The sequence below is a fragment of the Ruegeria sp. HKCCD3925 genome, assembly GCF_057221175.1.
Window position 1 is genome coordinate 344,793 of sequence record NZ_JBWVBI010000002.1, and the last position, 115,343, is coordinate 460,135.

82 protein-coding genes and 1 pseudogene (2 of these 83 cut by a window edge) are annotated in these 115,343 nt (G+C 55.6%); 41 read left to right on the forward strand and 42 right to left on the reverse strand.

All coding sequences use genetic code 11. The features are described 5' to 3' along the window. On the reverse strand, positions 1–508 hold the beginning of the coding sequence (locus AC2TEM_RS06465; protein ID WP_170422883.1) for a trimethylamine methyltransferase family protein. Its footprint begins 1,010 nt before the window's first position; the window shows 508 of its 1,518 coding nt (coding positions 1–508); it begins with the start codon at positions 506–508; the stop codon falls past the left edge of the window. A gap of 188 nt (positions 509–696) precedes the next feature. On the opposite strand from AC2TEM_RS06465, the gene AC2TEM_RS06470 reads away from it, so the two are divergent. Next, on the forward strand, positions 697–3,132 hold the full coding sequence (locus AC2TEM_RS06470; protein WP_170422885.1) for a GcvT family protein: 2,436 nt from the start codon (positions 697–699) through the stop codon (positions 3,130–3,132). An 8-nt stretch (positions 3,133–3,140) separates the two neighbouring features. Here the strand turns inward: AC2TEM_RS06470 and AC2TEM_RS06475 are convergent, their stop codons facing one another. Continuing rightward, positions 3,141–4,058, reverse strand: coding sequence for a GlxA family transcriptional regulator (locus tag AC2TEM_RS06475; RefSeq protein ID WP_170422887.1), 918 nt, complete (start codon positions 4,056–4,058; stop codon positions 3,141–3,143). 95 nt (positions 4,059–4,153) lie between these two features. Here AC2TEM_RS06475 and AC2TEM_RS06480 point away from each other — a divergent pair, with 95 nt between their 5' ends. From AC2TEM_RS06480 to AC2TEM_RS06495, 4 genes are all read left to right on the forward strand, one after another. Then, a complete protein-coding gene (locus AC2TEM_RS06480; RefSeq protein WP_170422889.1) occupies positions 4,154–5,314 on the forward strand; it encodes an acyl-CoA dehydrogenase family protein in 1,161 nt (386 codons plus the stop codon). Positions 5,315–5,321: 7 nt separating this feature from the next. Beyond that, complete coding sequence (locus AC2TEM_RS06485; protein WP_170422891.1) at positions 5,322–7,337, forward strand: acetate--CoA ligase family protein; 2,016 nt, start codon at positions 5,322–5,324, stop codon at positions 7,335–7,337. A gap of 3 nt (positions 7,338–7,340) precedes the next feature. After that, positions 7,341–8,120: a carnitinyl-CoA dehydratase gene (locus AC2TEM_RS06490; protein ID WP_170394356.1), complete on the forward strand. Its 780-nt coding sequence runs from the start codon at positions 7,341–7,343 to the stop codon at positions 8,118–8,120. Between the two features lie 147 nt (positions 8,121–8,267). Further along, positions 8,268–8,849, forward strand: a complete 582-nt coding sequence (locus AC2TEM_RS06495) for an XRE family transcriptional regulator (protein ID WP_170422893.1) — start codon at positions 8,268–8,270, stop codon at positions 8,847–8,849. 14 nt (positions 8,850–8,863) lie between these two features. Here the strand turns inward: AC2TEM_RS06495 and AC2TEM_RS06500 are convergent, their stop codons facing one another. From AC2TEM_RS06500 to AC2TEM_RS06510, 3 genes are read right to left on the reverse strand one after another with little or no spacing between them, the layout of a single operon-like run. Continuing rightward, positions 8,864–9,661, reverse strand: coding sequence for a metal ABC transporter permease (locus AC2TEM_RS06500; protein ID WP_170422895.1), 798 nt, complete (start codon positions 9,659–9,661; stop codon positions 8,864–8,866). After that, positions 9,661–10,407 carry a metal ABC transporter ATP-binding protein gene (locus AC2TEM_RS06505; protein ID WP_170407697.1) on the reverse strand — a complete coding sequence of 249 codons (747 nt, stop codon included), beginning with the start codon at positions 10,405–10,407 and terminating at the stop codon, positions 9,661–9,663. The genes AC2TEM_RS06500 and AC2TEM_RS06505 overlap by 1 nt, the downstream gene beginning before the upstream one ends. Positions 10,408–10,409: 2 nt before the next feature. Beyond that, on the reverse strand, positions 10,410–10,922 hold the full coding sequence (locus AC2TEM_RS06510; RefSeq protein WP_170818196.1) for a Fur family transcriptional regulator: 513 nt from the start codon (positions 10,920–10,922) through the stop codon (positions 10,410–10,412). Between the two features lie 56 nt (positions 10,923–10,978). Here AC2TEM_RS06510 and AC2TEM_RS06515 point away from each other — a divergent pair, with 56 nt between their 5' ends. Next, the gene (locus AC2TEM_RS06515; protein WP_170422899.1) at positions 10,979–12,103 is read left to right on the forward strand and encodes a metal ABC transporter solute-binding protein, Zn/Mn family; all 1,125 of its coding nucleotides are present in this window, start codon (positions 10,979–10,981) and stop codon (positions 12,101–12,103) included. A gap of 335 nt (positions 12,104–12,438) precedes the next feature. Here AC2TEM_RS06515 and AC2TEM_RS06520 read toward each other — a convergent pair whose 3' ends face one another. The 3 genes from AC2TEM_RS06520 to AC2TEM_RS06530 form a co-directional block, all read right to left on the reverse strand. Next, on the reverse strand, positions 12,439–12,837 hold the full coding sequence (locus AC2TEM_RS06520; RefSeq protein ID WP_170422901.1) for a 6TM ABC transporter family protein: 399 nt from the start codon (positions 12,835–12,837) through the stop codon (positions 12,439–12,441). Positions 12,838–13,284: 447 nt separating this feature from the next. Next, positions 13,285–14,433, reverse strand: coding sequence for a TolC family protein (locus tag AC2TEM_RS06525; RefSeq protein WP_480856040.1), 1,149 nt, complete (start codon positions 14,431–14,433; stop codon positions 13,285–13,287). Between the two features lie 445 nt (positions 14,434–14,878). Beyond that, complete coding sequence (locus AC2TEM_RS06530) at positions 14,879–16,021, reverse strand: alpha-D-ribose 1-methylphosphonate 5-triphosphate diphosphatase (protein WP_170422905.1); 1,143 nt, start codon at positions 16,019–16,021, stop codon at positions 14,879–14,881. A gap of 49 nt (positions 16,022–16,070) precedes the next feature. On the opposite strand from AC2TEM_RS06530, the gene AC2TEM_RS06535 reads away from it, so the two are divergent. Then, on the forward strand, positions 16,071–16,742 hold the full coding sequence (locus tag AC2TEM_RS06535) for a DUF1045 domain-containing protein (RefSeq protein ID WP_170422907.1): 672 nt from the start codon (positions 16,071–16,073) through the stop codon (positions 16,740–16,742). Here AC2TEM_RS06535 and phnN read toward each other — a convergent pair. Genes phnN through phnG form a run of 7 tightly spaced genes read right to left on the reverse strand, consistent with a single transcriptional unit; the run spans position 16,718 to position 21,674 of the window. Next, positions 16,718–17,269 (reverse strand): phosphonate metabolism protein/1,5-bisphosphokinase (PRPP-forming) PhnN, encoded by a 552-nt coding sequence (phnN, locus tag AC2TEM_RS06540; RefSeq protein WP_170407677.1) that lies wholly within the window; start codon positions 17,267–17,269, stop codon positions 16,718–16,720. The genes AC2TEM_RS06535 and phnN overlap by 25 nt on opposite strands. Next, positions 17,266–17,949 (reverse strand): phosphonate C-P lyase system protein PhnL, encoded by a 684-nt coding sequence (phnL, locus tag AC2TEM_RS06545; protein ID WP_170422909.1) that lies wholly within the window; start codon positions 17,947–17,949, stop codon positions 17,266–17,268. Before phnL ends, phnN begins: the two co-directional genes overlap by 4 nt. A 3-nt stretch (positions 17,950–17,952) precedes the next feature. Next, positions 17,953–18,723 (reverse strand): phosphonate C-P lyase system protein PhnK, encoded by a 771-nt coding sequence (gene phnK, locus AC2TEM_RS06550; protein WP_170394315.1) that lies wholly within the window; start codon positions 18,721–18,723, stop codon positions 17,953–17,955. Further along, a complete protein-coding gene (locus AC2TEM_RS06555) occupies positions 18,720–19,571 on the reverse strand; it encodes an alpha-D-ribose 1-methylphosphonate 5-phosphate C-P-lyase PhnJ (RefSeq protein WP_480856041.1) in 852 nt (283 codons plus the stop codon). The genes phnK and AC2TEM_RS06555 overlap by 4 nt, the downstream gene beginning before the upstream one ends. After that, positions 19,568–20,656 (reverse strand): carbon-phosphorus lyase complex subunit PhnI, encoded by a 1,089-nt coding sequence (locus AC2TEM_RS06560; RefSeq protein ID WP_170422913.1) that lies wholly within the window; start codon positions 20,654–20,656, stop codon positions 19,568–19,570. Before AC2TEM_RS06560 ends, AC2TEM_RS06555 begins: the two co-directional genes overlap by 4 nt. Then, positions 20,656–21,219, reverse strand: coding sequence for a phosphonate C-P lyase system protein PhnH (phnH, locus tag AC2TEM_RS06565; protein WP_170422915.1), 564 nt, complete (start codon positions 21,217–21,219; stop codon positions 20,656–20,658). Before phnH ends, AC2TEM_RS06560 begins: the two co-directional genes overlap by 1 nt. Then, positions 21,219–21,674 (reverse strand): phosphonate C-P lyase system protein PhnG, encoded by a 456-nt coding sequence (gene phnG / locus AC2TEM_RS06570; RefSeq protein WP_170422917.1) that lies wholly within the window; start codon positions 21,672–21,674, stop codon positions 21,219–21,221. Before phnG ends, phnH begins: the two co-directional genes overlap by 1 nt. A gap of 81 nt (positions 21,675–21,755) precedes the next feature. Between phnG and phnF the strand changes: the two genes are divergently transcribed. Continuing rightward, positions 21,756–22,475 carry a phosphonate metabolism transcriptional regulator PhnF gene (gene phnF / locus AC2TEM_RS06575; RefSeq protein ID WP_170422919.1) on the forward strand — a complete coding sequence of 240 codons (720 nt, stop codon included), beginning with the start codon at positions 21,756–21,758 and terminating at the stop codon, positions 22,473–22,475. On the opposite strand, the gene AC2TEM_RS06580 is transcribed toward phnF, so the two are convergent. The 5 genes from AC2TEM_RS06580 to phnC form a co-directional block, all read right to left on the reverse strand. Then, a complete protein-coding gene (locus AC2TEM_RS06580) occupies positions 22,472–23,089 on the reverse strand; it encodes a DapH/DapD/GlmU-related protein (RefSeq protein ID WP_170422921.1) in 618 nt (205 codons plus the stop codon). The genes phnF and AC2TEM_RS06580 overlap by 4 nt on opposite strands. Then, a complete protein-coding gene (gene phnE, locus AC2TEM_RS06585; protein ID WP_170422924.1) occupies positions 23,089–24,414 on the reverse strand; it encodes a phosphonate ABC transporter, permease protein PhnE in 1,326 nt (441 codons plus the stop codon). The genes AC2TEM_RS06580 and phnE (AC2TEM_RS06585) overlap by 1 nt, the downstream gene beginning before the upstream one ends. Then, positions 24,411–25,286 carry a phosphonate ABC transporter, permease protein PhnE gene (gene phnE / locus AC2TEM_RS06590; protein ID WP_170422926.1) on the reverse strand — a complete coding sequence of 292 codons (876 nt, stop codon included), beginning with the start codon at positions 25,284–25,286 and terminating at the stop codon, positions 24,411–24,413. The genes phnE (AC2TEM_RS06585) and phnE (AC2TEM_RS06590) overlap by 4 nt, the downstream gene beginning before the upstream one ends. Positions 25,287–25,351: 65 nt before the next feature. After that, positions 25,352–26,263 (reverse strand): phosphonate ABC transporter substrate-binding protein, encoded by a 912-nt coding sequence (gene phnD, locus AC2TEM_RS06595; protein WP_170509511.1) that lies wholly within the window; start codon positions 26,261–26,263, stop codon positions 25,352–25,354. Between the two features lie 57 nt (positions 26,264–26,320). Further along, positions 26,321–27,136, reverse strand: coding sequence for a phosphonate ABC transporter ATP-binding protein (phnC, locus tag AC2TEM_RS06600; RefSeq protein ID WP_170422930.1), 816 nt, complete (start codon positions 27,134–27,136; stop codon positions 26,321–26,323). Positions 27,137–27,354: 218 nt separating this feature from the next. Between phnC and AC2TEM_RS06605 the strand changes: the two genes are divergently transcribed. Then, positions 27,355–27,648: a hypothetical protein gene (locus AC2TEM_RS06605; RefSeq protein WP_170407642.1), complete on the forward strand. Its 294-nt coding sequence runs from the start codon at positions 27,355–27,357 to the stop codon at positions 27,646–27,648. A 97-nt stretch (positions 27,649–27,745) separates the two neighbouring features. Here the strand turns inward: AC2TEM_RS06605 and AC2TEM_RS06610 are convergent, their stop codons facing one another. Beyond that, positions 27,746–28,834 (reverse strand): glycosyltransferase, encoded by a 1,089-nt coding sequence (locus AC2TEM_RS06610; RefSeq protein ID WP_480856042.1) that lies wholly within the window; start codon positions 28,832–28,834, stop codon positions 27,746–27,748. A 239-nt stretch (positions 28,835–29,073) separates the two neighbouring features. Here AC2TEM_RS06610 and glf point away from each other — a divergent pair, with 239 nt between their 5' ends. Next, complete coding sequence (glf, locus tag AC2TEM_RS06615; RefSeq protein ID WP_170423233.1) at positions 29,074–30,183, forward strand: UDP-galactopyranose mutase; 1,110 nt, start codon at positions 29,074–29,076, stop codon at positions 30,181–30,183. A gap of 283 nt (positions 30,184–30,466) precedes the next feature. Here the strand turns inward: glf and AC2TEM_RS06620 are convergent, their stop codons facing one another. Continuing rightward, positions 30,467–30,853, reverse strand: a complete 387-nt coding sequence (locus AC2TEM_RS06620; protein WP_480436495.1) for a carboxymuconolactone decarboxylase family protein — start codon at positions 30,851–30,853, stop codon at positions 30,467–30,469. A 198-nt stretch (positions 30,854–31,051) separates the two neighbouring features. Then, a complete protein-coding gene (locus AC2TEM_RS06625) occupies positions 31,052–32,143 on the reverse strand; it encodes an aromatic ring-hydroxylating oxygenase subunit alpha (protein ID WP_170394282.1) in 1,092 nt (363 codons plus the stop codon). Positions 32,144–32,357: 214 nt separating this feature from the next. On the opposite strand from AC2TEM_RS06625, the gene AC2TEM_RS06630 reads away from it, so the two are divergent. The 4 genes from AC2TEM_RS06630 to AC2TEM_RS06645 are packed head-to-tail and all read left to right on the forward strand — an operon-like array spanning position 32,358 to position 38,503. Beyond that, positions 32,358–34,832, forward strand: coding sequence for an FAD-dependent oxidoreductase (locus AC2TEM_RS06630; RefSeq protein WP_170422936.1), 2,475 nt, complete (start codon positions 32,358–32,360; stop codon positions 34,830–34,832). Between the two features lie 47 nt (positions 34,833–34,879). Then, positions 34,880–35,995: a mandelate racemase/muconate lactonizing enzyme family protein gene (locus AC2TEM_RS06635; protein WP_170422938.1), complete on the forward strand. Its 1,116-nt coding sequence runs from the start codon at positions 34,880–34,882 to the stop codon at positions 35,993–35,995. Between the two features lie 13 nt (positions 35,996–36,008). After that, positions 36,009–37,112, forward strand: coding sequence for a mandelate racemase/muconate lactonizing enzyme family protein (locus tag AC2TEM_RS06640; protein ID WP_170422940.1), 1,104 nt, complete (start codon positions 36,009–36,011; stop codon positions 37,110–37,112). 29 nt (positions 37,113–37,141) lie between these two features. Further along, the gene (locus tag AC2TEM_RS06645) at positions 37,142–38,503 is read left to right on the forward strand and encodes an aminotransferase class III-fold pyridoxal phosphate-dependent enzyme (RefSeq protein ID WP_480856043.1); all 1,362 of its coding nucleotides are present in this window, start codon (positions 37,142–37,144) and stop codon (positions 38,501–38,503) included. Positions 38,504–38,676: 173 nt separating this feature from the next. Here AC2TEM_RS06645 and AC2TEM_RS06650 read toward each other — a convergent pair whose 3' ends face one another. Both AC2TEM_RS06650 and AC2TEM_RS06655 read right to left on the reverse strand, forming a co-directional pair. Then, positions 38,677–39,156: an invasion associated locus B family protein gene (locus AC2TEM_RS06650; protein ID WP_170407630.1), complete on the reverse strand. Its 480-nt coding sequence runs from the start codon at positions 39,154–39,156 to the stop codon at positions 38,677–38,679. Positions 39,157–39,174: 18 nt separating this feature from the next. Then, complete coding sequence (locus AC2TEM_RS06655; protein ID WP_480856044.1) at positions 39,175–52,386, reverse strand: hypothetical protein; 13,212 nt, start codon at positions 52,384–52,386, stop codon at positions 39,175–39,177. A 384-nt stretch (positions 52,387–52,770) separates the two neighbouring features. On the opposite strand from AC2TEM_RS06655, the gene AC2TEM_RS06660 reads away from it, so the two are divergent. Next, positions 52,771–53,808, forward strand: coding sequence for a zinc-dependent alcohol dehydrogenase family protein (locus tag AC2TEM_RS06660; protein ID WP_170423237.1), 1,038 nt, complete (start codon positions 52,771–52,773; stop codon positions 53,806–53,808). A 65-nt stretch (positions 53,809–53,873) separates the two neighbouring features. Here the strand turns inward: AC2TEM_RS06660 and AC2TEM_RS06665 are convergent, their stop codons facing one another. Continuing rightward, positions 53,874–54,677, reverse strand: a complete 804-nt coding sequence (locus AC2TEM_RS06665; RefSeq protein ID WP_170422944.1) for a helix-turn-helix transcriptional regulator — start codon at positions 54,675–54,677, stop codon at positions 53,874–53,876. A 131-nt stretch (positions 54,678–54,808) separates the two neighbouring features. On the opposite strand from AC2TEM_RS06665, the gene AC2TEM_RS06670 reads away from it, so the two are divergent. The 10 genes from AC2TEM_RS06670 to AC2TEM_RS06715 all read left to right on the forward strand — a co-directional run bounded on the left by AC2TEM_RS06670 (position 54,809) and on the right by AC2TEM_RS06715 (position 68,203). Then, complete coding sequence (locus tag AC2TEM_RS06670) at positions 54,809–56,785, forward strand: CocE/NonD family hydrolase (protein ID WP_480856045.1); 1,977 nt, start codon at positions 54,809–54,811, stop codon at positions 56,783–56,785. 25 nt (positions 56,786–56,810) lie between these two features. Further along, complete coding sequence (locus AC2TEM_RS06675; protein ID WP_170422948.1) at positions 56,811–58,376, forward strand: ABC transporter substrate-binding protein; 1,566 nt, start codon at positions 56,811–56,813, stop codon at positions 58,374–58,376. Between the two features lie 86 nt (positions 58,377–58,462). Continuing rightward, entirely contained in the window at positions 58,463–59,401 is a 939-nt protein-coding gene (locus tag AC2TEM_RS06680; protein WP_170422950.1) for an ABC transporter permease, read from the forward strand. A gap of 11 nt (positions 59,402–59,412) precedes the next feature. Beyond that, complete coding sequence (locus AC2TEM_RS06685; protein WP_170422952.1) at positions 59,413–60,270, forward strand: ABC transporter permease; 858 nt, start codon at positions 59,413–59,415, stop codon at positions 60,268–60,270. Continuing rightward, on the forward strand, positions 60,267–61,247 hold the full coding sequence (locus AC2TEM_RS06690) for an ABC transporter ATP-binding protein (RefSeq protein WP_480856046.1): 981 nt from the start codon (positions 60,267–60,269) through the stop codon (positions 61,245–61,247). The genes AC2TEM_RS06685 and AC2TEM_RS06690 overlap by 4 nt, the downstream gene beginning before the upstream one ends. After that, entirely contained in the window at positions 61,244–62,188 is a 945-nt protein-coding gene (locus AC2TEM_RS06695) for an ABC transporter ATP-binding protein (protein ID WP_170422956.1), read from the forward strand. The genes AC2TEM_RS06690 and AC2TEM_RS06695 overlap by 4 nt, the downstream gene beginning before the upstream one ends. A gap of 3 nt (positions 62,189–62,191) precedes the next feature. After that, positions 62,192–63,835, forward strand: coding sequence for an amidohydrolase (locus tag AC2TEM_RS06700; protein WP_480856047.1), 1,644 nt, complete (start codon positions 62,192–62,194; stop codon positions 63,833–63,835). A 1-nt stretch (position 63,836) separates the two neighbouring features. Next, positions 63,837–65,342 carry a M81 family metallopeptidase gene (locus AC2TEM_RS06705; protein ID WP_480856049.1) on the forward strand — a complete coding sequence of 502 codons (1,506 nt, stop codon included), beginning with the start codon at positions 63,837–63,839 and terminating at the stop codon, positions 65,340–65,342. Positions 65,343–65,604: 262 nt separating this feature from the next. Next, positions 65,605–66,345 carry an acetyltransferase gene (locus AC2TEM_RS06710; RefSeq protein ID WP_170422962.1) on the forward strand — a complete coding sequence of 247 codons (741 nt, stop codon included), beginning with the start codon at positions 65,605–65,607 and terminating at the stop codon, positions 66,343–66,345. 217 nt (positions 66,346–66,562) lie between these two features. Then, positions 66,563–68,203 (forward strand): hypothetical protein, encoded by a 1,641-nt coding sequence (locus tag AC2TEM_RS06715; RefSeq protein WP_170422964.1) that lies wholly within the window; start codon positions 66,563–66,565, stop codon positions 68,201–68,203. On the opposite strand, the gene AC2TEM_RS06720 is transcribed toward AC2TEM_RS06715, so the two are convergent. The 6 genes and pseudogenes from AC2TEM_RS06720 to neuC form a co-directional block, all read right to left on the reverse strand. Further along, positions 68,188–69,207 (reverse strand): Gfo/Idh/MocA family protein, encoded by a 1,020-nt coding sequence (locus tag AC2TEM_RS06720; RefSeq protein ID WP_170608959.1) that lies wholly within the window; start codon positions 69,205–69,207, stop codon positions 68,188–68,190. The genes AC2TEM_RS06715 and AC2TEM_RS06720 overlap by 16 nt on opposite strands. Before the next feature lie 2 nt (positions 69,208–69,209). Further along, positions 69,210–70,001 (reverse strand): nucleotidyltransferase family protein, encoded by a 792-nt coding sequence (locus AC2TEM_RS06725; protein ID WP_480790500.1) that lies wholly within the window; start codon positions 69,999–70,001, stop codon positions 69,210–69,212. 114 nt (positions 70,002–70,115) lie between these two features. Next, positions 70,116–70,259 (reverse strand): annotated as a pseudogene (locus AC2TEM_RS06730) (CBS domain-containing protein); the annotation flags it as partial. Beyond that, entirely contained in the window at positions 70,256–71,002 is a 747-nt protein-coding gene (locus AC2TEM_RS06735; protein WP_170422970.1) for an acylneuraminate cytidylyltransferase family protein, read from the reverse strand. The gene AC2TEM_RS06735 and the pseudogene AC2TEM_RS06730, both read right to left, overlap by 4 nt. Next, complete coding sequence (gene neuB / locus AC2TEM_RS06740; RefSeq protein ID WP_170422972.1) at positions 70,995–72,080, reverse strand: N-acetylneuraminate synthase; 1,086 nt, start codon at positions 72,078–72,080, stop codon at positions 70,995–70,997. Before neuB ends, AC2TEM_RS06735 begins: the two co-directional genes overlap by 8 nt. Positions 72,081–72,092: 12 nt before the next feature. Continuing rightward, positions 72,093–73,259 carry a UDP-N-acetylglucosamine 2-epimerase gene (gene neuC / locus AC2TEM_RS06745; RefSeq protein ID WP_170422974.1) on the reverse strand — a complete coding sequence of 389 codons (1,167 nt, stop codon included), beginning with the start codon at positions 73,257–73,259 and terminating at the stop codon, positions 72,093–72,095. 141 nt (positions 73,260–73,400) lie between these two features. Here neuC and AC2TEM_RS06750 point away from each other — a divergent pair, with 141 nt between their 5' ends. Genes AC2TEM_RS06750 through AC2TEM_RS06760 form a run of 3 tightly spaced genes read left to right on the forward strand, consistent with a single transcriptional unit; the run spans position 73,401 to position 77,313 of the window. After that, on the forward strand, positions 73,401–74,633 hold the full coding sequence (locus AC2TEM_RS06750; RefSeq protein ID WP_170422976.1) for a polysaccharide biosynthesis protein: 1,233 nt from the start codon (positions 73,401–73,403) through the stop codon (positions 74,631–74,633). Between the two features lie 2 nt (positions 74,634–74,635). Beyond that, positions 74,636–75,790 (forward strand): aminotransferase class I/II-fold pyridoxal phosphate-dependent enzyme, encoded by a 1,155-nt coding sequence (locus AC2TEM_RS06755; RefSeq protein ID WP_170422977.1) that lies wholly within the window; start codon positions 74,636–74,638, stop codon positions 75,788–75,790. A gap of 5 nt (positions 75,791–75,795) precedes the next feature. Continuing rightward, entirely contained in the window at positions 75,796–77,313 is a 1,518-nt protein-coding gene (locus AC2TEM_RS06760; protein WP_170422979.1) for a hypothetical protein, read from the forward strand. A 29-nt stretch (positions 77,314–77,342) separates the two neighbouring features. Here AC2TEM_RS06760 and AC2TEM_RS06765 read toward each other — a convergent pair whose 3' ends face one another. After that, positions 77,343–78,299 carry a Gfo/Idh/MocA family oxidoreductase gene (locus AC2TEM_RS06765; RefSeq protein WP_170422981.1) on the reverse strand — a complete coding sequence of 319 codons (957 nt, stop codon included), beginning with the start codon at positions 78,297–78,299 and terminating at the stop codon, positions 77,343–77,345. A 690-nt stretch (positions 78,300–78,989) separates the two neighbouring features. On the opposite strand from AC2TEM_RS06765, the gene AC2TEM_RS06770 reads away from it, so the two are divergent. The 10 genes from AC2TEM_RS06770 (at position 78,990) to AC2TEM_RS06815 (ending at position 99,505) form a co-directional block, all read left to right on the forward strand. Then, the gene (locus AC2TEM_RS06770; protein WP_170422983.1) at positions 78,990–85,421 is read left to right on the forward strand and encodes a type I polyketide synthase; all 6,432 of its coding nucleotides are present in this window, start codon (positions 78,990–78,992) and stop codon (positions 85,419–85,421) included. Continuing rightward, positions 85,418–86,434 (forward strand): glycosyltransferase family 2 protein, encoded by a 1,017-nt coding sequence (locus AC2TEM_RS06775; RefSeq protein ID WP_170422985.1) that lies wholly within the window; start codon positions 85,418–85,420, stop codon positions 86,432–86,434. The genes AC2TEM_RS06770 and AC2TEM_RS06775 overlap by 4 nt, the downstream gene beginning before the upstream one ends. 22 nt (positions 86,435–86,456) lie before the next feature. After that, complete coding sequence (locus AC2TEM_RS06780; protein WP_170422987.1) at positions 86,457–91,175, forward strand: MupA/Atu3671 family FMN-dependent luciferase-like monooxygenase; 4,719 nt, start codon at positions 86,457–86,459, stop codon at positions 91,173–91,175. 5 nt (positions 91,176–91,180) lie between these two features. Further along, positions 91,181–91,855, forward strand: coding sequence for a 4'-phosphopantetheinyl transferase superfamily protein (locus AC2TEM_RS06785; protein ID WP_170422989.1), 675 nt, complete (start codon positions 91,181–91,183; stop codon positions 91,853–91,855). 123 nt (positions 91,856–91,978) lie between these two features. Beyond that, the gene (locus tag AC2TEM_RS06790) at positions 91,979–93,364 is read left to right on the forward strand and encodes an MBOAT family protein (protein ID WP_170422991.1); all 1,386 of its coding nucleotides are present in this window, start codon (positions 91,979–91,981) and stop codon (positions 93,362–93,364) included. 177 nt (positions 93,365–93,541) lie between these two features. Continuing rightward, positions 93,542–94,510 (forward strand): SGNH/GDSL hydrolase family protein, encoded by a 969-nt coding sequence (locus tag AC2TEM_RS06795; RefSeq protein WP_170803262.1) that lies wholly within the window; start codon positions 93,542–93,544, stop codon positions 94,508–94,510. 282 nt (positions 94,511–94,792) lie between these two features. Then, complete coding sequence (locus AC2TEM_RS06800) at positions 94,793–95,842, forward strand: glycosyltransferase (RefSeq protein WP_170422995.1); 1,050 nt, start codon at positions 94,793–94,795, stop codon at positions 95,840–95,842. 632 nt (positions 95,843–96,474) lie between these two features. Further along, positions 96,475–97,560, forward strand: a complete 1,086-nt coding sequence (locus AC2TEM_RS06805; RefSeq protein ID WP_170422997.1) for a hypothetical protein — start codon at positions 96,475–96,477, stop codon at positions 97,558–97,560. A gap of 214 nt (positions 97,561–97,774) precedes the next feature. Beyond that, positions 97,775–98,833, forward strand: a complete 1,059-nt coding sequence (locus AC2TEM_RS06810) for a glycosyltransferase family 2 protein (protein ID WP_170422999.1) — start codon at positions 97,775–97,777, stop codon at positions 98,831–98,833. A 12-nt stretch (positions 98,834–98,845) separates the two neighbouring features. Continuing rightward, positions 98,846–99,505, forward strand: a complete 660-nt coding sequence (locus AC2TEM_RS06815; RefSeq protein WP_170423001.1) for a sulfotransferase — start codon at positions 98,846–98,848, stop codon at positions 99,503–99,505. 289 nt (positions 99,506–99,794) lie between these two features. Here the strand turns inward: AC2TEM_RS06815 and nadC are convergent, their stop codons facing one another. From nadC to AC2TEM_RS06840, 5 genes are all read right to left on the reverse strand, one after another. Further along, positions 99,795–100,646, reverse strand: coding sequence for a carboxylating nicotinate-nucleotide diphosphorylase (gene nadC / locus AC2TEM_RS06820; protein ID WP_170423003.1), 852 nt, complete (start codon positions 100,644–100,646; stop codon positions 99,795–99,797). A 12-nt stretch (positions 100,647–100,658) separates the two neighbouring features. Next, the gene (locus AC2TEM_RS06825; protein WP_170423005.1) at positions 100,659–102,197 is read right to left on the reverse strand and encodes an L-aspartate oxidase; all 1,539 of its coding nucleotides are present in this window, start codon (positions 102,195–102,197) and stop codon (positions 100,659–100,661) included. After that, on the reverse strand, positions 102,194–103,165 hold the full coding sequence (nadA, locus tag AC2TEM_RS06830) for a quinolinate synthase NadA (RefSeq protein WP_170423007.1): 972 nt from the start codon (positions 103,163–103,165) through the stop codon (positions 102,194–102,196). The genes AC2TEM_RS06825 and nadA overlap by 4 nt, the downstream gene beginning before the upstream one ends. A 77-nt stretch (positions 103,166–103,242) precedes the next feature. After that, positions 103,243–104,124, reverse strand: coding sequence for an NrtR DNA-binding winged helix domain-containing protein (locus AC2TEM_RS06835; protein WP_170423009.1), 882 nt, complete (start codon positions 104,122–104,124; stop codon positions 103,243–103,245). Positions 104,125–104,989: 865 nt separating this feature from the next. Further along, entirely contained in the window at positions 104,990–107,029 is a 2,040-nt protein-coding gene (locus AC2TEM_RS06840) for an alkyl/aryl-sulfatase (protein WP_480856051.1), read from the reverse strand. 317 nt (positions 107,030–107,346) lie between these two features. Here AC2TEM_RS06840 and AC2TEM_RS06845 point away from each other — a divergent pair, with 317 nt between their 5' ends. Beyond that, positions 107,347–109,044 (forward strand): hypothetical protein, encoded by a 1,698-nt coding sequence (locus AC2TEM_RS06845; RefSeq protein ID WP_170423013.1) that lies wholly within the window; start codon positions 107,347–107,349, stop codon positions 109,042–109,044. Positions 109,045–109,780: 736 nt separating this feature from the next. On the opposite strand, the gene AC2TEM_RS06850 is transcribed toward AC2TEM_RS06845, so the two are convergent. From AC2TEM_RS06850 to AC2TEM_RS06865, 4 genes are read right to left on the reverse strand one after another with little or no spacing between them, the layout of a single operon-like run. Beyond that, positions 109,781–110,563: an arginine deiminase family protein gene (locus tag AC2TEM_RS06850; protein ID WP_170423015.1), complete on the reverse strand. Its 783-nt coding sequence runs from the start codon at positions 110,561–110,563 to the stop codon at positions 109,781–109,783. Positions 110,564–110,566: 3 nt separating this feature from the next. Further along, positions 110,567–112,171: a 5-guanidino-2-oxopentanoate decarboxylase gene (locus AC2TEM_RS06855; protein ID WP_170423017.1), complete on the reverse strand. Its 1,605-nt coding sequence runs from the start codon at positions 112,169–112,171 to the stop codon at positions 110,567–110,569. After that, a complete protein-coding gene (locus AC2TEM_RS06860; RefSeq protein WP_170423019.1) occupies positions 112,168–113,352 on the reverse strand; it encodes a pyridoxal phosphate-dependent aminotransferase in 1,185 nt (394 codons plus the stop codon). The genes AC2TEM_RS06855 and AC2TEM_RS06860 overlap by 4 nt, the downstream gene beginning before the upstream one ends. After that, positions 113,349–114,005 carry a TetR/AcrR family transcriptional regulator gene (locus AC2TEM_RS06865; protein WP_480735361.1) on the reverse strand — a complete coding sequence of 219 codons (657 nt, stop codon included), beginning with the start codon at positions 114,003–114,005 and terminating at the stop codon, positions 113,349–113,351. Before AC2TEM_RS06865 ends, AC2TEM_RS06860 begins: the two co-directional genes overlap by 4 nt. Positions 114,006–114,082: 77 nt before the next feature. Here AC2TEM_RS06865 and AC2TEM_RS06870 point away from each other — a divergent pair, with 77 nt between their 5' ends. Together AC2TEM_RS06870 and AC2TEM_RS06875 are read left to right on the forward strand one after the other, a co-directional pair. After that, the gene (locus tag AC2TEM_RS06870) at positions 114,083–114,880 is read left to right on the forward strand and encodes an ATP-binding cassette domain-containing protein (RefSeq protein ID WP_170423021.1); all 798 of its coding nucleotides are present in this window, start codon (positions 114,083–114,085) and stop codon (positions 114,878–114,880) included. A 41-nt stretch (positions 114,881–114,921) separates the two neighbouring features. Then, positions 114,922–115,343, forward strand: the 5' portion of a protein-coding gene (locus AC2TEM_RS06875; RefSeq protein ID WP_170423022.1) for a transporter substrate-binding domain-containing protein. The gene runs 343 nt beyond the window's last position; only the first 422 of its 765 coding nucleotides appear in the window; the start codon lies at positions 114,922–114,924; its stop codon lies off the right edge, out of view.

Genomic DNA, 115,343 nt, shown 5'->3' on the forward strand with positions numbered 1-115,343 from the left:
TTGCAACGCAACAGCGGGTGAACCAGCTGACATTTGGCAAGACATCTTGAAGACGCGTGAAATCATGCAAGTCCTGCAAGGTTGAAGGCCGATAGCGACCACTGCGCAGATCAAGCGTCTGAACCGCCGCCCCTCCGGTTCCGAAATAGACGCGATTACCGCCAACTTCGATGGATCGGGCTGGATCACGCCCGTGCAGAACGAAGGTCTTGGCGGCCTGATCAATCGCCTGTTCCACAAGTTGAGGCGAAAAAAGTATCCTCCCCTCCCCGCTATCTTGCGCCCCAACCGCCAACAAATCAGAACGCAAGCGATCCGGCACCTCGCCGATCCCCAGCTTCTCAAGAAGATCCAGAGCTGTGTTGTAAATCCGCTCAAGCTCAACCCCAGTCAAGGGTTTGTAAGTGCCTCCCGGTTGACCTGGCGGACAGGGGTCGAGCGCAGGCTTTTCAGCCCGCTGTGCGATACGTCCTTTTCGACCGGACCTTTTCGCCTGCGGCGCAGCCATTTGTGATCCTCCAACCGCATCAGGTTGATCAATTCAACTAAACGTCTAAAGCCAATTTCAACCGCATTCGAATTACTACGAGTTAATGAGCTATTATTTTCGATTTTTTACGTAACAATATCCAGCCGCTTGTGAACCAACTGACAGAACAGGCTAATCCCCAAAAACTACGTACCGGAGGGTCCTTGATGAAATCGCGCACTAAAGTGGTCGTCATTGGCGGCGGTATCGCCGGCTGCTCGACTCTGTATCACTTGACCCGTGAAGGTTGGTCCGATGTGGTGCTGGTCGAGCGCGATGAGTTGACCAGCGGCACAACTTGGCATTCGGCCGCGCAGGTGACCAATTTTGGCATGAACCAGACCATGGTTGGTCTGAAGACCCACTCGATCAACCTGTACAAGGAACTGGCCGAGGATCCGGACTATCCTATCAACTACCATCACGGTGACGGCGGCATCCGGCTTGCAAATACGCCTGAGCAGATGCAGGGGTACCATCATTTTGCGTCTATGGCGCGCGGAATGGATGTGCATTTCGAGGTCATAGATGCAGAGGAATGCGCCCGCCGGCACCCGTTGATTTCCACCGACAACCTTCTCGGTGGGCTATGGGATCCGCTAGATGGCGACATCGATCCGGCTCAACTGTGCCAAGCTCTGGCGCGCCGTGCTCGCAAAGCCGGGGCCGAGGTTTATCGCAATACTCCGGTCACAGGACTGACACAGCACAAGGACGATACCTGGACGGTTCGCACGGAACACGGCGATATTGATTGCGATATCGTAGTTAACGCTTGTGGTTATCGGGTCAACGAAGTGGGCGCGATGATGGGCGTGCACCACCCTGTCGCTTCAATGGAGCATCAGTATTTTCTGACAGAAGAAATCGCATCGATCCGCGACGCAGGCCATCGGATGCCCCTGCTGCGCTGTCCGATCAGCGACTATTATTGTCGGCAGGAGAAGAACGGCTTGCTGGTCGGCTTCTACGAGCAGGATTGCAAAACCTGGGGCATGGACGGGATCGATCCGAATTTTGTGAACGCGCTGTGCCCTGACGATCTGGACCGTGTGACGGATGTGCTGGAAGGTGCCTTCGCACGCATGCCTGCACTGATGGATGTCGGTATTCATACAGTGGTGAATGGTCCGATCACCTACACAATTGACGGCGCACCTTTGGTCGGGCCGATCCCCGGAAAGCGCAATGCTTTCTGCATCATCGGCCTACGCGCAGGTCTAGGTGAAGGAGGAGGCCACGGCTGGCTGCTGGCCCAACAGATCGTTCATGGCGAGGCCTGTTATGACACGTGGTGCCTTGATCCGCGTCGGTTTACCGGCCACACAAATGTGGAGCTGACCGCGCTGAAAGCCATCGAAGATTACCAGAATGAATTCCGCTTTCATTTCCCGCACGAACACCGGCCTGCCGGTCGCCCCGCCAAAACCACACCGCTGACCCCGATCCTTGCAGCAGAAGGGGCTGAATTTACAGCGGTCAACGGTTGGGAGCGGGTCGACTACATCAAGCCTGCACCAGATTTTCACCCAACGCTGAGTTTCAGTTTTGATGAGACCTTCGACGTCGTGGCAGCGGAAATCAGAAACCTTCAAGAAAATGTCGGACTGGCCGAAGTTAACGGCTTCAACCGGCTGGAAATCACCGGAACCGATCGGCATCGGTTTCTGGATCGGATGATGTGCGGCGCGGTGACAAAACGCGACGGGCGGGTCGGCCTTGGTTATCTGCTGAACCACCACGGGATGGTCAAAGCCGAGGCCACCATCGCCAACCTTCCCGCGAGTGATCGCGGCCCGGCACGGGTCTGGTACGGGTCCGCCGCCGCCAGCGAATACCATGATATGGACTGGCTAAAGGCGCATCTGCATGATGGCGAAGATGTGCAAATCCGCTCACTCACCAATGATCAGACAATATTAGTGCTGGCCGGACCCAAATCGCGCGACGTGCTGTCCGCTTGTGCTCGAGGAGACTGGTCGCGAGAAGCTTTTCCCTGGCTGTCAGTTCGCGAGTGCTTTGTCGGGTTCGCGCCAGCAACTGTATTGAATATCAGCTTCTCAGGGGAACTGGCCTACGAGATACATGTCCCGAACGCCTCACTATACGCGGCCTATCTGGCGCTCAGAAAAGCTGGCGAGACGCATGACTTGAAATTATTTGGTGCTCGCGCCGTCGAGTCCATGCGGATGGAGAAAGGGTTCTTGCACTGGAAAGCCGATCTGCTCACAGAGTTCGACCCGTTTGAGACCGGTTTGGATCGGTTCGTGAAACTGACCAAAGGCGATTTCATTGGCCGAAACGCGTTGCAGAGACGCCTTGAGAACGGGCCTCAAAAGAAACTGGTGAGCCTGAAAATCGAAGCAACCAAAGCACCGGCGCATGGTGGAGCCTCCCTGATGTTGGACGACATGGTTATTGGCACAATCACGTCAGGTGACTGGGGCCACAGAACAGGGCTAAACCTTGCTTACGGCTTTGTGAATCCGGAATTTTCCGAACCCGGCAGCCGAATGCAACTTGACCTGTGCGGAGAAATGATTGCTGCCGAGGTGATTGCGCCGTCCCCGTATGACCCGGACCTCTCACGCGTGCGAGGCTAAACCCAAAGTTACTCCCCGTTTCGATAGGCTGTTGGTGTCTGCCCGAATTGCATCCGGAACGCCCGCGTCATTGCGCTTGGGTTCTCATACCCGCAGCGGCTGGCGATCTCGGCCACGGACTGCTGGGTCTCGACCGCAAGTTTACGCGCCAAATTCAGACGCAGGCGACGATAGAGCGCCTGCGGTGTTACACCCAGCTCGGACAAAACCCGGGTCTCAATCTTCTTTTGAGAGCACCCGAGCTGACGAGCGATATCCTTTATCATTACTGGCGCATCCAACGTGCCCTGCATGACGCCCAGCACCCGATTCACCAGCCTGTCTTCGGATTTCATCTGTGGTGAAGCAGCACTTGGTTCACCACGGTTCATCAGAAGATGCGCCACCTCCATCGACAACAGCGGCCCGTGATCCGCGAGAATCAGCGCAGTCGCCAGATCATAAGCAGCCATCGCGCCTGAGCAGGTGATCCGGTCCCGGTCAATCACAAAACGTTCCTGCACGACCTCGACATCGGTAAAAGTTTCTTCGAACCGGGAAAGTTCATCCCAGTGAATGGTCGCGCGATGCCCTTCCAACAGTCCCGCGCGCGCGAGCAACCAACTCCCTGTGTCCAGACCAGCCAGTTTGCGATGACGGGTCGCGGCCCTGCGCAAAGCGCGATGAGTATCGGGAACCGAGTGTTCCAGATACCCATAAGACGGCATGACAACCAAAGCATCACCCGCCTCAATGCCCATCGCTCCATGCGGCGCGACCTGCAACCCGCTGGAACTTTGGACAGGCGCACCATGGGGTGAATAGAACTGCCAGGCATAGAGATGCTGACCCGCCAATGTATTTGCCGCGCGCAATGGCTCAACCATGTTGGCGAGGCAAAGGTTCGAGAACCCGTTGAACAGCAAAAAGTTATAGATCTGTGTCAAGTTTTTCTAACTCGGCATGATATCGTACGATTACTGCATGTCATCGTGTCAGGCAATTACGTTTCATTGCCAATCAGACATCAGGGGAACGCGTCATGCAATTTGGCTTAACCGAAGAACAGGAAATGATCGTCTCAACAGTGCGGAGCTTTGTTGAGAACGAGATTTACCCCTACGAAGCTGAGGTCGAACGCACCGGACAGGTGCCGCAAGAGCTGGGCGACGAAATCAAGCGGAAATGCATCGAACTGGGATTTTATGCCTGTAACTTCCCCGAAGAAGTTGGTGGCGCGGGTCTCTCGCATCTTGATTTCACTCTTGTCGAACGCGAGCTCGGCCGAGGTTCGATGGCATTGACCCACTTCTTCGGTCGCCCGCAGAATATCCTGATGGCCTGCAACGCCGACCAGCGTGAACGCTATTTGTTGCCTGCCGTGCGTGGCGAAAAGATGGATGCTCTGGCTATGACCGAACCTGACGCGGGGTCAGATGTTCGGGGCATGAAATGTCAGGCCGTACGCGATGGAGGAGACTGGGTCGTCAACGGTTCGAAACACTTCATCTCGGGCGCGGAGCACGCGGATTTCTTCATCGTATTCATCGCAACAGGTGTGGATGAAACTCCCAAAGGCCCTAAAAAGCGGATCACTACATTCCTCGTAGATCGTGGTACGCCGGGTTTTGAAGTGCGCGAGGGGTACAATTCAGTCAGCCACAAAGGCTACAAGAACTATATCCTGTATTTTGACAATTGCCGCCTGCCTGACACACAGGTTCTGGGCGAGGTCGATGGCGGTTTCGCCGTGATGAACGAGTGGCTCTATGCAACGCGCCTGACGGTTGCTGCTTTTTCGGTCGGGCGCGCGCGGCGCTGTTTTGATTATGCGCTGAACTACGCGGCTGAGCGCAAGCAATTCGGCCAGCCGATCGGTAAGTTTCAGGGTGTCGGCTTTCAGATCGCCGACATGATCACCGAGATCGACGCTGCTGACTGGCTGACGCTCGCGGCCGCATGGCGACTGGATCAGGACTTGCCCTCAAATCGCGAGATTGCCTCGGCCAAGCTTTATGCTTCGGAAATGCTGGCAAAGGTCACGGATACGACGTTGCAAATCTATGGTGGTATGGGTCTGATGGATGACTTCCCGATCGAACGGTTCTGGCGGGATGCGCGTGTAGAACGTATTTGGGATGGTACGAGTGAAATCCAGCGGCATATCATCAGTCGTGATCTGCTGCGGCCCCTGGGTGCCTGAGGACCGAATGAGCAAGGATATCTCCCGTCTTCTACGCCCGGAATCCATCGCGGTGATCGGCGGCGGCGCGTGGTGCCAGCAGGTTATCCTGCAGTCGGAACGCATGGGCTACGCAGGGAAAATCTGGCCTGTCCATCCCAAGGCGGATGAAATTGCCGGGCACAAGGCCTACGCACGGATTGAAGACCTGCCATCGTCCCCGGACGCGGCCTTTGTTGGCATCAACCGTCACGCCACTGTTGAGGCCGTTCAGGTTCTGTCAGACATGGGCAGCGGCGGCGCAGTTTGCTTTGCCTCTGGCTTCTCGGAAGCTGCAGCCGAGGATCAGGCAGGAGGAGATCTGCAATCAGAGTTGATCAATGCAGCAGGCAGCATGCCCATTCTTGGGCCAAACTGCTATGGCTTTATCAATGCGCTTGATGGTGCGCTATTGTGGCCCGATCAGCATGGAGCTGCTCGAGTAGATCGAGGCGTTGCCATTCTGACCCAGAGCTCCAACATCTCGATCAACCTGACTATGCAGAAACGAGCTCTGCCGATTGCCTATATGGTGACTTGCGGGAACATGGCGCAGACCAGTCAGGCTGAGATCGCGATGTCGCTGATCGATGATCCACGGGTCACTGCCGTCGGTTTACATATCGAGGGCTTCAAGGATATCCGCGAATGGGAGGCCCTTGCTGCCAAGGCACATCGGAAAGGCGTGCCTCTGATCGCACTTAAGGTGGGTGCATCCGAACAGGCGCAAGCAGCAACAGTTTCTCATACCGCCTCACTGGCAGGGAGCGATGCGGGTGCGCAGGCTTTGCTAAACCGGCTGGGCATCCCGCGCCTGTCCTCGCTGCCCGAGTTTCTGGAAACCCTGAAATTGTTGCATTGTTATGGGCCTTTGCCGGGGGGCAACATTGCTTCGATCAGCTGCTCGGGCGGCGAGGCCAGCCTGATCGCAGATATGGCGATCGGCACTGACCTCAGATTTCCAGAACTGTCCAGAGACAAGCAAACCCGATTGCGCGATGCGCTTGGTCCGATGGTCGCACTAAGCAATCCACTCGATTACCACACCTATATCTGGCGCGATGAAGAGGCGATGGCGAACGCTTGGGCCGGAATGACTGGCGACGACATAGATCTGACATTCACGATCGTTGATTACCCGACCACCGATCCCACAGATTGGGCCGCTGCCACGCGTACAGCACAAAAAGTGCGGGCAGATACGGGTGCGCGTTTTGCCGTGGTTTCTACCCTGCCCGAATTGCTACCTGAGGATGTAGCACAAACCCTAATGGAGGCCGGTGTGGTACCCTTCATGGGTCTCCGCGAAGCCCTTTCTGCCACGCGTGCGGCGGGTCAGGTCGCCGTACCTGCAAGCGCGCCAGTCTGCTTGCCGGGTACGTCTGATGTCAAGCATACGCTGTTCGAAGCCGAGGCCAAGCAAGCTCTGGCTGCCTATGGTTTGCGCATCCCTCGGAACAGGTCCGTTCGTGGCGCAAAGGAAGCCCTCAGCGCGGCGCAAGAAATGGAAGCGCCATTTGCTGTCAAAGGCGTCGGCCTTGCCCACAAGTCCGAACATTCCGCTGTACGATTGAGGGTTCAGGCTGCCGATGTGACAGGTGTGGCAGCGGATATTGGAACCGATGAGATTCTGATCGAAGAGATGATCACGGGTGCGGTGGCTGAAATCCTAGTCGGTGTGGTGCGGGACCCTGCCCATGGCTTTGTGCTGACAATAGGGGCCGGTGGTGTCTTGACCGAAATATTGCGCGATACCACCTCTCTTCTGGTCCCGGCAACATCCGACAGTATTCGCGCTGCTCTCGGCGAACTAAAGATCGCGTCATTGCTGGCAGGCTATCGCGGCCAACCAGCGGCTTATATGGATGAAATCGTTGCCGCCATTCAGGCCGTTCAAGACTATGTAATGCAAAATGCCGAAACGCTCGGCGAGGTCGAAATCAACCCGCTTCTCTGCACGCCCACCCGGGCGGTGGCGGTGGATGCGCTTATCAGAAAGGCCTGAGAAATGGACCCGATCAAGACCCGCCGTGACGGCGCAATTCTCGAAGTGACGCTGGATCGGCCAAAAGCCAATGCGATCGATCTAGCTACCAGCCGCATCATGGGGCAGGTATTTGCCGAGTTTCGCGATGATCCCGAACTGCGCGTCGCGATCTTGACCGGAGCAGGTGATAAATTCTTTTGCCCTGGCTGGGACCTGAAGGCAGCCGCCGAAGGCGATGCCGTAGATGGAGATTATGGTGTCGGTGGCTTTGGCGGTTTGCAGGAGTTACGCGATCTGAACAAACCGGTCATCGCGGCCATCAATGGTATTGCCTGTGGTGGCGGACTCGAGCTTGCGATTTCCGCCGATATGATCCTGGCCGCTGAACACGCAACTTTTGCCCTGCCTGAGATTCGATCCGGAACCGTTGCAGATGCGGCGAGCGTCAAGCTACCCAAACGCATTCCCTACCACATCGCGATGGAGCTATTGCTGACTGGACGCTGGTTCGATGCCGAAGAAGGTCGGCGTTGGGGCTTGGTCAATGAAGTCCTGTCTGCCGATCAACTGATGGATCGTGCCTGGGAATTGGCGCGTCTGCTCGCCTCGGGTCCTCCGCTGGTTTATGCTGCGATCAAAGAGGTCGTGCGCGAAGCTGAAGACAGCAAATTTCAGGACGCCATGAACCGCATCACCAAGCGCCAGCTGCGCACCGTCGATATCCTCTATTCCAGCGAGGATCAGCTTGAAGGCGCAAAAGCCTTCGCTGAAAAGCGTGATCCGGTCTGGAAAGGAAAATAAGTTCAAAACACCGCTGCCTTCATCGCATTGGCGCAGTTTTGCGCCAATCGCTCAGCTAAGCTTGTTTTTTGTCAGAACACACTTTTACTATCCTGCAATTCAGGCCACAGCTACTTTAACTGGAAGAAGGAATGTCAAAGCGGCCCGATGCAGGACAAGAAAACAGAACCAGAACTTGAGATCGGGCGCACCCTGCAGCGTTTGCGACAGGAACGTCAGCTCACGGTGACCGAACTTGCTGCGCAGTCAAAGGTTTCCGCGCCCATGATCAGCCGAATCGAAAATGGTCATGTTTCGCCGTCCCTTAGTACCTTACACGCGTTGGCAGATGCACTATCTGTCTCTCTGATGGCGATGTTCAGCCATACCGACACGACCTCGGATGTGCATCACGTTCATGCGGGAACCGGGTTGCCGTCGCGGCGTATCACACCAGACCATGCCCATGACTATCTACTGCTCGGCAAACACAGCGGGCCTAGCGGGTCATTCCAATCCGCACGCATCCGCATCTCAAAACAAGACCAACGCAAGTTGCCTAACTATCAGCACGAAGGCTACGTCTTCATCTACATGATTGAAGGCAGCGCCATCTATGGCTGTGGGACCGAAGAGTTCCAGATGTCAGAAGGTGATACGCTCAGCTTCGACGCCAAGCTCCCACATGGGGTACGGGTCATCCTGTCAGACGAAATTGAATTCGTGACCGTGTCGACGCGACCGCATTGATCTTTGCAGATGCCCTAGGCTCCACGCCGCGTTTGGCATCCGATCAGACTGAAACACGCGAACACTACTGCAGCAACACAAACAATGGATGGCCCTGCAGGCGTATCAAACATGTAAGCAGCCCGTAGCCCGGCGATTGCGGAGAATGCGCCAATCGCCGCCGCAATCAATGCCATCGCTTCCGGAGATCTGGCCAGGCTGCGCGCAGCCGCCGCCGGGATGATCAGCATTGCAGCAATCAGTAGAACACCTACGACCTTTATCGCCACGGCCACTGTAACTGCCAGAGACAGCGTCAGGATCAACTGCTCTCGCTTGGGGTCAAAGCCGCTAGCATAAGCCAACTCTTCATTCATGGTCGCCGTCAAAAGCTGCGACCAGCGCCATACGATGAGGGCCACTACAAGCGCTGCGCCACCCCAGATCACAACCAGATCGGTGCGTGACACCGCCAGAATATCACCGAAGAGATAGGCCATCAGGTCGATGCGAACACCGGACAGGAACGATACGGCGACTAGACCGAAGGCAAGTGCAGAATGTGCTAGAACACCCAGCAGTGTATCCATCGCGTAGCCACGTCCGGACAACAGTGTCACGGTAAGTGCCATTGCAAGCGCAACAGCTAGCGCCCCAGTAAAGACGGACAACTGAAACGTCAGCGACAAAGCGACACCCAGGATTGCCGCATGGGCGGTGGCATCCCCGAAATAGGCCATTCGACGCCAGACAACAAAACACCCCAGTGGTGCCGCAGCAAAAGCAACGCCAACACCTGCAAGCGTCGCGCGCGTCATGAAATCATCCAGCATTATTCTGCGGCTTCCTGAGAGGTTTCACAGTGACCGTGATCGTGATCATGGTCGTGATCATGGCGATAAAGGGCCAGTGCGCCTCCGGTACCCGTTCCGAACAGGGCCCGATATTCCGGGGCCGAGGCTACGACTGCGGGGGACCCTTGGCAGCACACATGACCATTGAGGCAGATCACCCTGTCAGACGCGCTCATGACCACGTGCAATTCATGGCTGATCATCAGTATGGCGCATCCGGTTTCACGCCGGACCTCCTCGATCTGACGATAAAACGCCGCCGACCCCGGTTGGTCGAGACCCTGAGTGGCTTCGTCCAAAAGCAGAACGTCGGGCCGATTGATCAACGCTCGCGCCAGCAAAACGCGCTGAAACTGTCCGCCTGACAATTGCGACATTTGGCGCTTTAGCAGATCCGGCACCCCAGCAGTTTCAAGCGCTTCTGTACATTGAAGCCTAGAGACACGATCCGTCAGACGCATGAATCTTTCGACTGATATCGGCAGGGTCGGATCAATGTGCAGTTTTTGGGGGACATACCCGATTTTTAGCCCAGGCTTCAGTGTAACCTTACCTTCCGCAGGCTTGGTCGCGCCAATGACGGCACGCAACAGGCTGGTCTTTCCCGATCCGTTTGGACCAACGATCGTCACGATTTCACCAGCCTCAATCGTCATGCCGACATGGCGCAGAACGGTATTCGCGCCATAACGCACGCTGAGATTTTCAACGGTGATCAGGGTCATGTCTACGCCTTCTCGGTGCAGTCTGGGCAGAGTCCCTCGGCTTCTACAACGGTTCGCTCGATTTCGAAACCCGCCGCGCGCGCGGCTGCGCCGAGGACGCCATTGGACGGTGCCGACTGAGCTTCGGCGACAGCGTCGCATTTTCTGCAGATCATGAAGGCCGGGGAATGGACCTCTCCGGGATGAGAGCAGGCCACAAAGGCGTTCAAACGTTCAATCTTATGGACGAACCCGTACTGGACCAGAAAATCCAGCGCGCGATAAGCCACCGGCGGCTGCGAGCCAAAACCGGCTTCGCGCAAACGATCAAGTATAGCGTAAGCCCCAAGCGACTTGTGATCTTGCAACAGCATTTCAAGAACTTTTCGCCGCACAGGGGTTAGCCGCAACCCTTCTTCCCTGCACCGAGCATCCGCTGTGGCCAACGCCGTTTCGACGCAATTCTTGTGATCATGCTCCTGAAATCCTACCAGCGCATCTTCACCAACCGAAATGGAGTGCATCTCACTTGTCATGTTATACCATATCATATATGCCGCTCGTAACGTTATAAAATCACACAGAGGGTCTGATGTCCAGAAAGCTGCTCCCACTATCGATTACCGCTGCATTGATGGGCGGAACCGCCATGGCGGATGCACCCAAGGTTGCGGTTGACATCGCACCCGTTCACTCACTCGTGGCCCGGGTGATGGAGGGGGTAGGAACGCCTGAATTGATAGTGCAGCCCGGTGCCTCGCCACACGAATACAAACTTCGTCCGTCAGAAGCAGCCGCACTGCAAGAGGCAGATCTGGTATTCTGGATTGGCGAGGACCTGACCCCGTGGATGGAAGGCGCTGTCGAGACGCTCAGCGACGGGGCGACTGTTACGGTGTTGCTTGAGTCGGACGGAACGGTTCTGCTCGATTTCCGTGAAAGTGCTTTGTTCGAAGCGCATGACCATGGCGACGACGAAGATCATGGGGATGACAATCATGACGATCACGACCATGCTGAGGATGATGGTCATGATCACGACGACCACGACGATCATGCAAAAGACGATGACCACGATCACGAGGATCATGCCGAGGACAAAGAGCATGATGATCATAATCATGACGAAGAGCATGCGGATGAGCATGACCACGATGATCATGAGGACCACGCCGGACATGACGACCATGAGGGCCACGCGCATGGCGAACATGATCCGCACGCCTGGCTCTCTCCGGTCAACGCAGAAATCTGGCTGAAAACGATCGCGGCGCAGCTTTCTTCGGCTGACCCAGACAACGCAGGTGCTTATTTTGCAAATGCGGCAGCTGCGCGTGAAGAAATGGCTGCTTTGTCTGCGGAAGTGGCCGAAACGCTGTCGCCGGTCAAAGGTGGCAGCTTCATCGTGTTCCACGATGCCTATCAATATTTCGAAGATGCCTTTGGCTTCCCGGCCTCGGGTGCAATTTCCCTCAGCGATGCGACCGATCCAAGCCCGGCAAGGATCGCCGAAATTCAGGGGCGTATCCGCGACGAAGGTGTGGATTGTGTCATGGCTGAACCCCAGTTCAACCCCGGAATTGTCGCAACCGTTCTCGACGGCACCGAAGCTAAAACCGGCATCATGGACCCGCTGGGATCTGATCTGGAACCCGGAGTAAATCTGTACCCGCAACTCATCCGCAATCTGGCCAAAACACTGTCTGAGTGCCTTTGACTCAATCAACAGCCTGGTTGGGAGTTGGTTCTGGCCAGGCTGAAATCAGACAGAGTTCTCCGCTCATCGTTCCAACAAAGTCATCAGTATTCGGCTACCGGCCTCTCTAAGCTGTCCAATTTGGCGGCTAAGCTGCCGGCGCAAGTCAATCATCGCCAGCGGACTTTCGATGCCGCGCTCGACCAGAGGTTGGATCACGCCAATCTATTCCTCCAGAAACGCCGCCTCCACACCTGTACGGTCGGGAAGATCAAATTCTTGTCCGGATATCTGAGCCTCAAGTCTCGCGCGCGACGCGATCGCAATCGCCTGTCGCGGCCTGCCAATCGCCTAGATCACGCCACGAATACGAACGGGAAGGGCAGATCGACCAAAGCAACCAGCGAGGCAGACGTAAAGAAATCCCTCACGACTTCAAAGTCCTGAAGGATCGAGGCCATGCGTCCATTCTGCCCGCCCCGGGCTTTCATTATAAGCGCCATCAACTGATTGAACAGCCGCTCGGTGATCTTCAGGTCCGCCCGTTTTCCCGCTGCATCGATGAACCGTGTCCGCAATTTCTTGATCAGGAAATCGAACAACAGTGCAAGGCCAACTCCGACGACCAGAGCCAGTAAGCTATCAACCACTTCGTTTGGCAGATTGGGGTCATGAACGACCATGGTGAACAGCGACGTCGTCGGCCCAAGCACACTTATCACCATCGCGGCCAACATATTCTGAATGTAGACCACGCGCAGATCGCTGAACGCAGACCAAAACCATTGGCCTTGCGGGGCAGAGCGGTCCTCGTCCGAACGGCGCGAGCATTATGCGCGCAATATCCTGCGCGTCTTGCGCAGTCGTGTTTCCTGTCGCCGCCAGATCTGAGGTTCGCTGAATCCGGTGCTGACATCGATCGCAAGAAAGCGTCGGTGTCTTCTCGATCCAGAACCACTAAAGGTTGAACATCTGGGGCAAACGCCAGGACCAGAAACAAGTACAGGTCCAGTTTGAGTAACCGCGCTTTCCCAAAACCTGACTGTAGCCCACCGCTTCCACTGCGCTGACGGCCTAGGCGACTTCATCGCCCGAGAACACCCGAAAGATATCCACCTCGGACAAACCGAGACCCAAATGCTCTGTCAGTAGTCGGAGGTGCGTATTCAGCGGGTTAGTCGCAGTCGGGTTCACGACGGATATCACAAGGTTGGATCGGTCGGCTGTGCAACACCCAACGCGTCCAGGATATCGCCCGTGACCGCCAGCACGGCATATTCTGCACGACGTGCCTGAGCCTCAAGCTGGATCACCCGAACCTGCGCAAGATTCAACTCGCGCAACGCATCCAATATCTGTACCAGCGTGCTGCGCCCGATATCAAACTGTCCACGAGCTGCATCCAGCGCTTGCTCATTGATCTCGACAGCGCGCCGGGCTGTGGCGAGCCGTCGCTGGATTGAATTGGTCTCTTCCAAGGCCTGGGAGAGATTACGTTGCAACTCGCGCCGCAATTCTTCTTCATCAGCCCGGCTTTGTTGAAGATTCGCCCTTGCGGTTTCGACATTGGCGCGCGCGGATCCCCCTTGGTAAATCGGGACCGTTACACCCAATCGGGCCTGCACACCGTCGTCGATACTGCCCTGGTCGAAATCTGTCTCAAGAATCGCAGAGAGTGTTGGGCGGGTCGCTCGTTCGGCAACCACGACCTCTTGTTCACGCACTTGACTGAAGGCGACCTGAGTACGCAGACGCGGGCTGCGTGCAACCATTTGCTGCGAGGTGGCCGCTGCCAGAATGGGTGCGGGGGGGATGGTCGGAATAGCACCGGGTCGCGTTCCGAAGACTTCGACCCATGTTGCCGTCGCCAGTTCCACATCCGTCTGAGCCTGCGCTAATTCTGTCTCGGCATTAGACTTCCGCCCCTGCCCCGCCAGCAAATCCGCCACCGACCCCGCCCCGGCATCAAAACGGGACTGGAGGTCGTTGACCAAAACGTCCGTACGATCCAGATTCTGCAGGGCTTGTTCTTCGAGGCGGCGATTTCGATCCAGATCAATTATGGTTTCGATGGCCTCGAAGCTCAGCGCGCTCAGCTCTGACAATTCGTTTAACCAGGTCTGCCGGGCTTCAATCTGACGCAAACCCACACGACCCGAGACTTTGCCACCATCATAGATGATCTGGCTAAGCCGCAGGATCGGTACTGTATCCCCATCGGACGTCAGGGATGTCTCGGCCTCGATCTGCGGCAGGAACGCGCCTTGCTCGGCATCAATGCGGGATTTCGAAGCCAGAACGCTGGCGGCTCCGGCTGCGGTGGTGGGCGATGTCGCGACAGACCTTCGCACCAACTCAGCGAATTCAGTGCGTGCGACATTTCCCTTCAGGTTATTCCCCCCCGATAAGGGGGCGGGGGCTGGTGTCGCCCCGGGATCAAAGGACTTGGTTCCCTGTAAATCCTGACTGCAGCCCGCCAAAATAATAGTGGCTATCACAACCGACAACCATGCCCTCATCCCGCTAAAGCTCCTGATTTCAACTCTGAGATAAGCAACAAATTTCCAGTCAGTTAATCGTGGAACTTGCTGCCCGCATTTTGCGTTACAGGAGAAAGTGCGGTAAAAAAGTAACCATATTCTTTACGAGTTTAATGTTCTGGCACGACATCAGTTTATCAAGATGCGGGTCCAGAAAAATCAAGCGGAGCAAGGGCGCAGATCCCATCTGATAATCCGCGAGCTTTCGGCCGCCAGCCATGTTCTGTTTGGCAAGTTTGATTCAACCAATCACAACTCATCCAACCTTATTGCCTTGGCTCCAGACACCGCGCAAAACTGGTGTTTGACCCATGCGACGCACACGCAGAACGTCACCGCGCAGACCCACATTCAGGATGCCACGGTCATCAAGACCGACAGCCATTGCAGGATTACGTGTAACCGTGGCCACAGCACGAGGCAGGTCGTCCCAAACACTGGCAAGGTGAAAAGCCGACAGCAGTAGCGCAGAGGGCACATAGTCGGAAGACACAATTTCCAGAAGATCGGCCTTTGCAAGATCTTCAGCCGCGACATTGCCGGAATGCGAGCCGCCACGGATCAGATTCGGGGCACCCATCATGACGGCGATGTTGCGGGTACGGCAGGCCTCGGCCGCCTCGAACGTGGTTGGGAACTCGGCGAAAGCCACACCATTTTCGGACGATTTTTCGACATGCTGCGCCGTGGTATCGTCATGGCTGGCCAGCGCGGCGCCAAGACGGGCGGCCTCGATCACTGCACCGGCTTCGTGCTTTTCTCCGAAACGCTGCTGCAGACCACGCAGGTTCTCGACATGTGCAACGAAATCGGCGTCGGTCATACCGCGCTTTTTGGCGACATAGGTCTTCAATGCACTCAGATCGCTGAATTGACGTTGACCCGGCGTGTGGTCCATCAGGCTGACAATGCCAACCCTGTCTTCCGGCCCGAAGGTCGCCAATTCCTCAAGCAGTGTCTCCGAGCAGATCTCAGCCCGCAGGTGAAGGAAATGGCTGATCTTGAAATAGCCTGCGGCGCGCGCCGACAACAGTTCGTCCGCCAGTTTGCGGGCATAGTCGATGTAACGGCCCTTGCCGCTGTGAATGGAACCTACTCGCATGGCGTCGAACACGGTTGTGATTCCGGTCGAAGCCAGCTCGCTATCATGCGCGATCAGGGCCGGAAGATGAGGCCAGTCCACTTCCGGGCGAGGCTCGATATGACGTTCGATATTGTCGGTGTGCAGCTCGACCAGTCCCGGAAGGATGTAATCACCTGCACAATCGACTGCGCCGGTCGGAACATGATCCCCTTCGGTGATCACGGAAATGACGCCTTGTTCGATTGTCACCGAACCGGTTACTACCCGATCGGGCATCACAAGCTGGGCATTCGCAAGGCACAGATTATCTGACATATCGCTGTCACAAGCCTTTGCCAAAGAGGGCGCGGGAAAAGGGGAATTCATGTCATACTCTCGATTTGCAATCTACTACGTGCCGCCCGAAGGACCATTGGAACAGTTCGGCGCGCGCTGGCTGGGATGGGATGTCGTGCAGGGCTGCGAGGTGCCTCAGCCCGATCTGCCCGATTTGCATGACGTTACGATGACACCGCGCAAATACGGCTTTCACGGAACGCTGAAACCACCCTTTCAACTGGCCGGAGGTTATTCGCTTGAAGCCCTGAAAGCGGCGGCGTCTGAGATGGCCGCTGGCCTGGCGCCTTCGAGCTGTGAAGGGCTGGGTCTGACGAGGCTGGGCCGGTTTCTCGCCTTGACCCCACAGGGCGAAGTTAGCGGCTTGCAAAGAATTGCTGCGGCCTGTGTACGTGAGCTTGACCCGTTTCGCGCCCCAACCAATGAGGCTGAACTTGAGCGGCGGCGCGGTGCAAGGTTGAGCCCACGTCAAGACGCACTGTTGATCGAGTGGGGTTATCCCTATGTGATGGACGAGTTTCGGTTTCACATGACGCTGACAGGTCGGCTGCCGAATGGTGATATTCCTGTATGGACCGAGGCGCTGCGCCGCCATTTGCCAGCCTTGCCCGAGCCCTTCGTCATCGACCAAATTGCCTTGTGCGGCGAGCGCATTGATGGGCGTTTCGAGCTTATTCATCGGTACGCGCTCGCTGGTTGAAGGACCCCTGCGGCGCGCGCAACCGTCTCGGTCAGTGGGCCATCGTTGGAAATGGTGATAACGTCCAACCCATCGGGCAAGGGTTTTTCTGCCTGAGCAAGCCGATTTGCAATCTCGCTATCGCTTTCTCGGCCGCGAGTCGCCAAACGCCGTGCAAGAGTTTCCGGCTTCGCCGTGATATTCAGGACAATGAAGCGCGGGAAATTTTCTGCGGCCTCGAGCAGAGCTTTGCGCGAGAAATTTGCCAGACAGTCTGCGCCATCACTCAGCCGATCTTTGACGGCAACCGGTATCCCGTAGCAAAGCCCATGAGCAACCCAATGCACCGCAAAGGCACCATTCGCTGCCATTTCTTCAAATTCGGCGATTTCGACGGCGTCATAGTCTTCCCCGCCCAACTCTGGTGCCCGGGTGATGACGCGGCGCACCAAATGCAAATCGGGCAACAAGTCACAAAGCCCTAGCATCACACTGTCTTTGCCAGCCCCCGACGGGCCAACCACAGCGATGAGGCGACCCCGGGTCATGCCGCGACCTCGGGTGAAAACTGACTGGCGTCGATTTCGCGATCACAAACGCGCGCCCTAGCCGCTTCGTCATGGAAAATGCCGATGATTGCAGTACCACGCGCCTTTGCCTCTTCGATGAGCCTTAGAACAACCTCGCGATTAGCCGCATCCAGACTGGCAGTCGGCTCATCCAACAGCATCGCGGGATAAGAATGGGCGAACCCGCGTGCGATGTTGACACGCTGCTGTTCACCACCCGAGAAGGTAGTCGGTGAAAGGGTCCAGAGCCGCTCGGGAATGTTTAGTTGCTGCAACAAGGCTTCGGCGCGCGCCTTCGCGTCAGCAGCGGAAATGCCCACCGCGCGCAAAGGCTCGGCCACGACATCAACTGTGGGCACGCGCGGCACCACACGCAGGAACTGGCTGACATAGCCCAGAACCTCGCGGCGCAGTGCGATAACTGTCCGAGGCTCTGCCTGCACGATATCCACATCACCGATGCGAATCTCTCCGCTTCGGGCCAGATAGTTGCCATAGATCATACGCATGAGGGTGGACTTGCCCGCCCCCGACGCGCCCGTCAGTGCCACGCATTCGCCCGGAGAGACCGAGAAGGATACATCGCTCAGCACCTCGATCACGGCCGCACCTTGATTATGGAGAGTGAAAGTCTTTGAGACGTTGTTAAGCTCAATCATTGCTCACACCTGCAAAACGGAACTGACAAGAAGTTGGCTATAGGCGTGTTGCGGGTCATCCAGCACTTGATCGGTCAGGCCTGCCTCGACCACGCGGCCCGATTTCATCACCATCAACCGATCTGCCAGCAGGCGCACCACGGCCAGATCATGCGTGACGATGATCGCCGACAAGCCCATGTCGCGAACTAACCCACGCAACAAGTCGAGCAACCGCGCCTGAACGGACACGTCCAGACCGCCCGTTGGCTCATCCATGAACACCAACCGAGGACCGGTCACGAGGTTTCGTGCAATCTGCAGGCGCTGCTGCATCCCGCCCGAAAAGGTCGTCGGGCGATCATCCACACGGGAGGCATCGATCTCCACTCGTTGAAGCCAATCCGTGGCCTTGTCACGTATGTCGCCATAGTGACGCTCTCCAACGGCCATCAGCCGTTCACCTACATTCCCACCGGCACTGACGCCCATGCGCAACCCGTCGCGTGCATGTTGGTGGACAAAGGCCCAATCGGTGCGGCTCAGCATCCGGCGCTCGGGCTCGGACATCGTTACCGTGTCCTGCGGACCTTTTGCGCGGGTGTCGAACACAACCTCTCCGGCATCCGGGGTCAGATGCCCGGCCATGCAATTCAGCAGTGTCGACTTACCTGACCCGCTTTCGCCAACGATCCCCATGACCTCACCGGGATAGAGGTCGAATGACACATCGGCACAGCCAATATTTGGGCCATAGCGCTTTGTGATGTCCCGAACAGACAGCAAAGGTGTCATGCGGCGTCCTTTCCTTTGTGACCCGCCGCCTGGCGCGCCTCGCAATAATCGGTATCCGAGCAGACGAACATCCGCCCACCCGCGTCATCGATGATTACCTCGTCCAGATAGCTGTCCTCGGCACCGCACAAGCCGCAGGCTTGGTCGGCCTTGGACACCTCAAACGCATGATCCTCAAAATCCAGTGAGACAACCTGCGTGTAGGGTGGCAGCGCGTAGATCCGTTGTTCACGCCCAGCTCCGAACAGCTGGATCGCAGCCATATCACCAAGCTTTGGGTTATCGAATTTCGGGATTGGCGACGGGTCCATCACATAGCGGCCTTCGACCTTCACCGGGTAAGCATACGACGTCGCGATATGCCCGTGACGACTGATATCTTCGTACAGCTTCACATGCATCAGCCCGTATTCCTCAAGGCTGTGCATCTTGCGGGTTTCGCTCTCTCGTGGTTCGAGAAAGCGCAACGGCTCGGGGATAGGCACCTGATAGACAAGGATCTGACCTTCTTGCAGCGGCTCCTCGGGAATCCGGTGGCGGGTCTGAATGACGGAGGCGTCGCTTGTCGTTGTGGTTGTTTCAACCCCTGCAGTGCGTTCAAAGAAGGTGCGGATCGAGACCGCGTTTGTGGTATCGTCCGAGCCCTGATCGATCACCTTGAACGTGTCATCCGGGGTCAACACAGCGGCCGAGACCTGCACACCGCCCGTACCCCAGCCATACGGCATGGGCATTTCGCGCGAGGCAAACGGCACCTGATAGCCCGGGATCGCCAGACTTTTCAGAATTGCACGGCGGATCATCCGCTTGGTCTGCTCGTCCAGATAAGCAAAGTTATAGGCGTTCATTCCGCAGCCTCCTGCACCTGATTCGCGCCAGCCTCGCGGCGTAGTTTGCGCACCAGTTCCAGTTCAGACTGGAAGTCGACGTAATGCGGCAGCTTGATATGCTCTAGAAACCCCGTCGCTTGAATGTTGTCCGCGTGATAGAGAACAAACTCGGCATCCTGAGCAGGTGCGCCAACATTATCCTCACCCAGTTCTTCCCACCGCAGCGCACGGTCGACCAAAGCCATCGAGATCGCCTTGCGTTCCGTCTGACCAAACACAAGCCCATAACCTCGGGTGAATTGCGGCGGCTCGGTTTTGGAGCCCTTGAACTGGTTAACCGTTTCACATTCGGTCAGAACGACTTCACCGATTTCGATGGCAAAGCCGAGCTCAGGGATCTCCATTTCCACCGGAACGGACCCGATCCGAAGCTCTCCAACAAAGGCGTGATTGCGCGCGTATCCGCGCTGTGTGGAATACGCCAGACCGAGGGTGAAACCTTCATCCGCGCGGGTCAGCGCCTGAAGGCGCAGGGCGCGATCGGCGGGCATTTCAAGCGGCTCGCGGGTCAGATCAGGTGGCGGCGTATCGTCATGCGGCGCTTCCTCGATCAGGCCTTCGCGATTGAGGAAGTCCGTGACATGCGGCACATCACCCAGTTCAGCTTCGCGCGCTGGGGCTTTGGGCACCTCACCATCAGCAGCCAGTTTGAAATCCAGTAAGCGATGAGTATAGTCGAAGGTCGGCCCAAGCACCTGCCCGCCCGGCAAGTCCTTGAAGGTTGCCGAAATGCGCCGGTCACAAGCCATTGCCCCGGTATCAACAGGCTCGGATGCGCCAAAGCGTGGCAACGTGGTTCGATAGGCGCGGATTAAGAAGATGGCCTCGATCAGATCGCCGCGCGCCTGCTTGATCGCAAGCGCGGCCAGATCAGGATCGAACAACGAGCCTTCGGCCATAACCCGATTGACCGCCAGGCTAAGCTGTTCGCGGATTTGCGCGATGCTCAGTTCCGCCACATCGGTATCACCTCGGCGTTCTTCGGCAAGCCAAGTGTGGGCATTTTCAATCGCACGCTCGCCACCTTTTACTGCGACATACATCAGGACACCTCGGTCGTTCTTGGCAGAGCCGCTAGGCGGCTGCTATTCGTGAAGATGAAGTCGAGCCCCAGTGGATATAGCGTCTGATTATGCTGAAACGCCTCAAGCTCGGGCAATGAAAGCGCGGATTTATCCTTGATTCCCGGACCTGTCAGTGTCGCCCCTGAAGCGATGAGTTCGGGACATTCCACGATCAACGTGGCAGAACGATCCGGATATTCAGACGTCCCGATCGGGTATGCGTTCAATGGTCCAAGATCCGACCACGCACCAATGGCAAACATACAATGCGACGGGCCGGTCAGCGGTGCGCCGGTGTGGAATGCAAGCCAGCTGCGTACGGCGTTGCAATCTAGCGCACCTGCCAGATAAACGGGCGTCTCAGTGTCGCAAAGCGTCAACAACACCGCACCCGCTGCTGGTGACATTGGGGCCGGAGGAACTGCGCCAGAAATCTCTTGCACGGTACCGGGACGCGCCATTGCTTCCATCACGCTGCGAAAGGCGTGGGCAGATTGGATCGCGGGATCCTTGAAACCGCCGATCAGGGCTTCTGACTGCATCAATCCTCTCCTCGTACCATGGTGAAGAAATCAACCTTAGTGGCTGCGGCTTTGGCGGCACGCGCGGCCTTTGCATTGGTCAGCTCATCTCGCAAAGGGGTCAGCACTTTTATTCGCAACAGATCAGACACATCTGTCTGCATCAGTGCATCAACCAGCGCGGCGACTTCGGCATCTTCTTTCCGACGGCCTTGCATATAGGCATGTCCGACTTCGCCCGTTCCCAGCGTCAGCGCACAGCGTGTTACCGTCATTTCGCCCAGATTGAACGGCGCACCAGTCCCACCTGCGCGAGCCCGAACCATGGTGCTGCCAATCTCAGGAGCACGCAGCCATGTGAAGCCGGGGCGAGGCATCGCTGCATCCAACAGGGCGGCCACGCGTCCCTCCGGCGCTTTGGCCAGCAGGCTCATCCAAGCCTTCCGCTCCGCGTTTTCATCAAAAGTGTCTTTCATCTCGACAACTTTTCCATATACTATACAACTATACACATCTTATCATATTTGCCGCCGTCAGACAGAGGAATTTTGTGAAACTTGCGTGACACTCCCACCAAAACCCCGATCTGGAAGGCCATCGCCGACGCACTTCGCAGCGATATGGCCGAAGGGCGCTATGGCCCGGGTGATAAGCTGCCAACCGAAGCGGCACTGGCAGAGCGGTTCGGTGTGAACCGCCATACGGTGCGTCACGGCATCTCGGCCCTTGTGGATGAGGGCCTAATCCGAACGCGCCGGGGCGCGGGCGCTTTCGTGGCAGCCACGCCCACCGATTACCCCATCGGCTCGCGGGTGCGATTCCATGAAAACCTCATCGCTGCTGGTCGCAGACCAGAAAAGAGGGTGCTTCATGTTGAAGAACGGGCAGCGACCGAGGGCGAGGCCACCGCACTGACCGTTTCACCCGGTGATCAGATCTGTGCGTATCACGGCCTCTCATTGGCGGACGGGCACCCGATTGCCGTGTTTGAAAGCATGTTTCCCCTTGAGCGCCTGCCTGGCATCACTGCTGCGCTGCAAGAGACCAGCAGCGTTACCGAGGCGTTAAACAGGTCGGGCGTCACTGACTATACTCGGGCCTCAACCCGGTTGACGGCCACGCGCGCTACGGCCACTCAAGCTCTGCATCTGCAGGTTTCAGAAGGTGATCCGCTGCTTAGATCATCCGGAGTGAATGTTGACGAACAGGGACAACCGGTTGAATTTGGTCGAACATGGTTCGTCGGAGACCGGGTGACACTGACCCTTGAGAGTTAAGGCTCGTATTTCTCCAGAATCGCTTCCGCCGTCAGAGCACGGAAATCGTCGAGCGCTATCCGCAACTTGTCATGAGACCAATTCCACCAGGCCAATGCGATCAACCGATCGGCGATGTGTCGTGGCTGACGCAGTCGCAAGGGTCTTGCAGGTGTACCGGCAACAATTGTGTAGGGGTCTACATCCTTCGTCACCAAGGCACCCGCAGCCACAACAGCCCCGTCACCCAGTGTGACCTCGGGCTTTATCATCGCGCCTGCGCCAATCCATGTATCGTTCCCGATATGGACAATTCGGGATTTGCGGTGACTGAAAAACACCTCGTCCCGATCCGCATCGTCCCAATAATCGTTCGAGCGATACAGGAAATGGTGACAGGACGCCGTGTGCAGCGGGTGATCAGTCGCGCCGATCCGCGAAAACGCGGCGATGTTGGCGAACTTACCGACCTTCGCGTTGGCGATGTCGGCATAACGATCGCAATAGCTGTAGTCGCCCATTTTTGTATGTACGACGCGGCTGCCCTTGCCGATTTCAACATAGGCCCCGAACGTACTTTCGGTAATCTCACATTCGGGGTGAATGAAGGTCTGTTCCGCTGAAAGCCGCGCCATCAGTCTTTCCGCCCGATCAGCTTACCGCGCAACCAGCCCGAGGCCCAATCCATGAACATCACCATGATGATGATCAGGACAATGTAATAGGCGACCTCTTCCCAATCTTTCTGCGTCTGGATGGCTTGCGTCAGCATCAGTCCGATGCCGCCACCGGTGATCGCACCGATGATCGTCGCAGAACGTGTATTGGATTCGAGGAAATATAGAATCTGGGCCAGCAGCACGGGAACAACCTGCGGGATCACCCCGAACCGGTATCGCTGTAGCGGTTTGGCCCCGGTCGAGGACACCCCCTCGATCTGTTTCTGATCAACGTTTTCCAACGCCTCCGAGAAGATCTTGCCAAACGTGCCCGTGTCGGTAATCAGAATCGCCAACGCGCCGGTCAATGGTCCGGGGCCAAAGGCCCGAGCCAGAACCACAGTCCAGATCAATGCGTCCACACCGCGCACAAAGTCGAAAAGACGGCGCGTTGCGGCGCGAAGCAACATGATCGGCGAAAACCGTTTGGCGGCGAGAAAGGCCAATGGCAGCGCGATCATAGCGGCACCCATCGTACCCAGAAATGCCATCAGGATCGTTTCTCCGATGGCCCAGGCCACATCCTTATGCCGCCACATCGCGTTGTTCCACCAGTCAGAGACTGCGCCTGCGATATTCGAACGGCTTGGATCGATCTGCGCGCCAAACAGGATTTCACCAAGCCCATGGCCGTGGTAGGGACTGTCAAGCGTGAACCAGAACAACTCCCAACCCGGGAAATAGTTGAACACTTCAGTCCGAGCGCCCGTCATGGTGATCCGGCCCTCAGGCGTTGTGACGCCAACACGCCGTTCAGATGCGGAAATCCAGTCGGGCAGTTCAGAGGGCAGATTTGTCGTCAGGCGACGTCCCTTGGCCTGCACTTCGATCAGCTGGAAGTCGGGTATTTCAATCTCGGTCCGGTTGTCAGGCAGGAACCGCACGATATGATTGCGGCCCAGATCGATCGTCGTCACCTCTTCACCCGATACCCAATCGGGGCGCTGACCTTCGGGATAAGTGCCCTTACGCTCGCCCTCAACAGCATAGGTCACCTGGCCGGACCGGTTATTGCGTGTGACATGCACTTTGTGTGACCAGCTATCAGAAGCCAGTGTAACGGCGTTGTCCAGATTGGCACGTTGCGCAAGGCCCGGCAGGTCGAAGGCAAAGAAGATGTAGGTGAGATAAACGAGGATCACGACAGGGATGCTAAAGCCGATCAATCGTTTACGCTGAAATAGCTTTTCGGCGTCAAGCTTGGCCCCGTCCAGCCCGAAGTTCCAATCAATTGTGGTCATTGGCCCTGCCCTTCGGTCAGACGGTTGCGGTAGCGGCTGGACACCTGATCGAAGAATACGATGGTGCTGAATAGCAGGATGAAAATCGCGCCGGCCTCGTCAAAACGACCCGGACCCCAAGCCATGGCATTGCGCAGTTCGTAACCCAACCCTCCCGCGCCGACAAAGCCGAGGATGGCAGAAGCGCGAATATTGATCTCAAATCGCAGCAACGTGTAGCTGATATAGTTTGGCGCGACGTGTGGCAGGATACCCAGCATCATCTGTTTCGACCAAGTCGCCCCGGTCGAAGCCAACCCCTCAACCGGTTTCAGGTCAGCGTTTTCGGATACTTCCGAGAACATTTTACCAAGCGCCCCTGCGGTGTGGATTGAGATAGCGATCATCGCCGGCACCGGACCGCCCCCAAGGACGAAGATCAGCACAAGCGCGATAACGATTTCCGGCACTGCGCGCATTACATCCGAGATACGCCGGAAGACCGGGATTAAACCCGGCCATTTCGCCAGCCCGCGTGTGCCGAGAAGCGACAGGATCAGACCACCGATGGCCCCGATCAACGTGGAAACTGCGGCAATGTTCACCGTCTCAACCAGTGCAGGGAAGTACTTCACGATCAGGCCAGGCAGATCGGCCCGCTTTTCCCAAGCTTCAGACAACACATCCGTCGGGTAATCACCGATCTGATGCAATCCGTCCCAGAACCCACCCGCGTTTCGGGAATCCGCAATGTTGAAACCTGATACCATCAGGACCACAAAGATCAGCAACGTCAGCCCACCATAAAGCCTGCGCTTGTGAACTTGTGCCATATAGCTGGATTGAATGGTCTCGACGCCGCCTGGCGCCGCACCGATTGATAAATCTGCCATCCCTAGCCCCGAATGAATAAAGACCGGCAACCCCAATGGGTTGCCGGAAACGTCATGTGCGCGCGTTAGCCACCGATTTTGGCTTTGCGGGCCTCAACAATCGAGATGTAGGTGTCATGCGATACCGGCTGGAAACCCAGCGTCTCGCCTGCCGCCACACCATAAGCGCAATCGGGGTCACGCTCGTGCAGGCCATCGACAAGATCTGTCATGGTCGCACGGACATCGGCAGGCAACGCCTTGCGCAGAACCACAGGGCCTTCGGGGATAACGTTCGATTTCCAGATCTGGACCATGTCGTTCATGTCGACAAGACCTGCGTCAACCGCTTTGCGCAGGGCACCAGAATTGTATCCATCTTCCCAGTTACCCTGACCATCGGCCCAGGTCACACCACCATCAATGTCGCCATTATTCACAGCGACGATCGTCTGCTCGTGGCCACCAGTGAATTTGACCTCACCGAAATACTCACCCGACTCCATGGTGATACCTTCTTTGTATTGCGGGATTTCGATCGAGGGGATCAGATAACCTGAGGTCGAGTTCGGATCACCAAACCCAAACACTCTGCCTTTCATGTCGTCCAGTGAGGTGACGCCACTATCCTTGCGGGCGAACCCAATCGAGTGATACCCGATTGAACCATCCACATTGACCTTGATCAGAACGGGCTCAACTGCTTCGGGGTCTTGCAGATAGGTGGCTGCGTAAGAAGAGGCACCCAGCCATGCCATGTCGAGTGTACCGCCCAACAGGCCCTGTATCACACCGTTGTAATCCGCCGGGGCGAATAGCTTGGTCTCAACTCCTAACGCCTCAGAGGTATAGTCTGCAAGACACTGGTACGAGTTCATGCGGTCCTGGGCATTTTCACCACCGAGGATGCCAATGCGAAACTCGGTGATTTCTTCGGCAAGAGCAGCAGTGCTCAAAACGGTCGTGGCGGCAAACGCCAGTGCGAGGGTCTTTTTCATCATTTTCTCCGTTCGGTTAGATGAAGGTGGCCCGCGACGGACGCGGGGGAAACTGGCTCAGACGTAGGCTTCCGCTTCGCGGACCTCTGGCCTGTCCAGTGTTTCGATCTCGGTCGAGGTTGCGGCCTCGGAAAAGTCTGCACCTGCACCGTAGATGTCGCGCGCTACGCCCGTGGTCAGCTGCGCAGGGGTGCCGTCGAACACAATCCGACCATCACGCATTCCGATGACCCGGTCGCAGTAGCGACGTGCGGTATCCAATGTGTGCAGATTAGCAATGACCATGCGGCCGTCTTCTTCGTGAATGGCGCGCAGCGATTGCATCACAACCTGTGCATTCATTGGGTCTAGCGAAGCGATCGGCTCATCCGCCAGAATGATCTTCGGGTCCTGCATCAATGCGCGGGCGATGGCGACGCGTTGCTGCTGGCCGCCTGATAAGGCTTCGGCTCGCTTGGGTGCTTGCTCGGCAATGCCTAGCCGATCCAGAATTTCAATCGCCTTATGAATATCCGACCGCGGGTACAGGTTGAACATCGTCGAAAAGGTCGATTGCCTGTTCAGCGTGCCATGCAAAACGTTCGAGACGACATCCATGCGCGGTACAAGATTGAACTGCTGAAAGATCATCGCACAGCGCGATTGCCATTCGCGTTTGGCAGCACCGCGAAGCGCAGAAATCTCTTCGCCTTCAAAAGTAATTGTGCCGGTCGTTGCATCGCTCAGACGGTTGACCATGCGCAAAAGCGTGGATTTTCCAGCCCCGGAGCTGCCTATAATCCCGATCATGGTTGGCTTGTTGACGACGATATTCGCCGAATCCACGGCCCGTTTGTCACCAAACTTTTTGGTCAGCTTTTCAATTCTCAGCATATCGCCCCCATCGTTGCGAGGCGGATAGAACGTCAAAACAAAAGCTTCGTGACGCTTTTGAATCGTTTCGTTTACATCTATGCGAAAGATTTGTGACAGGCGCGATGATTGCCTGGTTCTGCAGTGTGTGGCGTTTCTCGCAGGACTCTGCGCGAGTTTTATCTACAGGGCGTCATAAAACTGTTACGCTTGAGCGCAGAAAGAACTAACCTTCACCTATGACCCGTCTTCATGCCAGCCTTCTTCTTCTATGCCTTGCGGTGCCTTCTACTGCGCAGTCTAAAATGGCGGATGTCAGCTGTGATGACAGCGCGCGGATGGCACAGACACTGAAACAGGTTCTGGGAGCCGAACGTCAGGGCATGGGTTTGCGCGATCCCGAAACAATGCTGGAGGTTTGGGTCAAACGCACAAGCGGAGACTGGATGATCGTTCAGAACTACGCCAACGGTACTTCATGCATCGTCGCGATGGGGGACCATTGGCAAGGTGAAGTGCCAGACCCGGCTTAGGCGCCAAAAACAGATCGATTAAGCAATGTAGCCCGTCAATTCGCCACAACAATTGGCGGAAGCCTACAACACAGAGTTTTATTCTTCGAAGGCAAGCTCAAATTGGCTTATCGAGAGTGCATATAACATCACCGACTAAGCCAGATTTTTTCAGTGTTATTTCGAGGCGCCTCAAAAACGTCTCAAGCGAAATTGCATCAAGCAACCTCGTACGCGCAGTCTCAGCCATTCGCTTTAAAGATTCGGGGTCTTTCAGAATTGCCGTGCATTTTTCTTCCAGATCGCTGTAATCCCAAGAAATTGAAACGTATGTGGTTCCAGGAACGAAAAGATCAGGATAGGTCGAAATATGAGACATATCCGGCTTCACCAACACACTTCCGCAGAGCATGGATTCAAAGTCGCGCCAGCATAGCTCACCAAATCCGAACGGGCTTACCGTAAGCCGCGAGTTTAGCATCTCGTTGTAGTACTCTTGTTGAGGAACTCTGTCCTTTGGCGCATGAACCTTGAACTTACCTTGCAGCGCCATGATCGCCTCGACGGCATCGTTCCGCATATCGTACGTCCATTGATCGCGCCCAACACTTGCCCTGCAAGAGATGTCCACGCTTCGCTTTGACCGAAGTTTGGCTGGGTTGATATCGCGTGCCAAAGAGTAAATCTTGTCATCCAGGGCAATATTCCAACCAAGTACGATCTTGGATATTTGGTCTTCCGTCAGTGGGTAAGATTCCGGGATGATATCTTTGGAAAAATCGTTGCCATAGGTGCTTGCAACATAATCGGTTAGATTGCTTTTTCCGATGTAAGATCTTCTATAAGAATTGAGATCAGAAAAACAGTGCTTCTTGATGTATACGTCACAGGCGTCGATGAGTTGTGGCCAAAGCACGCACTGATCATCATCTCCATCAAACACAATGCAACGTGCGTCTACTGCGCGCGCGCGCTTGAAGAGTTTTTCGGCTTTGGCAGCAGCTACAGGCGCTGGAGTTTCAAAGGACAGTTTTATTCCGACGGCTCTATAGGCTGAAATCTGATCGGTTGTAATTTCATCAATCAAGTCTAATGTGCCAAAGTCGAAAAGGACTCCGAGTTCTCGCGCGATGGTTTGACGGAATCTCATTATAGGCGCAAATTGCTGCTCACTTGTTCCGGCACGGCCGTCGCTCAGGATAAGCACCTTACACACTGGTCGACCAGAGAGCCTGGCACCAATACTTGCCATGTGATCGGCTAAACGACTACGCGAAATTGCCCCTCTAATAGCTCGGGAATACTGAATTGCAGTTGAGGGTACACCAGCCCCAGCACCAAATAGCACGTTACCCATAATCTGCCTATAGAAACACAAATCCAGTTTTTATTATTGGCTACATAGCTTAATCTTCCGCAGATAACAAAGTAATGATTGGGATTAACATGCACATTGGTATGGCCGGCGCTGGCTTGTCTTGCGCCGTAATCGGTCGGGCGCTTGCTGAAGACGGACACAAAATTACGATGTTCGAGTCCCGGAAACACATTGGCGGTAACTGCCATACCGAACGAGATCCCCCGACCGGTGTCATGGTGCATACTTATGGCCCACACATCTTTCATACTAACGACGAAGAGGTCTGGACTTACGTCAATCGCTTCATGAAATTCAAGCCATTTGTGAACCGTGTGAAAGCCACAACGAAAGGCCGCGTTTTTTCTCTGCCTATTAACTTGCTCACAATCAATCAGTTCTTCGGAAAGACCATGACACCGAATGAAGCGCGCGATTTTATTGAAGAGCGCTCAGATACATCAATTAAAGAACCAAAGAACTTCGAAGAACAGGCTCTGCGCTTTATCGGAGCCGAGCTCTATGAAGCCTTTTTTCTTGGCTATACGCGTAAGCAATGGGGTAAGGAACCGACAGAGATTCCAGCTTCAATCCTCAAACGCTTGCCTGTTCGCTTCAATTACGACGACAACTACTTTGCGCATCGCTATCAAGGCATGCCTGAGCACGGCTATACTGCAATGATCGAGAATATTGTCGATCACCCGAATATCGAATTACATCTGGAAACCAAACTCAGTCCCGACAACGTGAGAGATTTTGATCATGTTTTTTGGTCCGGCCCGATCGACGCATATTTCAATCATGAATTTGGGCGGCTTCAATACCGTACCTTAGACTTTGTACGAAGCACAAAAGAGGGAGACGCACAAGGGTGTGCCGTGATGAACTACACCGACGAAGATGTGCCCTGGACGCGCATTACGGAGCACAAGCACTTCAGCCCGTGGGAAGAACATGATGGCACCGTTATTTTTCATGAGTATAGCCGCGCCTGCGGTCCAGATGACATTCCATACTATCCAATCCACCGCACCGATGGAGATGACATCCTTGACAAGTACCAACAGGCTGCGATGGCAGAAGAAGCGGTGACCTTTATTGGTAGGTTAGGAACATATCGCTACATGGACATGGATGTAACTGTACGAGCTGCACTGGATACAATCTCGGATTGGCGTAAGCAGAACAGTCGATAGGCCACACGACTGTTCCCATCGCTCGCTTCCATCGCAATTGATTTCTGCGGTGCAACATGCCGAGGAAGCCATAGTTGCTGGAAGCGGTAGCGCTACGAAGGCTTCTTCGCCGAGATTCTAATAGGTTCAGCCACTGATCACGCTTAATAGAACGACGCACCATCGAGCACTAAGACCTGGTTACGCGCTTAAATCTTGTAATTGTGATAACAAATAGCCAAGTTAATTTATTTGTTAGCCGCCTATGCCAAAGTGTGACGCGTGCAGCCTTCACAGCCTTTGATCAGTCCAGTAGCCCACGTTCGGTCAGGACTTTGCGCGCGACACGGAAGCATTCAAGAGATTGCGGGACGCCACAATAAATGCCAATCACATGAATGATTGATCGGATTTCCTCTTTGGTGACACCATTGTTCAACGCGCCGTTACAGTGGATTTCCCATTCATGCATCTTGCCGAGTGCCCCAATCATAGCGAGGTTCATCATCGAACGGGTCTTGTGATCGATCGTGTCATCCCCCCAGCCGAAGCCCCAGCACCAAGCAGTCATGTTCTCTTGGAATGAGCGGGTAAAATCATCCGCCGCTGCCAGGTTCTTCTCAACATACTCGGCGCCCAGCGTCGACTTGCGCTGCTTCAGGCCATGTTCAAACAGGTTGTCGTCCATCATTCTCTCCTCAGGTGAAACGACCGATCTGCAACTTAGTCGGTCCTGGCTCGATATTCCGCTAAAGCCGCCGCCCCTGTCTTACAACCAAGCCCACCACCGAAGGCAAGGGGCTCGATCGCGTCGTTCTGGTCGGGTGTGCCCTTTGGCACAGCGTTGGCTTCGGTGATGTCTTATCTGGCCCATCCACAGCACGTAACGTTATTCAATCGCCTCGCGCATCCATTGTTGAAGCTTCGCAACGGAATGCTCGCTCATGACGCCACAGGCCGGATCAAGCACCAGCGGTCCCGGTTTGTACCCTTTGGATTTCAGGCCGCGGTGAACGGATTCCACTAACCGAATATCCTCGGCCACAGTCGTTTCGCGATCCTGAGTGGCAAGGCCACGGATCACGTCGCTTTCATGACCGCCTTCTGTGTACCACCCGCGCCAGACGGTACAGCTGTCCACTGTATTTGCCCGCCAATGATAGGTGTTCAGAACATTTCCTGGATAGCATTGGAACGAGAACATCGGCCACAGGAACCAGCTTTGGTAGTCGCCCGCATGCTTGTTGCTTTCCAGATCAATCGGATAGGTCATCTTTTCGAGGCTTTGGCACTCGGTCGTGTGACGCAGCACGTAACCTCCCGACACATCGGGCTGAATGTCATAGGTTTCCGGTTTGATCACGCCTTCGGCAAAGGTCGGGTGATTAGTTGGGCAGTGATAGCATTCCGAGTAATTCTCGATCGAAACCTTCCAATTGCAGTTCTCAGGAATTTCGACCCACTCTAAGGGGGCCAGAGCGTTAGTGTTCGGCACGAACTCAGACAACTCGTCCCGGACACCGGGATACCATTCGTCCATCGTTGCCGCGTTATCGTCCAAATTGACAAAGATGAACCCGAGGAAGTCTTCGGTCCGTACTTCGGTCAGACAAATTTTCGCGCGATCAAAACCGGGAACTTTCTTGATGTTCGGTCCAGACCGCAGGCCGCCGGTAAGCTCATAGGTCCACTGATGATAGGGACAGACCACTACACGGGTATTTCCGGTTCCGGTCACCATTTCATGCGCACGATGCTGGCACACGTTGTAGAAAGTCCTGACAAGATTGTCGCGTCCGCGAATGGCAAAAAGGTTCTGACCTGCGATTTCGAACGCAAAGTAATCGCCTACATTTGGGATATCTGCCGCATGACCTGCGTATTGCCAAGTTCTGCACAACAGGCCGTTCATCTCTTTGTCGAATATGTCAGGATCCGTATAGTACCGGGCCTCGAGCGAGTGGGTTGGCAGGACAGTCATATTTTTTCTCCTGATACAAACCGAGCTGGTGTTTCAGTCAAAAAGATCGCGTCAGGATTCGTAACATCCGTACGCGTCACAATACCACTTGAAACATCTGTACCGCACATTGCTTACCTCGGTATGTACATTTGTGCCATTTTTCATTGACAGTGGTACATATGTAGCAATAGGAAGTCCACAGAATTCCATGTCTCGGAAACAGGAAGTTGCGATGTCTAAAAAGGAACTGCCTGCACGCGCAAAGGTCGTCGTTGTCGGCGGTGGCGTCATGGGTTGCGGACTGGCGTATCACCTGGGCCATGAAGGTTGGGGCGAAGACACGGTGCTGTTGGAAAAGGCCGAGTTAACTTCGGGCTCCACCTGGCATGCCGCTGGTCAGATTACTCACTCCACCAGTTCCTACGGGCTGGGCAAAATGGTCGACTATAACATTGGCCTTTACTCCAAGACACTTGAGGAAGAAACCGGTCAGGCGGTTACATGGCATGGCTGCGGTTCATTCCGTCTGGCCTATACCGAGGATGAGATGGACTGGCTGCGCCACACATTATCAGTTGGCCGAGCGCTGGGATTCAACATCGAGTTGGTAGGGCCTGATTTTATAGCTGAAAAGCACCCCTACTATAACCTCGACGGTGTCATTGGCGCGCTTTACACGCCAGATGACGGTCACGTTGATCCCTCTAACGTGACTATGGCCATGGCCGCTGGGGCCCGTCAGAAAGGTGTGAAGATTTTCCGCCACTGTCGCGCGACCAACATCACCCAGAACGATGCAGGTGAATGGGTGGTGGAAACCGAACAAGGCACCATCACCTGCGAACACGTCGTTAATGCAGGCGGCACCTATGCCCGTCAGATGGGCGAATGGTCAAACCTGCAGTTGCCTATGACCTCGATGACCCATCATTATTTTGTCACTGAAGATGTGCCGGAATTCAAAGACCTGACAACTGAGCTGCCGGTGATCCGCGATGACAAGATGGTTTCGGGCTATATCCGCATGGAACAGAAAAAGGGCCTGATCGGGATCTATGAAAAGGAGAACTCGAACTCTGTCTGGCATGATGAATGCCCATGGGAGTACGAAAACTGGCTGTTCGAGGCGGATTATGACCGTGTCATGCCTTGGCTGGAAAACTCATTGGAACGGATGCCGATCTTTTCTGAACTGGGCATCACCCGCGAAGTCCATGGTGCAATCAGCCACCCGCCAGATGGCAACCCGATGGTCGGCCCCGCACCCGGCGTCAAGAATTACTGGTGCTGCTGTGGCACGCAGATCGGCATCGGTTGGGGGCCTGGTCTGACCCGTGAACTGGCCAAATGGATGGTACACGGTGCTGCCGATATCAACATGCGTGACTATGATCCGCGCCGCTTTGGCAGCTATGCCAAGAAAGACTGGCAGGTCATCAAGGCGCATGAGGATTACAAGCTGCGGCACGAGATCCCCTTTCCGCATTTCAACCGCCTTGCAGGGCGTCCGATCAAACCCTCGCCGCTTTATGAAATCCTCAAGGAAAAAGGCGCGATCTATGAAGAGGTTTTCGGCCACGAACGCCCCCGCTGGTTCGCGCGCAATGGTGTTGAACAGCGTGACCACTATTCGTTCCGCCGCAACGAAGTCTTCGACATGGTGGCGCTGGAATGCCAAGCCGTGCGTGAGCGTGTTGGTATCATGGACGTGACCGCGTTCACCAAAGTCGAAGTTTCAGGCCCCGATGCCTATGCCTATCTTGACCGTCTGACGGCCAACAAGATGCCGCAAAAAGACGGCTCGATCACGCTGACCCACTTTTTGAATCGCCGAGGCCGGATCGAGCTTGAGACGACCATCGTTCGCATGGCTGAAGATCGGTTCTACCTTGTATGTGCCGCCTTCTTCGAACAACGCCTTGTCGATCACCTGAACCAGAACCTCACGGGAGAGACAGTCTTTGTCAAAACGCTCTCCGAAGATTGGTCGGCTTTGTCCCTGAACGGGCCAAATTCCCGCGAGGTGCTGGCCAGATGCACCGACGCGGACCTGTCCAACGCCGGGTTCCGCTGGCTGTCGGCTCTGGAAATCACCATCGCGGGGCACAAGGTCTGGGCCTTTCGCATGTCCTATGCGGGCGAGTTGGGTTGGGAATTCCACATGCCGGATGAAGCCTGCGTTGACGTCTACAACGCACTGTGGGCTGCCGGCGAGGAATTTGGCATCGAAAACTACGGCTCGTTTGCGATGAACAGCCTGCGCATGGAAAAAGCATTCCCCGGTGCTGGAGAACTGACCAACGAGGTCACGCTGCCAGAGGCCAATGTCAGCCGGTTCTTCAAGCTGGACAAAGAGTATCTGGGTGTCGAAGCAACGCGCGCCAGTGCCGCTCAGTCTGAGGCGGGCGAGATGCCTTGGATTTGCGCCTATTTGGAGATCGAACCGGATGGGGTCGAAGATGGTCATGGGGGCGAGGCTATTCGGATCAAAGGCGAGGTTGTCGGTGCAACAGCCTCGGTCGCCTATGGCCACAGCGTCGGCAAAATCCTCGCCTTTGCTTACGTCAAGCCACACGTGAATGTTCCGGGCACAGAGATCGAAGTAGTTATCGCTGGTGTACCCCGCAAAGGGCGTGTCCTCGGCGAAGCAGCCTATGATCCGAAATCCGAACGCCCACGCACGGACGCAGTTCGTGAACTGGCGTGATCTGAAAACCAGAGCATCGGCCATCGCGGAAGCCCTATGGTGACGCCATGAAGATAACCCGTATCCGTGTGTTCAAAACCCCCCTGCCCTATGTCGGCGGATCATACGGCTGGGGCGCGGGCAACGCGATCACAACGTCGATGTCTTCGGTAGTGGTGATCGACACGGATGCGGGTCTACAGGGCTGCGGCGAGTTTGCCCCATGCGGCGAGAACTACATGATCGCCCATTCCGAAGGCGTCGAGGCCTTTGCCCGCCTCGTCGCCCCGCGCTTGCTGGGGGAAGATCCCCGCCAGCTGTCCAAGATCGAACGGTTGATGGATGGCACGGTCCAAGGTCACGGCTACGCCAAAGCGCCCTTTGATGCAGCGTGTTGGGATATTCTGGGACGGTCCACCGGACAACCTGTTTGGATGCTGATGGGCGGCAAACTCACCGATGGTGCGCCGATATACCGGGTTGTGCCGCAAAAGCTTGTCTTGGAAGAAACCATCGCCGAGATGGAGCAGCACCGCGCAGCGGGATACCGGCAGTTCCAGATCAAGGTAGGTGGCGACTGGGTGACCGATATCGACCGTATCCGCGAAGGCGTGCCCCTGCTGAAGCCCGGTGAAAAGGCGATGGCAGACGCCAATCAGGGTTGGCGCGTTGACAACGCCATCCGTGTGGCCCGGGCAACCCGAGATCTGGACTTTATCCTTGAACAACCCTGCCACAGCTATGACGAATGCCAGCAGGTGCGCCGCGTAGCCGAGCAACCGATGAAGCTGGATGAATGTGTGACCGGGATCGACATGGCCCGGCGTATTGTAAACGATCGGGGTGCCGAAATTTGCTGTCTGAAGATTTCAAACCTTGGTGGGCTGTCCAAAGCCCGCCGGGTGCGTGATTTCCTGATTGATCACGGTATTCCGGTTGTCTCCGAGGACACATGGGGCGGGCAGATCACCACCGCTGCGGTCGCCCATTTTGCGGCCTCAACACCCCAAGAGATGCTGATCAACTCGACCGATCTGATGAACTACAACACACAAAACACCGGGATTGGCGGCCCCACAGTAAGGGACGGTAAACTCTATGCCACAGATACTCCGGGGCTTGGGGTGACGCCGGACTTTGACAGCCTTGGCCCACCTGTCGCAACCTACGAATCCTGCGCCTGATGGAAACCGCCTGATGAAGATAACCCGCATCACCGCCTGGGAAGTCCCGTTGACCTCGCATGACACCTATTACATGGCTGAGGGCAAGACCTGCGATACGACGGTTTCAGTGGTTGTCCGCCTGGATACCGACACCGGCGCATCGGGCTGGGGAGAGGTTTGTCCGATCCCGCATTATTTACCCGCCTATGCCAAGGGCGTGGTTCCAGCACTTGAAGAGATGGCACCCGTTCTCATCGGCGCTAACCCGGTTGGTCCCGAAGCGCTGATGGAGCGCCTTAATAAGCATCTGATCGGGCATGGCTACGCCAAGTCAGCGATCGATACAGCGCTTTGGGACCTGACCGCACAGGCAGCCGACCTACCGCTTTACGCTTTGCTCGGTGGGCGGGCGGTCGCGGATTTGCCGCTGTATCACTCGATCACCTGTATCACACCAGAGGAAATGGCGCGCATGGCGCGCGATGCCTTTGATCAGGGCATGCGACAGTTTCAGGTGAAGCTGGGCGCGGACGACAACTGGGAAGCCGACGTTGCTCGTTTGATTCAGGTGCGCGAGACTGTGGGTGATGGCCCGTTGGTTTATGGAGACTGGAACTGCGGGTCAGATACGCTGACCGCCACACGAGTTGGCCGCGCTGTCTCGCATCTGGACATAATGCTGGAACAACCTTGCGCCACGATCGAGGAATGCGCCCATGTACGAGCAGCCACGGGTCTGCCGATGAAGCTGGACGAAAGTGCCTGTGACATTCATTCGATACTGGCTGGACACCGCGCTGGCTGCATGGATGCTGCCGCGCTGAAACTGTCGAAGATGGGCGGCCTTTCGACGATGCGTCAAATCCGCGATCTCTGCCTGTCGCTTGGCACGCAGATGTGCATCGAGGACACTTGGGGCAGCGATGTTACGACGGCCGCCTCGCTGCATCTTGCAGCCTCAACCCCAGCGCGCGGCATCATGAATACCTGCGATTTGTCCCACTATGTCAAACCGCGTCTCGATCCGAATGCACCTAGCCGCCGGAACGGCCGCATCGCCCCACCCGAAGGCCCCGGCCTTGGCGTCACGCCTGATGCAGACGCTTTGGGCCAGCCAGTAACCATCATCGATTGATCCCAACCCCGCACGCCAAGAGGCCTGTTATGGAAGACTTCAGCAACGCCTACCCCTCCCATGATCCCGAATGGGTCAAAGACATGCACGCGGATCATTATCTGCAAAGCTGGTCTAAACAGGGCAGCCGCCCGCGTGTCATCACCGGCGCGCAGGGCAGCTGGTTCTGGGACAGCGAAGGTAAACGCTACCTCGATTTCCAAAGCCAACTTGTGAACGCCAATATGGGTCATCAGCACCCCAAGATCGTACAAGCGATTAAGGATCAGGCGGACAAGCTTTGTTATATCGGCCCGGCCATGGGCTCGGATGTTCGATCAGAACTCGCGGCAATCATGACCGAGATCACGCCTGCCAACATCTCATCAACCTTTTTTACAACAGGAGGGTCCGCCGCCAATGAAACCGCGATCCGTTTGGCGCGGCATTACACCGGTCGGACAAAGATCATTGCCCGCTACCGTTCCTATCACGGAGCAACCGGAGGCACGCTGTCGCTGACGGGCGATCCACGTCACCATCTGACCCGCGCCGATATGCCGGGCATCGTGCGGATGCTTGATCCTTACGTCTATCGGTTACCAACGGGCCACAAAGACCCGGCCCAGTGCCCGGTCGCCCAAGGCGGGCCGCATCTGGAAGAAATCCTGATGTATGAAAACCCCAACACCGTGGCCGCTGTCATTCTGGAACCTATTGTCGGCACAAACGGGATCATCGTGCCACCCGACGGATATCTGCAATCTATTAAGGCAACCTGCGAAAAATACGGCATCCTACTGATCGCGGATGAGGTCATGGCCGGGTTTGGCCGGACCGGAAAATGGTTCGCCGTCGATCAGTGGGGTGTTCAGCCGGACATCATTTGTTCGGCCAAGGGCATCAACTCGGGTTACGTGCCGCTTGGCACCATGTCCGTCAGTACCGAGCTGCATGACTGGCTGCGCGATTACCCATTGCCCGGAGGCCTGACTTATGCCGGCCATCCGCTGGCCTGCGCATCTGGCGTTGCCGCGATCCGAGCCATGCAGGAAGAAGGCACGCTGGCCCACGCCACCGCGATGGGTGAGAAGATGCGCGCCGAACTGCGCAAGCTGGCAAAGAAACACCCCTCGATCGGGGATATTCGCGGCAAGGGCATGTTCAACGGGATCGAACTGGTCAAGAACCGCGACACCCGCGAACCGCTGGTGCCGTTTGCCGCCAAAGGCGAAGACGCCAGACCCATGAGCGAGATGATGAGCTTTGCGATGAACGAAGGCCTCTACCTGTCCTTCTTCTCGAACGTGATCCGCCTGACCCCACCGCTCAACATCAGTGAAGACGACCTGATGACAGGGCTGGCGATTCTGGACCGCACCCTCGACATCGCCGACCGGGAGTGTCTCTGAGAACTAGTCGGCGCGAACGATCGCATTTCGGAAATCCAAAGCCATCACATAGCCCTACGCCGCAGCCTCCGCTCGTTGCGAGCGCAATCACAAAATGAACGCTCTGGTCAGACCCTTCTACGCGTTGCTGACCAAGAAGGCCTGCGCGGCCTTCTGGAAGGAAGGCCAGGCAATCACGGCAGCATATCGGATATTCTGCTAAATCCCGCCAGATCGAAACCAAAGGAAATCGGATCGCCGACCCGGTTTACGCTTTCAATACTCAACAGATTGCCAGCGCGCATCTTTGACATCCAGTCCTGAGAAACAGGAGAACGGGCAAAACAACCCTGTGCTTCGCAGGTTAGAAAATCCAGCCGCGCGATCTCGGCATCATCCACTTTAGCAATCAGCCCTTCAGAGAACAGCAGGCCAAATGGCAGTGTCAGCACCGCTTCGATCTCGTCTCTGCCGGCAGGTTTGACGAACGCAATCGAGGCAAGCCTTTGATTATTCTCGGTTAAGATAATGGTCTGGGTCATTTCACAAATCAGTTCAGTTCCGTTGACCTGATTGCTGCAGTTGACCGACCACAATGGCGCTTCGTTTTCCTGTGCGCCAAGTTGAGTTGTCAAACCGAACGACGCCACCAAAGCGTAGATCCAAGTTTTCATACTGCTGTTCCTCATAAACTAGAATTGTATCCCAAGGCCAATGCCAACCTGCAGGGCTTCGGTTGAGTCTCCAAACATATGGTCCAGGCTCAGGTTGATAAAGCTGCTGTCATCCAAAGCAAACAATCCCAACCGCGCGGACACGACGCCGTGGGCGTCACCGATATAGCTGGTATTCACGAACCCTCCGTCGGAGGCGCTGGCCCCACTGAAGCCAGCGGTTACCGACACCGTGTCGTCAGACGAGAGGATGGCACCGGCGCGCAGGCTCGCACGCAGTTTCTGCGAGGCGCTCAGGATCTGCTCGGTCCCGATCTCAATCGACGGCGTCAGCGAATAGATCATCTCGTTGTCGTCCTGCAAGACGATACCTGACAAAGTGGCATCGCCATTGCTTTCCGTCGCCAACCGCGTCGCATCGACGGCCAGTTCGGGGCGCAGGTACGCTCCACCAGCGCCAAGTCTTTGATCATACGCCAGGCTGAGCCGCAGGTTCTGGTGGTTCATCTTGTGCTTGATCTCGCTGACACCAACGGTGTCCACAATAGTGCCATTGGGCAAAACGCCCCGGATCCCACCTGCACGGCTTGTATCGTAGTTTGACCAACCTGCCGACAGCATGGCCGCAAACTCCCACGCGCCTGTGTATTTGGTCAGCGATGCACCCAGATTAAACCGATCGCCGGATGCATTGTATTGCGATCCGTTCTGCAGGCTGATCTGATCGTAGCCCAAGGCAAACCCTGCATACAACTCATCCCCCACCGGTAGCCGGACACCCGCCGACCAATTGGTGTTATTGACGTTCAGATCGTTGTAAATCCCGGTCTGCTCGCGGTCGAAGAAATAGCGGCCGCCGGTAAACCAGATACAGTTACGCGGATCATCCCCGGCTTGATAATTGGTGTAGCGTTCGCAGTTTTGCAGCGTATCCGCGAATACCCGCGTGCCAAAATACGCATCCACCGCATCTGCGGCGTAGTCCGCTGTCGACAAGCTCTTAATGGCCGCGATCACATCGGCCTCGGATTGCATGTTCCCGATCAGCGCCAAAAGCTCGCCCTGGTCGGACGTTCCCCGCCCGTTCAGGACATCATTGATATAGTCACCGATCGCGGTCTGGTTGGAGTTCATCCTGGGCGTCGAATAGTCTGGTGTGATCACCAGATCGATCGAACTGCCGTCCGACGTCGCCCCGTTCAAACCAATGGAGTAATCCAGAACCACAGTGTCCTGGATGGTCGTGCCAGCATCTGCGGCCGTTCCATCGGGATTGATGATGACAAGCGGCAACGCGCGTTCGAGCGTGTTCAACCGCGGCACCAATGTACCACCAATGGTGGCATCCCCGGTGACATTGATCAGATCGCTGTCTCCACCCGATATGCCAGTGGTTCGGAAATACACGTCGAACGTTGAAGTCGCAGTGCCGCCAAAGGCCAGACTTCCGGTCACGTTCGTGGTCTGGCTGACATTTTCGGTGAAGGAAAAATCATCCGCTTGAACAGCAGCCGTCAGACCTCCGTCGACGCCCCAATTTGCGCCCAGAACCAAGTTGCCATCTACCTGCATGAGCCCGGCGTCGCCCAGATTCACGGTATCCAATGCATAGAAGGTTGCACCATCTTCCACGGTCAGGCCATTCGTCCCGTCACCAAGGTTCAGGTTCCCAAGCGCGCGTCCGGACAGCGTGATTTGTTCATTGCCATCGCCGCCGTTCACCAGTTGGTTATTGCCCGCGATCAGCACCGTGTCTTCTGATAGGGTCAGCGTGTTGTCGGTACCTCCTTCGACAATGATCGAGGCAACCGAGTTCGCTTGCCCGGTGCCGCCCATGACAACACCATCGAACCCAAGCATAATGGCGTCTGCACCGTCACGGCCTTCGGATTGTGCAAAGACACCAATGCCACCGTCGCCGACCGACAAGACATTGCCGGTCAGGGTCATGTCGATAGCACCGCCCGACCCGGCGCCACCTGCGGCACCCCGGAATATGGAATCGACGATGCCGCCACCACCACCCAACGACTGCGCGGCGACACCGATCGCGTTCTCTCCGCTGGTGACCGTGTTACCAGTTTGCGAGAACAGAATGTCCCCGCCGTCCCCGCCATTTGCAGCTGACAGATTTACGGTCACCTGGCTGGGGTCCAGGTCTGTCGTGACAAGACCACCGCCGCCACCGATGCTCTGGATCACGAACGCATGCGATCCGGTACCACTTGTGTTTACGTCACCGGTATTGGTGAAATCGACGTTGCCACCATCTCCAGTTGAATCGTCCTGAGCCCCGAGGGTCACATCGACGCCTCCAAGACCAGCAACGACAGCTTCACCACCACCCGCGCCGATGCTTTGAACGCTTTGGCCAAAGGACCGGTCACCGCTGGTGAAGACATCTCCATTCAGATCAAGATCGATATCACCGCCGCTGTTGCGGAAGCTTGGATCGGACCCCAGGATTACCGAAGCAAACCTGTTGGTATCAGCCGTGCCCGTGCTGTTGAGCACCAGCTTACCGCCGCCGCCGCCAATAGATTGCGCCGTACCTGCAGAGGAAAACGCACCATCAGTGCCGACATCGCCAGTCCGGCTGCCGAACACATCGCCACCTGCTGCATCATTCGTATCAATCGCGCCCAGGCGCGCATCAATCTCGATACCGTCGCCATCCTGAAGGCTGATGTTGTTGGCCGATGTGCCACCACCGCCGCCAACACTCTGCAGCATCAGACCTGTCGAGCGGTCACTGGTGGTCGCTATGTTACCGACGTGCGACTGGGCAACCTGGCTGCCCGCCGTGCCCGAAACATCATCACCGCCCAGCGAGATGTCACTGATATAAACAGTGCCGGTTCCACCCGCGCTTGCCGTCGCGGTCGTAAAGTCGACCGATGTTTCAGAGTTGCCGCCGCCGCCATTGACGGATTGTGCGAAGATGGCCTCGCTGCCTGCACCATTCACCAGAATGTCACCGGTTGAATTGACAGTCGCGGTTCCCACCGATCCGGTGGTCCCTTCTCGCGCGCCCAACACATGAGAGATCGTGTAGTCCAGCGCCGAGACCAAGGGCGACGATACCGAATATCCCGCATTACCGCCGCCGCCACCTACGGATTGGGCATAGATACCGAACCCGTTTTCAGCGTTCACGACAATCGTACCGGTATGGTTGACCGTGACATCTCCACCATCCGCCCCGTCACCACCAGAACCGCCAATGGCGATCTTCGAGTATGACTGGCCGGTCATGGTGTTTTTGAGGTCATTCACATCCATCGCAACGGCTAATCCACCATTGCCACCACCGCCACCAACGGATTGTGCGAAGATACCGTAGGCCCCTTCGCCATCAACGCGGATGTCGCCGGTATTGGTGACAACCGAGTTTCCGGCAGCATTGCCACTGCCACCCGAACCACCGATGTTCAACTGCGCGGTCGGAGAGCTATTGTCCCCAGTCTTTAGCCGCAGCGTCCCTGTAATCGAACTCCCACCATTGCCGCCGCCGCCACCAACGGATTGAGCAAAGATGCCATGCGCACCTGCACCAATGGTGATGATCGTACCCGCATTTGTGACGGCCACGTTGCCTCCGGTTCCACCGGAACCACCCGAGCCACCCAGGCCAAACTGCAACGCCCGCCGAGTGCTCGCCTCGGCCCCGCCATAGCGACCATCGACCGAGATTGTCGATCCGCCATTGCCGCCGCCACCGCCGACAGACTGCGCGAAGATACCGTGGCTTTCGGCTCCGCCGGTCACGATCGTACCATCGGCTTCGTTCACAACAGTGGTTGTACTGCCAGAACCACCGGTGCCGCCGGTGCCACCAATAAGGATCGCGTTTGTCGTAGACCCCTCCGAGGACCGGCCCAGAATAATGTTTCGAACCTGCTGTGCATCACCGCCGCCACCGCCGACCGATTGCGCGTAGATACCAACCGACTTGTCGCCCGTGGTCAGGATCACGTCCCGGTTGGTCACAGATACCGCCGCCGACATCGCACCCGAGCCGCCGTTGCCGCCGATGGACAATGTCGCGGTGTTTCCAATCTCCTTACGCAGGCTGATGATGCGGTTTTCCACGACACCACCCATGCCGCCGCCGCCTCCGACGGACTGCGCAAAGATACCATGGGCCATGGTGCCTGCTGTGCTGATTATTCCGTCGCTCACAACGGTCACGATGTCCGAGGTCATACCGTCCCCACCTGTACCGCCTATGTTGATCGATGCTGTGGTGCCGACTGTGGACGGGTTGACCACAGCTTTGATGGTATCGAGGTTCGATTGTCCGGCCTGTACCATGCCGCCAGTTCCGCCTGCGCCACCGATGGATTGCGCCATCAGCCCAATCGAGCGATCTCCGAACGTTGCGATCTGGGCAGTGTTGGTCACGTCCACCGTGCCACCAACGCCTCCGGTGCCGCCGGTACCACCGATGGACAAGGCAATTGACGTGCCCTTGCCAGCCGAGTTGCTGGCCTTACCGCCATTGCCTCCGCCGCCGCCAACTGACTGCGCAAATACGCCATGTGCGTCATCGCCCTGCGTGACGACGGTGCCCGCCACCACAGAAGTCACATCGCCTGCCGCGCCACCCGTACCGCCTTCAAGCCCGACTGACAGGCTGGCTTTGTTGCCTTTGCTGTCGCCGGATTTCGGGGTGCCGATGCTGACCGAAGTTGATGACGAGTTACCCCCGCCATTGCCGATGGACTGTGCAAAGAAGCCATAAGACCGGTTGCCCGTCGTGCTGATCGCGCCGTTCGAGCTGGCATAGACGTCCCCGCCGCTGCCCCCGGTTCCACCCGTGCGGCCGATCTGGATGTTTACATTGCCGCCATCAACCGACGTCGATGCCGAATTGTAGCCAGCATTGCCGCCGCCGCCGCCAACGGATTGCGCAAACAGACCATGGGAATCTGCGCCCGAGGTCGCGATGTCGCCTGTATTGCGCACATCCACCGAACCACCGATGCCGCCCTCACCCGTGCCGCCGCCAATAGCCAAGCCAAAGCCTTTGTTGGTCGCGTCGGAGGCAAGCTCATAGGTCATGCCGAGGTTCAAGGCGGCGTTGCCGCCGCCACCGCCGATGGATTGCCCAAACACACCGTGGCTGCCATCTTGCAAGGTGACGATATCACCATAGTGGTCAACATCGACCCCGCCACCGTCCCCTGCCGTACCTGCATCGCCACCGATGGCAACCACCGCCGACACTCCGGTTTTGTTGCCCGAGGAATCTGCAGGGTTCACCTTGCCTTCAAGCTCATCCAAAACCGCGTTGTAGTTGGCGATGACCGAGTCATCGACGCCGGTATTGGTCGGTGTCTTGCGATCCGTGGAATCGCCGGTGCCGCCGTTACTTTGATTGCCGGTGGTCTTGCTGATACCCACAACTGCGTTGATCCCGGCATCGCCGCCGCCGCCGCCAATGCTCGACGCCTCGATACCGTGCGATCCAACGCCATCGGTCGTGATTGTCCCCGCAGCAAGGGCCGCTGTGCCACGCGCGACGGTCACGTCACCCGCATCGCCGCCACCGCCGCCAAAGCCGCCGATCCCCATCGCGATCGGTGAGCTGTCCTTAGTACCAACAAAGGTTGCATTGATGCCGCCAGTGCCACCGCCGCCGCCGATGCTCTGGGCAAAGATTCCACGCGCGTGATAGCCATTTGTTGCGATGTTGCCGGTCTGAGTGACCGACACGTCACCCGCATCCGCACCAGTACCTCCGTGGCCGCCAAGGCCGCCCACAATGCTCAGATCCGTTTTGCCGTCCGAGTTGTTGGAGTCGCCATAGTTCAGCTGCCCGGTCACATTCAATGCACCGTTGCCACCGCCGCCTGCGATCGACTGGGCCAAAACTCCATGTTTCCAGTTGCCGGCGACTGACACAGTTCCCGCGTGATTGACGCCCACATTGCCCGAGACATTGCCGTCACCGCCAAAGCCTCCGACGCCAAACGTAACCGAAGGGATCTTGCCATCTTTGCTGAGCGCGATTCCACCCGAGACATTCAGACCGCCATTGCCGCCGCCGCCGCCGATGGACTGCGCCAGTAGACCCGCCGAACCGTCAGTATCCGGCTTTTCTTCGTTGAAGACACCCATGTCGATGAACAGGCGTTCCAACCCGAAGTTCGACGCCAATTCCTCGGTCTCATCTACGATCGAGTCGCCCAGGAAATCACGCAGTTTGTCTTCGAACGTCGTTGTATTGGGGATCGATATATCGTCCGGGTTCGTTGTAACCGTAATATCCGCTTGCGAGGTGACCGTGACGTCTCCGGCCTGACCGCCATCGCCTGCGAAACCACCGACGCCCACGATCAGAGAGCTGTCGGATACGATCCCGCCTGACACGTTCAGACCACCGTTGCCACCGCCGCCGCCAACGGATTGGGCCAGCAGGCCGGATTGGCCAGTGCCGTGAGCTGTGATCGTACTGCCTGCGCCAATGTTCACATCGACATTTCCGGCGTCTCCACCGCCGCCACCAAAGCCCCCGACGCCCACGACAACCGCGTAGGATTTGCTGCTATCTGTCTGGCCTGCGCCGGGTTTGCCGCTGATCGCGAGGCCGCCCGAGACGTTCGTACCACCGTCACCGCCGCCGCCGCCAAGCGACTGAGCAACGATGCCACTGGCTCCTTTGCTTTCATCAACAGCGAATGTTCCATCCGATTGCTCGACCATCGGAACGGCCTGCACATTGCCGGTATAGTCCAGATCGACGTCACTTGCGTCACCGCCAGCCCCGCCAAAGCCGCCAACACCCGCTGAAACCGAAAAGATCGTGTCCGACCCCGATGGTTTAGTCAGCGCCAGAGTGCCCGAAATATTCACGCCCCCGGTGCCGCCACCGCCACCAAGGCTTTGCGCAAACAGACCATGCGATCCGTCGCCCGCCGTCACTACATCGCTTTGAACATCCAACGTGACCGCATCGGCATTGCCACCACCGCCACCAAAGCCACCAAGTCCCAGGGCAACCGCTGCACCGGATTTGCCGGTGAGATTGACAGCGCCAGAAACGTTCAGACCGCCGTTACCGCCGCCGCCGCCGACCGACTGGGCCATGACACCAATACTGTCTACGCCAGTGGTTACCACCGAAGTTGTGCCACTGCTGTCCGTTCTTGAGCGCAATGTGCTGTTCACTTCACCAGCGTTACCCGCCCCGCCACCGAAGCCGCCAACGCCCAGACTGACCGAGCCGCCATTTTCCTGGCTGATACCCAACGAGGCCGAGATATTAGTGCCGCCGTTGCCACCACCGCCGCCAAGGCTCTGTGTCAGGATCCCGGTGCTGCGATCACCTGTTGTGGTTACTCCACCGGTGATTGTCGATTGCACCAACGCGCCGGCATCAGCGCCGCCGCCGCCAAAACCGCCCACACCGATGCCGACCGCCGCATTGGCTGATCGGGACATAGACAACGCTGCCGAGATGTTGGTGCCGCCGTTGCCACCACCGCCGCCGAGGCTTTGCGTCAGAATGCCGACCGAGTCATCACCGGTTGTCATGACATCTCCGGTGACCCGCTGCGTGACGTTATCTGCCGCACCACCGTCCCCGCCAAAGCCGCCGACGCCGATCCCCAAACCGCCGGAATAGTTGCTGGCTACAGAAATGGCCCCGGAAATGTTTGTGGCGCCATTGCCGCCACCTCCGCCAAGGCTTTGTGCGATAATACCTGCCGACCGCGGACCCGAGGTGCTCACATTGCCCGAGAACGTGTTGTCGACTACCCCGCTGGTCCCGCCACTGCCGCCGAAGCCGCCCACGCCGATACCTGCCGCACCCGATCCAGTGCGTGCGATGCTCAGAGCGCCCGAGATGTTGACGCCGCCATTACCGCCGCCGCCGCCAACGGATTGGACCAGAACGCCCGTCGCGTTCTCACCACTTGTAGTGACATCGCCGGTGACCGAACCCGTCGCCGCGCTCGCAGCACCGCCATCGCCACCCGAGCCACCGATGCCAACCCCGACGGCGCCGCCCCCGGTCCCCGAGATGTTCACGGCTGCTGATACGTTCAGCCCGCCATTGCCGCCGCCACCCGCAGCAGATTGCACCAAGACGCCGCCAGAATTGTCACCGGTAGTGATAACATTGCCAACGACCGTGCCTTCGGCCGTATCCGCGTCGCCCCCGTCGCCACCGCTGCCACCAAGACCAACAGACGCACCACCGCTGCCGGTTCCTGCGACAGTGACTGTGGCCGAGACATTCATACCTCCATTGCCACCACCGCCGCCAAGGCTTTGCACGATCACCCCGCCGGATTCATCGCCTTGTGTCGAGACGTTTCCGTTCAATGTGGCTTCAACTGTGCCTCCGTTGCCGCCGGTACCGGACGCGCCACCAAGACCCACGGATGCCCCACCCGAGCCAGTGCCCGCCGCGGCCACTGCAACCGAGACGTTCATGCCACCATTACCGCCGCCACCGCCGACAGATTGTGCCAAGAGACCGCTGGAGGTTTCACCTTGCGTGATCAGATTCCCGGTTACATTCGCCGTGACCGCCGAGGCGTCACCGCCACCAGTTCCGCGACCGCCCAAGCCAACTGCCGCAGCGCCAGAACCCGTACCTGCGCCACCGACGGAAGCAGAAACGTTGAACCCGCCATTGCCGCCGCCGCCGCCGATTGATTGCGCCACAACTGCGCTGGACTGCGCACCTTCGGTTTGAACACTATTGGCAACCGTCAGGCCAACAACACCCCCCGTGCCGCCACTGCCACCGGACCCACCCAGGCCAACGCTGATCGCGCCCGATCCGGTGCCGGCCCCAGCCAAAGCCGGTGAGACATTGAAGCCACCATTACCACCGCCGCCACCAACGGACTGCGCGAGTATACCCACCGAAGCATCCCCTCGGGTCACCACGTTAGCTGTTGTGCTGGCCGTCACCAAACTGCCGTCACCCCCGGCGGACCCTGAGCCGCCCAGACCAACCGAAACCGATCCCGCGCCCGTTCCAGCCCCGGACACGGTGGGCGAGACATTGAACCCGCCGTTACCTCCGCCACCGCCAAGCGACTGCGCAACAAACCCACTTGAGGCGAAGCCATCCGTCAGGATGGTGCCATTCGAAGTCAGCGTGACAATGCCGCCATTGCCGCCGGTATCACCTGAACCACCCAGTCCTACACTCACCGCACCACTGGCTGTACCTGCGCCCGACAGAACCGGGGCTACGTTGAACCCACCATTGCCGCCTCCGCCACCGATGGATTGCGCTACGACGCCCGAGGACTGATCCCCCTGCGTTTCAACCGCATTATTCGATGTGGCATCGACCGTGCTGCCATCGCCTCCACCGCCGCCGTTGCCACCCAATCCGACCGAGACGCCAGCCCCTGCAGTGCCCGATCCCTGAACCGATGCGCTGACGTTAAACCCGCCGTTACCTCCGCCACCGCCGATGGACTGCGCGAGGAATGCTGTCGCCGAGTCGCCTTGCGTCAGAATTGTCCCACTGGACCTTAGCGTAACCGACCCGCCATTACCGCCACCTGCGCCCGTTCCACCAAGCCCGACGCTGACCGCACCGCTTGCAGTACCTGCACCGGCCCCGGTCCCCGAGATATTAAACCCACCATTGCCGCCACCACCGCCGATGGATTGGGCGACGACGCCTGAAGAACGGTCCCCGACAGTTACAATCGTATTTGTAGTCGTCAGATTGACAGCGCCACCCGTCGAGCCCGTACCTGCGTCACCGCCAAGGCCAACTGAAACTGCACCGCTCGCAACCCCAGCCCCTGCAAGTGACGCGCTAACATTAAAAGCACCATTGCCACCGCCTCCGCCAACGGACTGTGCCAGAACGGCAGTAGAGTCCGCGCCACCGGTGCTTACGGTGCCTGTGACTCGGCCTGTCACCGATTGACCGATTCCACCTCCTGAGCCGTCGCCACCAAGGCCAACGGTGACGGCACCGCCACCTGCCCCCGCACCAGCAACACCGGCCGTCACGTTGAAGCCACCATTGCCACCACCGCCGCCGATGGATTGGAAAACTACGCCGCCTGAACCTTCGGACACTGTTGTGACGTTTCCTGCAACCTGGCCTTCAACCACGCCGCCATTGCCGCCTGTATCGCCGTTGCCGCCGAGCCCGACGCCAATTGACCCAGCACCGGCTCCTGCCGCTGCCACTCCGGCGGTGACATTGAAACCACCATTACCACCGCCACCGCCGATGGATTGAATAACGACAGCCGTCGAGCGTGCACCTTCGGTCCGAACGTCGCCGTTGACGCGCACGCCGGTTACCGTACCGCCTATGCCGCCGCTGCCTCCGTCGCCGCCAAGTCCGACTCCAATCGTTCCGGCACCGCCACCGCCGGCCGCCAAGCCAGCAGCGACGCTGAAGCCGCCATTGCCACCGCCACCGCCGATGGATTGCACCACGACCGCACCGGCATCATCCCCACGGGTGGTGACATCCGCATCAACTTGGGCCGTCACTGTGCCGCCCGCACCTCCACCGCCAGCTTTGCCGCCGAGGCCTACACTGATGGACCCGGCAGCGCCGCCCGCAATATCGGCGCTGGCACCGATGGCATAACCACCATTGCCACCGCCGCCGCCAACGGATTGCGCAACGACACCGCTGGAGAATGCGCCACTGGTTTCGATTGAGGTCCCACCGGCACGCAAAGTGACGTTGCCACCGATACCGGCACCACCACCATCTCCGCCGACACCAACGTTGATCCCGACCGCAGCGCCTCCGCTTGCGCTGATACCGGCCGCGATGCTTCCACCACCATTACCGCCACCGCCGCCAACGGATTGCGCGATAATCGCACTGGAGCTTGTGCCAGTCGTGGTCACGTCAGCATTGGTATAGACCTGAACAAGTCCACCATTGCCCGCACTGCCGGCCTTGCCGCCAATTCCAACTGATACGTTGCCCGAAAATAGTGCCGAGGCGCCACCGGTCGCAGCGACCGCCAAACCACCATTGCCACCACCCCCGCCGACGGACTGGAACAGCATGCCTGTCGATCGGTTTCCGGTCGTGACGACAGTGCCTTCAAACCCAGCTGCCGTTGCGACGCCCCTACCATCGAACTGGCCAACAGTGACCGGACCACCCGTGCCGCCCGTACCACCGTCACCGCCAACCCCAACAGCCAGCGAACCCGATACCGGGCCGCCTGACGCTGCGACAGATACGGCATAGCCACCATTGCCGCCACCACCGCCAACAGATTGCAGCATCACCCCAACCGAGTCGTCACCACCGGTTTGTACAGAAGCTGAACCGCTGCCGCTAAGCGTGACCGTCCCACCGTTGCCACCATTGCCAGCGGACCCACCAACCGAGACCGATGCCGCGCCGAATGCGCCAACCGCAACCGAGACCGCTCCGCCACCGTTGCCGCCACCGCCGCCGACGGATTGTGCAAATACACCTGCCGAGCGCGCGCCCGAAGTCCGGATAGCCGACGGCTGGCTGCCATCGGTGTTGGATAAGGTTACGTTGACATTGCCACCGGTCCCTCCGGCCCCGCCATCACCACCGATGGCTACCCCGACAAACGCACCTACCGAACCGGACGAACCACCATTGCCGCCACCGCCACCAATCGACTGGGCCAGAATACCCATCGCATCATCACCCGAAGTGGTGATGATCCCGTCATTCACGATCGTCACAGTGGACCCGCTGCCACCGCCGCTGCCATTGCCACCGACCGAGACCATTCCGCCGGACGAGCCGCCGTCACCGCCACCGCCGCCGATGGATTGCGCGATAATCCCGCGGGCGTTGTCGTCTTCGGTTACAATACGCCCGTAGTTGCTGACGCTCACCGCAGCGCCCGTTCCGCCCCGAGATCCTGTGCCACCAATCGCAACAAGCCCATAGGAGTTTGCACCGGTTCCACCGCTGCCGCCGATGGATTGCGCCATGACGCCATCGGCACCAATGCCCGAAGTCAGGATGCTTCCCGAACCTTGCACAGTGACATTTACCGCGTCCCCGCTACCGCCGTTCGAGCCCACACCACCAAGAGAAAGGGATACCAGGCCGCCTGCAGTTCCGCCCGAACCGCCGCCGCCGCCGATGGACTGGGCAACAATACCGCGTGCGAAATCACCTTGTGTTTCAATCGCGCCACCATGCGAGACGTTAACCCTGCCTCCATTTCCGCCATTATCGGCCCCGCCAATGAGCGAAACCAACAAGTTGCCACTTGTCCCCGCTGACCCCCCCGAACCGCCGATGGATTGGGCGTAAATACCGTTCGCATAGTCGCCGGTCGTCAAGATGCTACCGCTTGAGGTCGTGTTTACCGTTACGGTGCCACCGCTACCGCCATAGCCTCCGTTACCGGACGAGCCAACCAGCCCCCATTGTGACCCACCATTACCGCCGTTGTTCGAAACGCTCAGCGCATAGATGCCATCAGCCGAGTCGCCGGACGTAGAAATGTCACCCCGCTGCGTAACGGTTACGTCGCCACCATCTGCCGAGTGGCCACCGGTGCCCCCACCCGGAGCCGCGAAGCCGCTGCCACCATCACCAGCCTCGCCGCTGCGGCTGAACGCAAATATACCGTCATAGCCGTCGCCCGATGTCTGGATCGTGCTGCTGGAGGATTGTGTTGCGTTTACCGTGCCGCCCTCCCCGCCGTCGCCGCCATCGCGCCCGTCCCAAAAGCTCAGATACGAGTCGCCGCCCTGACCACCGTCACCGCCAACGCTACCCACTTGCCAACCGACATTGCTGGTTGCGTTGACATTCCCGCTCAGGGTTTGAGTCTGGGTTGGGCCATCGGCACCGTTTCCACCTGAACTTGGTGGCACAACAAGCGCACCATCGCGCCCATTGCTGCCATCTCGCCCGTAAACGACCTGGCTCACACCGTTAGGTCCGGAGACGTTCACCGGCGGGGTGACAGAGCCAGGAGTACCCGAACTGTTGAAGTTGCTGTTGTACTGAGACAGGGTCAGCTGAGTGGACAAGCTGGCCGTTCCGGTCGCACCAGAATTACTGATCTGAGCCGTTGTTCCCGTTATCGATACAATCTCAAATGCCAGCGGGGGATTGTCAGAGTTGTAAATTGTATCGCCGGCATCTTTGACGAGAAACACATAGCCATCCGCCGTCTCAACAAAAGCCGTCGTCCCGGCTGTAGGTGTTGAAGCGGGATCCACAATCAGTGCAGTGACTGTCGTATCCAGACCAGTCACAGGGTTGTTAACAGTGTCTCCAACAATTGAATCTGCAGTCGGCGCGGCAAGCAAAGGTGTTGAATTAAATAGAAAAATAGAAAGCGCAAACAGCAGGTTTGAAAACTTTGACACCTTGAGACCCTACAACCCAATTCACCAGCACAGAAGGCAAAGAAGAGCTGCACCCAAAAGCAACACATTGCTTTTGGGAATTTCCCCATCACCACCTAAAGAAAGATATGCGCAAGTTTAAGGAGAGTGGATTTCTTAAATTTGTCTAAAACTGGATTTGGTTAAAATAGTGCTAAAATGCCACAACTTGGGTTCATCCCTAAGGCTGGATCAGTTCGGCTGAGTTGGTTTAGGTTCACACAACTTTTCGAAAAAATGAAAGAGCACACTATGAAGGCTGTCCTGTTCGAGAAGTTCCAACAAACCCCCAAGGTTGTCATAATCGACGACCCTGCACCCGATACTCATGGCGTTGTTCTGAAGGTCGAAGCCACTGGCGTTTGTCGCAGCGATTGGCACGGGTGGATGGGGCATGACAGTGATATCGAGCTGCCTCACATACCCGGTCATGAGTTGGCTGGCGTGGTCGAAGCCGTCGGACGGGATGTAAAGAACTGGAAAGTTGGCGACAAGGTAACCGTGCCTTTCGTCTGCGGCTGCGGAACGTGCAGCGAATGTCACGCAGGGCATCAGCAAGTCTGTCTGTATCAAGAGCAACCCGGCTTTACCCATTGGGGCAGTTTCGCGGAATATGTGCCAATTCATCAGGCTGACCTTAATTTGGTCGCGCTGCCTGAAACCATGGAATTTGCAACCGCCGCCAGCCTTGGCTGCAGGTTTGCCACTTCATTCCGCGCGGTCGTCGATCAGGGAAGGGTCTCGGCCGGTCAATGGGTTGCCATACATGGCTGCGGTGGGGTCGGTCTGTCAGCCGTTATGATTGCTGCCGCCGTCGGGGCCAATGTCATCGGGGTTGATCTAGACGAAGCCAGACTCGAACTTGCGCAAGAACTGGGTGCAGTTGCGACCATTAACGGTACAGATGCTGATGTTCCCGAAGCGATCCGCGAAATCACCAAAGGCGGCTCCCATGTGTCAATCGACGCTTTGGGTCATCCCGTCACTATGACCAACTCAATCCTCTGCCTGCGTCCGCGCGGCAAGCACATTCAGGTCGGTCTGATGCTGGGTGATCACGCTTCGCCAGCAGTACCCATGCCAAAGATCGTAGGACAAGAGATCGAATTGCTTGGTTCGCACGGGATGCAGGCGCATCGCTATGGCGCGATGCTCGACATGATTAAAAATGGCAAGTTGGATCCGGCGCGATTGGTGGGGGAAAAAATCAGCCTGGAAGACGCACCCAAGGCCTTGATAGGGATGGATAAGTTTACCTCAATCGGTGCGACGGTCATCACAAGGTTCTGAGTTACAAACAGGATCCGCCCCGTGCGAAAATGGCGCCACTAAACGGCGATTTCAAAATGCATCACTCAATTGGCAAGTTCTGTTGGTATCGCTGAAAAATGGGCATCGCCTGATCCCAAAAGGTACTTTCGGACCGCCAGGTCGATTGATTTACTCTGTTCTGAATAGACACCGCAGGCAGTGAGCGCTTCACGGGCGGTAATGCGCTCATCAAGCCGTTTCCAGATTGTTTTCGCCGCATAAGGGTGTGGAAACGGCCGCCAAGCCACACCCATTGTCATGCCACGCAAGTATTTTAGCTGTTGGCGATGCGCGGAATAAAGGATGGTCTGCGCAATGCTTCCTTCCTTGCCGCATTCATGTTCGGTGGCGAAGATCCTGTTACCGCGCAGGGCAACCAGCCCTTCGTAGCGCGAAATCTGCCGAACGCTTTTGTCCGGGGAGGTGGCGTTTTCGTGCGAGCGGATCGTCACGACGCCATCCACCTCCTTAAGTCGAATCAGAGAACAAAAAATGCGCCCCTGCCAAGACGGGGTGCAAAAGAAAGAATGATAGAAGCCCACATAGCGTCTGAGATTCTTCACCTGATCACTGTACGGCTTAACAAACAAGCTGGCAGGAGTTTCTTTCCGACGGACGATCGAGTCTTTTAATGTTTCTTCAAACTCCGTCCGAGGCGCAAAAAGCTGTGCCTCAGGCAGATCAAAATACCGAGCGATACGGCGTAGGTTGTGGGCTGATGGCAAGCTTTCGCCGTTGAGGTAGCGATTAAACTGCTGCCTGTTCAGGCCGATTTCTCGACAGACTTGCGAGATATTGCCTCGCTCGGCGCACAAAGACCGTAAATTTGCGGAAAAACTTTCGGACATAAGCGTCATTTCTTTCGCGTTTTGACGCTATAATGCTAAAGATTGAATAAAAGCGCGTAAAGTAGCTCAGTTCAATAATTTTCGGAATGCGGGTTGGCTGTACCAAACGCAACAACGGGACCTCGCTCCGAATGTCCACAAAAATCATCGAAAACACCTGGATCGCCCTGCCGGATGGTCGGAAACTGGCTGCACGAATTTGGTTGCCCGAAACCGGGCCGTCACCCGCCATTCTGGAATACCTCCCCTATCGCAAACGGGATGGAACTGCGCCGCGAGATGCAACCACTCATCCAGTATTTGCCGAGGCAGGATACGCCTGCATCCGCGTCGACATTGCCGGAACCGGTGATAGCGAGGGGCAGTTCGACGACGAGTATTCGGAACAGGAACTCCGCGATGGTGAAGCCGTTCTGAGTTGGATCGCCGCACAAAACTGGTGCGACGGAAACATTGGGATGATCGGTATCTCGTGGGGAGGATTCAATGGGCTGCAGCTGGCCTTTCGCCATCCGCCCGAGCTCAAGGCGGTGGTCAGTGTCGCCTCGACCGTGGATCGGTACGCCGATGACATACACTTCATGGGCGGCTGCCTGTTAAGCGACAATATCAACTGGGGCAGTCAGATGTTCGCCTATTTGACACGGCCCGCAGACCCCGAGCTGCGATCTGATTGGCGAGAAGACTGGCTTGCCCGACTTGAGAATGTACCATTCTCAGCAGCCGATTGGCTGCGTCATCCAACGCGCAGCGCGTTCTGGAAACATGGCTCGGTTTGCGAGGATTGGTCGGCGATTCAAGCTCCGGTTCTTGCGATAACGGGTTGGTCGGATGCATATGTCAACGCTCCGCCAGCGCTGGCAGCAAATCTGGCCGTGCCGTCAAAAGCGCTGATCGGACCGTGGGAGCACCGCTATCCGCATATCTCGAAACTGGAGGCAGGAGATTTCCATTCCGAGGTGATCGGCTGGTTTGATCGCTGGCTGAAGGGGCAGCAGAATGGCGCCGAAGACCTGCCCGCCTACCGAACCTATATGCAGGATCATTTTGGCCCGAGCAAAAAGAACAAACCCAGGCAGGGCCGCTGGATCGCCGAGACAGAATGGCCGTCGCCCAATGTCAGCGATGAAGTCTGGCATTTGGGATTGGGTGGGTTTTCCGACGTCGCCACTACGGCCGAGACAACCGTATCGAATCCGGCCCATATCGGACAGGCTGGCGGGTATTTCTGCCCGGGCATGCGGATCGACAATGAGTTGGCCGAAGATCAAGCAGCCGATGACGCACTGTCGCTTTGTTTCGATACGGCACCGCTGGACAAGCCGCTTGAACTGCTTGGACGGGCGCGACTGAAACTGTCCTTCACCGTGGACAGACCGGTAGCCCAACTGATTGCGCGATTGTGTGATGTCGCCCCGGATGGGGTTTCTCAGCGGATCACCTATCGGGCGCTGAACCTGACGCACTACAAGAGCCACGAGACCCCTGTAGCGTTGGTTCCCGGTCAAGTTTACAGTGCGGAAATTGCACTAAATGAGTGCGCGCATCGCGTGAAACCCGGTCATATCCTGCGTCTTGCGCTGTCTACCGCTTACTGGCCAATCGTTTGGCCCGCGCCAGAAGCGGCAGAGGTGACATTGCAACTGCAAGGTTCGGCGCTGTATTTGCCGGTTCGGACGATGTCTGAGGAAGCTGATCCTGCACATCCCGGACCAGCGCAGGATTATCCGACTTTGCAAAGCACCGAGCTGCGCGCGCCGTCGGGCCGATCCGAACGGCGCATCGAAGCGGACGGAACCGTCGTACTTGAGACATTCGACGACTACGGCAAAGCACAGGACCCCGGCCACGGCCTCATCGTCGGAAGCCACGTCGCCATGCGCTATGCGATCCATCCCGATGACCCAGCGACCGCGCAATTCACGGCGGGCTGGCGTTTCACGTTCGAGAGGGACGAATGGCAGGTCGAGATCAGCACCGAAAACGCGATGACCTGTGACGTCGAGAATTTCTATCTGCATCGAAAACTGCGCGCCACCGAAGGCGCGGACAAAACAGAAGTTCTGACAAAGGAATGGAACGAAACCATCCCGCGCAGGCTTCTGTAAACGATCTGACCCAAGGGAGAACATCATGAAAATCGAATGGACAAAAGCAAATGTCGGGCGCAGGGGCTTCTTGAAAGGGGCAACTGCGCTTGGGGCGGCATCCGCGCTGCCTGCAAGCTGGGCCAATCGCGCCTTCGCCGCTGATGACGGGGTGTTGCGGGTGCGCGCCTACGGTGATGCCCAGAACATGGACCCCGCACATTCCGTCGGTGTTGTCGAAGAAGAAGTGCATGCCTCGATTTACAACAAGCTGATCCAATACAAGCCCGGCGAGGAATGGGGTTGGCAGCTGGATGCGGCGGCGATGATCGAGCAGGTTGACCCGACCCATATCAAGTTCGCCCTACGCGATGATATCGGTTTCACCAATGGCTTCGGTGCGATGACCGCTGAAGACGTGAAATTCAGCATGGAGCGCATCGTGGACGATGCGACCGAAAGCCCGAACAAGCCCGATTTGGGTCCGTTCAGCCATGTCGAAGTGAGCAGCGAACGCGAAGGTACCATCGTTCTGAACGAGCCGTTTGCTCCGATTTGGTCGATCGCCCTGCCCTACATAACCGGCAACATCGTCTCGAAAGCTGCGGTCGAGGCCGCAGGGGGCCGCATCGGGGCTGATCCGGTCGCTGAATCCGGCCCTTATCTGCGGGACAGCTGGTCACCCAAAGAAAAAACCGTGCTTAAGCGCAACCCGGATTGGAAGGGTGACGCACCAACATGGGACACAATCGAAATCCTGCCGATCGACGACGAAAACACCGCCGAGATCGCCTTTGAGGCGGGCGAACTGGACATGACTCGGGTTTCGCTGGGATCGGTCGAACGCTATCGGGCCGGTGTTCCGAATGGCGGATCTTTGGTCGAGAAACCCTCACTGTTCTATGTCTGGTTGGGCATGAATCTGGATCACCCCAAGCTTCAGAACCCAAAACTGCGTCAGGCGATTCAACATGCAGTCGACGTACCAAGCATCCTAGAGGCGGCCTATTTTGGAGCCGCTGAACCCTCGACAGGCATCATCGCACCTGGCCTTGCGGGCCACCGCCCGCAATCTCTGGTCCCTCCGGCGGCAAACTTCGAGAAAGCGGCGCAATTGCTGGCGGAGTCTGGCGAGACCAATGTGACGCTTACGTTGGACACGCTGAACAAGACCACTTTCACCACGACGGCTCAGATCATTCAGGCAACTCTGGCGCAGATCGGGATCACGGTCGAAGTCAACGTACTGGAATCCGGTGCATTCTGGGCAAGCGGAGACAACGAGAACCTGCAACTGGTTCTGAACCGCTTCTCGATGACCCCCGATCCATATTATGCGACGGCCTGGTTCACCACCGAACAGGTCGGCATCTGGAACTGGGAGCGGTTCAGCAACGCTGAATTTGACGAAATTCACAACTCGGCATTCAAGGAAGCGGATGTGGCCAAACGCGCTGAGATGTATCAGCGGGCGCAGGATCTGATGGAAGAAAGTGGTGCCTACCGCTTTATCACCCACGAGGCGACACCGGTGATTCATTCGGCGCGTGTCACCCCCGCGCTAAGACCCGACGGTCTGGCACTGCTGCGGTACTTCGGCAGGGCGACCTGACCTCCCCAAGGTCGGCTATGTCCGGCGGGGTTTGACGCCCGCCGGATAAAACAGCTCGCCACCCATCCACAAGGAGCCAGCTTTTCATGTTGAAGTTTGCAACCCGCCGCTTCGGGCTAGCGCTGCTTATCCTGTTCGTGGCGGTTACCGTCATGTTCCTGATGATCCGCGCCGTCCCCGGGGACCCGGTCCAGATCATGTTGGGGCCACGCGCAACACCTGAGCTTCAGGCCCAGCTCACCGCTGCGTTGGCGCTGGATCAACCAATCTGGAAACAGCTGGTCATATTCTATGGAAACCTGGTCCGTGGCGATCTGGGAATCGACGTATTCTCGGGCCGGTCCGTGACAGATATCGTGTTTCAGCAGCTACCCTACACTCTGGAACTGATCTTTGCGTCGATCCTGTGGTCCGCCACTTTGGGAATTGCACTTGGGGCATATGCCGCCGCCCATCCGAACACTCTGATCGATCGCATTGCGGCGGCGATTTCGGTCAGTTTTGTTGCAGCACCCGCCTTTGTCGTAGCACTTCTGTCGCTATTGGTCTTTGCCGTGCATCTTCAGTGGTTTCCAGCCATCGGCGCGGGCGAAGGCTTCTGGGGTCGCATTGATCACCTCGTTTTGCCCGCCTTTGCCATCGGGCTAAGCTGGGTGGGCTACATCGCGCGGTTGGTGCGCGCCTCGATGTTGGAAGTCTTAGGCGAAAACCACGTTCGGACCGCACGTGCCTTCGGTATCGCAGAGCGCCGCGTGGTGATGGTTTATGCCTTGCGTATCGCCATTCTTCCGGTTGTCACGGTGATCGGCGTCGGCATGGGTTTCCTGCTGAGTTCGGCCGTATTCGCCGAAATAGTGTTCGCGCGCCCGGGTCTGGGCAAGCTGGTGATCGACAGCATAACCACCCGCAATTACCCGATTGTCATGGGCTCGGTTCTGATCTCAACCGGTTTGTTCGTCGTGTCGACCGCACTGGCGGATCTGATCAATGCGTGGCTCGACCCACGCGCTAGACAAGCGCATTGAGGAAAGCCGAAATGGAAAAATCTCGTTCTGAACTTGGTCAGATCATTGTCGGCGTCGCCCGCGACCCTCTGGGTCTGATTGGTTTGGTCATTGTCGGCACCATCGTCTTCTGTGCGATTTTCGCCTATTGGATTGTGCCCTATGATCCTGTGGCCATGGATATCAAAGCCCGGTTGCAAGGCCCGTCTGCCGAGCACCTTCTGGGTACGGACCAACTTGGCCGCGATACGTTTTCCCGCGTGATTGCCGGCGGTCAGGTTGCGTTGAAAGTCGCCTTGCCTGCGGTCTTTGGTGCGATGGTAATTGGCCTAACCTTGGGAATGATTGCGGGGTATGGGCCAAAATGGCTCGACAACCTGTTGATGTTGTTCTTTGACACCATCCGATCCTTCCCAACCGTGATGTTCGCGCTGGCCGTTGTGGCCCTGGTCGGTCCCAGTTTGCAAACGGTTGTGTTCGTGGTGATGGCGACTTCGATCCCAACCTATGGCCGTGTGGCGCGAACGCAGACCCTGACGTTGCGCAATTCCGAGTACATTCTGGCCGAGCGGTCGATGGGGGCCAGCATGGCCCGCATCTTGGGTGTGCACATGCTACCAAATATCGTGGGGGTTTTGGCCGTCCTGGCTGCTATGGACATCCCGACGGTGATCGCGCTTGAGGCGGGGCTGTCCTTTCTCGGGCTTGGCGTGAAGCCCCCAACCCCCAGTTGGGGCGCACTTCTGAAGGACGGATATTCCCTGATCCGACAGACACCTTGGCTGGTGGTGGGCGGCGGTCTGCCGATCATTCTGGCAACCCTGGGCTTTACGTTTTTAGGGGAATCCCTGCGCGACGTGGTTGATCCCAAACTGAGGAAACAGCGATGACCGAAACTCTTCTGGAAATCGAGAACCTCAGCGTCGATTATGAAACGGCACGCGGAGATCTCAAGGCATTGCGGGATATCACCTTTGACATCCGCAAAGGTGAGATCGTGGGCATTGTCGGTGAGTCTGGTTGCGGAAAATCAACCTTGATCTCGTCGATCCTGCGGCTGACCGCACCGAACACGCGGTTCCGGCAAGGCGAAATACGCTTTAAAGGGCAGGATCTGTTGCAAGTGCCTGAACGCAGGATGAGTGATCTGCGCGGGGCCGATATCTCAATCATCTTTCAGGACCCGATGCAGACCCACAATCCGGTTCTGACCATTGGCCAGCAGATGGTCGATATTCAGCACCGGTCCAAGGCTAGTAAGCAGGAAAAACTGGCCAATGCGGCAAAGATGCTGGGGGCTGTCGGAATTCCGGACCCAGAGGCACGGCTAAAGCAGTTCCCGCATGAGTTTTCAGGCGGAATGCGACAGCGGATCGCGATCGCCATGGCGTTGATGTCAGAACCCGACCTGCTGATCGCGGATGAGCCGACCACCGCGCTGGACGCCACGCTTGAGGTGCAAATCATTGAGCGCTTGCAAGAGCTGCAGCGCGAGTTCGATTGCGCCATCCTATTTATCTCGCACCATCTGGGTGTGATCGCGGAACTGTGCGACCGAGTGGTTGTGATGTACGCTGGCGCCGTTGTCGAAAGCGGTGAAGTGCGCGAGATTTTTCACAATCCCAAGCACCCTTACACACGCCGTCTAATCGACTGTGATCCGGGCCATATCAAGGAACGCGCACGGGTCCTGCCAACCATTCCGGGCGAAGTGCCCGATCTGGCCAACCTGCCCGGTGGATGTATCTTCCGCGACCGCTGCGACCAGACGATGCCGCGCTGTGCAAAGGACGTTCCCCCCTTGGATCTTCTGAAAGAAGGGCATCACGCCGCCTGCTGGCTGAACCATGAGGAGGCCGCGACATGAGCCTGCTGAACGTCCACGACCTGCAAACCAGCTATGGCCCGGTCAATGTGCTGGCTGGCGTCAGTTTTGAGGTCGAAGCTGGCGAAACCTATGCGCTTGTCGGCGAGAGCGGCTCGGGCAAGACAACTGTCATCCGTGCGATTGCTGGTCTGGCCCCGGCGCAAGCCGGTTCGGTCGTGTTTGACTCGCAGGAGATACGGGGTGCGCCGGAACGGGTAATGCGTCCGCTGCGCAAGGACATGGCGATGATGTTTCAGGACCCTGTGGGCAGCTTGTCACCACGCCTGACAATTCGAAGCCTGATCACGGAACCCTATCGCATTCAGGGCATGAAAGATCGCGATCTGGATGCCGAAGCCAAGCGTCTGCTGGAAATGGTGAACCTGCCGGTGCATTTCGCGGACCGCTACCCCTATCAATTGTCCGGTGGCCAGGCACGACGGGTTGGTGTTGCCCGCGCTTTGGCGCTGGAGCCGAAACTGATCCTGGCGGATGAACCAACGGCGGGGCTGGATGTCTCGGTACAGGGTGAGCTGCTGAACCTGCTCAATGACCTGCGGGAACGCCTGGGCCTGGCGATGGTGATCATCACCCACAACCTGAACGTGGTGCGCCACGTGGCAGACCGCATGGGCATTATGTATCTGGGTCGACTGGTCGAGGAAGGCACGACAGAGGCGATCTTCGACGATCCGCGCCACCCCTATACCCGCTGCCTGCTCAGCGCCAACCCCGAGCCGGACCCCGATGCGCGCCTTGAACGGATCGCGCTCAAAGGTGAGCCGCCCAGCCTCTTGCAACGTCCGTCGGGCTGTGAGTTCCGCGAAAGATGCCCGTTTGCCAAAGACATCTGCACACAGACACCGCAATGGGAGGTTGCTGCGGGCCACGGGCTGCGCTGTCTCGCACCCTTGTCGGGTGCGCCTGCTCCGGGTCACTAAAGGATGAGGGAAACACTCTATTTCGGCGGTCCCATCCTGACGATGGACGCCGACAATTCCCGACCCGAGGCGGTGTTGGTGCGGGACGATGTCATCATTGCGGTGGGGGACGAAGCAACGCTGCGGCGGCAGATGTCATCCGATGCGGGTGTATATGACCTAGCTGGCCAGACCCTGATCCCAGCCTTCATCGACTCGCACGGCCACTTCCCAGATCCCGGCTTCATCCAGCTGTTTCGGGTTGATCTTGCATCACCTCCGCGCGGCGCGTGTATGGATATGGCGCAAGCTTTGGAAAAGCTGCGCGGCCGGGCCGAAGAGACGCCTGAGGGCAATTGGGTGATGGGCGTTTTGTTCGACAACACCGCCATTTCAGAAGGCCGCATGCCTACCCGGGCCGAACTGGATGATGTCTCAACGGCGCATCCAATCTGGGTTCTGCATGCTTCGGGTCACAACGGCGCGGCCAATTCGATGGCGCTGAAGCTGCATGGCGTCAATCGCGACACCCCGGACCCGGCCGGAGGGCGTTATGGCCGCGACCCCGATACCGGCGCCCTGACGGGGCTGGTCGAAGGGCTGTCGGCCATGGGCGAAATGGGCGATACTGATTTTCTGATCGGCCGGGACAGGTTCTGGCAAGGGTTCAACGCCTGCCGTGATGAGTATTTGTCCCACGGAGTAACTTATGCACAGAACGCTTGGGCATCGCAGGTTATGCTCGACCACTTTGCCAGCCTTCGTGCCGATCAGGATCCCGGCATTGATTTGGAATTATTGCCAATTGCCGATCTGGAACCGGCTCTGAGCCAGGGCTGGATCGACGATAACTGGCCCGGCAACCCACATTTTACGCTGGGTGCGCGCAAGCTGTTTACCGATGGCGCATTCCAGTTACAGACTGCCTATCTGTCTGCGCCCTACCACAAGTCGCTGGACCCCGATCACCCCTGTGGCATGATCTATGCCACGCAGGTCGACATGGATTCCGAGGTTCTCCGCCTACACGCTATGGGGTTTCAGATCCACTGCCATTGCAACGGGGATGCCGGGGCCGAGATGTTCATCGATGCGGTGGACAAGGCCTTGTTAGCGCATCCGCGAGACGATCACCGCCATACAATCATCCACGGCCAGGTTCTGCGCGACGATCAACTGGACCGCATGGCGCGACTTGGAATAACTGTCAGTTTTTTTTCAGCACATGTGCATTTCTGGGGGGACCGACATTACGATACCTTCCTCGGCCCGGAGCGCGCTGAACGGATTTCGCCAGCCGCAACTGCGGAACGATACGGTGTACGCTATACGATCCACAATGACGCGTCGGTTACGCCAACGCGGCCAATCCATCTGGCACATTGCGCGGTGAATCGACTGACTGCGTCCGGCCGGCAACTGGGTGAAAAGGAAAGGGTCAGCGTACTGTCTGCGCTTCGGGCACAAACTATCGATGCGGCGTGGCAAGTGTTTAAAGAAGATGAGCGCGGTTCGATTGAACCCGGAAAACTGGCAGATTTCGCCATCCTTTCTCGCAATCCCCTAGATGATCCTGAACGGCTACTCGACACATCAATTGTTGCAACCATCCGGCGAGGACAGATTGTGTTTGGCGCCACCAAATCCAGAAAAGAACTGGAATTTTAAAATGACAGCCAAACGCATTGCCATTGCCGGATTTCAACACGAAACCAACTGCTTCGGAGCGACCAAAGCGGGTCTGCCCGAGTTCGAGATGGCAGATTCCTGGCCCGAAATGTTGCATGGCCCGCGTGTCATCGCGGACACCAAAGGTATGAACCTACCCATCGCCGGGTTTTCTTCCGCCGCGAACCAGGCAGGTTTCGAGCTTTTCCCAATCCTGTGGTGTGCGGCGGAACCTAGCGCTCATGTCACGGATCACGCGTTCGAGAAGATATGTACTATGATCTTGGATGGCCTTCGCGGCGCGGGACCGCTGGACGGAGTGTATCTTGACCTGCACGGTGCAATGGTGACTGAAAGCCTTGCCGATGGTGAGGGAGAGCTGTTGCGCCGAGTACGTGATCTGGTAGGGCAGGACGTTCCTGTCGTGGCGAGCCTGGACCTGCATGCCAATATCTCTGACCAGATGATCTCGCAGGCGGATTATCTGGCAATTTTCCGCACGTACCCGCACCTCGATATGGGCGAAACCGGTGCGCGATGCGTACCGGTTCTGCAAAGGCTACTGGCAGGAGAGAAGCTGCACAAAGCCTTCCGGCAGGTGCCCTATCTGATCCCATTACATGCGCAATACACCTGGGCTGCACCGTTTGATGAGATTTATCAGTTGCCCACCCGGTTCGAACAGGCCCATGTCTATGCAGAAATCGCACTGGGTTTTACAGCGGCAGATTATCCCGATACTGGTCCGTCCTGCGTTGCCTACGCGACCAGTGCCGCGCAAGCGACCGCCGCAGTAGATCAAATAGTCGACCTTTTTCTGGCCCGCGAACCTGATGTGGACTGCTCTATGTTGTCGTTGGACGAAGTCGTTCTGGCCTGTCGTTCGCATCGCGACAAACCGCTCGTGTTAGCGGATGTACAGGACAACGCAGGCGCAGGCGGCACATCCGATACCACCGGACTTCTGGCCGCTTTGATCGAGGGGGAAGCGCAGGAGGTTTTGATGGGTCTCTTCCACGACGCCGAAAGCGCAGAGAAAGCGCATCGTGCAGGCCAAGGCGCAAAACTGAACCTGGCCATCGGCGGAAAATCAGGTCTGCCCGGGCACCACCCCGTTGAGGCAAAGTTCGAAGTTCTGGCCATCGGAGATGGCATCTGCCGATACTCAGGTGAGATGTACGGAGGCGGCATCGCGACGCTTGGCAAAACGGCCGCTCTGAGGATGATAGAGTCTGGCGCGAAGATAGACTTGGTCGTCACCAGTGTGCGCAACCAATGCCTAGACCGCGCTCATTTCACCCATATCGGCCTGAATCCCACATCCTATTCAGTGATCTGTGTCAAAAGCACCACACATTTCCGGGCGGATTTCCAACCCATCGCAAGCGACGTGAAAGCCGTTGCCGCTCCAGGCACCTTTCTCTGCGATCTGGACCAGATCCCCTACTACAACATCGCAGGCAAACGCCGCATCGAAACAAGTGGACCCAAAACCAGAAACCATTGATTTCCCACCCGCATCGCAGCTCGCAATCGACATAGCAGGCGCAGAAACTGCATTGAGACCCGGCTCGTGAACTAAGAGATTGGAAACTTCTCGCTTCACGTTTTGACAATGCTGCGTCATCATTCGCTTCAAACCTACAGAAGATAGGGCTTAAACCGCTTCTGTTCGGCAGAAATCCAAACCCGTCATGACCAAGCTTTGATGGAGCAAGCTTGTGGGGCATCCCGACCCAGCGAACGGACCCTGCTAGCGACACACCATTATGGAAGCGGTTGCGCGCGTTGATCGTATAAGCCATCGTTTGGACGAGTTCGAAGTCTCAACCTTGCGCCTCTGGCAATCAGAAAAAATGTTTGGATCAGAAAAAATGCAGCGATTAGTTATTCTTGGCGCGGGGGGAAATGGGCGCATTGCCGCTGAAATTGCAGAGCTGTCGGGATGGAAACAGGTTGTGTTTCTTGACCCCAATTGGGAAAGCCATCGCCAAAGTGGTATTTGGCCGGTAATCGATGATGATCGCACGGATGTGCTGATGAGTCAGCCTCAAGACAGCTTTTTCTTTGTAGGAGTAGGTGACAATAAGAAACGTGCATTTTTACAAAAACGACTAGAAGATCTTAATCTGCCTATCGCCACTTTGGTGCACCCCAAAGCAATCGTGTCAAGTTATGCAGACGTAGCACCAGGCTGTTTGATTTCAGCCGGTGCCGTTGTGAATATCGGCTGCAAGATTGAACGCGGGGCAATCGTAAACACAAATGCCAGTATCGACCATGACAGCAGCGTCGGCGCATTTTGCCATGTAGCGCCCGGTTCTCAGATCGCAGCAGATGTTACTTTGGGTGAGCGGGTATTCATAGGCGTCGGGGCAAGCGTACGAAATGGAATTACGATCCTGGCCGGAGCGGTTGTTGGCGCAGGCGCTACGGTGATCAAAACGGTCGAGGCGGAGCAGTTAGTCGCTGGCACTCCGGCCCGCCCACTAATCCGCAATGATCGCTAACACTCTCATAAAAAGGATTATTTTAAACCGGAAATGGTAAATGCGTAAACTATCTTGCACAATATGGTTTCAATCTTCATCGCGGGCAACATTGTCTCGGACGAAACTAAGAAAGTTTGCCTTTCGATTGCGTGCACGGCGTAGGATATTGGTGTTCTTTCAAACCCAGATACCGAAGGAGCATGCAAAACAGATCAAACGGTACCAGCGCTTGGGATTGATCGAAGTTTTCCAGGTTGACGGTCTGGCGGGTTTCTACTCTGAAACGGACTTTCAGATCGCCATCCAGACTCAATTTTTGGCAAAGTACATCGTGTCAAAAATTGCCCCGTCAATGCTATCGAAATCCGGGTTCAGTTTTGACAGAATAGACATATCCAATATGTCTGCAGGTTTAGAGTTACAGCTGGCCGATAACCTCTATTCGAGAATCAGACAGATTCTTGCGATATTTGACGAGTGCAAGGTCGATAAGAACGATCTTTGGGAAGACTTTGGGAATTCACTTTTGACAAATCTCAATGCCCAGAGCCTTTGTTATCCAGGGCGTTATGAGGAATGGCCGGCCCACGTTAATCTAGTAGCAAAGGAACCAAACTTCTTTAGACCTGACATTGAAACTTCAGGGTTTGGGCATTTCCCAGATTCACGGCCTCAGACACTCCTTTTAGGGAACCCAGGGCAGCCGACATATCTTCGATCCGCTGAAGCGATCGGCTACGCCGAACTAAAGATGGGAAAGCGTTTTGACGCGATTTTCGAAGTTCGATACCCTAATAAGATTGCTCCTTTGCATTGGGGTGATGAGTTTGTCTGTCACTCTTCAGAGTTCTATCTGAATTCACCCGAGCCGGCCCTTGGTGACGCAAAACTAAGACTCGCACTACCCGAACAGAATACCAGCAAAACGGTACATGCGCAGTTGTCCAAATCCGACCCGCTTTTGGTACAAAGATTTGGGTTTAACCCAGAGAACTGGTTTGCTCTATTGTTAAATGAAACACTCGCGGCAACGAATACCAGACTGCCTAGGATAGCAGGGTTCTATCACTGCCTCATGAACCATCCGCAGTTTGAGAATATCGAAACGCTCGTTTGCTCACCCAGCCGTTCCGCAGTTTTTGTCCCCATCGCGTTGGGCCTGAAGCAAAAAGGCGTCAAGACCATAGAATATCAGGCTTTTTTCTGGAGCGCCCATCCCAGATATCAAGTCCTTGATATGGATCTCTTTGTCTGCTCGGATGCAGCAACAATGAAGGTTATCGAAGAGAAAAATGACCGCGTTAGCCACGAGACTAAAGTTGTGCTTGGACCATCTTTTGGCATGGCAAATTTCATGAAAGACTATGCGGATTCTTTGTCAAAAGAACCCGAGAAAAAATCACTTAAACCAATAGGTATTGCCCTGCAACCGATCAATGATAAGGAATTCGAAGCCGCGTGCCGTCTAATTAGGGACGCCGGGTACGATATTCTGTGTCGACCACATCCAAGGTTAGACCGGGCTCAGGTCAAAGCCCAGTTTGGGAGATACGGCCAAATCGATGACGGCACACTTGTGGACTTCATCCGAAACACTTCTCTGGTTGTAACCGGGTTTTCAAACGTTGCATTACAAACTGCTTTGGTGGGTAAAACCGCTGTCTGCCTACCCGTGCCAAATCTTTTGGGATTGAACCTGTCAGATGCTTCGCAACACATTCACCTGTGTAATGACTTGGAAGATCTTCACAGATTTCTGGGTACAAGTGAACATATCAACGAAACCCCAGGTTTTCACGATCCTATCAGCCATTGGTGCGAGATCAGGCGGGCAGAAACGCCTGACCAGATATCGATATTTCAGGCTAATGGATAAACGCTTGCGCGATCAACGTCACTTAACGGCAACGCAATGACTGAAGTCGTCTCGATTGCCTTGCGAGCTGCAATCATAACTTCCAGAGCTAGTGTCGCGTCGATCAACGAAGCGCCGCCTTCGCTGCGGTCATTTAACAGATCAAGGAACACATCACGCGTATGATTGACTACATCGCCGGGAACAAAATCCTTCCACGGAATCTCCTGTAAGGCAGCACCATAGAAATGCTTGGGGAGGTCTTGTGTTTCTGGTTTACGTACAAAGACTTGCGGAGGTTCCGAAGTGAATGGCATCAGCACGCGCCCGCGTTCAAATCGGAACTCATATCCGCCGATGACTCCGATATCATCACCGATCTCCAACAGCAAACGTCGTTGTTTGGGATAACTTACAAGAACGGCACCTCCCGCGTCTTTGAATTGCGGGCCACGTGGGTTTGTTGACTCTGGCTGAGTACCAACTGCTGAAACGTAAAGGGGAGTATCGGAGAACATCCAATTTGCGAGATCAAAATAATGTGTGCCTAGGTTTCCCAATCCACCAGCACCTTGTGTGATTACAAAGGATTGCAATTTCCCGAATTGAGGATCCCCATCAAACTGGCGTATTGTTCGAAGCACATTCCAGCACCGGTGATTGTGATTGACCAACGCATTGATACTATTGTCCTTAGCGATCCGCACCATCTCCAAACCGTCTGCAACTGAACAAGCGACCGGTTTTTCTACCAGAACCATTTTCACGCCTGCGTCGACCAAAGCGCGGAACAAATCAGCGTGGCTATCGGCAGTCGTCGAAATTGCTACGATGTCTGGAACGTTAGCGAGAAAGGCATCCATCGAATTAACTAGAACCGACACTAGCGTCGCGTCTTGTGTCACGCCCCACGGCTCATCAGAACTGTCCAGAACCGTAGCAAGTTCAAGGCCAGCTGCGCGCCCAGCAAGCACAGTGCGATAGCCCATGCGCCCCAGGCCAATTACTCCAAAGCTCTTTGTCATCTTTATCCTTCGCTATCTGTCACGATCTTGCGCGCGCGCTGCAAATCCTCGGGCCTACCGATATCGATCCAATCTCCGCTTGTCGGAAAAATGCGCGTATTGATTTTTTGCTCGCGCAAAACATCGAACAATGAGGGCAGATCGAAGAATGTTCCGCTTGGAACGTGATCAATGGCAGTGCGATCTAGCACATAATACCCGGCATTTATGAAGTACTTATAGGTGGGTTTCTCGCTCAGAGACTTTATTTCGAAACCTTCGGTCTCCACGACTCCGAAGGGAATTTCGATTTCATGTTCTCGCACTGCCATCGTCGCACAGGATTTCTGATCCAAGTGGAATTCAAGCATCTCGCGGTAGTTTGTCGAACACAAGATATCCGCGTTGGTGACAAAGAACTGATCAAAGACACCGGCATCGACCAAGGAAAGTGCACCACCGGTCCCAAGGCGTTCTTGCTCTTCTACGTATTCGATGCGTACACCCAGTTTGTCGCCGGATCCGAAGTGATTACGGATCATCTCAGCCTTGTAGTTGACGCAGAAGATGAAGTTTTCCAAACCGTTGTTTCTGAACCGCTTGATAATTTTCTCAAGGATGGGTTCGCCATCAACTTCCAGCAGCGGCTTCGGTTTGTCTTTGGTCAATTCCCCAAGGCGCGAGCCAAGGCCACCAGCCATGACTACAACAGCTACATTGTCCAGTGTACTACCTGGCAAATGCGGGGAAACAGCAACCGACACAACCGATCCTGTCTGATCAACGATCGGAGCAAAAGTGATTTTGTTGCGCATTAAGAACTTTTGCTGATCCGAGTGAGTTACCCCAGCGTCAATTGTTCGCGGCGATTTATTCATCAAATCTTCTGCAGTCTTGTCGACCAATGGACCTTGAATCATCGCCCGTCGAAGATCTCCGTCAGTCACGGTACCCAGCAATTTGTTTTCGGGCCCGACTACGAGGGCAAACCCCACGGCTGAGTTATCTATGATCTTAAGAACTTGGCGAAAATCATCCGTCGGAGAGACAAAAATTGAAGCAATTTCTTTCAATGCTCATTTACCTCTTTATTCTCAGGATTTTGCAAATCTTGCTTTGCCAGAAGATCGAATGCCAACTCGGCAAAGCTCCAATCGTCTTCCGTGTCAATATCTAGCGAGTATAAGCTGTCCATCTCGTATATATCTGTTTTATGGCAAATTGCCCTTTGTTGAATAGTCAATGCCTCCCTTGACCACGCATAGATAGACCCATTCAACTGAAAGACTTCTGGTGCATCTTGCCGTCTCTTGACATCGCCGCTAAGAGGCTTGGACAGCGAGTAAGTTCCTTGGTCGGCGTCAAATTCAAGAAGGTTGAAATACGGAGAGTTCTTGGCGCGCGCTACACTGAGCACACTATCGAGCTTATCGTCTTCGAGCCTGGATACAGCCTCCTGAATATGTCGGCTTTGCCGTAATGGAGATGTTGCCTGTAAAAGCACGACGGTAGTGTATTTCTTGGCAGACAGGGCTTCGCATTCGGAAAGTGCGTGCAATACAACATCCATCGATCCAGCCAAATCTGATGCCAGCTCATCTGGTCGTTTGATACATCTGGTTGCGCCTGTTTCCTTTGCGATCGCTAGATAGGTGTCGCTATCACTGGAAACCGCGACTTCCGTAAATATGCCAGCGGCGACCGCATGTTGGACGCTATGGGCCAACAAAGGTTGGCCACGAAAATCCCGGATGTTCTTGTGCGGAACACCTTTGGACCCCGCCCTAACCGGGATGATGCACAACCTCTCAGTCATTAATCGGGTCACCTTCACGATAGTCTTTTGAAGCTGATGTACCAAGCATCTCCCAAAACAACAGCGGGTCCTTGCCAGACGCCGCACGCTTTGTTGATAGATTTTCCAGCGTGAAAGGATTTCCTTTGGAAATGTCCGCCTTTGCTACCAGACGTTTTCGTGCCGCATTCATCGTGCTGCGCTCTTCCGGCGTACAGCATTTGACAGAAGAGCCAAGCATTGCTTCGACTTCTCTGACGCTAGTAAAAATAGCGGCAATTTCATCTGGCTCAGCTGAAGCCGCGTGATCAGGACCCTCTAGCGAATTGTCGAGTGTAAGGTGTTTTTCTATGCAGCACGCACCAAGCGCGGCGGCCGCAATTGAAGCGGTTCCACCCAGCGTATGGTCAGAATAGCCGACACGCAAACCAAACGCTGAGCGGATGGTGCCGATTGTATGCAAATTTGTAGCTTCTGGGCTGGATGGATAATTTGAAACGCAGTGCAGGATGGTCACTTTGTCTTGCAGACCTGCGCGCAGTTCCGGATCCGCCCACGCCATACTCATATCGTGCCTACTGGGGGCAGCAGGTGGTGCCGGACTATATCCTAACGCTAGAAGACCCAGAGCGCGCTCAATTTCCCCCAAGTCGGACATTCCGGTCGATAGAATAATATCGCATCCGGTCTGTGCCGCAGCATAAAGCAATGGCCCGTTATTAAGATCACCCGAACCAATTTTTAACAGGCTTTGCCCAAGCCCCTTGGTCAATAATTCGAGGCTCACAATATCAAACGGTGTCGATAGGAAACCAATTCCGCGTTCCGAACACTTCTGAATGAGGGTGTGATGCGCAGCTTCGTTCAATTCCAGATCGATGAGCATTTCAAGCTGCGTTTTACTGGAACCGATCTGTTGCTCTTGATAGTCGGCCAACGCAGCAGACTTTGATACCATCGCTTTGGCAGAAAAGGTTTGAAACTTGATCAGGTCAGCCCCGGCATCGGCGGCTGCATCGACCAACGCAAGGGCTTTGTCCAGCTCCCCGTTATGGTTTACACCGGCTTCGGCAATGAGGGTTATTTTGCTATTCAGCATGATTACGACTTTCTATCGCAGACTGTGGAAGCGCTTCGCCAGTATTTCGTGGCGCGAGCGATTGCGGGATACTGATCGCAAAGCGTCAACGATTTTCGCCGCACTGTGTCCATCCCCATACGGATTGACCACGTCTTTGTCCGAATACTCCGTTGTTGCGTGAATAGATGCCAGGATCTCATCTTTTGTACCGGCGCAATCGAAGACACTTGTTGCGCGCAATCGGCCTTTTTGTCGGTCCCCAATATTGATTGTTGGGACCGACAAGCTAGGGATTTCGTAGAGGCCGCTGGACGAATTGCCGATGACGGCCTGCACTTGACGAACAGTGTTGAAGTAGAGGGTCTGACCCAAGCTTTTTTTAAAAATGGAACTTGGCCGCTGAGCAACATAGGCTTGTAAAGCGGCATTGAATTCTGCCCCGCCTGTATCGGCATTGGCACCAGTGAAAATTAGCTGTGCGTCTGGAAGCTCGTCCAATGCCGCCAATAATGCATGCAATTCTGAGCGACCGAAATCTTCTTTCAAAGTAGTGGGATGCAACGTGATCAGGTAAGTAGAGACACCATCAGATAAGCCCAATGCTGTAAAAACATCGGCTCGCGACATCTGTGGTATGTTGTGCAACGCATCAAGCCCCGGGCTGCCCACATTTACTACGCGCCAGGGTTCTTCTCCCATCTGTAGCACATTCTGCGCCGCATCATCGGTCGACGTACAATGCAGATGGCTTAGTTTTGTAATCGCATGCCTGAAGGCGTCGTCATAGGCTTCTTCGGTGACATCACCACCGCACAAATGGCAAACGGGAATTCGATGAAGGGCCGCGGCTGTGGCAGCCCCTAGAACCTCGAACCGATCGCCCAGAAGCACGACCCAATCGGGCGCCAACCGCCCGAGAGCCTGAGCTACGCCCATGGTTGCAAGCCCTGCACTGACTGCCGGGCCAGTTGCAGTGCTGCTATCAAGGTACATCTCAACTGTCTGATCGACTTGAAATCCGTCTTGTTCAATTTCTGAAATCGTGGCGCCTTGTGACGTTGCGAGGTGCCCTCCCCCTGCGATAATACTCAACCTCAGCCCATCACAGTCAGCAATTTTGTACATAGGCCAACGTATTAGTGAATAATCCGCACGACCTGTCGTGATGCAGGTCACATGGAGGTCTGAATCTTGCACCTGTCGCTCCTGAAAATGTCTTGTTCCTGCTCAGTTTCTATTTCATTCGCTCGTGCCATGCCACCTGTTTGCAGACTTTTTGCTGCTTGACCAGAGACCAAAATTACCGGAAAAGCCGCATCATTAAAAATGGAGTGTCCTATGGAGAAGAAGGATTTATCACCCCTTGCAACGGGGCGAGTTGAAAGCCTTTTCCAAAGTGATCTCTGGGCTAAACGCGACGAGATTCATCGTGTTATGAATGGCGCGCGCGTTCTAGTAATCGGCGGTGCTGGCTCAATCGGCAGTTCCACAGTCAACGAGATTTTGCCGTTTCGGCCGGCCGCGCTGCATGTCATCGATCAGAATGAAAACGAACTGGCAGAATTGGTGCGCAATCTACGGTCGGCGGAATCGCCAATAGACGTAAATGACTTCCGCACGCTGCCACTTGACTATGGTTCGCCCGCATTTCGAGCGTTTGTGAGAAATGAAGGACCCTATGACTTTATTCTGAATTTTGCCGCCATTAAACATGTAAGATCCGAGAAGGACGGCTACTCAACGCTTCAGATGTTCGACACAAACATCCTGAAGCAGGCGCGCCTCGTAGAGCTGTTAAAACATGTCGGATTTAACGGAAGATATTTCAGTGTTTCCACGGATAAAGCTGCAAATCCAACATCTTTGATGGGCGCTTCAAAGCGAGTCATGGAACATGTGATGTTCGATGACGGATTGATCGACGGTCTTAACTGCACGATCACTTCTGCCCGTTTCGCAAATGTCGCCTTTTCCAATGGATCTCTACTTCAGAGCTTTGAGAAGCGCCTACAAAAAGACCAACCTTTGGCCGCACCTAAAGGTACGCGGCGTTACTTTGTGTCGCTGAAGGAAAGCGGCCAGCTATGCCTATTGGCCGCGACAACCGCCCCGCACAAGCATATTATGGTACCAGATCTCGACCCAGAAACTGCGCTTGTAGAAATGCAATCCGTTGCCGAAAATGTTCTGGTGGCGAACGGTTATCAGCCAAAGCACTACACTGATGAGGCGCAGGCCTGCGTTACTGTAGTAGCCGACAAAGCAACAGGGCATTGGCCTTTACTTCTAACTCCATTGTCGACTTCGGGCGAGAAGCCATACGAGGAATTCGTCGCCAACGGCGAGACTTGCGTTGAGCTAGGATACGATGCTCTTTTAGGCGTTCAATACCTACCGCTCGAAGACGCGGGCGTCATGAGGCAACTTCTTGCTGAAATGCAAGAAATATTCAAGAGGGCTGAATCCGAGGCGATCTCTAAGGAATCCCTGAAAGCTCTGATCGCCCTTGCGGAGCCAGCATTCCTCGACAGCCACAAGGAAACTGGCATGAACCTTGATCAAAGGGTATAGCTATGATCCCCCTGTGCATTCCGAATATTTCTGGCAACGAAGGCAAATATCTCGCCGAGTGCGTGTCCTCGACGTTCGTGTCATCCGTAGGCCCATTTGTGGACCAGTTCGAAGCGAGAACCAAAGAGGTAACCGGTGCAGCCTGGGCGGTCGCAACCTCGGCAGGCACGACGGCTTTGCACACCGCCTTGCATTCGTTGGGTGTAGGCCCCGGAGATCATGTGATCATTCCTTCACTGACATTTATTGCTACGGCAAACGCAGTCTCGCACTGCCATGCGGCGCCGATCATCATTGATGTCGACGAAGAACGTTGGGGTATGGATGCAAGCCTCTTGTCTGAGTTGTTGGCACGCGAATGTACCCGCGATGCGAGTGGAGTTTTGCGTTATTCTAAGACAGGTGGGGCAGTCAAAGCAGTCATGCCTGTTTTCGCAATGGGGCTGCCCGCAGATATGGATGCGATTGTTACTGTAGCTAAGTCTCATAAACTGCCTATCGTCGTCGATGCTGCCGCTGCTATTGGCGCCACTTACAAAGACCGACCTCTTGCGCAGATGGGTGCGGATCTGACGGCATTGTCCTTCAACGGAAATAAGCTGGTGACATCAGGAGGGGGAGGTGCGATCGTCTCGGGAAAAGACGTCGGTGGAGCGGAGATCAAACACCTGACGTCGACTGCGCGCGTCGGTGCCGCATATGATCACGACATCATCGGCTTCAATTACCGAATGACAAATGTACAAGCCGCAGTGGGTGTCGCCCAGCTTGAACGTCTTGATGAGTTTCTTCGAAACAAGGCCAAGATCGCCGCAACTTATGCCAGCCAATTTGAGGACTTGAATGGAGTTCTTTCGTTTCCCTCGCCCGATGACAGCAACGGTTCAAATTGGCTGTCGGGTATTTATCTTCCGGATGCGTCGCTTGCGTTAATGTCTCAGTTGCGAGAAGCGCTTTCGCACAATGGGATCGAAGGCAGGGCCTTCTGGAAGCCCATTCACATGCAAGCCCCTTATAAAAGCTGTCCGCATATGTTGAGCGGAAGATCAGAAGCCATCTGGGAACGTGTTCAACCATTGCCCTGCTCCACCCAACTCGAGGATCTTGAACAAGAACGCGTGATTGAAGTCGTGCGGTCTGTTCTGGGGCGGATCTAGTCTAAGTGCCACCAATATCTGATAAAAACCTTGAGCTTTTCATCAGCGCGATAGAGAAGATAGAAGACTTCGAAAAGCAAGGTGTAGTAACGCGCTGGCGCTATCGTGGCTTTCATGTCTGGCCAATCGTCAAGTATGTAATTGTGAAACAGATGGTTTTTGCGATGAACCGCAACTACTCATCTTCCGACCGGTACAAGCGATATCCGAATTTCGCCAAGCGCAACCGGCTCCGACCCGCTTATTCGAGGCTATTAAGTAGAAAGCCAGCCGATAGTCTTCGGTCCGTTGACACTCTGCCGATCGAACAGTTGAAGAACCACAAATACTGGTGTCTTGGTTCGGGATCAGGTTTTTATGATTTGGATGGTGAAAAGGCAAGCCAGCATCACCACGCGCTTCGCGTCGCGTTGATGGAAAATGGGCACCGGAGCATCGGGCTGTACTCAGGGTTCGATCCCGATACTATGCCAGCTCGCTCGGAATATGGACCTCATGCTTCGCTAGACCCGTTTATTAAGAATGTCGCGCTAATAGCGCGAGTACCGAAACTTTCGCACGCGTTTTTGTATAAGCACTTTAAATCCATAGAGTCGGTTGTCAGTCTGACCGGCCATGGTGGCACCGAACTGTGTGCTTTCGTCGACACAGTAATTGGGAGAGTTGATCACGCGGCAAACTGCTTTACTTACCTTTTCCGTTCCATGCGGCCGGATGCAATAATTACCAGCAATTATGCGTCGTTTTATGGTTGGGCACTGGCACACGTCTGTCGGCTATACGATATTCCGTACATTGACATCCAGCACGGCATCGAGGGACGTTTCAACGGGTCCTACTATTTCAAAAATACGCCAAAAATGGATTGGTCAACTTGTCCTACAGCGCATATGTGCTGGACTGAATCGGACGCCGAAAGCTTCATGAGGCAGAACGCCAAACGCCGTGCTGCGGTCGTTGGTCCGACATGGGAACAGTTTGCCAGGTTTTTGCCTGATCAATCTGACCGCAACCGCAGAACCCTTTCCGACTTTCAGTCGCGTAACGGGCCATTAGTGCTATTTGCAGCGCAACAAGCTGATGACATTTTGTTGGCCCAAAAATTGCACCAATCCGGCCTCAACATATTATTTCGTTGTCATCCTCTACGAAAAGACGAAACCGAAAAACTTGTGGATGCGACGCAACTAGCGGCGCTGGGATGCTCCTTGGCATTTGAGACACCGCTTCCGTCACTTCTTGATGCAGTTGACGGTGTTATAACGGGATACTCTGCCGTAATCCTCGAAGCATGCCTCAAAGGCGTGGCGGTGTTGGCAACCGGCAGTTATGCTAGCCTTCTGGAGGCAGACTACGCGCGTGAGCTCGACGGACTCCTCACCATCAAATCCGGCATAGCGGGTGATGAAAAGATTTACGCAGTACTAGAATGGGCACGACGAATAGAGCGTGAGAGATCTAGAAAAGTGCAGTCAAGGAAATCGTACTCGGACGCATTGGAAGCTCTGGGAATCACCCAATAGGAAAACGACCCTTCAAAAGTGTGGAGACACTAGTGGTCTCGCGACAGTATTTTGGCAAATACCTTCATGCGCGATACCTGATTGCGCATGCTGGGAAGTCGGTGACCATCATGGTAGATAAAGTTGGAAACCATATCAGGCAACCCGGGTTTTAGTCCTTCTGGATCCGCCGCAATCTCGATTGGATTCACTTGGAATGATTCCCGACATTGCTCTGTAAGCGTTTCAAGTGGCTTTAATCGCAGCCGCCTGTTGGCAGTAGCTATTTCGACATTCCAGTTTCCACCAGACCGCCAATCTGCAAAACAACTAAAGAGCGATTGATCTCCGACTAACCCGCAGCTAGCGAACCGTGATCCGTCCGGATGCCAGGGGATTTCACCTTGCCTTACTGCCCCGGAAATTAAGACCTCACCTAAATGCTCGGAGGCCTGACCGAGATAGAAGGCCATGTCAAAAACATGTGACGAATTTGCGTAAGGAAGATTCGCCAAAACCTCAGGTGGGTGCACACCCAAAGATTCGAGCCTGTCTGGTAGTTCTGTGAACTCGAAGTGGATCAATTGCGCACCGCCATCTTCATTGATGAGATCTAATGCATGCTGGGTTGATTTGAAGAATCTTCGGTTGTACGCAACGCGAATGCAGTCTTGCCTATCAAGCTCTGCCAAGGCTTGCATATCCTCAAGGTCTATGCCTCCGGGTTTCTCGACAAGGATTGACTTTATGCCCGCGTCAAGAAGTGAGGCGCAAACCGCAGACAATTGGTTCAAATTTACCGCCACAATTGCTGACGCGCCGCGCACATCCGTTTTCTTGAGCTGCTCTGTAAGCAGGCCTGTTCCGGCTATTATACCGGTTTCCGCTTCAAACCGTTTTGCAGAGTCAACACCTCGCCCCAAACAACGAAAGGAGATGCCCAGATATCTTAGAGTCTTGGCGTAGGCGATTGCCATGTTGCCTGCGCCAACTAGTACGATGTCCACAATACACCTCCGATTACTGAGTGTTCGTTTCACATCAGTCTCTTCAGATGAGGTCAACTACAATCTGAAGGCAAAGAGTGATAATGGTCTTACGGTCGGATTCGAATACCAATGATCAAGCTACAATTGGATGTCTAATCACGTATAATCCGCGATTTCGCGCGTCGCGATCGATGCAGACTTGTAACGTGCAAGATTTCCGTAACGGGGATCTAGAATTTCAAGGAGTATGCTTTCCCCAATACTTCGGTGGACTCGTTTCTTATGTTCATTTCATCGAACTAAGAATGGATACTTAATGGTACTTTCTGCTTCACAGCTACGTATTCGAAGATATGGAGTAGGAGAAACAAATTCCGGTGCCAATGCGTTCTGGCATCTGCGATGGTATCATCCTTTCGAGCCTATTTCGGGCCAAATGTCCTTAAATAAGTTAGCGAACTCTGGCGCATGATAACGATAGATATAAAACATACCGGTCCTTGGGATTTGAGCTTGTATCTGCGATAAAGCGCAACTCAATCCGGTCATATGGCGTTGGCTTCGGTTCCACAAAGATCGTTTACGTGCAATGAAAATCAAGACAAACTGGACATGGCGGCAGAAACCCGCATTCTGTGGTGTGGAATTTTTGCGTAATATTGTAGCCAGTAAGATTTAACATCGAGCTTAACTAGGGAACAGTTTTCTATGGCAGCCATTGCAACGGATATTGCAATTATAGGGTTAGGGGCACATCTGCCTGGCGCCGCCAGCCCCGAAATTTACTGGCAGAACCTTCGTAATGGAATTGAATCCATACGTAGTTATAGCCGAGAAGAGCTCATTGCGGCGGGTGAAGCGCCCCATTTATTGGAACGGCCTGACTACGTACCAGCTGCCGCGCCTCTTGATGGATTCGAAACATTCGATGCGGATTTCTTTGGATTGTCTCCAAAAGAGGCAGCGATAATGGATCCACAGCATCGCCAGTTTCTTGAGGTAGCCTGGGAAGCGATGGAGCATGCTGGCCATCCACCCAGCAAAGCCAAAGGACCCATTGGTGTCTACGCGGGCTGCGGCATGGGCAGCTACTTCTATTTCAACATCTGCTCCAACCACGATCTCGTCAATGATGTTGGCATGTTTTTGTTACGCCACACAGGCAACGACAAGGATTTCCTTGCCACGCGAGTAAGCCATATCTTCGACATGAAAGGCCCCAGCGTTAATGTGCAGACGGCTTGTTCGACCTCGCTGGTGGCTACGCATTACGCGGCTCAGGCATTGCTGACCGGTGAATGCGACATTGCCATCGCTGGCGGAGTGACCATCGAGTTACCGCAAAACCGCGGCTATATCTACAAACCGGGCGAGGTGCTCTCGCCGGATGGCCATTGTCACGCATTTGACCACCGCGCGGAAGGGACGGTTTTCGGGTCGGGTGCCGGTGCCGTCGTGTTGCGTCGCCTTGATGACGCGATCCGCGATGGCGATCACATCTGGGCGGTCCTGAAAGGCACCGCAATCAACAATGATGGGGCCGCCAAAGCAGGCTATCTCGCGCCGTCCGTAGATGGGCAGGCTGCCGCGATCTCGGAAGCGCATACAATGTCGGACGTGACCGCCGACACCATCGACTATGTCGAGTGTCACGGCACCGGGACCTATTTGGGTGACCCGATCGAAATTGCCGCCTTAACGCAGGCTTTTGCAGAAACCACCGAAAAGACAGGGTTCTGCAAATTGGGCTCGGTCAAGACCAATATCGGTCATCTCGACACAGCAGCGGGCGTGGCGAGTTTGATCAAGACCACGCTTGCTTTGCATCACCGTGAGATCCCTCCTTCTCTGGGCTATGAAAAACCCAACCCCGCTATCGATTTTGAGACCTCTCCTTTCAAGGTCAATGATACGCTGTCGAACTGGGTCAGCCACAAAGGCCCTCGACGCGCAGGTATCAATTCATTGGGCGTCGGTGGCACAAATGCCCACGCAGTACTGGAAGAAGCGCCTTTGCGTTCCGCCTCCGAGCCCTCGGACTGGCCCTTTCAACTATTAACCTTATCTGCACGGTCGAAAGCAGCACTCGAGGATAATGCGGCCAATCTTGCGGCGCATCTCACAGCCCGTCCCGAGCAAGATTTGGCGGATGTCGCATGGACCCTGCACGAAGGTCGCCACGATTTCGAACGGCGTCGCGTAGTAGTGGCCGAAACTCATGAGGAAGCTGCCGCACGGCTGCAGGAGAACGACCCCCGCCGTGTATTTAGCCACGTCGCTCTCGACCGCCCCGACACGGTATTCATGTTTCCAGGCGGTGGTGCGCAATATGCCGGAATGGCGCGCGATCTCTATGAAACAGAGCCTGTCTTTGCCGAATGGATGGATCGCGGCCTTGAGATTCTGGCGCCCAAGCTCGATTATGACATCCGTGCGCTTTGGCTGCCTGAAAGCGATGCAGAGGCCGACGCCGATGCTCAGCTACAGAAGCCATCGGTACAGCTTCCACTCATTATGATTTGCGAGGTTGCTCTTGCACATCTTTGGATGAGCTGGGGTGTGAAACCTGCCGCCCTTGTCGGCCACTCCATGGGCGAGAATACCGCAGCCTGTGTCGCTGGTGTCATGTCTTTTGAGGATTGTATCGGGCTGGTCCATCTGCGAGGCCGGCTGTTCGATACGGTTCCTGCTGGCGGGATGCTGTCCGTAACCCTTTCGGCAGAAGAACTCACTCCGATGCTGGGTGACGATTTGGATCTGGGCGCAGTGAACGCTCCTCAACTTTCTGTCGCCACCGGTCCGCAAGCTGCGCTTGATCAGCTTGAAGAAGAACTGAAGAAACGCGAAGTGGATTACCAGCGCATCCAGATCGATATTGCTGCGCATTCGCGTATGTTAGAGCCAATTCTGGAGGATTTTCGGGCTTATCTGAATTCCATTGAATTGAAGGCCCCACAGATACCTTTCACCTCGAACCGCTCCGGCGAGATGATCACCGACGCGCAGGCTACTAATCCGGACTACTGGGTGGACCATCTGCGCGGCACAGTCCATTTCGCCGACTGCATAGGTACACTGGCGAACAAAAACCGCATCTTCATCGAAGTGGGGCCTGGTAAGGCTATGGCCTCGCTTGCAGGTCAGCATCCAAAACTGGAAGCCAATCAGGTCATCAGCACGTTGCGCCATCCAGCGGATGAAACTGCAGACGACGCCTATTTTCTTGCCATGCTGGGCCGGATATGGGCCTTGGGTGGCAGCTTCGACTGGGATCAGTACTGGGGCGACGCGCAACGAATGCGCCTGCCCCTACCTACCTATGCATTCCAACGCAGCCCCTACTTCATCGAACCGGGCAAGGCTAAGGCAGAGGCCGATACCGATTGGCTGATGCGCGAAGATGTCCCGGAAAACTGGGGGTGGCGCCCAGCGTGGCGTCCGGCCTATGCCGCTTGCGACATGGATGTCACCGGCGATCTCGCCACCGACACACCCGAAACGTGGCTCGTGTTCGCGGATGAGGCGGGGTTGTGCGATGCCGTGACGGCGCGACTGCGCAAGGCCGGTCATATCGTACTGACGGTGCGCGCCGGCGATACCTTTGCCCGAGATGGGGACAGCGACTACATCCTGTCACCTGAACGCGGCAGAGACAGCTATGATGCATTGATCGCGGATCTCATATCGCGAGAAATTCTACCTACTCGGGTGCTTCATGGTTGGCTCACTACGACGCGTGAGAGTTACCGTCCCGGCTCGAGCTTTATTCACCGCAACTTGGAACAAGGTTTCTTCTGTCTGCTATTTCTTGCCCAAGCCATGGGTGACGAAGGCTGGAGCCATCCGATGCATCTCACCGTGTTGAGCTCAGGCGCAGCCCAGGTGGCCAGCGAAGTGCTTAGCTATCCTGAAAAGAGCACGTTGGCCGGGCCCGCACGCGTCATCCCACGCGAGTTTCCCAATATAACAGTAGCGACGCTTGATCTCGACGTGCCGCAAATTGCAGGCCGGGGCGCTCGCGCTCGTCCTGATTTATCCGGCTTTGTTGCACCCGTATTGGAAGAGGTGTTGGGACCACCAGTAAATCTGACCGCCGCGTTGCGCGGTACAAAGCGTTTTGAGATGGGCTACCGCGCGCAGGCCCTCGCCAAAACAGAAGATGCACAGCCCATGCTTCGAGAAGGCGGAGTATACCTCATCACCGGCGGATTTGGCGGAATTGGCCTCACGCTCGCTCGACGATTGATGGCGCAAACTGCAGCCCGTGTCGTGCTTCTTGCCCGAAGCCCCTTGCCTCCGCGCAAGGATTGGGATCGAGTTCTGGAAAACACTGCGCCAGACGATCCGTTGGCGCGCCGTATCAGCGCCGTTCGCGATCTGGAATCAGCTGGTGGCGAGATACTCTGTCTGGCAGGTGATGTTAGCAACATCGAGGATATGCGCACTGTACGAGCGAAGGCAGAAGAGCAGTTCGGCCCGGTAAACGGTTTGATCCACGCAGCCGGCGTTATCAAGGATGGGCTCATCCAGACCAAGAGTATGACCGAGGTGGAAGATGTCTTTTCGCCGAAACTGCATGGTCTAAAGGTTCTCGAAGAAGTCTTTCCAGATGGCGCACTCGACTGGATGGCCCTGTTTTCATCAAGTTCGACCGCAACAACCCCTGCTGGCCAGGTCGATTATGTTGCCGCCAACGAATACATAAATGCTTATGCCAAATCCCGCGCCGGAGGTCAGACCAAGATCATCGCTATCGGTTGGGGGATTTGGGCGGATACCGGTATGGCGGCAAAGGCGATGGCCCTGCGTACCGGTACGCGCGAGCCTGCGCCTGTCTTGCCTGCTGGTGTACCTCTGCTGGCGGAAAAGACTTTCGATGCCTCCGGCCACCGAATTTTCAATGCGAAATACAGTGTGGCCGAGCAATGGATTTTGGACGATCACCGCACATACGCCGGGGATGCCTTGCTGCCGGGCACGGGATATCTGGAACTGGCTGCTCAAGCGCTTGCCGCTCAGGGTGAGACTGCAGCGTTTGAGATCCGCGATCTCTATTTTCTGCGACCGCTAGCCGTAAGTGAGACCGAAACCCGCGATATAGCAGTGCAAATGCCACGCAGCAGTACCGGCTATGATCTGATTGTGGAAAGTGGTCCCGAGGATGCGCGTGAAAGGAACGCGCAAGCCAGTCTGGCTCTATTACCGATGGCCAGCCCAGCGCCTATTGATCCCGCTGAAATCGCCTCGCGCTGCGCCGCCCCGATTGAAGCAGGCACAGGCGGCTGGCTACCGGGCGCTCAAGAGGCGCATCTGCGCTTTGGACCGCGCTGGAGAGTGTTGCAAAAAACCGCCCTCGGAGATGGCGAAGGTTTAGCGGAACTTGCTCTGCCGATTGAGGCAAAAGAGGATGGCGCGGCCGGGTATAGGCTGCATCCCGGATTGATGGATTTGGCCACGGGTTGGGCAATGGCTCTGATAAAAGACTATCAACCCACCAACTTATGGGTGCCTGTCTCATATCAGTCTGTCCGCGTATTCCGCGCGCTACCTGAGCGAGTGGTCAGCTGGGTCCGAAATGCGGGGGACAACCACGCAGAAGGTGAAATCGCCAGTTTCGACATCACTATAGCCACACCCGAGGGTGAGGTCTGTGTAGAGATACACAATTTCTCGATCCGCCGGATGGAAAGCAGCGCAGGTTTTGCGGTGACCGAAACAGAAGCGGCACCTATTACCGTTGATGACACCGAACCACAACGCCAATTGTCACCTGCCGAAGAACGCCTGCGTCACAATATTTCACAAGGTATCCGCGCTGAAGAAGGGGGCGAGCTCTTCCTACGCGCGCTCGCATTGGACATACCACAGGTGATCGTCAGCTCACTGCCACTGCCCGATCTGATCGCGCAGGCTGAGCAGACTGAAGACACCGAAACCGAGAGCCAGACCTTCGAACGCCCGCAGTTGGACAGCGATTATGTCGAACCCGAAGGTGCGATCGAAACGACCCTTGCCGGTTTCTGGTCAGACCTTCTTGGGGTCGACCAGATCGGCGCAGAAGACAGTTTCTTCGATCTCGGTGGGCATTCATTGATTGCGGTGCGGCTCTTTGCGCAAATCCGCAAGACTTATGCAGTGGACTTCCCGATATCTGTCCTCTTCGAAGCACCCACCATTCGCAAGGTGGCAACCCTTATCGCTGAACGCGGTGTGGTCGCGGGCGGTACGGCAAGCGATGGGCCATCTGACGAAAATGCTTCACGGCTGGAACGGCGCTTTACTCATCTTGTTCCGATGCATGCCGACGAAAGCGGCCCTCGCACACCCTTCTTCTTGGTGGCCGGCATGTTCGGCAATGTGCTCAATCTGCGCCATCTAGCGCATATATTGGGGGCGGATCGGCCCTTCTACGGGCTACAAGCACGCGGACTCTACGGCGATGAAGAACCGCACCGATCCCTGCCGGATGCTGCCCGCGACTACATCGCGGAAATGCGGCAAGTACAGCCAAGCGGACCCTACATGGTTGGTGGATTTTCTGGCGGCGGCATTACCGCTTACGAGATTGCACAGCAACTTCGTGCCGCCGGTGAAGAAGTATCCGCGATCATTCTGCTTGATACACCGCTGCCTCAGCGACCGCACCTCACCCGCCGCGACCGGTACATGATCAATTGGCTCAACCTGCGCGAAGAAGGACTGCGCTATGTCACGACATGGGCCCGCAATCGCATTGAGTGGGAAATGAAAAAACGCCGGGGCGAACCTGTCGAAGACGAGGAGGCCGGGTCAAAGTTCCATGACGCTGCAATCGAAGCCGCGTTCCTCGAAAGTGTCGGCCAGTACAAAGTCGAACCGTGGGATGGACCGCTGACACTCTTCCGTCCACCACTTCTGGCGCGTTGGGAAGTGGCACCAGGGCGTCTCGTGGACAAGCACAAACATTACATGTTCCCTGACAATGACTGGACGCGCCATGTTCCGGGGCTTGAGGTCTTTGAAGTACCCGGAGATCACGACTCCATGGTCCTGGAGCCCAATGTCCGAGTGTTGGCTGACCGCATTCGGCGTGTATTGGAGGCCGCCGAAAAATCGAACCAATCTGGTCCGATAGCGCCGTATCTGGAGGCTGCAGAATGATCGCGCGTAACAGCCCGACAGTACTGACCATCATCTTGAACTATAAGACCGCTGAAATGACGCTGAAATCTATTGATGCGGCGCGGAGGGCGATGGAAGGCATTGCAGGAGGTATCGTCATTGTCGACAATCACAGCGAGGACGGATCTTATGAACAAATCTCGGCGCATGTAGCTCAAGAAGGTTGGGATGCAGACGGTCGAATACGAGTGATAGAGGCAGGCTGGAATGGTGGATTTGGCGCTGGTAACAACGTTGGCATCCGCGCCGGGCTGCCCGATGGGACCAAGCCCGACTACGTCTATATTCTGAATTCTGATGCGTTTCCCGCTGATGACGCGATTCAAGCGCTATTGGAGCATCTGGAAAAAAACTCTAAGGCGGGTTTTGCCGGCAGCTATATCCATGGTGAAACCGGCGAGACCCATCTTACAAGTTTCCGCTTCCCTTCCATCGTAAGCGAATTTGAAAGTTCCATTCGCATCGGACCCATCACCCGGCTGTTACGCAACCACCGTGTACCGATCGACACGCCCAAAGAAACAACGCCTGTAGATTGGCTGGCTGGCGCCAGCATGATGATGCGGCAGAGTGTTTTGGACGATATCGGTTTGTTCGACGAGACCTTCTTCCTTTATTTCGAAGAAACTGATCTTTGCCGTAGGGCCACCAAAGCGGGCCACCGGGTCGACTACGTGGTCGATAGCCGTGTTGCCCATATAGGCTCTGCATCCACCGGGATGAAACGTTGGAATCGGATTCCGTCATACTGGTATGACAGCCGTTGGCACTACTTCTCCAAAAATCATGGGCGCGCCTATGCCGCCTTTGCAACGCTGACGCATGTGCTGTGCGGCGGGCTGCATTCACTTCGCTGTTTTTTGCTGCGTCGGGATCGTCACATGAAGCCTGGCTTTCTAACCACTATGTTAGTCCACGATCTGCAAGCACTTGTGCGGCGACCCACCACCTCGAACCTACAGGACGACCGAGATACAGTTTCCCAGTCCTGATTCATACCAAAGCGGATATTCCATGTCTCATTTCAGTTCGGTCATTATGGGCAATGAAAGCCTCGTCATTCAATGCGGGGAGATTCTCCTGGAGGGCAATCATAGCATTCGCGCTGTCGTTACTCGAAATGAGGATGTGCGCCATTGGGCAACGGAACATATGCTTCCCGTGATCGCACCGGGGCCGGACCTCGCAGACTGTCTGAACACTCAATTGACCGGGGAACGTTTCGACTGGCTGCTTTCAATTGCCAACTTGGACATAATACCCAAGGCCGTGCTGCAGACGCCTGACAGGGGGGCTGTGAATTTCCACGACGGGCCTTTGCCAGAGTACGCCGGACTCAACGTTCCGGTTTGGGCCGCTTTAGCCGGTGAAACTGAACACGGGATCAGCTGGCACCTGATCGAAGGCGGAGTGGACGAAGGCGATGTAATAGCTAGCGCCCGCTTTGAAATTACCAATCGTGACACGGCTTTGACGCTCAATACAAAATGCTATGCCGCCGCCATTGATAGCTTTCCCACGGTAGTGGCTGAGTTGGCAAGGCCAGAACCCAATCGGCAAAAGCAAGATCTGTCAAAACGCGGCTATTTCGCTCGGGATGACCGACCACAAGCAGGCGCGCGACTTGATTTCACGCGCCCCGCCGCTGAGCTTGAGCGGCTAATCCGCGCGCTGGATCACGGGGATTACTGGAACCCGCTCTGCATTCCGAAATTCGAGGTCGGCGGACAGGTTTGGTTGGTACGCGCAGCACATATCGCCACCGGCGCATCAGGTGCAGCCCCCGGCGCCGTCCTTGCTGCAGATGCCGATATGCTTTCGGTTGCCACTGGAGAAGGTGATTTGGTTCTAACGCGGATTACTGATAGCTACGGCAAACATGTTTTGCCGCAGGATATCACTCGCGTTGGGGCAATCCTGCCCAGCCCGACATCGCAGGCCAGGCAAGAGCTCGACGCAGCATTGGCACCGCTTGCCGCCAACGATCACGTTTGGCGAAGTAAACTTGAGGCGATCACACCCTCCAATCTTCCATTGATCACAGCAGCGCAAGGGGCACATCAGCCCATCGCACGAGCCATTGCCGTTCCCGATGAGCTGGACACGGCCAGCGTCCACGCAGCCTTCGCCTTAATGGGCACGCGGCTTTCAGATAATGCGAGCATCGATCTCGCCCTGCATGTACCCGCGCCGCAAGACCCGGGTGCTTCCTACATCGCCGATTGGCGGCCCGTGCAGATTGCGCAAAGTGACAGCTTTGCCACAATGACCAACGCCCTGAAAGACGCCTGTGCCGAAGCACTGGATAATGGCCCCTTCGTCGTTGACCTCATCGCGCGTCTGCCGGGAGGGGATCTGCCTGCCATGCCTGAACTGGGTCTGTCCGACGATCCAGAAGCAGGGCTGGTGCCCAATACCGTGCTAACCCTTGCGATAGACGCAGGGGGCAGTGCGACACTTTTCGGGGATAAATCCCGGATCGGTGATGCCGTACTCGACCTCTATGCAGCTCGCCTTTCACATCTTCTGACACATCTGCACGACAGCGATTCCGCTTCAGCTCTTCCGATCCTGCCAGAAGGTGAACGCGAGAAGCTTGTCTCCGAGTGGAACAGGACCGCAACCACCTATGACCCAGAACTTTGCGTGCATCAGGCGTTTGAGACACAGGTTGCGCGTAACCCAGACGCCGAAGCGCTCGCTTTCGAAGGCCGTAGTCTGAGCTACGGCGAACTCGACGCAGCTTCAAATCGAATGGCGCACAGGCTGATCGCTTTGGGTGTGACACCCGGTACCATTGTCGGGCTACATCTGCCGCGCTCTGCAGAACTAGTAATCTCGGCGCTGGCCATCATGAAGGCAGGTGGTGCATATTTGCCCATCGACCCGACCTACCCATCCGAACGCACGGCACTGTGCATTGAAGACAGTCGGGCCGCAGTCATTGTCACCGATACTGAGAATGCCGCCGCATTGCCGCCGGGCAATGCCCGGATTCTTGATATCGCCAGCGATATAAGTTCAGAGCCAGACACGGCACCCAACACAGGTGTAAGCGGAGCTGATCTGGCTTACGTAATTTATACATCCGGATCGACCGGGCGTCCCAAGGGCGTGATGGTCGAGCATAGAAATGTAATTAATTTCTTTGCGGGCATGGATGAACGGATCGAACATGGCGAAGGCAATGTCTGGTTTGCTGTCACCTCACTCAGCTTCGATATTTCCGTTCTGGAATTGTTTTGGACGTTGGCCCGTGGTTTCAAGCTTGTCCTGTCTGGTGACGAAAGCCGCGCTCAGGTCGCAGGTGACGTACCAACGGGCAAGCCTGTCGGCGGCATGGAGTTCAGCCTTTACTACTGGGGAAATGACGACGGTGTTGGCCGGGACAAATACCGCTCGCTGTTGGAGGGGGCAAAGTTTGCCGATCAAAACGGGTTCTGCGCCGTTTGGACACCCGAACGTCATTTCCATGCATTTGGTGGCCCCTACCCCAACCCGTCGGTAACTGGAGCGGCAGTCGCAGGATGTACCCAAAACATCGGCGTCCGCGCAGGATCTTGCGTAGCACCGCTACACCACACCGCCCGCATCGCCGAGGAATGGGCGGTGATCGACAATTTGACGAACGGGCGCGCGGGTCTGGCCATTGCCAGCGGTTGGCAGCCCGATGATTTTGTGCTGAGGCCCGAAAACACTCCGCCGGAGAACAAGCCCGCCATGTTCCGCCAGATCGCCGATCTGCGTAAGCTCTGGGCAGGTGAGCCCGTGGAGTTTCCGCGCAAAGATGGCGAAATGCATGCCGTCGTCACTCAGCCGCGCCCTATCTCGCCATCCCCTGATCTGTGGGTCACTACGGCTGGCAATCCCGAAACATGGCGAGAGGCGGGACGCAACGGCTGCCATGTACTAACCCATCTTCTGGGTCAGTCGATCGACGAGGTGGCAGACAAGATTAAGCTTTATCACGCAGCACTGCGAGAGGCGGGTCACGATCCGTCGCGCTTTAAAGTAACGCTGATGTTGCACAGCTTCCTTGCCCAAAGCCGCGATGAGGCCCGCGAAATCGCTCGCGAACCGATGAAGGATTACCTGCGCTCGGCCGCTGGGCTCATCAAGCAATATGCCTGGGCCTTTCCTGCCTTCAAGAAACCTGAAGGTGTCGATAACGCCTTCCAGCTCGATCTGGGAAGCCTCACTGAGGAGGAACTGGAAGGCATACTTGATTTTGCCTTTGAGCGTTATTTCAACGATAGCGGCCTTTTCGGCACGATCGAAGATGCGATGGAGCGTGTCACGCAAGTCAAGGCCATCGGTGTTACCGAGATCGCTTGCCTGATCGACTATGGCATTGCCGTAGACACGATCTTGCAAGGACTGAAACCGCTGGCAGAAGTGGTGCGTCGCACCAATGAAAGCACTGATCTCGCCTCTGATGACTATTCAATTGCAGCGCAAATCGCCCGGCATAACGTCACTCATCTGCAATGCACGCCCTCGATGGCAAGGATGCTGGTGATGAATGACGAGGCAGGTGCTGCACTTCACACGGTCAAACATTTGATGGTTGGCGGTGAAGCACTGCCTGGGGCGTTGGTGGGCGATCTGGCAAAGCTCACGAAGGCCCGGGTTCAAAACATGTACGGGCCGACTGAGACCACAATTTGGTCCACGTCTCACGTCGCGCAACCAGGCGAGGGGTTGGTTAGTATCGGCACGCCCATTGCCAACACGCAAGTCTACATTTTGGACGAAGATATGGCCCTGCAGCCTATTGGCAAGGCGGGCGAACTTCATATCGGCGGCGCAGGGGTTACGCGTGGATATTGGGACCGCCCCGAGCTGACAGCCGAGCGCTTTGTTCCCGATCCTTTTGGAGACCAAGCTGGCGCGCGCCTGTATCGCACGGGTGATTTGGCACGCTGGCGGATGGACGGTACGCTCGAATTCATCGGCCGTACGGATTTTCAGGTAAAACTACGCGGCTATCGGATTGAACTGGGCGAGATCGAATCCGCCATCGACCAGCTTGAGGGAATTCGCCAGTCCGTTGTTGTGGTCCGTGAGGATCAGCCAGGTCTGCAGCAGCTTGTCGCGTACTTGCTGGCGGATTCCGAAGTGGAAGAGATCGCACTTAAAACCGCACTCGCCGAACACCTGCCCGCACATATGATCCCGACGCGATTTGTGCAGCTTGAGACCTTCCCGCTTACACCGAACAAGAAAGTGGACCGCAAGGCGCTGCCTGCGCCTGTCCGCACATTAGTCCCGAAAACGCCTGGCCTGACAAAGCCTCCCGAAACCAACGTGCAAGATGACGAGAGGTCTGCGGCAATCAATCTCGAAGAAATCACAGCCAATCTTGCGAAGATTTGGACCGAGACACTCGGGGTCGGCGATGTATCACCGCGGGACAATTTCTTCGATCTGGGCGGTCACTCCTTGTTGGCGGTACAAGCACATCGGGAGATCCGAACCAGACTTGCGGTGCCTAAACTGTCGATAACCGATATCTTCCGGTTCCCGGTGCTGAGCGATCTCGCAACGTCAGTGCACGATAAACTAGGTGGTACAACCGCTTCGATGCCAGTTTCCAGCGCAGCGAACACGGAACCGCCCCCGGCAAATTCGGACCGTACACAAGCTGATCCAATCACAACAAGTGCGAGGGCCGATGCAATGGCTCGTCGAAAAGAGATGCGCATGCGGCGCACACAAAAGGCCGACCGATGACCGAAATGAGTGCGATCACAGAATATTTGCGCAGGATGGTCAGCGACAAGATCGGGATTGGTGTGTGTGATCCACTTTGTCCAGATCGACCATTGTGGCCAGAAGAAGAGGTCGCTGCGATGCGCATGACTAGGAAACGCAGAAATGAGTTTGCTGCTGGTCGCGCGTCAGCACGCTCAGCTATGGCGGACATAGGTCTGCCACAGACTGCCATACCCATGGGGCCAGATCGCGCACCCATATGGCCGTTTGGACTAAAAGGGTCAATTTCACACTGTGACCGAGCTGCTGTCGCATTGGTTTCGCACGGTGATCAGATCCAGTCTCTCGGGGTCGATATTGAAGAGGATCATCCACTTGACCGATCGATTTGGGACACGGTTCTAACTACTGAGGAACAAGTTGGTTTGGCTGCCTATCCGAAAAGCGTCCGAGGTATTTTTGCAAAGCAGATGTTCTCCGCCAAAGAGGCGGTCTTCAAGGCGCAATATCCTATAACAAAGAAGTTTCTTTCTTTTCGGGACGTCACATTAACGAAAAACAGACAGGGTTTTTTCGCAATGGCTAACGAACCCAATATCCAGCTTAACCCTCAGCAAGTCTTATGTGAAGTCATAGAAAATCTTATAATCTCGATCGCCAGCTGCCACAACGGACAGAGCCTTTCGTCAGCAGCCTAATTTTAAACTTGCACCGAGAAAGGCATTGATGGTGCTCAGCGTGACGCCAAATCCACTCAATAATCTTAAGCCCGCGCCTGTGCCACTTAGCGATCGGCACTATTTTACGTAAAGGCCTACGACTTGCTGTTTAACTCTACAGTTTTCTTGTTTTTTTTGTTTGCGGTCGTGACGCTGCACTATTCGCTGCCCTTGAACTGGCGTCGTTATTTTCTGTTGGTGGCAAGTTATGTCTTCTACTGGTACTGGGATGTTGAACTTTCGCTGCTTCTAGTGGCTTCAACTGCGGTCGACTATATGTGTGCCCGCACTATCTCTCGCGCACCACCGGGAGATATCCGTCGCAAACTCGCGCTTTGGATGTCACTCGTATTTAACCTTGGTTTGCTGGGGATCTTCAAATACGCGAATTTTTTCTCAACCACTATCTCCGAAATAACCGGCGTTACGCCATGGCCGGCATTGGATCTCATCTTACCACTCGGGATCAGTTTTTACACATTTCAAACAATGAGTTACACGATTGATGTTTATCGCGGAAAGATACGCGCGTTTGAAGATCCAATCGACGTTGCACTCTATGTTTCGTTTTTTCCACAGCTTGTTGCCGGGCCGATTGTGCGCGCAGACGTGTTGGTGCCACAGATCCACAAAGCGCACAAATTAGACCCTGTTTTGTTGAGAGCTGGTATCGCCTTGATGGTCTGGGGATTGTGCAAAAAGGTGTTCTTGGCAGACTCGATGGCTCCTATCGTCAACGAAGCTTATGGCAACGTTGATGTCATGTCCGGGCTGGCCTTACTCAGCGCAACCTACGCCTTTGCCGCACAGATATACTTCGACTTCTCCGGCTATACAGATATCGCAATCGGTTGCGCGCTAATGTTGGGCGTCAAGTTGCCAAAAAACTTTAACTCACCTTATCTCTCATTATCGATGGGTGAATTCTGGCGGCGCTGGCACATCTCACTGTCCACTTGGTTGCGAGACTATCTTTATATCTCACTCGGTGGAAGCAAACGGGGCGCAGTGCGCACTTACCTCAATCTGATGATTACAATGACACTAGGTGGCCTATGGCATGGTGCCGGATTGAATTGGCTAGCTTGGGGTATTTTTCATGGTGCCATTCTATCGTTAGAGCGTATGTTTGGTTTAGCCCATAAACGTGCAAGAACCTTGCCAATCAGGCTGTTGCAGTGGTTTATTACTTTTCATCTGGTCTGCTTCTCCTGGATACTCTTCCGCGCCACAGACATTGAACAGGCCAAAGCTATCATTCATCGGATCGCCGTATGGGCGCCGGGGTATGAGTTCTCGTTGGGATGGCCCGTCGCAATACTGCTTGTCTTGTTCGTGGTAGAGTTATTGGGACTGCGTAGTGTCTGGGTTGCTCGTTTCAGAGCATACCCGCGTCTGGCATTCATTGCTGCATTGGCGACCTGCCTCATTTTCCCGATGATATACGCCGGTGCATCCAACGTTGAATTCATCTATTTCCAATTCTAAGGTCTGATTATGTCGTTTCGCCCTGAATATTCTGCTGGCTCGGGAGCAAAGCTGAGCGGGCCTCGCGAATTAGGCCAGGCTATTCAAAAATTCTTACGGGCACAGGCGGGATTTTTATTCTGCCTGATAGCGCTAATTGTAGGGCTAGAAGCAGGGCTACGTTTGCTTCGCCCACAGATGGCAGACCAAATCTATGATGCCCGGAATACTGGAGGGCATCCTGTAGTATTCTCTGACACCGGTTGGCGCCTCCCTGCAGATGGTGACCAGGCTGAAGCGCCGCTTATCCTGGGATTGGGAGATTCAACTACGTTCGGTACAGGCGTCGCCGCAGAAGAAACCTGGCCGCTGCGGCTAACCACCTATCTCAATGATGGAACCACTGTTGCAAATGCAGGCCAACGAGGTGGAGATTTACGACAGATCGGTGCCGGATTGGAGACCCTTTGGACCTCACCGCCACCTCAGACAGTCATACTATTGGTCACTAGCAACATGATCAGCTTCACAGAATTTCGTAATGGAAAGCCGATGGTAAACGTTTCACATGTGGTCGAAGCGACACGGCGTCGGGCGGCTCGACCGCAGACTCTTGTGGATAAGCTCTCTGCAACCATTCGCGGAAGCGCGCTCTGGAAGGTTTTGAATGGCAGCGTTGAAAGTTTGAAATATGCATTAGGTCTCCTAACCCATCATGCAAACCCAAATGACCCTCTAAGCCCATTGTTGGCATATGGCTGGCAACAACCGGATCTGCCTTGGGGTTATTCGCAGCGTATGTGGGAAAACTTCGAGTTAGAGCTAGCCAGGTTGAACCAGTTGGCGCGCCGTAATGATATTTGCGTCATTGTCGGATTCCTACCTTCGCGCTTTATGCTAAGTGAGCGTTTGGCCGACAATGTTAAATTCGTTCCTAAATCACGACTAAGCGTTGATGCCCCAAAACGTTTGGGCGGGATTGCGGCCGATCTTAACCTGCCCTTTCTCGATTTGACCGAGGTTCTGCGTGAAGCTCGAAGCAATCATCCACCATACCGTAATCCTTTCTATATTCCGTACGATTACACTCATCTTGATGCTGCAGGGCACGATCTGGTAGCGCGCAGCTTTGCAGATATGCTAAACACGGGCGAACAATGCGCATGACAATTAAAGCATTGTGTTCCGACAAATATTCAAGCTTCAACAGCCACTCAAAGTTGTGTCCAAAGGTCTTTTACCGCCCTGGGTTTCCCAATTGAATATCGTATCAATCCAGAATGTTATCTAGCCAGTACACTCAACGCCAAACCGAAATTGACAAAGCCAGCCCGCACTGCAAAGACGTCTAAGACAAGTTGCAGTCAGGCGTTTAAGCCAGCGCGTCGCTAGCAATGCAAGCCATGTTGGCCAAGAACAAGTTATCCGAACAGAAGGTCAGGATACACAATGCCGAGATACTTTTTTGTCCAACCTGATGTCACAAGACCAGTTGGTGGAAACAACGTGTCGTTGCAATTGATAAGCCATTTGTGCGAGGCAGGATATGAGGCGGCTGCGCTCCATGCCGCCAGCGACTACACTTACCCATTTTTTGAAAACTCGCAGCCCCCTTACTACTATCCTCCGCTATCGAAGGTCAGCTATCAGTTTTTAGGTCGCAAAGCTCGCTTTAAAGCGCATTTGTTAGATTTAATTACTCGGCGCGAAACCGGACCAAACCCGCTGCTGACATTGCGTCCCGACGATGTCTTCATGATCCCTGAGTTTTTGTACCCCGAATACAGCGCTCTTTTTCCGGACAATAAGAAGGTACTATTTGTGCAGGATGTTTTTGGGTTCTGTTTTGCGCTGCAACGTGATCTGAATACCGGTGCCAAGGCGCTTGATGATTTTGAAACGACTATTACCACCTCGGTCGCGGCGCAGTCTGCAGTCACTCAATTCACTGGCCTTGACAGCCTTTTGGTTTCTCAGTCAGTTGCTCGACCCAGGTTGGACCCAACAACAAGGAAGAAGCGCCAAATCGCCTACATGCCTCGTAAGCGGCCCAAAGAGATTGCGACACTTTTAGGGTGTCTGCAGGGGAATCCTGCATTGGAAGGTTGGTCCTTTCGAAAGATTGAGAATGCCTCACCGGAAGAGCTGGATGCGATATTCAATGAGAGTTTGATCTTCCTTTCTTTCTCCTATCGAGAAGGTTTCGGTTTACCGCCTGCTGAAGCGATGACTGCCGGTTGCATTGTGGTTGGATACACAGGTGTAGGCGGCGAAGAGTATTTTCAACATGACACGGGATTTCCGATTCTGGACGGCGACATCGCAGCGTTCGCAAGGACCATGGTAGAAGTGGTCACAGAATACGATCGTGACCCTACCCGCCTGGATCAACTCCGCGCCCATACTGCCAGCGCGATCACTGACCGATATAACCCAGAAACCATGCGCAGTACTTTGCTGTCAGCTTGGGAGCAGATCGACAAGAGGATTTCCATTTGACGTTCAACTCTAGAGATATTTTGCAAGCTTCAAGTAATAAAGATGGGAATTGACCTGTAATTTAGACCCACGCTATTAGACTGGCGCCCGAATAGCGCTCAAATCGGAGCCTGTCCGACGGATCACGTTGACACTTAAACGATATGCCTTGGCCACGCTCAAAAACGAACCCAGACGAAGTGTGATAAATTTAACTCGTGGACATCAAAATCCGTGCCAAACATCTCATGAATTTAAACCCAAAGGATGCTGGTCTCAGGAAATATAATTTTGGATTGCATTCAGAATGCCATATCGTAATGCATGCATTGTCATCAGCCAGGTAGATCGGCTCAGATCATGAAGCACCGGCGAGGATCTATGCGGCAGGACTGCGAATTCTGTCAGACTGCCCTTTTCACAAGCCGTAAAAAATATCTACCATTCGGGAGCCTGAACTCAGTGATGAATGCCCTTTTTTTGCTACTGACCCCGCTCGCACCACACCGGATACCTCCGCTCAAACAAACTGGTCTGAGAGCCGACCGGTTCGGCGTTGGATGTAGACGGCAAGTGTAGCTATCGATAGACAACTTCCACAGGGTCAAACCGAAAACGAGGGCCCGAGGCAACCCAGGCAACAGGAAGAAACTATGAAGCGCTGTGCAATTGTACAATTTGAACCGCGCCATGAAGAAGTCATCCCCAGCTTGGTGGCCGCCTGTAATGCCAACGGGTACCGGCCACGAATCTTTCTGCATCGCCGGATCTTAAAGCTGCGCGGAGATATCATGTCCTTGGTGCCGGGATTGGAATTTGATGTTGAGTATGTGCCTTTGAGCACACCGGATTACCGGGCTGCGGATGCACCAAAACATATCAAGTCTACTTTGGCTGCAATTGAAGCGGCCGAACATGACTTCGTCCTGATGGCCTCTTTGAGTCGTCCAAAAGCGGCAAGCTGGGCGCATGGAGTGAAGAAGCCATTGATCATGGTCCTGCATAATCTGGATCAGTTCAGCCAGATGGCACCCCTGCGCGAGACGCTTCAGATGCCAAATACGCGCTACATCAGCCTGAGTGCACATGTCACGGCTGAATGGATCAGCCGGGTGGGCAAAGCCCATATGGACAGGATCGCGACGTTGGAGCCGTTTTATTGGATCGATGATCCGGAACCAAAGTTGGTCCAGCCGCGTCAGGTCGTGATCCCCGGCAACGTTAACATGCGGACACGTGATTACCCTGGCTTGCTGGATCTTCTTGGCAATCGACCGGACGCCTTTCAGAATCTGCATTTCATCCTACCGTCAGGAGGCGGAGATCGCGCCAAGGTTGAAAGTGAGATCCAGGACCGAAAGCTTGACGCGCGTTTTACGTGCGTGCCTTTGGACGACAGCGGGCAGGTGGGGCATGCCGCGTATTTTAACGCACTGGCGGGCGCTCAGGTGATACATCCGCTCATGCCATTTGACTATGAACAATATCAACGGATCAAGATCACATCTGCCCTGTCCTCTTCGGGTGGATTCTGTGTGCCGATCGTCATGGACCGCTGGTCAGAGGCCTGTTACCGACCACCAATGCTGATTGCTGACAATGGGTTGGAGGCAAGCCTGACCCGCATTTCAGAGGCGAGTGATGCAGAACTCAGCGATCTTCAGGTAGCACTGAAGTCTTACCGCCGATCTGCACTTGCAAACGGAGCTGTCGGGCTAAGACGGCTAATTGAACAATAAGTGCATCTATCCGGTTCACTCTCAGCCTTTTAGATCCACCTACCACCGAGTTGGAAATCGCCCAAGTTGGCAACATGATGCCGCGCCGTACATTTTTCGTTCCTATGTGAAATTCGCAGTTCAGAACATCTGCAAAACCGTTATTCTCAATGAGCACCACATGACATGCGGTCTGGCGGATCACCAGACTGAAGCGTCGGATCAAAGGAATAGAATGACACGAAAGCTAGCGATCCTGACGGTCAAAGATGAAGGCGCGTTCCTGTTGGAATGGCTCGCCCATCATCAGATGGTTGGTTTCACTGATTTTCTGATCTTCTCGAATGATTGCGCGGATGGCACCGATCTGATGTTGCACCGACTCGAAGAGATGGGGCAAATCACTCATGTCAGCCATGAAGCCAAGCCCGATAAGAGCGTACAGTGGCAGGCTATGAAACAAGCCGCCAAACATCCTCTATTGAAAGAAGCAGACTGGATATTGGCGCTCGATATTGATGAGTTTGTAAATATCCATATTGGCGACGGCTCATTAAACGCGCTCATCCATAGCCTCCCCGAGGCGGATGCGATCACGCTCACCTGGCGGCTATTCGGAAATGCAGGGATCGTTTATTTTGAAGATGCGCCGGTGACCCAACAGTTCACTTCGTGCGCCCCCAAACCCATCCTTTGGCCCTGGCGCGCCTCGATGTTCAAAACGCTTTATCGCAACAACGGGATTTACCGTAAACCAGGCATTCATCGGCCAATTTCGCCTGATCAGACCCGCGTGGATGAGGCGCGCTGGTATGATGGATCAGGCCGTTTGCTTGGTGGCGATCATCGCCGCCAGCGGGTATTTTCCAACTATACCCAAGATACGACCATGAGGGTTCAGCTTAACCATTATGCTTTGGGCGCGATGGACTCCTTTCTGCTCAAACGTGCGCGTGGACGTGGGGTGCATTTCAAAGAGAAAATCGGCATGGATTATTGGGTCGATTACAACTTTAACAGCGATCAGGACGTCTCTATTTCCCGCTACCAATCTGCACTGGCTGCTCGGGTTTCCGAGCTAAAATCAGATGCCACACTGAAGAAGCTACATGACAAGGCCTGCGAATGGCGGCACAAGCGATTTAAGGAACTTTTGGAGTCAGAACCTGAACGCGCGTTTTTTGCTCGCCTGATGATGGCTGGCCAAACCACACCTCTGACGGAGCATACGGCCCGTCAACTTATTTCAGTTGCCATGCGCGCGAACCAGAAAGCCGCCGCAGAATCCGAGTAGGAGCCTTCCTTCGTGCCGCAATCATCAAAAACCCATCCTGAATATCTGTCTACTCGTGCAGGCCGTACGCGGCGGATATTTCAGGTCGGTTTCAACAAGTGCGGCACAAGGTCGATTTCCGGCTTTCTAGATAACAACGGCATTCCGACGGTTCACTTCAAGCGTGGCAATCTGGCCCGCGCGCTCGCTAACAATCTTAAGTATGGTTATGCGCCGCTCAATGGCATTGACCGTTGGGTCGGCTACACCGACATGCAGATGGTGAGCGGCTCGCGCGTGATTGAAGGTTGCCGTTATTTTCGTCAACTCGCGGCATATTATCCCAATTCCTATTTCATATTGAACACTCGAGACAAAGACAGGTGGATCGCAAGTCGCCGAAACCATGGCAATGGGTTTTATGCCGAGCGTTATCGTAAGGGTATGAATTTCGAGTCGGTTGATCAGGTAATTGATCATTGGTCAGAAGAATGGGATCGGCATCATCAGGAGGTGCTCGAATTTTTTAAGGACCAACCGGATAAATTATTGATATATAATATAGAAACAGACAGCCCTGACCAGATGTCCAAGTTCCTTGCGCCTGATTTTGAGACTGATCCGACTTTCTTCGGCCATGAGGGTAAAACGTCCGGAGGCAATGACGCCGACGATGCGGTTTCTCCGAATTGAGATGTCATGGCCTGCTTATTTGAGCAGCATAAGAAATCGAGTGTGGGCGAGAACGAAAGGTTCGGTCGCCAACTCTCTGACGAATGAATGCGACTTAAAACTTGCCCAGCTTAGCTGGCTAACGGAGTGACAAGACTGAACAGGCAGGCTGCGCCGCCGCGCACCTTTTGATTGCCTTGATTCCTATGGTGCGCGCGATGCTCTTGCCGTTGGCAATCTTTTGGAAAGGCCGTTGATTTCGACAATTTGGGCAATGAGCGTCGTAACTGTTGGTTTACTCTTGGTGCTGTTAGAGCACAAAATCCAGACCAATATCGAGGCAGTGTGCACTATGGGTGATCCAGCCCATAGAAATCAAATCAACACCGGTGTTCGCCACAGCCCGCACATTATCTGGGGTTATCCCGCCTGAAGCTTCGGCAATGGCTTGACCATCAATCATGCCTATAGCTTCGCTTAAGGTTCTTGGATCCATGTTATCTAGAAGCACCGCATCAACACCGATTTTCAGTACTTCGGCCAACTGCTCCAGCGTGTCGACCTCGATCTCGATCTTGACCATATGACCGACTGTCTCTTTGGCCCGAGTCAAGGCTGGGCGGACACCCCCGGCTATGGCGATGTGGTTGTCCTTGATCAGCACCGCGTCACTTAAGGAGTAGCGATGGTTCATGCCGCCGCCTGATCGCACAGCGTATTTCTCTAACGCCCGCAAACCGGGCGTTGTTTTTCGGGTACAGACGATGGCAGCACGCGTGCCTTCGACGCAGCGAACCATATCGGCAGTCACACTTGCAATACCCGATAGATGACCCAAGAAGTTGAGCGCCGTACGTTCGGCAATCAGCAGACTGCGCGACGGCCCTTTGAAAGTGGCGATCATTGTGCCGGGCGCGACTGTCCCACCATCCTCGACATGGCGGATTACTTTGATCGACGGATCTATCAGCTCACAAGCCAATTCAGCACAATCCAGACCGGAAATACATCCGGATTGACGCGCGCAAGCCACAACTTCGGAAACATGATCCGAAGGAATAACAGCCGAGGAGGTGACATCTCCGGCGAGGCCCAAATCTTCATCAAGTGCGCGGCGGATCACCGGCTCCAGCATCGTTCGGGGCAACGGGGCTAGGGGCATGATAGTCATTTCTCAAGCAGTCCTCAGAAAGGGTTCCTGACTGTTCAAACTCGCATGAGCAAGTACTTCGGTCAGAGTCATCAAAAGAGATTGCGCGTTCGCCTCAGGATTGGGGAAGTCGCTTCGGTAATGTCCGCCACGCGATTCTCGGCGCAGATCGGCAAAGACCGCGATCGAAAGCGCGACTAGTGCCGGGTCAGAAGCGCAGGCAGCGGTTTCGACCAACGGAGATAACTTTGAAATGACTTGACGCAATCCCACCTCGTCGCGGATCAAACCCAGAAATTTTGTAGCCAAAGGCCGGACAGAGCTAGGGTCAGAACGAGGCAGAGCGGTAACTGTAGGAACAAATGACAGGTTTCTCATTTCTGCCTTGGCAACATCATTTGCGGCGCGGCATCCCATCACCACCGCCTCCAGCAGTGAATTGCTAGCAAGGCGATTGGCACCATGCAGGCCAGTGGCCGCGCATTCACCTATGGCCCAAAGGCCTGACAGAGTGCTTCTTCCATACTCATCAACGGCGATACCGCCCATGTGGTAATGCGCAGCCGGAAGTATCGGTATGGGATCGCGCGCCGGATCAATTCCGCTTGCTGCGCACAATGCATGGATGCCAGGGAACCGCTGGACAAATTCGGCACCAAGCGCGGCACGAGCATCAAGAAACACTCGCCCACCTTCCAATATGACCTGATGCACGGCACGAGCCACCACGTCGCGCGGGGCCAGTTCAGCCCCCGGAATATGCGACATGAAGCGCTTGCCGGTTTGGTCAATCAGAATTGCGCCTTCGCCCCGGACGGCTTCACTGACCAATGCCAGTGGTGTCTGCTTGGCATCCAGCGCTGTGGGATGAAACTGGACAAATTCCATATCGCGCAAGGCTGCCCCGGCACGGGCGGCCATCATGACACCCTGGCCGAAATTACCTGAAGGGTTGGTGCTGACACCAAACAGACCGCCGCAACCGCCTGTCGCCATAACGACCTGAGATGTGCGCAGTACCTCTGCTTGGGCATCTTTTTGCAGATGAACGCCTGTGACGTGTCCGTCTAGCGTCAACACCCGTCGGGCTTCGACTCCGGTCAACCAAGTGATCGACTGGCATTGCAACACAGCACGCGCAAGGGCCGATGTGATTTCGGCTCCGGTGCGGTCGCCGCCTGCATGCAGTATGCGGCGGCGGGAATGCGCGGCCTCGCGCCCCAAGGCATATCTGCCGTCGGCGGTTCTATCGAAACGAACGCCATGTTTCTCTAAACCAGTGATCGCCTTTTGCGCTTCGCAGAGAATGGCCGACGCCAGGGTTTCGTCGCACAGCCCGTCGCCCGCCCGCAAAGTATCGGCCAAGTGTTGCGCAGGATCACCATCCGTGCCTAGTTCGGCGGCAATCCCTCCTTGAGCCCAAGCGCTGGAACATTCCTGGCCCAGCCCTGCACGGGTGATTAGTACTACGGGTTGTGGAGCTAGTTCCAGCGCTGCCGTCAGCCCGGCGATGCCGCCACCGATGATGGCAGTTCGACCATGAAGCCCTTCGAGCCAGATCATTTCACTGCCAGCATCCGTTCTACCGCGCGGCGCGCATCTTCGGCGATGGCCGGATCGACGGTGACTTCGTGATGGCCCAGTTCCAATGCGTTGCGAATGTTGCGCAGACTAATGCGCTTCATATGTGGACACAGGTTACAGGGGCGCACGAATTCCACCTCAGGATGGTTCAGCGCCACGTTGTCGCTCATCGAGCATTCGGTCAGCAGGCAAACCCGCGTCGGTTTTTTGTCGCCGACGAAATCCGACATGACTGCGGTAGAGCCAGAAAAATCAGCTTCGGCAACCACTTCGGGCGGGCATTCAGGATGGGCCAGGACCGTAACACCCGGCCACGCTTCGCGCATTTCACGTATATCGGCTGGCGTAAACAGTTCGTGCACCTCGCAATGTCCATGCCATGCGATCAATTCGACATCGGTCTCTTTGGCGACGTTCTTGGCGAGATACTCGTCCGGGATCATCAACACGCGCGGCACTCCGAGGGATTCCACCACCTTTACTGCGTTGCCCGAGGTGCAGCAGATATCCGATGCCGCCTTCACCGCTGCCGAAGTGTTTACATATGTGATCACCGGAACGCCGGGATGGGCTTCGCGCAGAAGCGCAATATCCTCGGGTGTGATGGAATCCGCCAGTGAACACCCCGCCCCCAAATCTGGGATCAGCACTGTCTTATCAGGATTCAGCAGCTTGGCAGTTTCCGCCATAAAATGCACACCAGCCAACACAATGACATCGGCATCAACCTTCACAGCTTCGCGCGCAAGCGCAAGGCTGTCGCCCACGATATCGGCAACTCCATGGAAGATCTCCGGCGTTTGGTAATTGTGGGCGAGGATGACCGCATTCCTCTCACGCTTGAGATCAAGGATGGCTTCCAGATCATCTTCAAACAGCATCCATTCGGGTTGCGGGATGATCTGCTTTACCCGGTCGTAGAGGTCTGGAAGGCGAAAATCTTTCATTGGCTTCTCCGTTTATACTCGAATCGAGTATATTGAGGTCATGCTTATTCTCGATTCGAGATTATGTCAAGCGAGGTTCAGGACCGGGAGAGAGGTAATCTGACGCCCGACAGCATGCGAGCCTCTAGAATGGCCGGCCTATATCGGAACAGGCGCGCCGGGCGACCACCGGTGCCGCTGGACATTTCGCCGGTATCTTCAATCAATTCCTGCTGATCAATCTGGCGGCGAAAATTGGGTTTGTGCAGGTGTAGACCAGACAGCGCTTCGACTGTGCGCTGTAACTGCAGCAAGGTGAAGCTTTCGGGCATGAGCTCGAACACCACCGGAGAGTATTTTATCTTGGCCCGCAAGCGAGATATGCCGGTGGCGAGAATGCGACGGTTGTCCGCTTCCATGTGACGACCGAATTCAGGAGTATCAACAAGCCCTGCTTCGTACATCAGCTCATAACGTTGCAAAACCAGTTCTTCGTTCCAAGTCTTCCCATTCAAACCAAACAGATAGTCCACACGCTGCAGTTTTAGCGGATCACTTCCTGCCCAAGCTGAGATACGTTTGATAATTTGCGGTAGATCTTCTGGGCTGCGATCACGATGATCCTCCCATGGGAAGTACTGATACCAGCTACGCCATGCCGGACGTCCAGCACCGGTAGTATCCTGCTCCCGCACCAGACCGAGATAGCTGATCGAGATACGCTGAGAGTTGTCGGCATAACCCGAGCGTGGATCGCGATCCTTGTCTGCAAAGGTATAAAGCTGTTCAAGATATCCCACCGGATGGCCAGTCTGCGCCTCAATCCAGGCCCGCAAGCCGCTTTGCAAGCTGCGGTGCGAAGATTCGAACGGTCCCGAAGGTAGCGCGTTACCGCCACGCAAGGTCATGACACGCGGCTGATCATCAGTCACGGCGATTAGGATTGCGATCAGTTCGGCAGGGGCTAGTCCACTTGGCAAGGAATTTCCTGTTTGTAGAATGTCGCGAAGCGTTGGTTAGAATGTGCGTTCTAAACCAAATTTAGTACCTTGGCTTGAAGAAAAATACCGTGTGACGGGTGCTTCTTCAGAGAACAAGCGTTTCTGGCCCAGTTAATCGCCCCACTGATCAACCATCAGGTTACTACTTTCGGTCCAACGAGCTCGAGATACAGTTTCGTCCCACAACTTGAGCAGTGTCGCAAGCTATGGGTTCGGGCTGACCAAACAGCCCGTTGAGGTATTCGTTTCGCTAAAGTAGTTCTCAGACCGGTCGTACATATGATCTTTTTAAAGGCTGCCGTTTCCGCAAAGACATTATTGATTACACTAAATACTTCGATTTGCGACACACAGTGTCTTATCGAAATTTGGAAGCGATCATAGCATATCGCAGCTAAAGTCTGACCACGTCACATTCGACAGTTGGGTTGTGAAGCTTCCTCCAGTTCGAAGATACCCATCCGACCCGCGGCGCTAAGCAGCCAGTTCTTTGAATCGTTGTACGGGACGGGGTCCAGGAGTGAATTGAAATCTACGGATCGGGACCTCTAGGTAGTTTGATATCTTGGCTGATGTTCACAAATTGCAAGTTTCAGAACATCCCAGTTTGATTTTTGCGTCATGCGCTTTGGCTTTCTTAGGCTGAAGATTCTGATCCCGCATTGACACCACGGATGAAAGAGTCCACGCACGGCGGTAACAATCCAGCAGTCGTTCGGGCGGGGCATTCTGCTGCTCCGATACCAGCACTACTGGTCGAAAACTTCTCCCGGTCCAATAGTCAGAAAGAGAGAGGCCCAGGGCAGCAAAACCCTGAGCCAGCTTTCAATCGGACGGTCCCGTCTCAGCCGCCACTCGAGTTTGCTAACCCGGGCTGGGCAAAATCATTGGCGGGTGGTGTCAAATCCTGTGCACCGGTGCCGGGCATCAACTCGAAACCCAAATCGAATTGATCCAGGGTCGAAGCCAGTTGCGCTACGATCTCGGCGTTGCCCTCAGACTGCGCGGTGCCATCAGCGAGCATCTCGGTCAATCTGCGCTCACCGGTCATGAGCTTTTCCAGGTCCGTGCGGCTCAGACTGATCGAAAGATCGGCGTCTTCCGCCACCTGATCGACGATATGAGTCAGAGTGGCATTGCTCATCTCGACAACGATGTTCTCGTCCCGATCGGGGATCGACAGGTTGATGGTGAACTCCATATCGGCGGCTTTGGCGCTATTGACACGAATGGCCAGAAAGTCGAGCCACATCGTGGTCTGCATCGCCCTTATCGTATCGGGACCGGTGGTCTCGATAGTAGCGCCCTGCGGAATACCGTTGCGCAGTTCGAACGCCGCGCCAAGGAACGAGTTGCGGACCGAAGGGCTTTCCTTCTGATACCCGATCTGCTCGAACGCGTCGGCCAACAGGTCCTTGGCGGCCTGGTTCTGTGGCTCGGCGTAGACCAGTTTGTTTAGAATCTCGGTCGCTTCAAGATATTTGCCGGTGTCGACCAATTCCTGCCCTTTCGACAGGATCGGTTCGGCGCCGCCCATCATCTCGATAAACAGCGGCGCGCTGTCTTCTGGCGACAGAGGTGTGAGCGTGGTGGGGTTGGCATCCCAGTAGCCCAGATAACGGTTTATCACCGCCCGGCTGTTATGCTCGACCGAGCCATGATAGCTGCGCGCGGCCCATTGCTGCTGCAGGCTTTCCGGCACGTCATAGACGTTGTGAATCTGATTGATGGTCACGCCCTTGTTGGCCAGATTCAACACCCCGTTGTTAAGATTGGCGTAAGTGTCACGCTGCGCACGCATCACTTCTTGAATGCGCTCATTTCCGTAACGGGGCCAAGAGTGAGAGGCGAACATCAACTCGGCATCCTGCCCAAACTTGTACAGCGCGTCATTGACATGCTTGGACCAGCTCAGCGCATCGCGCACCAGTGCGCCACGCAAGGTATAGATGTTGTGAATTGTGCCAGTGATGTTTTCCGCCGCCCAGAATGCCTTGAGGTCGGGGAAATAAGTATTCATCTCAGCAGGTGCTTCAGTACCCGGTGTATTCTGGAAGATCATACGCACGCCGTCTACGATGATCTCTTCATACGCGTCCGAGACATAGCGGGTCGGTTCGATCAGGCCCGTGGTGCCAGCCGAGATGTTTTTGCCGATGGACTGATCCACATGGCCGAACGGGCTGCGTGGCAGCAATACGCCGTATTGGAAAAACAGACGGCGGTTCATCACGTTGCCCGCATAGACGTTTTCGGAAACCGCATGTTCCATGAAACCTTCGGGCGCGATCACCTCCACGCCGTTTGCCACGTCCTCATCGGTGATCACCCCGCGCACACCGCCATAATGGTCGGCGTGGGAATGCGAATAGACAACCGCCTTGACAGGAAGTTCGCCCACGGTGTCGTTTAGCAGCTTCAGCGCTGCAGCGGCAGTTTCCTTGGAGGCCAGCGGGTCAAAGATGATCCAGCCGGTATCGCCACGAATAAAAGTGATGTTGGACAGATCGAAGCCACGCACCTGATAGATGCTGTCGTCGAGAATCTCGTACAGGCCGAAATTCATGTTCAGGATCGCCTGACGCTGCAACGACGGGTGGATCGAGTCGAACTCTTTGCCCTCGAGCAGATAGTCATAGCTGCCGATGTCCCAGGCGACGGTGCCATCCTCGGTTTTGATCTGGCGGTATTCTGGAACCGCAATTAGCCCCTTGCGGCTTTCTTCAAAGTCACGCTCGTCATCGAACGGCAGGTTATTGCGTTGGGTTTGCTGGAATTCGATCGTGTAATCCGAGGGCAACTTGCCCTTCGGGTCAAAGTGCTGAGGACTATCATCCTGCGCGACGGCAAGACCTGAGGTCAGCGTCAAAAGGGTGACGGTCAAGAGTAAGGTGGTTCGGCGTGGCATATATAATCGGTTCCTATCATGAACGCTTCAAAAGAGATCGCAGCGCAGGAGGTCTGACGGGACGAACCACGAGGTTGAAATTCGTCCCGCCGGTGCATTGACCTCCAGAAGTGCCGAGATGCGCGATCTTTTGGAAGCCGGGTGCCTGCCTGTACGACCAGCAGTGCGGCCCTCTTATCCGCAGAATTTTTCCCGAGAAGTGCAAACATGTTGCCACCTGTCAAAAAACACATGTATCAACGAGGCCAACATAATGGTTTTCCTCGGTTTTCCCGAGGCAGAGGGATATTGAAGTGGATACTACCGAGCGCGAAATTCGGGTACAGATGCAACGTATCCTGGATCATCCGGATTTCACCGCCAGCCCCAAACGCCGCGCATTTCTGAACTATATCATCGAGGAATATCTGGCCGGTCGTTCAGATCAGATCAAAGGCGTGTCGATTGCCATGTCCGTCTTTGACCGCGACGAAAGCTTCGACCAGCAGGTCGATCCGATTGTCCGACTTGAGGCGCGGCGACTACGGCAGGAGATTGACACCTACTATGCCGGGCCCGGTCGGGGCGATCCGATACGTCTCACCATACCCAAAGGAGGATACGCGCCGCGGTTCGCAAAATCTTCACTGCCCGGCCCTGTTCCGGCACCTGCTGACGCCCGGCCAAATGCCGGGTTCAGCGGACGACGACGCGCTGGGATTGGACTGGCTGTCGCCTTTGGCCTGGCATTGTTTGGGCTAATCTGGGGATTGACCCGTTCAGGGACGCCAGAGGAACAGGCAAATCACAGCTTGCCCAAAGGGCCCGTCGTGGCTGTACTGCCCTTTGAAACTCTGGGAGATGGCCCCGAGTACTTCGCCGATGGTCTTACCCGGCAGTTGACGACCGAGTTGATCCGGTTCCGGGACATCTGGGTCTTGCCCCTTGGCAGCACACTGCATTCTGGTGAAACCGAGATTGATACGGCGAGCTTGCGTACAGAATTCAACGCTGATTTCGCGCTGGAAGGCAATGTGATGGACAGGGGCGACACCTTGCGCCTGTCCGCACGCCTCATTGATCTGAAAGACCGAAGATATATCTGGTCGCAAAGCTACGAGGTCAGCAATACCTCCAAGGAGATCTATGCGGTACAGGACAGCATTATCCGAGATGTAATGGGTAAACTGGCCGGGAAATACGGGCTACTGACGCTTGGCGCGATGCGAGATGCCGATAGAATTCCACCCAACAATCGCGATGCTTATGACTGTGTGCTTGGTTATTACAGCTATCTGGTAACCATCAATCTGGATCGCCATGCCGAAATCAAATCCTGTATCCTGAGCGCGCTCGAGAAGGCTCCGGATTATGCCGAGGCCTGGGCGGTGCTGTCGAACTTGTATCTGCAACAGATACGTTTTGGGCTGGGCGGAAATCGCGAACAGATTCTGGCCGCAGCCGATGCCGCAGCACGCCGGGCGGTCGAGATCGACCCAAATCTGGCGGCGGGACATCTGATGATGGCCAATATGCGGTTCGTGCTCGGTGATTTTGCCGGGTTCCGCGAGGCCGGGCAACGGGCGATCGACCTGAATCCGAATGACACCGACATTCTGGCCCATTACGGGATGCGTCTGGCGTTCAGTGGCGAATGGGACAAAGGACTTGCTATTGTAGACCGGGCAATCGCTCTGAACCCTGTGCATCCTCAGTGGTATCTGTTTCCGCGGGTTTTTTACGAGTTCGACCGGGGCGACTATGAAGCGGCGCTGGCACAATTGGAACAAATCGATATGCCAGGTTTCTTCTGGACCCATCTATGGCAGGCCGCGCTACACAGCAAACTGAGAAATGGGGAACAGGCCCAGGCGGCTCTACGCAGCTTGTTGGTTCTACGCCCAGATTTTTCATCTGTTGCATCAGATATACTTGCCATTTGGCAACTTGACGCCACTTTTAAGGAGAAACTGTTGGCCAGCCTTCAGAAGGCTGGTTTGTCAGATTCTTGACCGGCTTATCCAATTTCCGCACACCTATTCATCGGTGGGCTTCACTGTTATCTGGAATCGCATCACCCTTGTACGCAGCAATAAGCAAACCACGTCAGATGGCTGACTTTAAATCATCAGATCGTTGTTTGTTTCTCCAACTTCCAGTGCTGCTTTCACGCGAGCAGGCCAATGGTCGCTGCCGGTTCATGTCTGGGTTGGCTTGTCAGGGTTACTGAAGGGTATTGTCTGGTTGTTCGTTGCTTGAAGCAGAAAGTTATCGAATTGGAGTGCAGGCGTTCACAGCGCGCGTATAGTATTGCCATACATCAAAAGCATCAGCTCGGGCGTGTCGATAAGAATTGGCAGAAACGCGGTGGCGTTTTGGACGGAACAATGAGGCGATTTAGTCATGGGCTGCCAAAAACCGCTGCGCTTGTCCGAGTGACTTGCACCACTCCATGATCTTCTCCAGTCGAGGCACCGACGCGTGGTTTCAGCTCGATTTTTCGAGCCCTGTGCTGGCGATGTTCGATCCCTGGAGCAATCTCCGATTTTTCTGCTGCATAGGGGGAACTCACCTGCTAAGAATATCACCAGCCTTGCTCAGAATGTAGTTAATACTAGCTTCGCAGCTAAAAACCTTGGGATACTGTGTGCCTTGGAGGGCAATCGCAAATTAGCTTTCGGCTAAAAAGCTTGATATTCATTCGCCAACTAAAACACCGCCGATGACCAAAAGTTGGCGAATAACCCTTCAAAGTCTTAGCGAGAGACATGACATGCCGCCATCCAGCTTGGCGCAATCGGTGTTGTCAATTTCTACGATCTCAAACCCTTCACGATCCAACATGTCCGCTGTGCGTGAGAAGCCAGCAGCCATCAGCACCAGATTGTTGAAGCGGATCGCGTTGGCAGCAGCTTCTTCCCCATCAGCAACATGAAGCACTCGGTAGCCCTCAAAGCAGCCTGATGCATCAAGTCTTCGGGTAGACAGGATTGTTTCGGCATCCATCAGTGAACAATCTGTCTTGAAGTGCAAAACGCCTTCCGGTGTAAACACTTCACGCAGTTTGTGGCCCCACGCGGAGGTGATTTTAGACAGCTCGGCGACACCTTCAGCGTCAGTGCGGTCTGATCTGCCCACCAAAATTTCGCGGCCGGTTACAAGAATATCTCCGCCCTCGATATGGCCGGGGCCGTTGATTTCCAGAACCGTCTCGTAGCAAGCGCGAAGATTTGGCGCCATTTCTGCCACCTCACCCATCCGCGATGGTGCGCCTGGCCGCATCAGCACAGCGCCTTGCGGCAGGCAAAGGGCCGTATCCTCGACAAACTGCGCGTCGGGGAACGCGTCGAGGGGATCAAGTTCGATCACTTCAGCCCCGGTGCTTTTCAGTGCAGCCACGTAAGCCTTGTGTGCCGCCATCATCCCTTCGAAATCGGGGTTTCCAATATCCTTTGCACGCAAACCGCCAGCAATGGTCGCAGCCGGGCGGCGGGTGATGGCGCGGGAGAACTCAAAGGTCGGGTCTGACATGTTTCAATCTTTCTGAGGTTCACATTTCGGAGCGATGACTTCGATCATTGCAGGCCCATCTAAAGCGACAGTTTCGCGAAACGCCTGCGCGACAGCCTGTGGTTCGGCCGGAACCTTGGTGAATGGAATGCCAAAAGACTTGGCTGATGCAGAAAAATTCGGGGGCGAAGGATCACAACCTATGACGGTCACACCCACATCCCGCATCGACGCGGCAATTTCCTGGTATCCATGATTGTTCCAGATCACGAAGGTGACCGGCAGGTTTTCATCTGCTGCGGCCATGATTTCAGGCAATGAAAACTGTGCACCTCCATCGCCGACAATGCAGATCGCCCTTGCAGTCGGATCGGCGATCGACGCGCCGATGGCAGCGGGTATCCCGTAGCCGAGCGCGCCATATCCCGTTGCTGCGTTGAACCAACCTCCGGCCCGGTCGTGGTCGTAGAAAAGATTGCCGGCATAAATTGGTTGGGTTGAGTCTCCGACCATCAATGCATTCGGAACTGCCGAGCGAATGGCGTTCAGGATTTCGACCTGATGGCGATAGTCCGGACCAATTTCCTCCCAGGCGGCGCGGCGTGTTTTGCTGGCGCGTTCGGCACCGTCGTCTTGCTTTGCCTCATTGGACAATGCCCCAAAAAGCGCCGGTACAACCAAATTAACGTCACCTTGAATGGTTAGCGCTGCCTCATGTCGCGCCAGTTGATCGCTGCAGCGATCCACCCGGATCAGGCCTGACCTTCCTGCTATTTGCTCGGTGGCGTACATGTCATAGTCGGTTGGCCCCAATTCGGTTCCCAAAGCCAGAACGCAATCAGCGCTTTCTATCAGCTCGCGTACTGCTTTGAGGCTGGGGCTGGCCGGAACGGTCAGTGGATGTCCGTGCATCAGGCCCCGTGCGTTGACGGTTTGCACGACGGGGGCATCGAGAGTTTCAGCCAATGTCTGTAAATCGGTTTCCGCTTTTTTCGCGCCACCACCCGCCAGAATGACAACTCTATTTGCTTCAGCCAGTTGCCTTGCCGCTTGTGAGATTAAGTCTGGATTGACCGGGGGTGCTGGATCGAGCGTCTCGACTGGTGTTTTTTGATATTTTTCTGCCGCTACATCCAACGGGACCTCTATATGCACCGGCCCTGGGCGACCGTTGGTCAGGTCGTGAAAAACACGGTCCAAGACCGGGTCCAGAGCGTTGGAGTCGGGAACTTGTTCTGACACCAACGCAACTGTTCTGGCCAGCCCCAGTTGGTCTGGCAATTCATGCAGATGTCCCAAGCCCTTGCCAAGTGAAGTGGTCTTATTGACACCAGAGACCACCAACATCGGAATTGAATCAGCGCGCGCCTGCGCCATGGGTGTCAAGGTGTTGGTCAATCCGGGGCCGGTGATCACAAAGGTCACACCCGGTTTCCCCGAAACACGCGCATAACCATCAGCCATGAAACCAGCACCCTGTTCATGCCTGGGCGTGATATGACGAATGCCCGAAGCCGCAAGACCGCGGTAAAGTTCGACCGTGTGAACGCCCGGAATTCCGAAGACGCAGGTCACATCTCTTTGGCGAAGCTTGGCAACCAAAGCTTCGCCGATTGTCATTCCGCTCATGCAACCTCGCGTGATTTGCTGTTGGCGTGATCAATGATGCGAGAAACCGCTGTGGCAAAATCGGCGTCACTAATCGTCAGCGCGACCCGGACCCAGTCTTTCAGACCGTCGCCAAAGGCGGACCCTGGCATGACAGCCACCCCGGCCTGTAACAGATCCCACGCATAAGCTTCACCATCAAACCCGGTGGCAGAAACGTTGATGAGGGCGAACATTCCCGCCTCTGGGCGATGAACCGTCAGATCCGTTTCTGCTTCAAGACGATCAGCCAGCAGGGTGGCGCGGCGAGAGAAACGAGCGGCCATGCCGGGCGCAACCTCGGACCCGTCGCGGATTGCCTTTTCGGTCATGTCCGCGATGAAGGGCTGATTGCCAAAGAGCATTGTTTCGGAATACGGCAGCAGCGCTTCACAAAACGCTGCTGGTCCGACACACCAACCGCTACGAAACCCTGGGGCAGCATGTGATTTCGAGATGGATGATACACCTATGACACGATCCGCCAGTTTCGGGTCTGCCAATGGTGAAGCAAATTCGGCCTCGTCAAAGATCAGTTCTTCATAGACCTCGTCCGAGATGATCCATAAATCGTGCGCCATGGCGAGCTGCCCGATTTCGGCAATTTCCGTGGTAGTCAGAATTGCACCTGTCGGGTTGTGTGGCGTTGTCAGAAGAATGGCGCTGCTGCGTGGAGTGATGCGTGCAGCAATATCTTCGGCTTGCATGCGAAACCCGTGCTCTGGCCGAAGCGGCACAGGCACCATATCCGCCCCGGATGCACGCACGACTCCTTCGTATGTCGCGTACATCGGATCACCAACCAAAACTTCGTCTCCGGCCTCTGCAATCCCGGACATCACTGCAAAAAGGGCGGTTTGCGTCCCGGGAAAGCACAAAAAGTTCTCGGGTCCGAAGGGCCGCCCCCGAGAGGCTGAATAGCGAGCAGCAAGCGCGTCAAGCAGTCCGGCTTCACCGCGCCCGTTGGAATACCCTGTCCGTTGTGCCCGCAAGGAGGTTACGGTGGCTTCTACCAATGCGGCTGGCACGGGCACATCCGGTTCTCCAATCGTCATTTCGACGATATCCACTCCGGCTTTGATAAGGTCACGTGCTTTCAGGTGTACACCCCATTTGGCACCACCCAACCCCGCTAAGCGCTCAGTCAGAGATGTTGTCTTCATGGCTGCTCCGCCTCTTTGTTTAATGGTATCCCCAGGATGGCGCTCACGGAGTCCAAGCCGATCCGCGCCAGTTGCCCTTCGGAAAACGCGTCCGGAAGCGCACCGCCTTCCAGCCAAAGGCCGTCGATTACCGCGTTGCAAGCAATGGCCAGTTGCGTTGCCTCCGTTGCAGCAACTGAACGTCCGGTTTCCAGCAATGCGGCGACGATCAGCTCCTCGAGGTGACCCCGGAAATAGTTATAGGTCTGCTGGTGAATGCGCTGCATTTTTGAATCATGTTGCACCTTGTTCAGAAAGCTGGCCCACAACGCCACGGCGCTTGGATCAACGATTGGTGGTCGCAGCGACGCGTCAACGAAGTTGGTCAACTGAGATACCGCGCTTCCCATTCCTGACGAAGCTGCTGTCTGATCGGTTAGCGTATTCATGTGGTGCTCATACGCCGCTTGAACCAACTCTTCTTTTGAAGAGAAATAATGACGGATCAACCCTTGGGTCACGTTCGCGCGGGCTGCAATATCACGCACCGTGGCACCGTGGACGCCCATCTCGGCGATCAGGTCCAAAGTCGCCAATATCAGCGCCTCGCGCCGAAACTCAGCAGATTCACGTTTAAATTTGCGGCTGTCGTCCTGCACGTCAGTGTCATCCATGGCATGGAGTTATTATACACTTGCATAATTGCGAGATTCGAGGCTTACTGCAAGCTGAAATCAGAAGATTGATAGATATGGACACAGCCGAAGCAGCATCACCCACACCCGAAGCCACTGCGTCCATTGAGGCGATAAAGATTGAGGACCTGCACAAATCCTTTGGTGCGCTAGAGGTCCTGAAGGGTGTCTCCCTGACTGCCAACAAGGGGGACGTTGTCGCAATCATCGGGGGGTCAGGCTCGGGCAAATCCACCATGCTGCGCTGTATCAACTTCTTGGAAACGCCGAGCTCGGGAAAAATCACCATAGGCGGTGAATTGGTTGAAATGCACGCCGATGGTAGCCCCGCGAACCGCCGCCAGATCGAGCGTATCCGAACGCGGCTGGCAATGGTTTTTCAGCAGTTCAATCTGTGGACGCATCGCACGCTTCTGGAGAACGTGATCGAAGTGCCGATACATGTCCTAAAGGCGCCAAAGGCAGAGGCTATCTCGCGGGCGCACGACCTGTTGAAAAGGGTAGGGCTTGGTGACAAGGCCGACACCTTTCCGGCCTATCTATCTGGCGGTCAGCAACAGCGCGCCGCCATTGCCCGTGCGCTTGCTGTAGATCCTTCGGTGATGCTTTTCGATGAGCCCACATCGGCGCTGGACCCCGAGTTGGTCGGCGAAGTTTTGAACGTGATCCGTGATCTCGCTGGTGAAGGACGCACCATGCTGCTCGTCACCCATGAAATGAAATTTGCGCGCGAAGTTGCCAGCCACGTTGTCTATCTTTTCGAAGGCCGCATTGAAGAGCAGGGTCCACCTGCCGAGGTCTTCGGTAATCCAAAATCAGAGCGGTTGAGGCAGTTCCTCAGCTCGGTCGCCTGATTCAGTCAAAACAAACTAATGAACCAAAAGGGAGTAACAAAATGAACCTTAAGAAACTGCTTGCGTCCGGAGTTGCCGCCGCCATCCTTTCAGTTGGTGTCGCCAGTGCCGAAGAGGTCAAGATCGGTATCGCGGCTGAACCTTATCCACCATTCGCTTCGCTTGACAGCTCAGGCAACTGGGTTGGATGGGAGATCGATGTTATCAATGCTGTCTGTGCCGCTGCCGAACTGGACTGTGTTATAACGCCTGTAGCCTGGGATGGTATCATCCCATCGCTGACCGGGCAGCAAATCGACGCCATCATGGCCTCTATGTCGATCACCGAGGAGCGGATGAAAACCATTGATTTCAGCGATCCTTACTACAACACACCCGCTGTGATCGTTGCGGACAAATCGATGGATATCGAAGCGACACCAGAGTCGCTGGCGGGTAAAGTTGTCGGCATTCAGGCTTCGAC

What these genes read in the sequence shown, in the direction of transcription:
- AC2TEM_RS06755 (WP_170422977.1), top strand. Translation starts at nt 74,636, where the DNA reads ATGATCCCCCTGTGCATTCCGAATATTTCTGGCAACGAAGGCAAATAT.
- AC2TEM_RS06785 (WP_170422989.1), top strand. Translation starts at nt 91,181, where the DNA reads ATGAGTGCGATCACAGAATATTTGCGCAGGATGGTCAGCGACAAGATC.
- AC2TEM_RS06850 (WP_170423015.1), bottom strand. Translation starts at nt 110,563, where the DNA reads ATGTCAGACCCGACCTTTGAGTTCTCCCGCGCCATCACCCGCCGCCCG.
- AC2TEM_RS06865 (WP_480735361.1), bottom strand. Translation starts at nt 114,005, where the DNA reads ATGGATGACACTGACGTGCAGGACGACAGCCGCAAATTTAAACGTGAA.
- AC2TEM_RS06800 (WP_170422995.1), top strand. Translation starts at nt 94,793, where the DNA reads ATGCCGAGATACTTTTTTGTCCAACCTGATGTCACAAGACCAGTTGGT.
- AC2TEM_RS06720 (WP_170608959.1), bottom strand. Translation starts at nt 69,207, where the DNA reads ATGACAAAGAGCTTTGGAGTAATTGGCCTGGGGCGCATGGGCTATCGC.
- AC2TEM_RS06645 (WP_480856043.1), top strand. Translation starts at nt 37,142, where the DNA reads ATGGAAGACTTCAGCAACGCCTACCCCTCCCATGATCCCGAATGGGTC.
- AC2TEM_RS06535 (WP_170422907.1), top strand. Translation starts at nt 16,071, where the DNA reads ATGTCATACTCTCGATTTGCAATCTACTACGTGCCGCCCGAAGGACCA.
- phnD (WP_170509511.1), bottom strand. Translation starts at nt 26,263, where the DNA reads ATGAAAAAGACCCTCGCACTGGCGTTTGCCGCCACGACCGTTTTGAGC.
- AC2TEM_RS06860 (WP_170423019.1), bottom strand. Translation starts at nt 113,352, where the DNA reads ATGAAGACAACATCTCTGACTGAGCGCTTAGCGGGGTTGGGTGGTGCC.
- AC2TEM_RS06725 (WP_480790500.1), bottom strand. Translation starts at nt 70,001, where the DNA reads ATGCGCAACAAAATCACTTTTGCTCCGATCGTTGATCAGACAGGATCG.
- AC2TEM_RS06485 (WP_170422891.1), top strand. Translation starts at nt 5,322, where the DNA reads ATGAGCAAGGATATCTCCCGTCTTCTACGCCCGGAATCCATCGCGGTG.
- AC2TEM_RS06490 (WP_170394356.1), top strand. Translation starts at nt 7,341, where the DNA reads ATGGACCCGATCAAGACCCGCCGTGACGGCGCAATTCTCGAAGTGACG.
- AC2TEM_RS06685 (WP_170422952.1), top strand. Translation starts at nt 59,413, where the DNA reads ATGGAAAAATCTCGTTCTGAACTTGGTCAGATCATTGTCGGCGTCGCC.
- AC2TEM_RS06665 (WP_170422944.1), bottom strand. Translation starts at nt 54,677, where the DNA reads ATGTCCGAAAGTTTTTCCGCAAATTTACGGTCTTTGTGCGCCGAGCGA.
- AC2TEM_RS06700 (WP_480856047.1), top strand. Translation starts at nt 62,192, where the DNA reads ATGAGGGAAACACTCTATTTCGGCGGTCCCATCCTGACGATGGACGCC.
- AC2TEM_RS06825 (WP_170423005.1), bottom strand. Translation starts at nt 102,197, where the DNA reads ATGATCTGGCTCGAAGGGCTTCATGGTCGAACTGCCATCATCGGTGGC.
- phnC (WP_170422930.1), bottom strand. Translation starts at nt 27,136, where the DNA reads ATGCTGAGAATTGAAAAGCTGACCAAAAAGTTTGGTGACAAACGGGCC.
- AC2TEM_RS06580 (WP_170422921.1), bottom strand. Translation starts at nt 23,089, where the DNA reads ATGGCGCGGCTTTCAGCGGAACAGACCTTCATTCACCCCGAATGTGAG.
- AC2TEM_RS06705 (WP_480856049.1), top strand. Translation starts at nt 63,837, where the DNA reads ATGACAGCCAAACGCATTGCCATTGCCGGATTTCAACACGAAACCAAC.
- AC2TEM_RS06750 (WP_170422976.1), top strand. Translation starts at nt 73,401, where the DNA reads ATGGAGAAGAAGGATTTATCACCCCTTGCAACGGGGCGAGTTGAAAGC.
- AC2TEM_RS06670 (WP_480856045.1), top strand. Translation starts at nt 54,809, where the DNA reads ATGTCCACAAAAATCATCGAAAACACCTGGATCGCCCTGCCGGATGGT.
- AC2TEM_RS06690 (WP_480856046.1), top strand. Translation starts at nt 60,267, where the DNA reads ATGACCGAAACTCTTCTGGAAATCGAGAACCTCAGCGTCGATTATGAA.
- phnL (WP_170422909.1), bottom strand. Translation starts at nt 17,949, where the DNA reads ATGATTGAGCTTAACAACGTCTCAAAGACTTTCACTCTCCATAATCAA.
- AC2TEM_RS06510 (WP_170818196.1), bottom strand. Translation starts at nt 10,922, where the DNA reads ATGACAAGTGAGATGCACTCCATTTCGGTTGGTGAAGATGCGCTGGTA.
- AC2TEM_RS06660 (WP_170423237.1), top strand. Translation starts at nt 52,771, where the DNA reads ATGAAGGCTGTCCTGTTCGAGAAGTTCCAACAAACCCCCAAGGTTGTC.
- AC2TEM_RS06780 (WP_170422987.1), top strand. Translation starts at nt 86,457, where the DNA reads ATGTCTCATTTCAGTTCGGTCATTATGGGCAATGAAAGCCTCGTCATT.
- AC2TEM_RS06735 (WP_170422970.1), bottom strand. Translation starts at nt 71,002, where the DNA reads ATGACTGAGAGGTTGTGCATCATCCCGGTTAGGGCGGGGTCCAAAGGT.
- AC2TEM_RS06555 (WP_480856041.1), bottom strand. Translation starts at nt 19,571, where the DNA reads ATGAACGCCTATAACTTTGCTTATCTGGACGAGCAGACCAAGCGGATG.
- glf (WP_170423233.1), top strand. Translation starts at nt 29,074, where the DNA reads ATGCACATTGGTATGGCCGGCGCTGGCTTGTCTTGCGCCGTAATCGGT.
- AC2TEM_RS06855 (WP_170423017.1), bottom strand. Translation starts at nt 112,171, where the DNA reads ATGAGCGGAATGACAATCGGCGAAGCTTTGGTTGCCAAGCTTCGCCAA.
- neuB (WP_170422972.1), bottom strand. Translation starts at nt 72,080, where the DNA reads ATGCTGAATAGCAAAATAACCCTCATTGCCGAAGCCGGTGTAAACCAT.
- AC2TEM_RS06770 (WP_170422983.1), top strand. Translation starts at nt 78,990, where the DNA reads ATGGCAGCCATTGCAACGGATATTGCAATTATAGGGTTAGGGGCACAT.
- AC2TEM_RS06870 (WP_170423021.1), top strand. Translation starts at nt 114,083, where the DNA reads ATGGACACAGCCGAAGCAGCATCACCCACACCCGAAGCCACTGCGTCC.
- AC2TEM_RS06635 (WP_170422938.1), top strand. Translation starts at nt 34,880, where the DNA reads ATGAAGATAACCCGTATCCGTGTGTTCAAAACCCCCCTGCCCTATGTC.
- AC2TEM_RS06495 (WP_170422893.1), top strand. Translation starts at nt 8,268, where the DNA reads ATGCAGGACAAGAAAACAGAACCAGAACTTGAGATCGGGCGCACCCTG.
- AC2TEM_RS06515 (WP_170422899.1), top strand. Translation starts at nt 10,979, where the DNA reads ATGTCCAGAAAGCTGCTCCCACTATCGATTACCGCTGCATTGATGGGC.
- phnK (WP_170394315.1), bottom strand. Translation starts at nt 18,723, where the DNA reads ATGACACCTTTGCTGTCTGTTCGGGACATCACAAAGCGCTATGGCCCA.
- AC2TEM_RS06650 (WP_170407630.1), bottom strand. Translation starts at nt 39,156, where the DNA reads ATGAAAACTTGGATCTACGCTTTGGTGGCGTCGTTCGGTTTGACAACT.
- phnG (WP_170422917.1), bottom strand. Translation starts at nt 21,674, where the DNA reads ATGAAAGACACTTTTGATGAAAACGCGGAGCGGAAGGCTTGGATGAGC.
- AC2TEM_RS06480 (WP_170422889.1), top strand. Translation starts at nt 4,154, where the DNA reads ATGCAATTTGGCTTAACCGAAGAACAGGAAATGATCGTCTCAACAGTG.
- phnE (WP_170422924.1), bottom strand. Translation starts at nt 24,414, where the DNA reads ATGACCACAATTGATTGGAACTTCGGGCTGGACGGGGCCAAGCTTGAC.
- AC2TEM_RS06630 (WP_170422936.1), top strand. Translation starts at nt 32,358, where the DNA reads ATGTCTAAAAAGGAACTGCCTGCACGCGCAAAGGTCGTCGTTGTCGGC.
- AC2TEM_RS06470 (WP_170422885.1), top strand. Translation starts at nt 697, where the DNA reads ATGAAATCGCGCACTAAAGTGGTCGTCATTGGCGGCGGTATCGCCGGC.
- AC2TEM_RS06680 (WP_170422950.1), top strand. Translation starts at nt 58,463, where the DNA reads ATGTTGAAGTTTGCAACCCGCCGCTTCGGGCTAGCGCTGCTTATCCTG.
- AC2TEM_RS06675 (WP_170422948.1), top strand. Translation starts at nt 56,811, where the DNA reads ATGAAAATCGAATGGACAAAAGCAAATGTCGGGCGCAGGGGCTTCTTG.
- AC2TEM_RS06805 (WP_170422997.1), top strand. Translation starts at nt 96,475, where the DNA reads ATGAAGCGCTGTGCAATTGTACAATTTGAACCGCGCCATGAAGAAGTC.
- nadC (WP_170423003.1), bottom strand. Translation starts at nt 100,646, where the DNA reads ATGCCCCTAGCCCCGTTGCCCCGAACGATGCTGGAGCCGGTGATCCGC.
- AC2TEM_RS06505 (WP_170407697.1), bottom strand. Translation starts at nt 10,407, where the DNA reads ATGACCCTGATCACCGTTGAAAATCTCAGCGTGCGTTATGGCGCGAAT.
- AC2TEM_RS06640 (WP_170422940.1), top strand. Translation starts at nt 36,009, where the DNA reads ATGAAGATAACCCGCATCACCGCCTGGGAAGTCCCGTTGACCTCGCAT.
- AC2TEM_RS06530 (WP_170422905.1), bottom strand. Translation starts at nt 16,021, where the DNA reads ATGTCAGATAATCTGTGCCTTGCGAATGCCCAGCTTGTGATGCCCGAT.
- AC2TEM_RS06560 (WP_170422913.1), bottom strand. Translation starts at nt 20,656, where the DNA reads ATGTATGTCGCAGTAAAAGGTGGCGAGCGTGCGATTGAAAATGCCCAC.
- AC2TEM_RS06795 (WP_170803262.1), top strand. Translation starts at nt 93,542, where the DNA reads ATGGCAGACCAAATCTATGATGCCCGGAATACTGGAGGGCATCCTGTA.
- phnN (WP_170407677.1), bottom strand. Translation starts at nt 17,269, where the DNA reads ATGACCCGGGGTCGCCTCATCGCTGTGGTTGGCCCGTCGGGGGCTGGC.
- AC2TEM_RS06695 (WP_170422956.1), top strand. Translation starts at nt 61,244, where the DNA reads ATGAGCCTGCTGAACGTCCACGACCTGCAAACCAGCTATGGCCCGGTC.
- AC2TEM_RS06625 (WP_170394282.1), bottom strand. Translation starts at nt 32,143, where the DNA reads ATGACTGTCCTGCCAACCCACTCGCTCGAGGCCCGGTACTATACGGAT.
- AC2TEM_RS06500 (WP_170422895.1), bottom strand. Translation starts at nt 9,661, where the DNA reads ATGCTGGATGATTTCATGACGCGCGCGACGCTTGCAGGTGTTGGCGTT.
- AC2TEM_RS06620 (WP_480436495.1), bottom strand. Translation starts at nt 30,853, where the DNA reads ATGATGGACGACAACCTGTTTGAACATGGCCTGAAGCAGCGCAAGTCG.
- phnH (WP_170422915.1), bottom strand. Translation starts at nt 21,219, where the DNA reads ATGCAGTCAGAAGCCCTGATCGGCGGTTTCAAGGATCCCGCGATCCAA.
- AC2TEM_RS06810 (WP_170422999.1), top strand. Translation starts at nt 97,775, where the DNA reads ATGACACGAAAGCTAGCGATCCTGACGGTCAAAGATGAAGGCGCGTTC.
- AC2TEM_RS06605 (WP_170407642.1), top strand. Translation starts at nt 27,355, where the DNA reads ATGACCCGTCTTCATGCCAGCCTTCTTCTTCTATGCCTTGCGGTGCCT.
- AC2TEM_RS06775 (WP_170422985.1), top strand. Translation starts at nt 85,418, where the DNA reads ATGATCGCGCGTAACAGCCCGACAGTACTGACCATCATCTTGAACTAT.
- AC2TEM_RS06710 (WP_170422962.1), top strand. Translation starts at nt 65,605, where the DNA reads ATGGAAGCGGTTGCGCGCGTTGATCGTATAAGCCATCGTTTGGACGAG.
- phnE (WP_170422926.1), bottom strand. Translation starts at nt 25,286, where the DNA reads ATGGCAGATTTATCAATCGGTGCGGCGCCAGGCGGCGTCGAGACCATT.
- nadA (WP_170423007.1), bottom strand. Translation starts at nt 103,165, where the DNA reads ATGAAAGATTTTCGCCTTCCAGACCTCTACGACCGGGTAAAGCAGATC.